Source organism: Brevundimonas sp. AVps31, from assembly GCF_058681355.1.
In genome coordinates this window covers 325,001-435,130 of the sequence record NZ_CM178736.1, presented here as the reverse complement: position 1 = coordinate 435,130, position 110,130 = coordinate 325,001, and the positions used below count along the sequence as shown (strand labels likewise).

Here is a 110,130-nt window from a genome sequence, read left to right as displayed (position 1 = left end):
TGGCCAAACTGTTGGCGAAGCCCAATCCGGAGCAGTCTGGCGCCGAATGGCTGGAGGGCGTTTACGGCGCGCTGCAGACGGCCGGGAACGCCTATGTCGAAGCGTCGGGAGATGAGGGGCCGGAAGAACTGTGGTCCCTGCGTCCCGACCGGATGAAGGTCGTGCCGGGGCGTAGCGGCTGGCCGGAGGCCTATGAGTACACACTGAATGGCCGGGCGGTGACGCTGGCGCGGGCTGCGGACGGCTGGATGCCGGTGATGCACCTGAAGCTGTTTCACCCGCTGGACGACCACTACGGCTTCTCGCCCCTGGAAGCCGCGTCATTTTCGATCGATGTGCACAACGCCTCGAGCCAGTGGAACAAGGCGCTGCTGGACAATTCGGCGCGCCCGTCGGGGGCGCTGGTGTTCGGTGGTCGGGAAGGCGAGCGACTGACGGATGAGCAGTTCACCGCGCTGAAAAACCAGATCGACGACATGCACAGCGGGATCGCCAACGCCGGTCGGCCTCTGGTTCTGGAAGGGGGCTGGAGTGGAAGCCGCTGAGCTGGACGCCCGCGGACATGGACTTCATCGCCGGCAAACACGCGGCGGCGCGAGAGATCGCGCTGGCGTTCGGCGTGCCGCCGCAGTTGCTGGGCATTCCCGGAGACGCGACCTACGCCAACTACCGAGAGGCCAATACGGCCTTCTGGCGCGGGACGGTGTCGCCTCTGGTGCGCAAGACGGCGGGGGCGCTGACCGGCTGGCTGGGCGGACGCTTCAGCGGCGTGCGGATCGAGCCGGACCTGGACGCCGTGCCCGCGCTGCAGCCCGAGCGGGAAGCGCTGTGGTCCCGGCTGAGCGCCGCCGCTTTCCTCACCGACGACGAGCGGCGTCGTATGGCCGGTGTGGGAGGCTGAGATGGAGACGACGCGGAAGATCCCGGTCGCCCTGATCACGGCCCTGGCGGTGCAGACGATCGGGGGACTGGTCTGGGCGGGCGGGGCGGCTGCGCGGATCGCCACCCTGGAGGATCGGGTCGCCGAGCAGAGGCTGGTCGCCGAACGACTGGCCCGACTGGAGGCGCTGGGCGAAGCGACGCAGGCGGCCGTGGATCGGATCGAGCACCGGCTGGAGGCGGGGCGATGACGGATGTGGCGACGCGGGCCGGTCTGCGGATCGAGGGCTATGCGTCGCTGTGGGGCGTGGCCGACCTGAACCGCGACGTGGTCCATAGGGGCGCATTCGCGGACAGTCTGACGAAGACCGGCGCTGAAGGCGTTCGCATGCTGCACCAGCATGAGGGCCGGGCCGTGGTCGGGGTCTGGGATCGGATAGCCGAGGACGAACGCGGCCTGTTCGTCAGTGGGCGGATCATGGATTGGTCCGCGGAGGCGCGGTTCGCCGGAGCGCTGGCCAGGGCTGGAGCGATGGACGCGCTGTCGATCGGATTTCGAGCGGTGAGGGCGCGGCGTGACGGTGCGCTACGGGTGCTGACCGGGGTGGAGCTGTGGGAGGTGTCGCTGGTCACTTTTCCAGCCTTGCCGGGAGCGCGGTTCGGGGTGCGCCCGGAACGGTAATAAGCCAGAACAACACTCCGGCTCCTGCACCAAGAAGACCGATCCAGCCCGTGAAGACGGCAAGGTCGAATAGGCCCCAAAGAGTGATGTGGCCGTTCTGATGAGTGATGTGGCCATTGCTGTAGGCGTAGTCAGGCGACGAGAGCAGCCCCAACAAAAGCCAAGGGAGTGCCGCAACCACTGCGCCAACCGCCGCGCAGTTGAGAACCGTAGGACGCAGTCGCTTCCTGAACAGGAGATAGGCGGGCACGCCGAGGAGCAGAGCGGCCGGATAGGCGCCGACGACCGCGTTGATCAAAGCTGTTCGGAACACTCGGTCCCAGAAGTCGGGCAGTCCGGCATAGAGCGGTTGCTGGATCGCCATTGCCAACGCGGCCGCGCCCGGCACGACGATGAAGGCCAGTGCGAGACGCCAGAATGGCGGACGTACGAGGCGCTGTTCCATCCGGTGACGCTACCACGCCGACGGACATTTCAGCCAATCCGCACGCAAAGTGTAACAGCCACTGAAACGTCGTGACGTTCCCGATGTTGCCGGGCGCGCGGTTCGCGACGGCAGATCCCTAGCGGCTCATCCAGGGCTTGGACTTGCCCGTAGCGATGCGGGCGGCCTGTTCGCGCTGGAAGCGACCGCCTTTCGGCGGCTTGGGCTTGGCGTTGATCGCCGCCTGCTTCAGCCGCAGCGCCCGCTGGATCGGCGTCTCGTCAGCAGGTGCGGGCGAGGTCTGGTCTTCATCGGGAGCGCTCATGGGGAACCCGTAGCACGGTATCGGACACGGGTGTGATCCGCTTCAGTTCGGAGACAGTCCGGATTGCCAGCCGTCCACGATCTTCCGGACCCGGGCGAGGATTTTCGGGTCCCTGACAGCGCGGCCGGCCAGGAAGCTGAAGAAGAGGCCTAACGCCAGAGGGAGCCCGAAGACTGTCACTGCGATCATCGCGATCACGCCGATCAGGACCCAAAGACCGATCAGGAGAGAAGCATCGTCGGTGGGGAGCTTGCCGCCGGGGGACGGGATTGTGTTCGGGAACGGCGGGGACTGCGGCGGCGGCATGTGCCGGGCCGGCGCATCGACCTTTTGTACCCGCTGCAGGGCGCCGACGTTGCGGAGCGGTGGCCGCTCGGCGGCTTGAGCGGGCGGCCGGGGATCGTTGCGGCGCTGGAGGTCCGGCAGCGGACCGGGCGACGTTGGGCGCGCAGGCTCGAAGGGAATCGACTGGCCCTGCGCATCGACGGTGAAGACCTGGTCGAACGCGACGGTCGTGAAGTCGATGGCCCGGGTGTCCTGGCCGTAGCTGTCGCCCAGAAGGCCGAGCAGGACGCCGTTGCGAACGCGAGCCTTGAACGCGATCGGATCCGGAAGATTGCCGATCATGGCGTGAACCGTGCCGAGATCGCCGGTCGGGCCGGAGATCGGCGTCCAGCGGGTTTGGTCCACGATCATCTCGGTGAACAGGCCGAAACCGGAGTTGCGGCGCTGACTGGGACGGCTTTGCTCGAACTGGGCGGAAAGGTCCGGAACCGCGCCGCGCAGGTCGTGGGCAAGCGCGACCATCAGCGTCCGTTCGAGGCGGGTGTAGTTGCTCAACGCCAGGTCTCCGCAAAGGTCCGGTACGCGCCGACGGCAGACAGAGTTTCAGGGCGATCCACGCCCTGACCCTAACCGCGATCCGCGGTTCTTAACATCGGAGATGAGATGAAAGAGACCAAACAGGCCTCGGCGACGCCGGAGGCCCGCGCCGCCATGCACGAAATGATGGCGGCGTTCGAGGCGTTCAAAGGCGCCAATGACGCGCGACTGGGCGAGATCGAACGCAAGGCGTCGGCGGATACGCTGCTGGAAGAAAAGGTCGCGCGTATCGACCAGGCGGTGGCCAGCGCACAGGCGCGACTGGATCGCGTCGTCAGCGAGGCCCGTCGTCCACCGCTTGGCGCGGAGCCGAAGACGGCGGACGCGCCCGAGGCGAAGGCGGCGTTCGACGGCTATCTCCGTGCCGGGGCGTCATTCGGGCTGGAGTTGAAGGCGGGTCTGTCGTCGGCGTCGAACTCAGCCGGCTATGTGGCGCCCGAGCAGACCGAGCGCGCTATCGAGCGACGTCTGATGGCCGGTTCGCCGATGCGCGAGATCGCGACGGTGCGAACGGTGCAGGCGGGCGTGTTCCGCAAGCCGGTCTCGATCGCCGGGGTCGGCTCGGGCTGGGTGGCGGAGACGGCGGCGCGGCCGGAGACGGACCCGGCCACCCTGTCCCTGCTGGAGTTTCCGGCGGCTGATCTCTACGCCTGCCCGGCGGCGACCCAGTCCTTGCTGGACGACGCCCTGGTCGATCTGGACGAATGGCTGGCGGCCGAGGTGGAGGACGCGTTCGCGGCGCAGGAAACCCAGGCTTTCGTCAACGGCGACGGGACCAACAAGCCGCGCGGCTTCCTGGACTATGACATCGTCGCCGACGCGGATCAGGACTGGGGCGAGATCGGCTATATCGCGTCCGGCGCCGCGGGCGGTTTCGCATCCGGCAGTCCCACGGATCGACTGATCGATCTGATCTATGCGCCCAAGGCCCAGTACCGGCCCAATGCGCGCTTCGTCATGAACCGGCGCACGGTCTCGGCGGTGCGCAAGTTCAAGGACGCCGACGGGAACTATATCTGGCAGCCGGCCCAACGGGCCGGTGAGACGGCCTCGCTGCTCGGTTATGCGGTCAGCGAGATCGAGACGATGCCCAACATCGCGGCCAATGCCCCGGCCATCGCCTTCGGCGACTTCCGACGCGGGTATCTGATCGTGGACCGCGCCGGTGTGCGGGTGCTCCGGGATCCGTACTCGGCCAAGCCCTACGTCCTCTTCTACACGACCCGGCGGGTCGGCGGCGGGGTGCAGGACTTCGACGCGATCAAGGTGATGAAGTTCAGCGCGACCTGACTGACCGGACGGCGGGCCGCGCATGGCGGCCTGCTGTCACTCCTCCAGACAATCGAGGTTCCCATGACCGCACCGGTGTCCCTCACCGAGGCGAAGCTGTTCCTGCGCGTCGAACATGGCGCGGAGGACGAGCTGATCCAGACGCTGATCGACGCCGCGAAGGCGCGGGTGGAGGGAGATGTGGGGCTGGGCCTCACCTCGACCTCACCTGCGCCGCTGCGGCTGGCGATCCTGATGCTGACCCTGAGTGCGTACGAGCGCGGGGAGAGCGACCTGGCCCTTCAACCGGTCGATGCCTGGCTGGCGCCCTACCGGGTGGTGAGGCTGTGACGGCGCGGCGCAGGGCGCTGCTGGCCCAGCTGTTTGAAGTGACTGAAGCCGAGACGCCCTACGGCGGGCGGAGCGCGAGCTACGAACCGCTCGGACACGCCTGGCTGAAAGTCGGGCTGGCCCGGCGGCGCGCGCGCGGAGAAGCCGGGACCGAAGCCGTGGCCGAGACACTGGCGGCGGAAACCCGCCCGGACGCCCGGCTGGTGAGCGGACGGATGTTGCGGTTCGACGGCGCGGACTGGCGGGTCATCTCTGGAGAGACCATCGGCGGGCGCGCCCTGCTCAACCTGGAGCGAACGCGATGAGCCACGAACTGGCGCTGCAAAAAGCGTTGATCGCGCATCTGAAAAGCGACCCGGCGAGCCTGGCCCTGCTGGGGGACCGGATATGGGATACGGCGCCGTCGTCGCCCGCCTATCCGCACCTGTTGATCGGGCGAAGCGAGAGCCGACCCTTGGCCGCGGAAGGTGGCGGAGTCGAGCATCTGCTGACCCTCACCATCGTCTCCAGCTTCCGCGGCGCGGAGGAGGCGAAGGCCGCCATGGCGGCGATCCGTTTGCGACTGACCGATGCGGCGCTGGAGGCCGACGGGGTGAAGACAATCAGCCTGGGCGTCCGCTTCACCGACGTCTGGCGCTCTCCCACCGGCTTTCGAACCTATGCGGTCCTGCGCGTGCGGGCCGTGACCGAAGACATCTGAACCGACGGAGATTCCCATGAGCGCGCAACGCGGCAAGGACATCCTGCTGAAGATCGAACAGGAGGGCGGCTTTGTCACCGTGGCGGGACTGAGGGCCCGCACCATCGCCTTGAACGCCCGGACCGTGGACGCCACCGATGGGGACAGCGCCGGGCGATGGCGGGAACTGCTCTCCGGCGCGGGCGTGCGGTCGGCGGCGGTGAACGGCCAAGGCATATTCCGGGACGCGGCGTCCGATGCCCTGATCCGTGAAGCCTTCTTCAGTCAGGCCGCGAAAACATGGCGGCTGATCGTGCCCGACTTCGGGCAGCTGGAAGGGCCGTTTCTGGTCGCCGCGCTGGAGTACGCCGGCGAGCATGAGGGGGAGGCGACGTTCGCAATCAGCCTGGCCAGCGCCGGCGAGATCACTTTCGAGGCGCTGTGATGAACGGGGTCCGGGGCGAGGTGAGCGCGCGGCTGGGCGGCGAAGACCGGTGTCTGTGCCTGACGCTGGGCGCGCTGGCCGAGATCGAGACGGGTCTGGGAATCGAGGGGCTGGATGGGCTGGCCGAGCGAATGCGGGCGCTCTCGGCGCGCGATTTGATCGTCGTGCTGGCGGCCCTGCTGCGCGGCGGGGGTGAAGTCGCGCTGGCGGACCGGGTCCGCGAGGCTTCCATCAACCCGAGAGATGCGGCGGAGGCTGTGGCCCGAGGGTTCGCCGCGGCGACGGAATGAAAACGCCCTGGAGCGGCATGCTGCGCCTCGCCCTGGGGGCGGGCGTCCCGCCGGCGGCCTTCTGGGCGCTGTCCCTGAGGGAATGGCGGATGCTGACGAAGCCACCGGGTGGGCCTGAACCGATGGGACGGGATGCATTCGAACGATTGACGGAGGCGTGGCCGGATGAGTGAGACCTTCAAACCAGAGGGGCTGGATTCCGTGCCCCAGCGGGTAGCTGAAGCCGCTGCTGCGCTGGAAAGTTTGCGGGAACCGGCGGAGCGGGCGGCAGCGTCTATCGAGGACTCTTTCGGTCGAGCGGCGGAGGGCCTCGCGCGTTCGCTGGGGCGGGCCGCCGCCGACGGCGAGATCACGATGGCCGAGCTGGCGCGCGCTGTTCTGGCGGCGGTGAACAGCGCGGGCGGTGCAGGCGCAGGGACTTCAGGCGGACTGTCGAACGCCATCGCCAGCGCGGTCGGGAACATGTTTTCCGGCAGTCGCGCGGACGGCGGGGTGGTCGCGGGCGGCGGCGCTTACCTCGTCGGTGAGCGGGGACCGGAAGTGTTCCGGCCCTCCGGGCCGGGGGTCGTCGAACCCACCGGCGGCGGAGGCGTGACCGTGAATGTCCGTATCGACGGCGGCGCGCCGGCCTTGCTGAGGTCCGAGGCGCAGATCGCGCAAATGCTGGCCCGGGCGGTGGCTCTGGGGGCGAGGAGAGGCTGATGGCGTTTCATGACGTGAGCCTGCCGGCGCGTCTGGCGTTCGGATCGACCGGCGGCGTGGAGCGCCGGACGGAGGTGGTCACCCTCGGCTCGGGATACGAGCGCCGCTCGACGCCCTGGGCCGATGGACGGCGGCGCTATCTGATCGGCGCGAACCTGAGGTCCCTGGATGACATGGCGACGCTGACCGCCTTCTTCGAGGCGCGCCGGGGGCGCCTGTTCGGATTTCGGTTCCGGGACTTCGCGGATTTCAAATCCTGCGCGCCGGGGTCTGCGGTCGGGCCGGGCGATCAGGTGCTCGGCGCAGGAGATGGCGCGCGTACGGTGTTCGCACTGGGCAAGATCTATGGCGAGGGCGCCGACGCCTGGAGGCGCATCGTTCGGAAGCCTGTGGAGGGGACGGTGCGTCTGGCCATCGACGGCATCGAGACAACGGCTTTCAGCGTCGACAGTGCGACGGGAGAGGTGATGCTGCAAACCGCGCCCGCCCCGGGCGCGCGGATCTCGGCAGGGTTCGAGTTCGATACGCCGGTGAGATTCGATTCCGATCGCATCGAAGTGACGCTCGAGAGCTTCGAGGCCGGGCGAATGGCGGCGGTGCCGCTTATCGAGATCAGGATCTGAAGCATGCGCCAGATTCCGGGGGAGATGGCCGCCCGCATCGAAAGCGGGGCGGCGACGCTGTGTCATGTCTGGCTGCTCACGCGTCTGGATGGCGTCACGCTGGGGTTCACGGACCACGATCGTGATCTGGTCGTGGACGGCGCATGCTGTCGGGCGGGCAGTGGCTGGACCGGTGGGGCGAGCGAGGCCCGGACCGGGGATGTTGGTGGATTGTCGGTCGCCGGCGGCCTGGATGACGATGGGATCACCCCGGACGATATCGACGCCGGGATCTACGATGGCGCGCGGGTCCAGCTGTGGCGGATCGACTGGGCGAGACCCGATCTGAAACTGCTTCTCTGGCGCGGCGGTGTGGCGCGGGTCCGTCGTGAAGGGCTTGGCTTCGTCGCAGACATCGAGGGACCTCTGGCCGCGCTGGACAGGGTGGTCGGCCGCACCTTCGGGCGCGATTGCGAAGCGGAGCTGGGGGACGCACGCTGCGGCGTCGAGCGTTCGGCCTATCCCGGCCTGACCTGCGACCGACGCTGGACCACCTGCGTCGAGCGGTTCAACAACGGCGCGCGGTTTCGAGGCTTCCCTGACATCCCCGGTGACGACTTCCTGACCGTAGTCCCGGCGGCCAGCGGCCGGAACGACGGCGGGAGCCGGCGGTGAGGACCCGGGTTCTGGCGGCGGCGCGCGACTGGATCGGAACACCCTATCGACATCAGGCCAGCGTGAAGGGCGAAGGCGCGGACTGCCTGGGCCTTGTCCGGGGGCTGTGGCGCGAAATGCTGGGCGAAGAGCCGGAGCCTCCGCCGGCCTACGGTTCGGACTGGGCCGAGGCGGGCGGCGAAGAGACGCTCTGGGCGGCCGCGCGCCGGTGGCTGGTGGAAATCCCGGTCGCCGAGGCGAAGGCCGGTGATGTGCTGCTGTTCCGCATGGTCTCCGGGGCGGCCGCCAAACACTGCGCCGTTCTGAGCGAGGCCGGGGGCGAGGGGCGGATGATCCACGCCTACTGGGGACGATGCGTCGTCGAGAGCTGGATGGGGCGCTGGTGGCGCGCACGGCTGGTGGCGGCGTTCGCCTGGCCCGGCACGACAGCGGAAGACTGAGGAGAACGCGCATGGCGCAGGTGGTGCTGAGTGGGATCGGCCAGGCTGTGGGCGGCGCACCCGGCGCAATGATCGGCAGCATGATCGGCCGAGGCATTGATCAGGCGGTGATCTCGAGCCTCGAGCCCGCGCGTCAGCGCGGACCGAGGCTGGATGGACTGAAGCTGCAGGGAACCGCCGAGGGCGCGCCGATGGCCTGCGTGCTGGGACGCGCGCGGGTGACCGGGCAGGTGATCTGGGCCGCTCGCTTTCGGGAGGATCGGCGAACGACATCGGCGGGAAAAAGCAGTCCGCGAACGGTCGAGTTCGGATACTCGCTCAGCTTCGCGGTTGCGCTTTGCGAGGGCCGGATCGACGGCATCGGACGGATTTGGGCGGACGGCCAGCCAATGGATCTGTCGGGAGTCACGCTGCGGGTCCACGAGGGTGGTGAGACACAGGCGCCGGATCCGTTGATCGAAGCCGTGGAAGGCGAGGCGCCCGCTTACCGTGGCACGGCCTATGTCGTGTTCGAGGACCTTCCGCTCGGCCCTTATGGCAATCGCGTCCCGCAACTGGCCTTCGAGGTCTTTCGACGTTCAAGGGGGGATACGTACCGTCTTGAAGACCGGCTGGAAGGTGTATGCCTGATACCGGGCGCGGGTGAGTTCACCTTGGCGACCGAGCCGGTCATGCGGCGGGAAGGTCTGACCCGGACCATGCCCGAGAATGTGCATGGCGGGGGTGGTCGGCCAGATATCCTGAAGTCGCTCGACCTGCTGCAGGCCCAGGCGCCGAACCTGAAACGGGTCAGTCTGGTCATCGGCTGGTTCGGAGATGATCTGCGCGCCGACCATTGCCGCATCCGTCCCGGTGTGGACCGCGCCGGGAAGCCGACCGCGCCGCTGACCTGGTCCGTGGCGGGGCTGGATCGGAGCGAAGCGCATCTGATCTCCGGCTCCGGCGGCGGCCCGGCCTATGGAGGAACGCCGTCGGACGACAGTGTGCGGCAGGCGATCGCCGAGCTGAAGCGTCGGGGGCTGGAAGTCACGCTGTATCCGTTCGTTTTCATGGACGTGCCGGTCGATAATGGCCTGCCTGATCCGGACGGCATGGGCGCACAGCCGCCCTATCCCTGGCGCGGACGGCTTCGGGGCCGGGATGGCGAGAGGGCTGACGCGGATGTGGGCGCCGTGTTCGGAAGCGCCGCCGGATGGGGGCTGCGACGTCTGGCGCTGCACTATGCCGCCCTGGTGGCGGAGACCGGCGCCGATGGGCTGCTGATCGGTTCGGAGATGCGTGGACTGAACTTGACGCGCGATCAGGCCGGCGGCTTTCCGGCTGTGGCCGCCTTTCGCGCGCTCGCCGCCGAATGCCGCGCCGTCGTCGGGCCGGACGTGAAGCTGTCCTATGCGGCGGACTGGTCCGAGTATGCGGGCCTGCGCCAGGATGAGGAGGTCAGGTTCCATCTGGATCCCCTGTGGTCGGATGCGAACATCGATTACGTCGGCATCGACTGGTATCCGCCACTGGGCGATTGGCGGGCGGACGGCGGCGGCCTGGACAGCGACATCTGGGCCGGTCCGACCGATCCCGGGTACTTGGCGTCGCAGGTCGCCGGTGGCGAGGGCTTCGAGTGGTTCTATGCCAGTGAAGCGGACCGTCTCGCCCAGACACGGACGCCGATCGTCGACAGCGCTCATGGCGAGGACTGGATCTATCGTGTGAAGGATTTGGTGGGGTGGTGGAGCCTTCCGCACCATGAGCGGGTCGGCGGTGAACGGAGCAGCCAGCCGACGTCCTGGATCCCGGGAATGAAGCCCGTGAGGCTGACCGAGTTCGGCTGCGCGGCCGTCGACCGGGGCGCGAATGCGCCCAATCTGTTCCTGGATCCCAAGAGCGCCGAGAGCGGGTTGCCCCCGTTTTCCAGTGGCGTACGCGATGACCGGATGCAGCGGCGCGCACTGGACGCGGTGCTGGAACATTTTGAAACGAACAACCCCATCTCCGCCGTCTACGGTGGGCCGATGCTGGACGCGGCCGACGTCTGGTGCTGGGACGCGCGACCGTGGCCGGACTTTCCGGCGTTCAGCGACGTCTGGGCTGATGCCGAAGCCTGGCGTTGCGGACACTGGTTGAACGGAAGACTGGATGGCGAGACGCGGGATTTGATCGCCGCCATCCTGCGGCGCGGCGGTGTTGAAGCGTTCGAGATCGGCGCTTTCGAAGGCGAAGTGCAGGGCTATGTCATTGATCGCCCCATGCCGACGCGCGACGCCTTGGCGCCCCTGCTGGCGGGTTTGGGGTTGCGGATGACGGAACGCGGCGGGGGCGTCGCGGTCCTTGGTGATCCCGAGCCGACGTTCGTACTGTCGACTGATGCGATGGCTCTGGCTGACGACGGACAGGCCGTGCGCACGGACCGTCAACTGGATGCGCGTCCCGTCACCGCACGCGTGCGGTTCATCGACGGCGCCAGGGACTACCAGACCGGATCGGCGCTGGTGCGTCAGGCAGGGGACGGCGGAACGATAGATCTGGATCTGCCTGCGGTGTGCGGCCCGGGAGTAGCGAAAGCGGCGGCGGCACGCGTGCTCAAGGCGGGCGCCGGCCAGCGCGCGACCGTAACCCTCGGCCCGGTGCAGGGATTGACGCTGGAGCCGGGCGACTGCGTTACCGTCGATCATCTGGCCGGTGAGTGGTGCGTGACCGGCCTTGAGTTTGCTGAACAGGCGGTCGCGACGCTTGAGCCCCGGAATGTCGTGTCGCTCGTTGCAGAGGATGACCTCCCGACGCCTGCACCGGGCGGCGAAATCGCCGGCGCGCCGTTCTTCAGGATGATCGACCTTCCTCCGCTGCCGGGCTCCGAGGACGACGGGCGACCGTTGGCCGTCGTGGCAGGACATCCGTGGACAGCGATGCAGGTGCGAGCAGGTCCCTCCCCGGACGCCCTGACTGTTCGAGCTGATGCCGTCCGTTCCACAACGGTGGCGACGCTGACGGCGTCTCTTCAGGCCGGGCCGCGACATCGTTGGGACCAGGTGAACAGCCTGATGGTTCGTGTCGAGGGCGCGCCCCCGACGAGCCAAAGTGTTCCGGGGGTGCTTGCGGGCGGCAACGCCCTGGCGGTCGAGACCGTGGCGGGCTGGGAAGTGATCCAGTTCCGTCGTGCTGAGCTTGTCGGGAGTAATGTCTGGCGGCTGTCCGGATTGCTTCGGGGGCAGCAGGGCACCGAGGCCGCCATGCGGGCCGGAAGTACGGCGGGAGCCGTCGTGGTGTTTCTCGACGAGCCCCTGCGTGCGTCGTCGTCACCGGCGGAGCGCGGCCTGCCCCTGATCTGGCGGGCAGGGCCGACCGGGCTGTCGGGCGGAGCGCGCGTCGCGGATCTGGAGTGGACGGCCACGGGTGCACACTACCGTCCCTGGAGCCCGGCGCATCTGCGGGTCGGGAAGCGGAACGACGGCCGTTATGATTTCTGCTGGATTGCCCGGTCGAACATTGGCGGCGATGTCTGGGACGAGGAAGATCCCGTCGCACCGGTACGGTTCCGGGTCCGCATCCTCCACGAAGGGTTCGCAGTCCGCGTCCTGGATGCCGATGATTGCAGGGCCTCCTATTCCGCCGCCGATGTCGCGACCGACTTCCCGGAGGGTTTGGCCGGAGACGTCATCGCGGAGGTCGCGCAATGGGGTGATCGTTACGGATGGGGGCAGTCCGCAGGCGTAACCTTGCAAATCGGTCCTGGAAACGTTGGATGAGGTTTGCGGAATCCGCCGGATGGCCTAACTGAAATGCTCGGCAGCTAAAGCAGGAGCGGACCAGAACGTGGCGGGCGATCCCTACAAGGAACTGGGCGTGGCCCGGGGCGCGAGCCAGGACGAGGTCAAGAAGGCGTTCCGCAAGCTCGCCAAGGAGCTTCATCCCGACAAGAACCCGGGCAACAAGGAAGCGGACGAGCGCTTCAAGCGCGTGACGGCGGCCTTCGATATCGTCGGCGACAAGGACAAGCGCGCCAAGTTTGACCGGGGTGAGATCGACGCGGACGGACGCGAGCAGTTCCGCGGTTTCGGCGGGAGCGGCGCGGGCGGTGGGCGCGGCCCCGGCGGCGGCTTCGGCCAAGGTCCCTTCGGCCAGAGCGGCGGCGCGCGCGGCGGTTTCGAAAACATCGACCTGGACGAAATCTTCGGCGGCATGTTCAGCGGCGGCGCCCGTCCCGGTGCGCGTAGCGCTGCGCCGGCAAAGGGGCAGGATGTTCGGGCGACTCTCGAGATCAGTCTCGAGGACTCCATTTCAGGCGCCACGCGGCGTATCCAGTTTTCGGACGGCCGCACGCTGGACGTCGCCATTCCGAAGGGCGCCGGTGATGGCCAGACCATTCGTCTCAAGGGGCAGGGCATGCCGGGTCGCGGTGGCGAGAGCGGCGATGCGCTTATCGAACTGAAGCTGGCGCCGCATCCCGTCTTTACGCGCGATGGCTCAGACCTCACGATGGATCAGCCGGTGCCGCTGTATGATGCCGTACTCGGCGGCAAGGTGCCCTTGAGGACGCCGGAAGGCACGGTCAGCATGACCATTCCGGCGGGCTCCAGCTCCGGCAAGGTTCTGCGTCTGAAAGGTCGGGGCGCCTTCGCCAATGGCAAACGGGGCGACCTGCTGGCCAAGCTGATGATTATATTGCCCGAAGGCGATGAGGCGCTGACCAGGCTGGCGCAAAAGGCGCGGGATGAGGGGCCGATCCGGCCGTTCCGGGACTAGGTCGGGATGAACAACAAGCCTAACGCCAAGCCTGCCCGCCCGTGGTTTTCCTCAGGTCCGACCGCCAAACGGCCCGGGTGGTCGTCGCAGGCGATCCCGCACGACCTGCTGGGACGAGGCATCCGGGCGCCGGAAGTGGTGGCGCGGTTCGCCCATGGCCTGAAGCTGACGCGAGACCTTCTCCAGGTTCCGGCGGACTGGGTGCTCGTCTATGTCCCGGGCTCCGACACGGGCGCGGTGGAAGCGGCCATGTGGTCGATGCTCGGCGAGCGGCCCGTCCAGGTTCTGGCCTTTGAAAATTTCGGCAAGGTCTGGGCGACGGATGCGAAGACGCACCTGAAGCTGGAGCCCGAGGTTCTGACGGCGCCGTGGGGGGAATTTCCGGACGTCTCGAAGGTCGATCCGAAGAAGGACTTGGTCTTTCCCTGGAACGGCACCACCTCGGGCGTAAAGGCGCCGGGGGCGGATTGGCTGGCGACCAGGCGCGAAGGGATCGTGATCTGCGACGCCACCTCGGCGGCTTTCGCCATGCCGCTGCCGTTCGAGAAGCTAGATGTTGTGACCTTCAGCTTCCAGAAGGCGCTGGGGGGAGAAGCGGGACTGGGCGTCGCGGCCTTGTCGCCACGCGCGGTAGAGCGACTGGATCACTACGAGCCGCCGCGCCCGGTGCCCAAGGTCCTGCGTCTGCGCGATAACAAGGGGTTTGACCGCCTGCTGGCGACCGGGTCGATGGTGAACACCTTCTCGGTCTGGACGCTGGAAGACTGGATCGACGGGGTCGAGTGGGGTCTTTCGATCGGCGGTCTGGATGCGCTGATCGCGCGGACGCAGGCCAATGCGGCCGTGCTGGATCAGTGGGTCTCGAAGACGCCGTGGGTCGAATATCTGGCCGAAACCCCCGAGGTCCGCTCAACAACGTCCGTCTGTCTGAAGTTCGTCGATCCACGGGTTGACGCCATGGATGACAAAGCGCGGCGCGACCTCGTGACCCGGATGAAGGCGCTGGTCGAGGACGAAGGGGCGGCCTTTGACATCGAGGGGCATCGCAATGCCCCGGCCGGCCTGCGAATCTGGTGCGGCTGCACCGTCGATGTGGCCGATATTGAAGCCCTGACGCCTTGGCTGGATTGGGCCTTCGCGACGGCAATGGCGGAATATTCCGCCGACTGACGGGACACCGCCCGATTCCCCGGCTATAGGCTGCGCCCGCATTCCGGAAACCGGATCGGCGGAGAGTGAACCTTGGCGAATGTTGCAGTGGTCGGCGCCCAATGGGGTGACGAGGGCAAGGGCAAGATCGTCGACTGGCTGTCGAACCGCGCCGACATGGTTGTTCGGTTCCAGGGCGGTCATAACGCCGGCCATACGCTGGTCGTTGACGGCAAGGTCTACAAGCTGGCTTTGCTGCCGTCCGGCGTGGTGCAAGGCAAGCCGTCGATCATCGGGAACGGCGTCGTCGTCGATCCCTGGCATCTGGTCGGCGAGATCGAGAAGATCCAGGCCCAGGGCGTGGCCATCACCCCGGACATCCTGACGGTCGCGGACAACGCCTGCCTGATCCTGCCGATCCATCCGGCGCTGGACGTGGCGCGCGAGGCGGCCGCCAGCGCGCCGGGGGCCAAGATCGGCACGACCGGCCGCGGCATCGGGCCGGCCTATGAAGACAAGGTGGGCCGTCGCGCCATTCGGGTTTGCGATCTGGCCAATGTCGATGACCTGAAGGTCAAGATCGAGCGCCTGCGCTCGCACCACGACCCGCTGCGCGCGGGTCTGGGGCTGGAGCCGATCGATCCTGAAATCCTGTTGAGCCAACTGCTAGAGATCGCGCCGAAGATTCTGCCTTACGTGAAGGCCGCCTGGCGCGTGCTTGACCAGGCGCAGAAGACCGGCAAACGCGTGCTGTTCGAGGGCGCTCAAGGCGCTTTCCTCGACGTCGACCACGGCACCTATCCGTATGTGACCAGCTCCAATACCGTAGCGGGACAGGCCGCAGCCGGTTCGGGCATCGGTCCGCGCGGCGTCGGCTATGTGCTCGGCATCGTGAAGGCCTACACAACGCGCGTAGGTGAGGGGCCGTTCGCCTGCGAGCTCAATGACGCCGTCGGCGAGCATCTGGCGACCGTCGGCCGGGAAGTCGGTGTGAACACAGGACGCGCCCGTCGCTGCGGCTGGTTTGACGCCGTTCTGGTGCGTCAGTCCGTGGCGATAAACGGCATCGACGGCATCGCCCTGACCAAGCTGGACGTTCTGGACGGGCTGGAGACGCTGAAGATCTGCGTCGGCTACCGGGTCAACGGGGAGGTTCTGGACTACCTGCCCTCCAGCCTGAAGGATCAGGCCGCCGCCGAGCCTGTGTTTGAGGAACTGGAAGGCTGGAGCGAAAGCACGGTCGGGGTCCGCAGCTTCAAGGACATCAACGCCAATGCGATCAAATACGTCCGTCGTATCGAGGAACTGATCGGCGCCCCCGTCGCCCTGCTGTCGACCAGCCCGGAGCGGGATGACACCATCCTGATGCGCGATCCTTTCCTGGGTTAGGTGGAAGCCCTTAGCGTTCAACGCTATTTAACACTGACCAGTCATACCGGGCGGACCTGAGGAGTTTCGCCCTTGTTCGCTATTGATCGTCGCATCCTCGCCCGGATAGAGCCGGTGACGAAGCGTGTCCTGATCGTGGACCCCAACCCGCATGCCGCGCGGCTGCTGACGGATATCGTCAAGGCGTTGGGCGCGCGCGATATCATCGTCGAATCCGATGATGCGCGCGCTCTGAAGGCTGCCGCGGCCTTGGAACCGGGGATCGTGTTCACGGAACGCACCGGTCCGGGTCTGGACGGCGAAAGCCTGTCGCGCCGCATTCGTCGCTCTGACATGGATTGCCGCCGCGCGCCGATCATCATGGTGACGGCGGAGGCCACAGCCACCACCATACTCGGCGCCCGGGACTCCGGCGTGCATGAGTTCCTGCGCAAGCCTTTTACCAGCGGCGACCTGCTGAAACGGGTCGAGAACGTCGCCCTGAAGCCCCGCGACTGGATCGAGGCCGTTGGCTATGTCGGCCCGGACCGGCGACGTTTCAACTCTGGCGAATACACTGGTCCGGCCAAGCGCAAGGGAGATCGCGGCACCACTGGCGCGGCCGCCATCGACGCAGCCAAGGATCAGGCGATGCGAATCCTGGCCTCGGCGCTGAACCAGTTCGATCAGGACCCGATGCAGGCCGTGCGGGCCATCCGCGAACAGGCGGGCGCGTTGAAGGCGGTCGCGATGAAGCTGGCGGACACGCGACTTGTCGTGGCGGTGGGCGCTCTGGAAGTCAGCCTAGCCTCTGGCCCCGGCAGCAAGGAAACCCTGTCCGCGCCGATCGGCGCCCTGCTGGCCATGCATCAGGCCGAGCCCATGAAAAAGGCGGGCTGAACCAGCCCGCCTTCTTTAGTTCTTGATCGCGAATCCGCGGATCAGGCGTTGACGAGATTCCGCTCTTCAGCCGCGGCGCGCATGGCCTTCTGCAGCTTCTCAAAGGCGCGCACCTCGATCTGGCGAACGCGTTCGCGGCTGACGCCATACTCACCGGCGAGTTCCTCCAGCGTGACCGGGTCGTCCTTGAGGCGGCGTTCGGTCAGGATGTGTTTCTCGCGGTCGGTCAGTTCCTGCATGGCTTCCTGCAGCAGGCCCATGCGAAGCGACTTCTCCTCACTCTCCGCCAGCGCCGTCTCTTGCGAGACCGCCGTGTCATCCGCCAGCCAGTCCTGCCACTCGCTTTCGCCGTCCGACCGGATGGGCGCGTTCAGCGAGGAGTCGCCGCCGAGACGACGGTTCATGCTGATGACGTCCTCGTTGGTCACGCCCAGCTTGGTGGCGATGATCTCGACGTGATCGGGGTGCAGGTCGCCTTCCTCGAAGGCCGAAATCTGGCTCTTGGCCTTGCGAAGGTTGAAGAACAGCTTCTTCTGCGCGGCGGTCGTGCCCATCTTCACGAGCGACCAGCTGCGCAGGATGTATTCCTGGATCGAGGCGCGAATCCACCACATGGCATAGGTGGCCAGGCGGAAACCCTTGTCCGGATCAAATTTCTTCACGGCCTGCATCAGGCCGACGTTGCCCTCCGAGATCACTTCGCCGATCGGCAGGCCGTAGCCGCGATACCCCATGGCGATCTTGGCCACGAGACGAAGGTGCGAGGTCACGAGGCGGTGGGCGGCTTCCGGGTCCTGATGCTCGGTCCAGCGCTTGGCCAGCATGAACTCTTCGTCCTTTGCCAGCATCGGAAACTTGCGGATTTCCGTGAGATAGCGCGACAGGCCTTGTTCAGGCGACATCACCGCGAGCGTACTGTTAGCCATTAGTCTGGTCCCTCCGACCATATTCCGAGCGGGTCCAACGGAGACGGCCACCGAATGTGCACCGTCGCCTCACCCCTCAACCGATGAAATAGGGTCGGGTTTCCGCTTTTGTCAGAGGCGGATCGTCACACGAAAGCGTGACCGTTGCCCCGGCGCCACTGCACCGAACGAGGCTCCGTATAGCGCACAGTCAGTCTTTAATCAAGACTGACTTTCAGAGGCCCAAAATCTGCCGATAGGTCGGGTGAACGACGTCGACGTGTTCGGGGTGTTTTTGCAGATAGCTGGAGAAAAACGGGCAGACAGGCAGGATCAGAAGACCGCTCGCGCGCGTCGGCCAACACATGTCTGGCCATTCGGCTGGCGATGCCCCGGCCTTCCAGTTTTTGCGGGACCAGGGTCTCGGTGATCATCAGGTTGGGCGGCGACAGGTTATAGGTCACCACGGCGATCTCGCCTTCGACAGGCAGCTCGTAACGCTTGGCTTCGACGTTATCGTGGATTTCGGGATCGAGCATCTGATGGGCCTCAGAGGGTGGCGAGAAGTGCTTCGAGGGTCCGCATATCGGCGGGCGGCTCGGTTTCGAACCGCAGGGCCTCGCCGGTGACGGGATGGACGAAGCCGAGCACGGCCGCGTGCAACGCCTGCCGGGCCAAGCCGGCTTCGGCGATGGCGGTGCGCACCGGGGCAGCCGGGCTTCCGGATCCATAGACCGCATCTCCGAGGATGGGGGAGCCCTTGGACGCCAGATGGACCCGGATCTGGTGCGTTCGTCCGGTGTGCAGGGTGCAGGCGACGTGCGCAGCCAAAGGCGCGCCGCCGGCCCTCTGAGGCTCACCGAAGGTGCGTCCGACAACATAGTCGGTGATGGCGTTGCGTCCGCCCGACTTCAGCACCGCCATTTTCTTCCGGTCCGACGATGACCGGCCGATCTGGGTCTCGATCCTGCCGCGCGCAGGGCTGGGCGCGCCGCGGGTCAGGGCGATGTAGGTGCGCTCGATGTCGTGGGTGGCGAACAGGGCGGACAGGCCGGCGTGCGCGCGATCCGTCTTGGCGGCGACCATGACGCCCGAGGTGTCCTTGTCCAGCCGGTGGACGATGCCGGGACGGGCCACCCCGCCGATCCCGGACAGGCTATCGCCGCAGTGGGCCAGCAGGGCATTGACCAGGGTGCCGGTCTCGTTGCCCGGCGCCGGGTGGGCGGCCATGCCCGCCGGCTTGTCTATGACGATCAGGTCTGCGTCTTCGTAGAGAACCGTCAGCGGAATGGATTCAGCCCGCGGCGTGGCGGGGGCGACCGGAGGCAGGGCGACACGATACAGCCCCGCCCGCGCCTTGGCTGATCCGCTGGTGACGGGCTCGCCTTCGAACGTGACCACTCCTTCGGCCAGCAGGGCCTGCAACCGGGCCCGCGAAAGGGTCGGAAAGGCTTCGGCCAGCGCCTTGTCGAGGCGCACGCCCGCGAGGTCCACGCGGGCTTCAAGCACCGTCGCCTCATCGTCTTCCGTCAGCGGGGGTTCGTCGGACACACGGCACGTCTAGCATGGGCCGGGCGGCGCCGGTCAAACCGGCTTGGATCAAGCTTCACTATAAAGTAGAATATCATTGGTCCCCGGGAGGATGTCATGCGCACCGCGATTTTCAGCGTCACCTTGATCGTCGCCGGTACCTTGCTGGGCAGTTGCGCCACGATGAGCGAGGAAGAGTGTGTCGTCGGCGACTGGTCCGGAAAGGGGTTCGCGGACGGGGCCGCCGGCTATGCCCAAAGTCGTTTGGGCGAACATGCCGAGGCCTGCTCCAAGCACGGAATCACGCCGGATGACGCCGCCTATCGTCAGGGCTGGGCCCAGGGCGTGATGCGTTACTGCACCCTCCCGAACGGCTTCGTGCAGGGCCGGGCCGGCGCAGCCTACGCCGGCGTTTGCCCCCGCGATCTGGAGGGCGAATTCCTGCCCGCCTATCGGGACGGCCAACTGGTCTATGCGGCAGAGCAAGCCGTCTCGTCCGCGCGTAGCGAAGTCGACCGGCTCGGCGGCAGGCTGGCCGAGTTGGACGACAAGATTGTCGCCAAGCAGCGTGAGGCGCGCGCGGACGGCCTCACCGATGAACAACGCGAGCAGATCCGCAATCGTATCCAGGAAATCCGACGCGAGCGCGAGGACACCGAGCGCGACTGGCGCCGGGCTCAACGCGCGATCGACGATGCGGAGCGTGAGGCGCGCGACGTGCGCTATCACTTCCAGCGCCAGTACGGGGCCTGGTGAGGCTTAGCGGACAGACGCATCCAGCGTCAGGGTCGCCCATTCGCTGGTGAAACGATCGTTTGGTCCGGCCGGCGGGGTCAGCACCGCAGCGCTGAGCAGGATCGGTCCGGTCAAGCCGGCGGGCAGCAGGACACGTCCCAGCCGGTCCGTTGTCAGCTTTTGCCGTCCCTGCATGGCGGTGGTGACGAACACGGCCTGCCCGACACGCGGCTGCCCATTCTCCAGCAACTGCCACGCCTCGTCCGCGGCGACGAATTCCAGTGTCGAACCGAAAGGGCGGGCGGGGGCGAGGCCGTCACAGGTGGCGATACACGCCATCAGTTTCAGGCGCCTTGTTTCGATTTCGCGCATGACGCCATCGCGCGCGACGACGGCGCGAGCGACTGTGACGATGTCCGCCGGTGCGCCGACCTCGTCCATGTAGTGATCGATCTCTTCCGGACCGACCTCGATGTTTCGGGGCAGCAGGTCGACCGCGACCACCACGCCGTTCTGGTGCGGAGGCCGTGTCCCGGGCCAGTCGAGGGAGAGGTGAAGAGCGGATGGGCCGCCCGACAGGGTCGGCGCCAGCAGGGTGTCCGAGGCGCGCGCCTGGACGCGGGCGACACGATCAGGCCGGATCGCAGTCTCCACCAGGGGAAAAGCGCCGGAGCCGAGGATCAGCCGGATAGGCCGTCCGGCGGCCAGAGGCCCTGCCTGTGCGAAGAAGCTCTCGTGGGCGAAGGCCGTGGCAGGTGCGGCGGCGAAGATCAACGCCGCCGCGCCTGCGCACAGCCCCCGCATCACGCGGCCTTCTTTTCCAGCTTCGCTTCCCACTGGCCCAGCGAGGCCAGACCGTTCATCCGGGCGCGATGGTGGAAGGCGGCCTGCGCCTTGGTCACATTCTCTTCCTTGCCGGCCCAGGCGCGCTGCGGCGCGGCCTGCAGGGCGCGACCGTAGGAGAAGGTCATCTTCCACGGGAAGCCGCCGATGCGGTTCATGGCGTCGAGGTGAGCGGTGGCCTGTTCGTCGGTCTGGCCGCCCGAAAGATAGGCGATGCCCGGGACGGCCGACGGCACGGTGGCCTTCAGCGCGGCGATGGTGCGCTCCGCGACTTCCTCGACCGGGGCCTGACGCAGGCTTCCCTTGCCCGAGATGACCATGTTCGGCTTCAGGATGATTCCCTCCAGCGCCACGCGCTGTTCTGCGAGTTCGTTGAAGACGGTCTGCAGAACCTGACGGGTGACTTCATCGCAGCGGGCGATGTCGTGCGACCCGTCCATCAACACTTCCGGCTCGACGATCGGTACGATCTGTTCCTGCTGGCAGATGCGGGCGTAGCGGGCCAGGGCGTGGGCGTTGGTCTTGATCGCGCCCCAGCTGGGGATGCCGTCGGCGATGTCGATGACGCCGCGCCATTTGGCGAAGCGGGCGCCGCGCTCGTAGTGGGCGCGCAGGCGCTTCGACAGACCGTCCAGGCCCTTGGTCGCCGTCTCGCCGGGGAAGCCGGCCATCTTGGACGCACCCTTGTCCACCTTGATGCCGGGGATTGAGCCGGCGGCCGAGATGATGTCGACCAGCGGCGTGCCGTCCCTGGCGTCCTGGTACAGGGTCTCCTCGAACAGGATCACGCCCGAGATGTGCTCGCGCATGGTCTGCTCGGCGCGGAACATCAGCTCGCGATAGTCGCGGCGGTTCTCTTCGGTGTTCTCGACCCCGATGGCGTCGAACCGCTTCTTGATCGTGCCGGTGGATTCGTCAGCCGCGAGAATGCCCTTGCCGGGCGCGACCATCGCATTGGCCACTTGGTTCAGAGCCGCCAGATCCATCGCATTTCCCCTGAGTTGGTGATTTGCGTGCGGCATAGCGCCGAACGCGGACGAAGTCATCACGCCTTGTTACAGCGAGGGCTTCAGCGCCCGGTGAAGACCGGGGTCTGTCGGTTTACGAAGGCGACCACGGCCGCCTTGGCGTCGTCGCTGCTCATCAGGGCGCGGACGTCGTCGTAGATCGTGGACGCGGCGGCTTCGGAATCCCGCTGGGCAAGGCGAGCGGACTTCAAAGTCGCGGCGACGCCCAGCGGCGCTTGCGCTGCGATGCGTTGCGCGATCTCTACAGCGCGCTCCAGCGCCTGTCCCGGTGCGACGATCTCCTGAACCAGACCGAGGTGGCGCGCTTCCTCGACGCCGAACTCATCGCCGGTCAGCAGCCAGCGCATTGCGTTCTGGTATCCCCCGGCTTGCATCATTCGGATGGTGGCGCCGCCGAACGGGAAGATCCCGCGCGACACCTCAATCTGGGCGAAAGTTGCAGTCTGGTCGGCCACGACGATCTCCGAGGCCAGAGCCAGTTCGATCCCCAGCGTCAGGCATTTGCCGTGGACAGCCACCACGATCGGTTTGGGACAGCGCTCGGCGTACAGCCCCCAAGGATCGATGCGGGCGCCGCCGGTGATGCTGTCGCCGGCGGAGACGCGCGGCGCCACATCGGCCAGATCGAGCCCGGCGGTGAACATCGTGCCGTGGGCGTGCAGTACGCCGCACCGGATCTCCGGCGCATCGGCCAGATCGGTATACGCCCGCGCCAGTTCGGCCAGCATGTCGAAGGTGAAGGCGTTGCGCTTCTCAGGCCGGTTCAGGCCGATCAGGCGGACGTGGCCGCGATCCTCAATGGTGATGGTCCCGGCCATGCCGCCCGCTCCCTATCTGGCCTGCAGCGCTTCGACGCCGGGCAGGGGTTTGCCCTCCATCCACTCCAGGAAGGCCCCGCCGGCGGTGGAGACGAAGGTCATGTCGTCGGCGACGCCCGCGTGGTGCAGGGCCGCGACGGTGTCGCCGCCGCCGGCCACGGCCACCAGCTTGCCCGCCTTGGCCAGTGCGGCGGCATGCTTCGCCGCCGTCACCGTGGCGCGATCAAACGGGGGCACCTCGAACACGCCCAGCGGTCCGTTCCAGATCAGGGTCTTCGAGGCGTCCATGGCGGCGATCAGGCGAGCAACGGTCTCGGGACCGGCGTCGAGGATGCGGTCGTCGACCTGCACGGCGTCGAGGCTGCGCACGTCCGGCTCCACCCCGGCCGTCAGGCCCTTGGCGGTGACCACATCGACCGGCAGCAGCAGTTCACAGCCCTTGGCCTTCGCCTCCGTCATGATCTCACGCGCGGTGTCGGCAAGGTCCTTCTCACAGAGTGACGCGCCGATGTCGTGCCCCTGCGCGTGCAGGAAGGTGTTGGCCATGCCGCCGCCGATGGCGAGGCGGTCCAGCTTACCCACGAGGTTCTTCAGCAGGTCCAGCTTGGTCGACACCTTGGAGCCGCCGACGATGCCGAGGACCGGCTTCTGGGGGTTGCCCAGCGCGGCATCCAGCGCGTCCAGCTCACGCCGCATCGACTCGCCCGCATAGGCGGGCAGCAGCCGGGCCAACCCTTCCGTCGAGGCGTGGGCGCGGTGCGCGGCGGAGAAGGCGTCGTTGACGTAGATGTCGCCCAGTTCGGCCAGCTGCGCGGCGAAGGCCGGATCATTGGCTTCCTCGCCCGCGTGGAAGCGCACGTTCTCCAGCAGGATCACGCCGCCCGCGTCCAGGTCGGCGATGGCGGCCTTGGCGACATCCCCCACGCAGTCGTCGGCGAACCGCACCGGCGCGCCAAGCAAAACCTCCAGCGGCTCGACCACCGGCTTGAGGCTCATGGTCGCGACGCGCTGGCCTTTGGGCCGGTCGAAGTGGGCCAGCAGCGCCACCTTGGCCCCCGCGTCCCGCAGCTTCTGGATCGTCGGCAGGGCGACGCGCAGACGCGTGTCCTCGGTCACCTTCCCGGCCTCCATCGGCACATTGAAGTCCACGCGAACCAGCGCGGTCTTGCCGGCGAGGGAGGGAGCGTCGTCGAGGGTGCGGAAGGTCATTGTGATCTCACTATCGTGCGGCGCGTCTCTACGCCGGTTCGCCGAGTTTGCCGTTCTCAAGGTGGAAGTGTCGCCACTCCACCCTTTTCGATTTTCGAACCTCTACGCGAGCGGGGCGGAAGTCCGCTATGGACGCGATATCGCTTAGAGGAGCCGTGTCTTCGGGATTCTCAATCAGTTTCGATCCACACCATTTGTCGTCGGCATCGAAGTAGATCGCCGTCGCGATGCGGCCGTCCAACCAGTCCGAAACCAAAAGCCTCGCCGCCGCGCATGCGCGGCTTGAGTCATCTTCATCGTGAGATCCGTCGTCCGGGAGGTGTGTTTCCCAGAAACCGAAAGTCACCGTGAGTTCGTCTTCGTAGGTATCGAGCACAACGGGTTCGACGGGTGAACCTTCATGCGCCTCGATCCGGAGAACCAGATAGCCCGGTTCCCACCATTCCCAACGTCCGGTTCTGGCTTCGGCCCAATCACGAAGCTCGCGGTAAACGGCATCCGACCATTCCGACACCGACTGCTCCGGTGAGGAAACGTAGCTAAGGCCGACGGCGCCGGGGACGGAAGTCAGATCGTCTTTCGCCCCCGGCTGATTCATCAGAGGAATTTCGCCATCACGAGCGCGGTGTCGGCCATCCGCGTCGCGAAGCCCCACTCGTTGTCGTACCAGCTCAGCACGCGCACCAGCTTGCCGTCGACCACCTGGGTCTGGGGCAGGGCGGCGGTCGAGGAGGCGGCGATGTGGTTCAGGTCGCTGGAGACCAGGGCCTCGTCGGTGGTGAACAGAACGCCCTTCATCGGGCCGTCGGCGGCGGCCTGCAGGGCGGCGTTGACCTCCTCCACAGTCACGTCGCGACCGGCCACGACCTTCAGATCGACGACCGAGACGTTCGGGGTCGGCACGCGGATCGACGAGCCGTCCAGCTTGCCCTTCAGTTCCGGCAGCACCAGACCCAGGGCCTTGGCGGCGCCGGTCGAGGTCGGGATCATCGACAGGGCGGCGGCGCGGCCCCGGTACAGATCCTTGTGCATCGTATCCAGCGTCGGCTGGTCGCCGGTGTAGCTGTGGATCGTGGTCATATAGCCGCGCTCGATGCCGAACAGATCGTTCAGCACCTTGGCGACTGGGGCCAGGGCGTTGGTGGTGCACGACCCGTTCGAGACGATGATGTCGTCGGCGGTCAGGGTCTCATGGTTGACCTTGTAGACGATGGTCTTGTCGGCGTTGTCGCCGGGCGCCGAGATCAGCACCCGCTTGGCGCCGGCCTTCAGGTGAGCCTCGGCCTTGTCTTTGGCGGTGAAGATGCCGGTGCACTCGAACGCGATGTCCACGTTCAGGTCCTTGTGCGGCAGGTTCGCCGGATCGCGCTCGGCCGTGACCTTGATCTTGCCCAGACCCACGTCGATCCAGTCTTCTCCCGAAGTGATCGTGCCGGGGAAACGACCGTGGACCGAGTCATACTTCAGCAGGTGGGCGTTGGTGGCGACCGGACCCAGATCGTTGATCGCCACGACCTCGATGTCACGACGACCATGCTCGACGATCGAACGGAGGACGAGGCGGCCGATGCGGCCGAAGCCGTTGATGGCGACGCGAACGGTCATGGGCGAGGCTCCTTTGGAAGCGCGGTGTTCAGGGGTGGCGCTTCAATGATACCCCGCGCCCGGTGATTCAACCCCGGGGGCGTAACAAGACGTGATGAACTGTAACGCTGAAACGGCTCAGCCTGTCTTCAGCGGCACGTGCAGACGGGCGGACAGGCCGCCGCCGGGGCGATTGGCCAGCGTCACTTCGCCGCCGAAGGCCCGCGCCGCCTGACGGGCCACGGTCAGACCCAGACCGGCGCCCCCGGTCTCGCGATTGCGCGACTGCTCGCCGCGCCGGAAGGGTTCGAACACCGGCTCCAGTTCATGTTGCGCCAACCCGGGGCCGTCATCCTCCACCGTGATGACCGCTGCGCCGTCCAGGGCGAAGGCCCTCACCCGCGCCGCGCCGCCGTACTTCACCGCATTGCCGATCAGGTTGCCCAGCGCCCGCCGAAGCGCTGCCGGGTCTGCCATTACGTTCAGATAGGCGCCGCCGTCGAAGGTCACATCGGCCGCGGTCTCCGCGAACCCCGCTGCGCAGTCGGCGGCCAGGGCGTCCAGATCAACCGTCTCGCGGCGCTCCGGCGTCGTGTCGCCGCGCACGAAGGCCATGGCCTGGGCGATCAGGGCGTCCATCTCCTCGATGTCCGCCGCCATCCGGTCGCGCACCGCCTCCGGCGCGGACTCGGCCCGGAAGCGCAGGCGGGTCAGCGGCGTTCGCAGGTCATGGGCGATGGCCGCGACAGTCTGGGTCCGCTGCCGCATGTGATCGCGCAGCGACGCCTGCATGTCATTGAAGGCATGGATCGCTGTCCGGACCTCCCGGGGCCCCGAGGGTTTCAGCGGTTCGGCCTCGGGATCGGCGCCCAGTCGCTCGGCGGCGTCCGCGAACAGACGGATGGGGCGGGTCAGCCGCCGCGCCATCCACCACACCAGCGGCGCCAGCAGCAGCATGGAAATCACCAGACCCAGCAAAACACGCTGTTGCCAGGGCGACAGCAGGCCGTGCGGTGGCTCCACCACGGCCCAGCGCCCGTCATCCTGTTCCACCGAAGCGGTGAAGGGCGCGAAGGTCAGGCGGTCCGCCCGGATGGTGAACTGCTGCACCGTCGAGTTGACCAGGATCTGCCCGGAGCCGCCGTCGGGACGACGCATCGTGAAGCGGGTGGCTTGCCCGGTATCCGGCGAAACACCCGGTGTGGGCGTGGTGCGGACTTTGCCGCCGGTGATGCCTTTCGTCGACGTCGCGCCGTCGGGCCGGACGAAGATGAAGTCGAGTTCTCGGGGGCCCGGGCCCTTGCCGGGGCCGTCGCGGTCCGGCCCCCGTCGCCGGGGCGGACCCCGCTCGACCGAGACGCGCACCTTCGACGCCGGCACATCCAGCCGATCCGCCAGCGAGGCGGCGATCGCGATGGCGATGGGATCGTTCGCGTCACGATCCGTCTGTCGGGCCGGTTCGTTTGTGAAGCGACGACTCAGGGGACGACCGTCCGAGGTTTCCGCCGCTTCGCCCTTCAGCGCGCGGCTCGCGGCGTCGATGCTGAATCCCACCGGTCGGGGGTCGGGCGACAGCACGACCAGCCCGAAGGTCACCGCCTGCGACAGGATCAGGGCCACGGCGGCCAGCGCCGCGACCTGCACGAAGACGGGAAAGGCGGATGGGCGTTTCAAGCCGTGCCTCTCAGACGTTCCACCTTCACGTCGAACATATAGCCCTCGCCGCGCAGGGTCTGGATCATCTCCAGGCCGGAGCCGTCATCCAGCTTCTTGCGCAGGCGGCTGATCTGCACGTCCATCGCGCGATCGAACACCTCGGCGTCGCTTCCGCGGGCGCTCTCCAGCAGTTGATCACGCGTCAGCACCCGGCCCGGCCGCTCGGCGAAGGCGCGCAACAGGGCGAACTCTCCGGCCGACAGGCTCGCCAGCCCGCCGTCCGGGCGGGTCAGTTCCCGACGCAGCAGGTCCAGCCGCCACCCGGCGAAGGACAGGGCCGGGCCGCTTGCGTTGGCGGGTTCCTCGCGCGGACGACGCAACACAGCCCGCACCCGCGCGAGCAGTTCTCGCGGATTGCAGGGCTTGGCCAGATAGTCGTCAGCCCCCAGTTCCAGACCGATGATCCGGTCGGTGTCCTCGCCCATGGCGCTCAGCATCACGATCGGCGTGCCCTTGCCCGAGAGGCGGCGACAGACGGACAGCCCGTCCTCCCCCGGCATCATCAGGTCCAGCACGATCAGGTCCGGCGTCCGGCTCGCGATGGCGCGATCCATCTCGGCCGCAGAGGCGGCGCCGACAGGATCGTATCCGTGCTGGCCCAGATAATCGCACAGCACTTCACGGATGCCGGGGTCATCGTCGACGACGAGAATGCGTGGGGCGTCTGTTTGCATGCGGTCATTCTGACGGACGCGCGCGTCCCCGTCATTTCAGAGCTGAAACATTCCGGCGGAACGCTGAAATATCGCCGCAAGGCGAGGATGTTCCAATAAGGGATCGAAACCCGGAGCTTTGATCCGATGCTGACCCTGATCGCCCTGTCCGCCAACCTCCTGCAGACCCCTCCGCCCCCGCCGGGTCCCTCGGTGGAAGTCCACAGCCGCATCGTATTCGTGGGCGCCGGCTCCGACGGTCCCGGCTCGCTCGACGCCGACGATGACGGTCTGGTCACGCGTGAGGAGTTCGCCGCGCCCGTGAACGACGCCTTCTCAAAGATGGACAGAGACGGCGACGGCCGCCTGTCGCGTGACGAACTGACCGCGAACACCGGGACGGAAGACGCCAGTGTCACCGTCCATACCTTGGGCGGCGACATCGAACGCTTCGAACTGCGCCGTCCGGGATCGCGCGGTGAACGCGCGGCCCGTCCTGAGCGGGACGGCGAGCGCACCATGGTCTTCGTCAGGCCTGACGGCCCCGACTCCGAGCCCCGCGTGATCGTCCGCACCCGCCCCGGCGGTCCCGGCGGCGCGCGGGCCAGCGGGATGGAGTTCCGGACCTCTGAGCGCCATGCCTCCAACGACCTCGACAAGGACGGCGACGGCAAGGTCAGCGAGGCCGAGTTCATCGCCCCGCTGCGCGAAGCCTTCGCCCGGATGGACGCCGATCGTTCCGGCTTCATGGAAGACGGCGAGCGGGGCGGGGAGAACGGCGTCCATGTTTTCGCACACCGCATCGACGGCGCCGCCGAAGAGTAATCCGAACCCTGCGATTTCGTGATTTGGTTGTCACGGGACGGGCGCCCTAACGTAACGGAATGGTCTCCCGGCATTCTGTCGCCCGACTGGTCGCAGCCGCCGCCATGAGCCTCTCGCTCGTCGCGGGGCCCGTGTTCGCCTCGGCCTCGACGTCCGGTCACGAGCCCGCAGCCCGGTCTGTGGCGCCGTCCGTATCGACGGGTGTCGCGCGCGAGCGAATGAACCGCGAGGTGTTCGATCAGGTCTGGGGGGAAGTTCGCACGGAATACTACGACCCGGGCCTGCACGGCGTGGACTGGAACGCGGCCCGTCGCAGCTTCCGCCCACGCGCGCTGGCGGCTCACGACGACCGCACGCTTTATGCCGTCCTGGAAGAGATGCTGGGCCTGCTGGATGACGACCATGCCGGCGCGGCGCCACCCGCTGTCGTACGGCGTCAGGATGCGCAGTTCGCCCGCCGCGCCGCCATAGGCGTAACCCTGCGTCCCGACCCGGCTCATCCTGGCGACTATCGGATCGAGTCTGTTCGCGCCGATTCTCCGGCGGACCGCGCCGGCGTTCTGGACGGCTGGCGGCTGCAGACCGGCGACGGCCGCTGGAGCCCGGATCAGGACGTGGTCGAAGGCCGCACCCTGAACCTCACCTTTATCGATGAAGAAGGGCAGACGCACCCGCTCGACCTGACCCCGGTCGTGATGGACGCCCGGCCGCCGTTCGTCGCCGACCGGACCCGGCCCGGCGTCGTGGTCTTGCGCGTGGAGGGGTTCGAGCCGGGGCTGGGCCGCTGGATGGGAACCCAGCTCTCCGACGTCGCTCCGGAAACGGACGTCATCATCGACCTGCGCGGCAATCCCGGTGGGCGTCTGGCCGAGGCGGATGCGGTGCTCAGCTGCTTCCTGCCGCGTGATCAGGCCTGGGCGACCCGGACGCCCCGTTCCGGCCAGCCGGTGACGCTCAGCACAGCCGGTGGCTGCGGCGATCTGAGCGAGCCCATCACCAATCCGGTCGCCGTTCTGGTCGATAGCGACAGCCGCAGCGCCGCCGAACTGACCCCGGCTGCCCTGCAGGAGGCTCGCCGCGCGGTCGTCGTCGGTGAGCGCACTGCCGGGGCGGTTTTGATCTCGCAGGAAAGCCGGCTGCCCGACGGCGGGCGTCTGACGCTCAGCCGGTCCGACTTCGTCACCTCCGGCGGTATCCGGCTGGAGAAGCGCGGCGTGACGCCGGACAGGAATGCCGCCGTCACCCGCGAGGATCGCCGCGAAGGTCGCGACCCGGCGCTGGACGCCGCCATTGCGGCCCTGTCCGGCGAGACCGCCTTGGCGGGCGCATCGCCTCCGCTCTAACGTATCGGCATGAGCCGTTTCGTCCTTCGCGCCTTTATCCTCGCCGCCGCCCTGTCGCTGGCGGCGTGTGCGTCCATTCCCTACGAGAAGCTGAATGCGCCCCTGCCGCCGGCCGTGCAGGTTGCGGACGGTTCGCCGGAGCGCGTGGCGTTGAACGGCCGGGTCTGGGATGCATCGGTCGGCTATGCCCGGCGGCTGTTCTACAAGCGTGACTTCGGCGGCGTGCCCTTTCTGACCGAGGCCGCGGACCGTCGCGCCGCCGCCGTGGCCGAGCCCGACGAGGACGGCTTCTACGCGCGCCTGACCGACCTCCTCGAGCTTCTGGATGACGACCACACCCATGCCCTCAGCCCCGTTGAGCGCGAGATGGTCCAGGCGCGTGAACGGGGCGAGGCCCGGGCCGGATTCGGCTTCATGCTGACGGCGCGGGGCGACGACCGGTACGTCTCCATCGTCCGCCCCGGCACCCCCGCCGCAGAGGCGGGCATCCAGCCCGGATGGCGGATCGAGACGGTCAACGGACACCCCGTTTTGGTCGCCCCGCCTCCGGTTGTCGGTCGCACTGACCAACTGGTCTTCCGTGACGAGCACGACGTTCGGCACGCCCTCGATCTTACCGCCGTGCTGACCGAACCGCGCGCCCGGTTCGAGACCCGATCGCTGGACGCCGGGGTCGCCTACATCCGCTTCGATGACTTCGATCAGACACGCTACGACCTGTTCAAGGCGGAGATGGAGCGTTTGGGCGACACGCCCCCGTCGGGCCTGATCATCGACCTGCGCAGCAACGGCGGCGGTCGCCTCGATATCTCGGGCCGGGTCGCCAGCTGGTTTTTCGCTGACGAGCAGGACTACGCCCGCATCGAGGGACGCATCCTCGACACGCGCGTCACGATCAATCCGTCGAAACCTTCTTACGCCGGGCCGGTCGTCCTCCTGACCGGTCCCAGCTCAGCCAGCGCTGCCGAGCTGCTGGCGGGTGTGCTGCAGGAAAAAGGCAGGGCGGTTGTGATAGGCGGGCCGACACGCGGCGCGGTCACCGGCGTGCGCGCCATCAACCTGCCTGACGGCGGCCTGTTGCGCATCGGGATGATCGTCATGACCACGCCGAATGGTCGGTCGCTGGAAAAGGTCGGAGTCACGCCCGACGTGCCGGTCGCTGATGACTGGCTGGCCGTGCGGGAGGGACGGGATCTCCCGCTTGAGGCGGCCTTGGCTCACCTGCGCGAGCGCGCCGCCTCAGCCCGCGACGGGGCGGACCTTCCCTGAGATCTCGCGGGCGCGTTCGCGGGCCTGATCCGTGTCGACGCCCCGCGCCAGCGCCACGCCCATGCGGCGGCGCTCGAAACTCTCGGGCTTGCCGAACAGGCGCAGGTCGGCGGTCGGCACCGACAGGGCCTCGGCGACGCCCTCATAGGCGATGCCGACGGCGTCCATGCCGCCATAGATGACCGCGCTGGCGCCCGGCTCGCGCTGGCTGACATCCACCGGCAGGCCCAGGATGGCGCGGGCGTGCAGGGCGAACTCGCTCATCGTCTGGGTCGCCAGCGTCACCAGTCCGGTGTCGTGGGGGCGAGGGGACACTTCCGAGAACCAGACCTGGTCGCCCTTCACGAACAGCTCGACCCCGAACACGCCCAGCCCGCCCAAGGCGTCCGTCACCTTGCGGCCGATGTCCTGCGCCGAGGCCAGGGCGGCGTCGGTCATCGCCTGCGGCTGCCAGCTCTCGACATAGTCGCCCTTCACCTGACGGTGGCCGATGGGGGCGCAGAAGTCGGTGACGACCTTCCCGTCGCGCAAGGACCGCACGGTCAGCAGGGTGATCTCGAAATCGAATTCGATCCGGCCCTCGACGATCACCGTCGCCGTCTCGACCCGCCCGCCGGACTGGGCATAGGCCCAAGCGTTGCCCGCATCCTCGACGGCCTCGATCATCGACTGGCCCTTTCCGGACGAGGACATCACCGGCTTCACAAAGACCGGCAGGCCGATCTCGTGCGCGGCGGCGGCCAGTTCCGCCGCGGAAGTGGCGAAGGCGTAGGGGCTGGTCGGCAGGCCCAGTTCCTCGGCCGCCAGTCGCCGGATGCCCTCACGGTTCATGGTCAGCTGCGTCGCCCGCGCGGTCGGGATCACGGTCGCCAGCCCGGCTTCCTCGATGCGCGCCAGCACGTCCGTGGCGATGGCCTCGATCTCCGGCACGATGATGTGCGGCGCCTCGGCCATGATGACGCCGTTCAGCACCTGCGGATCGGTCATCGGGATGACGTGGCTGCGGTGCGCCACCTGCATGGCCGGCGCGTTGGGATAGCGGTCCACCGCGATCACCTCGGCGCCCAGCCGCTGCAACTCGATGGCCACCTCCTTGCCCAGCTCGCCAGAGCCGAGAAGCATCACGCGGATGGCGGAGTCGGAAAGCGGGGTGCCGATACGCATGGGGTCAGTCTCCGGTTCGGGACGGTTGGATCAGGTCCCAGGCGTTGCCGTACAGATCCTCGAACACCGCGACCGTCCCGTAGGGCTCATGTCGCGGCGCTTCACGGAAGGTCACGCCCGCCGCCGTCCAGGCCGCGTGATCGCGGGCGAAGTCGTCGGTCTCAAGGAACAGCCAGACCCGGCCGCCAGCCTGATCGCCGACGCGGGCGGCCTGCTCCGGCGTGGTCGCCCTGGCCAGCAACAGGGCGGTGTCTCCACCTTTCGGCGTCACCGTCACCCACCGCTTTCCGCCGCCCATGTCGAGGTCGCTGGTCAGCTCGAAGCCCAGCTTGCCGACATAGAAGGCGATCGCCTCGTCGTACTCACGAACCAGCAGGCTGACGGCGCCGAGGCGGCTCATGGATCAGAGCCGCGCCTTGACCGCCGCGACCACCGCCTCGGTGGTGATGCCGAACTTCTCGTACAGCACCTCCGCCGGGGCCGAGGCGCCGAAGCCGGTCATGCCGACGAAGGCGCCGTCCTCGCCGATGAAGCGCTCCCAGCCCTGCTGGATGGCGGCCTCGACAGCGACGCGAACCGTGCCGCGCCCGATGACCGAGGCCTGATAGGCGGCTTCCTGCTGGAAGAAGAGCTCGAAGCAGGGGACCGAGACCACGCGGGTCGGGATGTTGTTGGCTTCCAGACGATCAGCGGCTTCCAGAGCCAGCGGAACCTCGGTGCCGGTGGCGAACAGGGTGGCCTTGGCCTCGCCCTTGGCGGCGCGGAGCTCATAGGCGCCCCTCGCGGTCAGGTTTTCCGACGAGGCGGTAACGCGCACGGCGGCGGTCTTCTGGCGCGACAGGGCCATGGCCGACGGCTGGTCCTTGGTCTGCAGCGCGATCTTCCAGGCTTCCATCGTCTCGACCGTGTCGGCGGGGCGGAAGACCAGCAGGTTCGGAATGGCGCGCAGGGCGGCCAGATGCTCGACCGGCTGGTGGGTCGGGCCGTCCTCGCCAAGGCCGATGGAGTCGTGGGTCAGCACGTGCACCGCGCGCACGCCCATCAGGGCGCCGAGCCGGATCGCCGGGCGGCTGTAGTCCGAAAACACCATGAAGGTGCCGCCGTAGGGGATGACCCCGCCATGCAGGGCCAGACCGTTCATCGCCGCGGCCATGCCGAACTCGCGGATGCCGTAGTTGATGTAGCGGCCTTCATAGGTCGGGGCGTCGAGGATCGGCGTGTCCTTGACGAAGGTGTTGTTCGAGCCGGTCAGGTCGGCCGAGCCGCCGACCAGTTCGGGGATGGCCGCGAACAGCTCGTCCAGCGCTGCGCCCGACGACTGGCGGGTGGCCTGGGCCGGTTTGGTCTCGACCAGTTCGGCGATCTTGGCGTCCAGCTTGGCGAAGGCGCCGTCCGGCAGGTCGCCCTTCATGGCGCGGGTGAAGTCGGCGGCCTGTTTGGACTCGTTCAGGCGGGCCTCCCACGCCTTGCGGTCCTTGGCGCCGCGCCGGCCCACCTTGTGCCAGGCCGACAGGATGTTTTCCGGCATCTCGAACGGATCGTGATCCCAGGCCAGACCCAGCCGGGTGGCCGCGATCTCGGCCGCGCCCAGCGCCGCGCCGTGGGTCTTGTGGCTGCCTTCCATGGTGGCGGCGCCCTTGCCGATCTTCGTCTTGCACGCGATCAGCGTCGGCTTGTCCTGCTTGGAGGCCCAGGCCAGCACCGACTTGATGGCCTTCATGTCGTGGCCGTCGACCGCCTTTACGGCCCAGCCGGCGGCCTTGAAGCGCGCCTTCTGGTCGGTGGCGTCCGACAGGGACACCTTGCCGTCAATGGTGATCTCGTTGTCGTCCCACAGAACCGTCAGCTTGTTCAGCTTCAGACGCCCCGCCAGCGCGATGGCCTCCTGCGACACGCCCTCCATCAGGCAGCCGTCGCCGGCGATCACCCAGGTGCGGTGATCGACCAGATCGTCGCCGTACTTGGCGGCCAGATGACGTTCCGCCAGCGCGAAGCCCACCGAGGTGGCCAGACCCTGACCCAACGGGCCGGTGGTGACCTCGACGCCCGGCATATGGCCGTACTCGGGGTGACCCGCCGTCTTCGAGCCCCACTGACGGAAGTTCGAAAGCTCTTCCTTCGTCGCCGCCTTGTACCCGGTCAGGTGCAGGAGGGCGTAGATCAGCATCGAGCCGTGACCGGCAGACAGGATGAAGCGGTCGCGGTCGGCCCAGTCGGGACGGCTCGCGTCGAACTTCATAAACTTCGAGAACAGGACCGTCGCCACGTCCGCCATGCCCATCGGCATGCCCGGGTGACCACTCTTCGCCTTTTCAACGCCATCCATGGCCAGTACGCGGATCGCGTCCGCCATCTGCTTCGGGGTGGCTTTCGCGGATACGGCTTTGGCGTCGGTCACTGTGGAGACCTTTCGTCGGAAGGCGGAAAAAGGGAGGCGCGCCGCTTTACCCCGACGCGCGCGCGGGTTCTATACGGATTCTGGAGGTTCTGACCGGATGGATGCTGCAACGGCCGCAAAGGATCGTGTCGACAGGGCGCTGGCCCTGCTCGAGCGTCGCTTACTCGATCTGAAAAGCCGCGCCGCGGGCAGCAGCCGCGTGCCTGAGGACGACCTGTTCGCGCCCCAGCCCTCCAGTGAGACCGACCGTGCCCGCATTCATGAGCTTGAAGCCGCCGGGCGCGACGCCGCCGAAACGCTCGCGCGCGCCGCAGACGCGATCCGCCAGACCCTCTCCGAGCAGGAGGGGCGCTGATGGCGACGGTGACGGTGGAGATCAACGGTCGCCCCTATGCCGTCGGCTGTGCTGACGGACAGGAAGATCGCGTTCGCGCCCTCGCGGGGCAGTTTGACGGCCATGTCCGGCAGGTGGCCGGAGAGGTCGGCCATGTTGGCGACCTGCGGCTGTTTCTGATGGCGGGGCTGCTGCTGGCCGATGAGCTGCATGAGGCCCGCACCAATGGCGCCGCCGGCGCGCCGGTGGCGGAGCCTGTCGCCAGCACCGACGGCGTGGCCGAGGCGCTGAACGCGGTCGCCGCCCGGCTGGAGAAAATCGCCCAAGGATTGTGACCTCAGACGGGCCAACCTGTCTTCGTTGTCATTTGCACGAATGTAACAGCGCTTATACAACGCGCTTATGGCCTACTCCCAACGCACCCACGGCGTGCTGCTCCGCCGCCTGATTGATCATCTCGACGGCGCCGTCGAGCAATCCTACGTCGATGCCGGGCTGGATTACCGGCCCCGTTTTACCCCGATCCTGCGCGCCCTGCTGAACCATGGCCCGGCCAGCCTGCGGGCGTTGTCCGCGCGCACCGGCGTCACTCACTCGGCGGTCAGCCAGACCGTCAGCCAGATGGCTTCGCGAGACTGGGTGTCGCTTGAGCCGGGCGCCGACGCTCGCGAACGCATTGTAACCCTCACGCCCTTCGCGCTGGAGGCGTTGCCGCGTCTGGAGCGCTGCTGGGCCGCGACCACCGCCGCCTCAGCCGATCTTGAGGCGGAAATTGGCCAGCCCCTCGCCGAGGTTTTGAGCCACGCGCTCGATGCCCTGGATCGCCGACCTTTCCATGACCGCCTCGTTGCGGCCGCCGCCGCTCTGCCGGGAAACGACTAATGAACCGTCTTCGCCTCGCCCTGTCCGTTTGCGCCCTGACGCTCGGAGCCGTCACGCCCGTGCGGGCTCAACAGGCCCAGCCTGTCGCCGTGGCCCGAACCGCCGCCGTCCCCCTGACCGCGGAACATCGCGCCGCCGCCGTCGCCGCGATCATCGCCGCCGTCGAGGCCCGCTATGTCTTCCCCGAGCGCGTTCCGGCCATCCGTGGTCGTCTGGATGAGGTGCTGTCTTCCGGCCGTTACGACACGGTTGATGCGGGCGTTTTCGCCGAACGGGTCAGCGCGGACCTTCGCGCCGCCAGCGGCGACGGCCACATGTACCTGAACAACGCTCCGGCTGAATATGCCGCCGCCGTTACGTCCGAGGGCGACGTTTTCGACAATCCGGAGCTTCGGGCCATCTGGGCCGACGCCGCTCGACGCGCGAACAGCGGGCTTGGCGAGATGCGCATCCTGCCGGGCAACATCCGATACCTGCGGATCACCCAGTTCCACTGGGTCGCCGATCGCACGGGCCAGGCCTATGACGACGCCATGCGCTTCCTGCGGGACGGCGACGCCGTGATCATCGACCTGCGCGGCAACGGCGGCGGCGATCATGCTGCGGTTCGCTACCTGCTCAGTCACTTCATGAAGCCGGATCAGCTGGACATCACCTTCCTGGAAGCCGGCAAGGAACCCATCCAGTCGCGCACCCTCGACCACCTCCCGGCCGGGCGTCTGACCGGGAAGCCGCTCTATGTCCTGATCAGCCCCCAAGTCGGCTCGGCCGCGGAGGCTTTCGCCTATGATGTCCAGCAGTTCCATCTGGGAACCTTGGTCGGCGGAACGACGGCCGGCGCGGCCAACAACAACACCTTTGTTCCCATCGCTCCGGGTTTCATGCTCAGCGTCTCCTACGGTCGACCGGTCCATCCCGTCTCCGGGACCAACTGGGAGTCCGTGGGCGTCGCCCCCGACGTGGCTGTCGATCCGGCGACCGCGATGGACACCGCCACAGAGCTGGCCCTGACCGGGCTGCTGCAAGGCGCGAGCCTTGATCCTACGGACCGGGCGGGTTGGGAATGGGCCCGGGCAGGTGTCGAGGCCCGCATGCATCCGGCGACGGTCCCGACCGATCGCCTTCGCCGTTGGGCCGGCGGCTACGGCATCCGCACCATCCTGTTCGAAGAGGGCGGTCTCGTCTGGCGCCGCGCCAACGGTCAGAAGGTGAAGCTCAGGGCCATGACCTCCGACGGCCTGTTCGCCGCCGAGGGCTATGACGAGCGGCTTCGGTTCCGCTTCACCGCGGACGCGTTGGAGATGCACTGGGTGGACGAACCCGCCCCGACCCGCTTCCCCCGCGACTGACCGCCCGCACAGGCCCAAGCGCCGGACCAACCCGTTCGGCGCTTGACTCTCCATCCGTACTGTCTGATATTTCTGTTATGACAGAAATAACGAAACTTCCCGGCTCTATAGAACGCTTTGTCCTGCACTGGGGCGAGATGGGCGGCTTTTGGGGCGTGAACCGTTCGGTCGCCCAGATCCACGCCTTCCTGATGACCGCCGAGAAGCCGATGACCGCCGAGGACATCGCGCTGTCGCTCGAGATGGCGCGCTCCAACGTCTCCAACTCTCTCAAGGAGCTGCAGAACTGGAACCTGGTCCGCCGGGTGCCGGTCCGCGGCGACCGCCGCGATCATTTCGAGGCCGAGGTCGATGTCTGGGAGGTCGCCTCCCGCATCGCCGCCGGGCGCAAGGCCAAGGAGATCGATCCGGCGCTGGCGACGCTGCGCGCCTGCGTGGCCGAAGCCGAGGCCGATCCCGCGGTCCATCCGGTCGCCCTGAAGCGGCTCAGGGAAATGCTGGAGTTCACCGAGACAATCGACCGCTGGTACGGGCAGATCACCACGGTGGCCCGGCCCAAGCTGATGGCGCTGCTGAAGCTGGGCGCGCGCATCGCCGCCCTTGTTCCCGGCGGCAAGTAACAGGCACAAGGGGGAGGGGACCATGCAGGCCGCCGTCGCGATCCGGACCGAAGCGCTTCCGCTGCAGGGCGAGCTGGTGGACCTTCGCTTTCGCGCCCTGCTTCCGGCCGGGGACTGGGCCGCGCTCCCCCCGGCGGTTCGCCGTCGTTTCTCCAAGCGGATGAAGGGGGGCGCCACCGTCGTCTACCGGGGCGAGGTCACGGCGGTCCGGGCGCATCCGATGGGACGGCTGCTGGCCTATGCCACCCGCCTGATCGGCGCCCCCCTGCCGTTGGTCTTCCATCCCGGCGTCAGCGTCGTCACCGTGACCGAGGACGCCGTCGGTCAGGGGCAGGTCTGGAGCCGCATGTATGTGCGCAGGGACGGCTTCCCGCAGGTGATCCACAGCGCCAAACGCTTCGCCGGCCCCACGGGTCTGGAGGAACACGTCGGCGCCGGCTTCGGCATGGCCCTGACCGTTGCGGCCGAGGACGGAGCCCTGGTCTTCCGCAGCGCCTTCTACTTCCTCGACCTGGGTCGTCTCCGGCTGCGCTTGCCGCGCTGGGCGGAGCCCGGGACCCTGACCATCACTCACCGCGATCTGGGGCAGGACCGCTTCACCTTCACCCTGGCGCTGGACCACCCGTGGCTGGGTCGTCTGCTGGGCCAGGACGCGACCTTCCGGGATTCCCCCGCTGATGAGGCCTGACATGACGGACCTGCTTCGGGCCTGTCCCGGCGCTCCGGATCGACATGTGCGCCTTCGACCTCCCGCCGATCGACCTATCCGGCGTCCGGCGCGGAAGCTGTCCCTCAAGTTCGAACCGCGCCTGCAAGCGACCCAAAGTCCGAATCCGGGGATCCACGACGCTGGCCGCGCGATTGTGGGCGCCCGAAAGCGTGACGCCACTGGCGCGAAAGGGCGCGAGCGACTATCTTTCCCGACGGCGGGTCATGCTGTGGCTCACGTCGAAGGCAACATATCCTCGCGGCCTTAATTCACTCGAAGGGATCTGCCCCTGTTCGACCTCGTGGGGTTGAGCACGCGGAGCCCACCTGGCTACCCAGGCTCGAGAGGATTCAAACCGTCCTTCACGGCTCTTACGGCGCCGCCACCCTTTCCCTTCAGGAGCTGACGATGAAGCGCGGCTGGTTCGGACCCAAGGCGTTCGGCTGGGGCGCATCTCCGGCGACCTGGGAAGGCTGGCTGGCTACCGCAGTGTTCGTTCTGGCCATGGGCGCCACCGCGTGGGTCCAGCCCGGCGACGGCGCTGCGGCCTGGATCGCGCGCGGCGTGGTCCTTGCGGCCTATCTCGGCGTAATCGCCCTCACCTATCGTTCGGACGCGCGGACCTCCCTCTGATGGTGCTGAACAAGGTCGCCCTGCGCGCCGAGGCCCGCGCGCGCCGCAAGCGGCTGGCCGGGATCGACCCTGAGGCCGCCGGGCGCGCCGCCTCTCATGCCGACGCCCTGCCGGCCGCAGAGCTCATCGCCGTCTACCGCGCTGTCGGTTCGGAACTGAACATGGACGCCCTGTCTCTGACCCTGATCGATCAGGGCCGCAGCCTGTGCCTGCCGGTGGTGATCCAGCCCGACGCCGCGATGATCTTCCGCCGCTGGGCGCCGGGCGAACCGCTCGAGCCTGATCAGGCCGGTGTGCCCGCGCCTCTCCCGCTGGCGGAGACCGTCATCCCCGATCTGATCCTCACGCCTCTGCTGGCCTTCGATGATGCCGGCGGGCGACTGGGGCAGGGCGGCGGCTACTATGACCGCACCTTCGCGGCTTTGCCCGACGCGATCCGCATCGGCTTCGCCTACGCCGGACAACAGGTCGAGAGCCTGCCGGTCGAGGGGCACGATATCCGCCTGCATGGCGTTCTGACCGAGGTCGGCTATACCGCCGCCCGAAAGGTATTCTGAATATGCGTCTCGCGTTCTTTGGCGATGTGGTCGGCAAGTCCGGCCGCGACGGCCTCTCCGACCACCTGCCCGCCCTGAAGCGCGACCTGAAGCTCGACTTCGTGGTGGTCAATGCCGAGAACGCCGCGGGCGGTTTCGGCATCACCGAGCACACCGCCAATGAGCTGTTCATGGCCGGCGCTGACTGTCTGACGCTGGGCAACCACAGTTGGGACCAGCGCGAGGCCCTGACCTATATCGTGCGCGAGCCCCGCCTTATCCGTCCGCTCAACTATCCGCGCCTGATGGACGCCCCCGGCGCGGGCGCCAATCTGTTCGAGACCCATTCCGGCAAGACCGTGCTGGTCATGAACGCGCTGGGCCGCATCCACATGGACGCCGTCGATGATCCGTTCGGCGCGGTGGAGAAGGAACTGGCCGCCTGCCCGCTGGGCATGGCCGCCGACGCCATCATCGTCGACATGCATTGCGAGGCGACCAGCGAGAAGATGGCCATGGGTCACTTCTGTGACGGCCGCGCCAGCCTGGTGGTCGGCACCCACACCCACGTCCCGACCGCGGACTGCCAGATCATGCCCGGCGGCACCGCCTACCAGACCGACGCCGGCGGCTGTTGCGACTATGACTCCGTTATCGGCAACGAGAAGGAAGAGCCCCTGCGGCGTTTCACCACCCGACTTTCCGGCGGGCGGTACAGCCCGGCCCACGGTCCGGCGACCATCTGCGGCGTCTATGTCGAGACCGACGACAAGACCGGCCTCGCCACCCGCGTCGAGCCGATCCGCGTCGGCGGGCGGCTGAGCCAGGCGATCCCGGTCGTTTGACCAGGGATTGACGAAGAAGTTTACATGCGTAATCTGGACGGATTACAAACGTAATCCGAAAGGGCGTCATGTCGGTTCATCGCTTCATCACCATCGGCGCCGTGGCGTCGCTCATCCCCGGCATCGCGCTCGCGCAGACCCGGATCACGCCGGCGGTGGTCTTCGCCGACGCCGCCCCGCCGATGAAATTGATCATGGCGTTGCTGCTTGTCGCCGCGCTCGCCGCCATCGTTGTCACGGTGCTCAAGGTCCTGTCCGGGCCGCGTCTCACCGGCGGGTCGGCCTATCTGCAGGCCCTGAGACTGGGCGGGCCTTTGATTGGCCTGCTCGGCGCGGCCTACAACGGACTGATGATCAACATCGGGATCGCCAACAGCGCCAATCCGCCGCCCTACGCTGTTCTGGCTCCCGGCGTGGCCGAGGCGGCCTTCATCTTCGTGCTGGGCCTGATCGCCGGCGTGGTCGCGGTGATCTGCAACTGGGTCGTCGAGGCGCGCATCGACCGCGCGGTGCTGCGGTCCTGACCCGCATCGCCGTCACCGAAGCGGAGAGCGCCGTTCTCGCCGCCCTGTGGCGCAGCGGGCCCCTGTCCGCCGCCTCGCTGATGGACGAGGTGAAGTCCCGCCAACCGTGGGGCGACGCCACCATCAAGACCCTTCTGCATCGCCTGATGCAGAAGGGCGCGGTCCGGTCCGAAAAGGAAGATGGTCGCCAGCGTTACCACGCCGTTCTCGCCCGCGATGTATGGCTGGACGACGAGGTCGGGGCTCTGGTCGACCGTATGTTCGACGGCGATTTCGAGGCCTTGGTCGCCCATGCGAGGCGGACGCGCCCGGACAAGGACTGAACCTGTCGAAGACTTAACCCGCCCCGGCGCATCCGTGCGCTACAGCCATCGCCTCATAGGGGCGAAGCCTCCGGGGAGATCATCATGCTCAGAGTCATCGCGGCCTTCGCCGCTCTTGTCCTGCCGACCGCCGCGGTCGCCCAGACCGCCGCGACCGCGCCCGCGCCGATCGAGGTGATGATCCTGGGCAGCTATCACATGGATAATCCGGGCAACGACGTTCACAACGCCCGCATCGATCCGGTGACGACGCCCGAGAAGCAGGCCCAGCTTCAGGTCGTGGCGCGCGCGCTGGCCCGGTTCAACCCGACCGCCATCGGCATTGAACGGGTCGCCGATGACCCGGCCACGCTGCGCGATCAGGCCTGGCCCGGCTTCACCCCGGCGGATCTCCTCACCAATCCGGATGAGCGGTTCCAGATCGGCTATCGCCTGGCGCACACTCTGGGTCTCCAGCGCGTCTACGCGATCGACGAACAGGACCGCGAAGGCCAGCCGTCCTACTTCCCGTTCGGCGAGGTGATGCAGTGGGTCGAGGCCAACGGAAAACAGGCGCAGTTCGCCGAACTGAACAGCCGCATGGCGACCGTGTCGGCCGAGATGGAACGCCGTCAGTCCAGCGGTACGGTGACCGAACTTCTGGCTTGGATGAACACGCCGGAGTACGTCGCCCTCGGCCAGGGCGTCTATGCGGGGCTGATGGCCTTCGGCGACGGCGCGGAGCAGCCCGGACCCTACCTCAACGGCCGCTGGTACACCCGCAACGGGATCATATTCGCCAATCTGATGAAGGTGGCGCGGCCGGGCGACCGGATCGTGGTCATCTACGGTGCGGGGCACGGCTACTGGCTGCGCCAGTTGGTCAGCACGACGCCGGGCTACACCCTGGTCGAGCCGAACGACTACCTCCTGGCGACGGACTGATCCGCCGGACGGAACTCAGGGCGTGGTCGGGTAGGTCGAGGCCCGACTGCGTCCATCGCGGTGACGGACCGAGGTCGGTGCGCGGGTGCTGGTCTGCGGAATCTGGGCGGCGATGGCGCCGTAAATCCGGTTGGCCGTGACCTCGTCCTTCGTCCGCACGCACAGGGTGCTCTCGCCTTCGCGGCCCCAGGGCGTTTCCTCGGCGTCGAGAACGCCCGGATTGTTCCGGGTCAGGGCGCGTGCGGCGTCGCGCAGGTCAGTGTCGGGGCCGCCGGCGTAGCTTCCGAAGGTGACCTCGATATCGCAGACGGCTGCGGCGGCGGCCGTGGTCGCCGGTTCAACGCTCGCCGTCTCCCGCGTTACCGCGGAATGGTTTGCCGCCGCCGTCTCGCGCAGGGCCTGCTCCACCGGATCCCCGCCGCCCTCGCAGGCGGAAAGCGTCATCAGAGCCGTCAGACCGAGAGCGACCGCGCGCATCAGCCGTTCATCCAGGTGGGCATCCAACTTTCGTGCATCTCGCGCAGGTGGGCCAGCGGCAGGCGGAACAACTCGCCCTTCGGACCGGCCGAGGCGAAGTCAGCGCCCTTGGCGACACCCACGACCGAGGCGTGCAGTCCGGCTTCGTGGGCTTTGGCGATCAGGGCGTTGGCGTCGGTGACGGCCACCAGATAGCGGGCCTGATCCTCGCCGAACAGGAAGGGATGGGCGTGGGCGGCCGAGCTGGCGTCCAGTTCGACCCCGATGTCCGATGCCAGGGCGATGTCCGCCGCCGCGCCGACCAGACCACCGTCCGACAAATCGTGCACGACCGTCAGTTCGCCACCCTCGATCAGACCGCGCACGAAGTCGCCGGTCTTGCGCTCCAGCTTCAGGTCGACCGGCGGCGGGGCGCCATCCTCGCGGCCCAGCACCTCACGCAGATAGATGGACGACCCCAGCTCGCCGCTCGTCTCGCCGATCAGCACCAGCACGTCGCCTTCGACCGCACCGCCGAAGCCGGTGACGACGTCGTAGTTGGGCAACAGGCCAACCGCGCCGACCGTCGGGGTCGGCGGAATGGCGACGCCGTTGGTCTCGTTGTACAGGCTGACGTTGCCGCTCACGACGGGGAAGTCCAGTTCGCGGCAGGCCTCGGCCATGCCGTCGATGGCCCGCACGATCTGGCCCATGATCTCGGGCCGTTGCGGATTGCCGAAGTTGAGGTTGTCGGTGATGGCGATCGGGCGGCTGCCGACAGCGGTCAGGTTGCGCCAGGCCTCGGCCACGCACTGCTTGCCGCCCTCGTAGGGGTCGGCCTGCACATAGCGGGGGGTGCAGTCGCTGGTGACGGCCAGCCCCTTGTCCGTGCCATGCACCCGAACCACGCCCGCATCGGCGCCGGTGGACGAGTCCTGCAGGGTGTCGGCCATCACGTGGCGGTCGTACTGCTCCCAGATCCAGCGCTTGGACGCCATATCCGGGCAGGTCAGCACGTTCAGCACCGCGTCGGTCCAGTTTTCCGGCGCCGGCACGTCCTTCGGATCGAGGCGCGGCTGCAGCTCCGGCTGAACCCACGGACGGTCGTACAGGGGTGCGTCGTCGAACAGCGGGGCCAGCGGCACGTCGCAGACCAGCTCGCCATGATGACGCAGCACCAGACGGCCGGTGTCAGTGGTCACGCCGATGACGGCGGCGTCGAGGCCCCATTTTTCGAAGATGCGATGGCCGTCGGCTTCACGGCCCGGCTTCAGGACGGCCAGCATCCGCTCCTGGCTCTCCGACAGCATCATCTCATAGGCCGACATGCCCTCTTCGCGCTGGGGCACGGCGTCCATGTTCAGCTCGATGCCGACGCCGCCCTTGCCGGCCATTTCGACCGAGGACGAGGTCAGGCCGGCGGCGCCCATGTCCTGAATGGCGGCGACCGCGCCCGAGGCCATCAGCTCCAGCGTCGCCTCGATCAGCAATTTTTCGGCGAAGGGATCGCCGACCTGCACGGTCGGGCGCTTCGACTCGGACTCGTCATCGAACTCCGCCGACGACATGGTCGCGCCGTGGATGCCGTCGCGCCCGGTCTTCGATCCGAAATAGACCACCGACAGGCCCGCCGACGGCGCTGCCGAGTAGAAGATGGCGTCCGACTTCGCCAGACCCACGCACATGGCGTTGACCAGGATGTTGCCGTTGTAACCGGCGTGGAAATTCGTCTCGCCCGCCACCGTCGGCACACCGACGCAATTGCCATAGCCGCCGATGCCAGAGACCACGCCCGCGACAAGACGCTTGGTCTTCTCGTGTCCGACGTCCCCGAAGCGCAGGGCGTTCAGCAGGGCCACCGGGCGCGCGCCCATGGTAAAGACGTCGCGCATGATGCCGCCCACGCCCGTCGCCGCGCCCTGATAGGGCTCGATGTAGGACGGATGGTTGTGGCTCTCCATCTTGAAGATGCAGGCGTCGCCGTCATCGATGTCGATGACCCCGGCGTTCTCGCCCGGCCCGCAAATGACCCGCGGTCCCTTGGTCGGGAACTTGCCCAGATGGATCTTCGACGACTTGTACGAGCAGTGCTCGGACCACATCACCGAGAAGACGCCCAGTTCGACGTGGTTGGGCTCGCGGCCCAGCCGGTCGAGGACGACCTGATATTCGTTCGGAGCCAGGCCGTATTCGGCGGCCAGCTCGGCCATGGTCTTTTCAGGAGCGCTCATGGCCCGGCCTTCTAGCGATAGAAGGCGCTTCTGTCAGCCTCGCTGCGCGGAACATCGGCTCGGCGCGCTCATTGAATCGGGGAACGTCGACAGAAGGATACTCCCATGCCCGACCAGCCCATCGATCCGGCCGCCACGCCGGAAGACCCGAACGCCCCGACCATCGCCGCTGATGACGCCGGAGCCAGCGCCCTCGCCGAACGCGCGGCTCGCGAGGCCGCCAATGATCATGGCGACGATGATGATGGAGAGGATTGATGCACAGTCGCGACGATATCACCCCTGACCATCAGCAGATGGACCTCTCCAACGATCCTGAAGAGGCTGCCCGGCTCAAGGCTCAAGCGCCGGAACTGGCGATGAAAAGCCGTCGCCAACGCCTGACCGGCTCGGCGACGGGGATCGGCAGCGTCGGGTTCGACGAATCGGGCGCCTTCGATGTCGGGGCGGGCGAAGAGCCCTAGAGCCCTGACCGGCATTGATGGATGACGTCGGGATCCATCAATGCCGTGGCTGAGCCCATTCTAGTTCGCCCGGTCCACCGGCGCCTTGAGCCGGAACGACAGGATCACCGCGCCGACCAGCACCAGTCCCGATGCCGCCACCGCGCCGACCGCCAGCACGCCGTTACGCTCCTGCTCGGCCACGAATACGGCCAGAAGGCCCCATGCGATCGGCAGGGCGAAGGCCGGGGTCCGCAGCGCCCAGGTCACCGCCAGCGCCTTGCCGGCCACCAGCGCGACGGCCACCAGCGCCCAGACCGTCGGAGATACGATCGTTGGCAGGTCGCCATTGCCGGTCAGGACCGTCAGCAGGTTCACCGGCGCGGCAATCCCCAGCCAGCCCGCCAGCAGGGCGAGGGGCCACACCACCATCCAGCGCTCTCGCGAAGCCCGGGGCAGGGCGCGGATCGTCCGGGCGTTCAACAGCAGCGGGACCAGCAGCACCAGCAGCGAGCCGAAGATCAGCACAATGGTGCCGAGTTCCCAGTCCAGAGCCGCCGCCACGATCCACAGTCCGATGCCGAGGAAGGCCAGCGCCGAAGGCCAGCCCAATCTGTTCAGCAGTTCACTCTCGCCCGTCGCCGGCAGAACCTGACGCACGGCGTAAATCAGCAGACCCAGATAGATCAGGCCCCAGATGGCGAAGGCGTAGCCTGCCACCCTCAGGGTCGCGTCACTGTCGGCGGCGAATTCCGCCGCCGTCTGGCCGATCCCCAGCCCCATCTGGACCTGGGCGATGATGACGGCGAAGACCGCAGAGACCAGAACGATCAGCCGCCGCGTCATCTGCGCGGAGGTAGGGCGGACAATGGATGACATGGAGGCTCCTGCGGGAAGATACGCCACTCCTACGTCGGTGGAGCGGTTCTGGTTCATCGGAACCGCTCAGCTCGCCGCTGGTTCATTCCCCGAACCTGAGGAGATGCGGCATGGCCGACGAGAAACCCGTTTTCGAGACCGACTTCGTCCAGACGGACCGCGCCCGCGAGCAGGGACTGGGCCTTGGCGAACGCGAGCTGAAAGCGCAGCGCGACGCCGGCGGAATCGCCACGCCTGATGTGGACGATGATGACGAACCCGGCGAGCCGGGCGTCGTGCGCAACGTTGCCGACGACAATCCCGCCTGACGACCGGACGGGCGCGCCAGCCCCGATTGACGGGCGGCGCTCAACGGGTCCGCGATCCTTGCGCGCTGATCGCTATCGCGGGCGCGAGCGCCTCGGTCGGGAGACGTCTAGCGTTTTTCGCGTGCGGGGTTTCCCATGACCGTTGCGCCGGGGGGCACGTCGCGCGTGACCACGGATCCCGCGCCCACCACACAGTCATCGCCGAGGGTCACGCCCGGCAGGATAATCGCGCCGCCGCCGATCCAGACATTGCGGCCGATGGCGATGGGCTTGCCGAACTCCACTCCCTTGGCCCGCTCTGCGGCGAGGCGCGGATGGTCGGCGGTCAGGATCTGCACCCCCGGCCCGATCTGCGTCAGGTCGCCGATGTCGACCTCGCACACGTCCAGGATCACGCAGTTGAAGTTCAGGAAAACATCGCGGCCCAGCCGGATATTGTAGCCGTAGTCGCAGTGGAAAGGGGGGCGGATGACTGCCCCCTCACCGACCTCGCCGAGCCTTTGACGCAACAGATCGCGACGCTCGGCGGGCGTGGCCGCCAGCGCCGCGTTATAGCGGGCCATCCAGTGTTTGGCGGCGGTCTGATCCGCCTGTAGCTCAGGATCACCGGGATTGTACGGCTGGCCCGAAATCATCTTCTGGCGTTCGCTGATGAACATCGACGCCTCCCCGAAACGACCGTCAGGCGGCGTTGTAGATGCTCTGGAACAGGGTCGCGCCATCGGCCGAACCCAACTCGGCCTCGAAGGCCCGGTCAGGATGGGGCATCATCCCCAGCACATTGCCGCGCGCGTTCTGCAGGCCGGCGATGTTGGCGACCGAGCCGTTGGGATTGTCGATGTAGCGGAACACCACCTGTCCCTCTCCCTCAATCCGCTTCAGCGTCTCTTCGTCGGCGAAGTAGTTTCCGTCGCCATTGCCCTGGGTCATGATGACTTCGGACTGGCCTTCATAACCGGAGGTGAATCGGGTCTGACCGTTGGCGACCGTCAGGCTGATGGGCTTGCAGACATATTTCAGGCCCGAGTTGCGCAGAAGGGCGCCCGGAAGCATTCCGGCTTCACACAGAACCTGGAACCCGTTGCAGATGCCCAGAACCGCGACCCCGTCGTCGGCGGCCTTCTTGACCGCCTGCATGATCGGGGCCTGCGCCGCCATCGCGCCACAGCGCAGATAGTCGCCGTAGGAGAAGCCGCCGGGCAGGACGATCAGGTCAAGCCCCTGGGGCAGCTCGGTATCGCCGTGCCACACCATCTCCACCTGTTCGCCGGTGGAGCGTTCGATGGCGACCTTGCAGTCGCGGTCACAGTTGGAACCGGGGAAGACGATGACGGCTGCGCTCATGGCGCGGGCGTTTAGCAGGGTTCTTGGGAAATGTCAGTGCGCGGGATCAACAAGACCGAGGCGATGCGCGATGCGCTCAAGCCCTTGATCCTGGCGGTTCCCGATGCGGTACAGGTTCCAGATGGCTGCGACACAGCCATCCTATGGCCGCGCATGGCTTGAACCTCGCCTTTCAGCTGCCGAAACGTCTCCCCCGAATTCGCCAGCTTCCGAGCGAAGCGCTTTTTGGACATCGTAGATCAGGTCGGTCGTCACTGCGGTCATTGCCTCAAACGACCATCATATGAACGAACGGGCGACGTTCAGGACGCGGCGTGCGTTCGACGCCCGTCCAGCCATGCCCATACCCAGATCGCCAGCCCGCCCAGCGTCAGGCCAACGGCGACCCAGCCGGTCGAGGCCCACCCGAAGCCGGCCGCCACCGCCGTTCCCGCCAGCAGCGGTCCCAGTGCATTGGCGGTGTTGAACGCCGAGTGGTTCAGCGCCGCCGCCAGGGTCTGCGCCTCGCCCGCCACGTCCATCAGCCGGGTCTGCAGGATCGAGCCCAGACCGCCGCCCACGCCGACGAACAGAACCACGATCAGCATCGACCACAGATGCTGTGACGCCAGCGGGTAGAAGGCCAGCGAAACGGCGCTCCAGATCAGCACGCCCGCCGCCGCCTTGAAGCCGAACCGGTCCCCGGCCCAGGCGCACAGAAGGTTGCCGCTGAACATGCCTACGCCAAACACGGCGAACACCCACGGCAGCACGTCGGGGCCGACGCCCGTCACCTCGCGCAGGGTTGAGGCCAGAAAGGCGTAGACAGCGAACATGCCGCCGAAGCCGATGGCGCTGACACCGAGCGTCAGCCAGACCTGCCGGTTCTTTAGCGCCCTCAACTCCCGCAGGGGGCTGGCGTCGGGGTGCGCCGGGTCGCGTGGCGCGAACAGGGCCACCAGTGTCATGGTCAGGACCGCCAGCGCGCCGACGATCCCGAACGTCCAGCGCCAGCCGTGCGCCTGACTGACCAGATTGACCACGGGCACGCCCAGAACGGTCGCGAGGGTCAGCCCCATGAGGATGGTCGACACGGCCCGCGTCCGGAATTTCAGAGGCACCGCCGACGCCGCCACCAGCGCCGCCACGCCAAAATAGGCTCCATGCGGCAGGCCGCTCAGGAAGCGGAACACCAGCATCGTCTCGAAATTCGGCGACAGGGCGCTCAGCGTGTTGGCGATAGCGAACAGGCCCATGAGGCCGATCAAAAGCAGCCGGCGCGGCAACCGGGCTCCGAACGCCGCCAGGATCGGCGCGCCGACGACCACGCCCGCGGCATAGGCGCTGATGGCATGGCCGGCGGTGGGTTCATCGACGCCCAGCCCGCGCGCGAAATCCGGCAGTACGCTCATCGCCGCGAACTCGGTCACCCCGATCGCGAAGCCGCCCATGCCCAGCGCCGTCAACAGCAGGGCCACGGCTCCCGGTTTGAAGGCTTTAGCGGGTTCGAGCGCGTCGGACTGAGGGCGGTCCGCGGTGTCGACGGGCGTCATAGGCTTACTCTGGGAGGGATTGTTGCGTTGCAACATGGGGTGCCCTTCCAGCCCTTCAACCGCGGAAAGTGATCGTTGATCACCTTCCGCGTCGAAACATCCGTCAGCCCTCGCCGGTGTTCTCGTATGTGGCGGTGATCGTCGCCTTGGCCAGCGTGTGGAAATGCAGGTTGAAGCCGAACACTGCTCCCGAGTTGTCCGGCGTCACATCCAGCTTTTCCGTGTCCACGGCGAAGACGGTGAAGATGTAGCGGTGCGGACCGTGGCCCGGAGGCGGCGCGGCTCCGCCGAAGCCCGGAGCGCCGTAGTCGGTACGGCCCTCGACCGCACCCGCGGGCAGATCGCCGGACGAGGCGCCGGTCTTCAGTTCACTCATGGCGGCGGGGATGTTGGCCACGGTCCAGTGCCAGAAACCGGAGCCCGTCGGTGCGTCGGGGTCATACACCGTGATCGCGTAGCTCTTCGTGCCGTCCGGGGCGCCCGACCACGACAGGTGCGGCGAGGTGTTCCCCTTTGCCTGCACCTGCGCGTCCGGCAAGACGCCGCCATCGGTGATGTCGTTGGAGGTGAGGGTGAAGGTCATTGGGTGTCTCCCGCGAATGGCGCGGGAGACTTAACGCATCAGGCGCGCATCCGTCACCAGCGGCGCCCTATCAGTGCGCCGCATCCTTGGCCTGCTGCGTAAAGGCGCTGTCGTCCATCAACCCGCCGGCCAAGGCGGAGGCGAACACCACGCAGCCGACAAGGATGAAAATCGCGACCAGCAGCTTGCCGATCCGGTTCACGCAACCTCGATGCGGTAGCTTTCGATCACGGTATTGGCGAGTAGCGTCTCACACATCTTCTTCGCCTCGGCGGCGGGATCACCTTCGCCGTCAAAGTCGAACTCGATCAGCTTGCCGACGCGGGCATTGGCGACACCGCTCCAGCCCAGACCGTTGAGGGCGCCCTCGACGGCCTTGCCCTGAACGTCGAGAACGCCCGGCTTCAGAAAGACGTGAACCTTGACCTTGGCCATCAGTGCAGCCCTCCCTGAATCACCGTCGGCATGCCCTTCATGATGCCGAGACGGCGCGCGACTTCGGTGTAGCTTTCAATCACATTGCCCAGGTCGCGGCGGAATCGATCCTTGTCCAGCTTCTCGCCGGTGGCCATGTCCCACAGACGGCAGCTGTCCGGGCTGATTTCGTCGGCCAGGATGACGCGTGCGAAATCGTTTTCCCAGATGCGGCCGAATTCGATCTTGAAGTCGACCAGCTGGATGCCGACGGCGCCGAACATGCCCGACAGATAGTCGTTCACCCTCACAGTCATCGCCAGAATGTCGTCCAGCTCCTGGGTCGAGGCCCAGTTGAAGGCCGTGATGTGCTCTTCCGTCACCATCGGATCGTTCAGCTCATCCTTCTTCAGGTAGAACTCAATGATGGAACGGGGCAGGGGGGTGCCTTCCTCGATGCCGAGGCGCTTGCTCATCGAGCCGGCCACCACATTGCGGCACACGACTTCCAGCGGGATGATCTCGACTTCGCGGATCAACTGCTCGCGCAGGTTCAGGCGCTTGATGAAGTGGTTGGTCACGCCGATGCCGTTCAGGCGCGACATGATGAACTCGCTGATCTGGTTGTTGACCACGCCCTTGCCCTCAAGCTGGGCCTTCTTCTCGCCGTTGAAGGCGGTGGCGTCGTCCTTGAAATACTGGATCAGGGTTCCGGGCTCAGGTCCTTCGTACAGGATCTTGGCCTTGCCTTCGTAGATCTTCTTGCGCTTGACGTTCATGGGTCTCGTCCAGGCGGGGCCTTGCCTGAAACGAAAATCGCGCGGCCAGCGCGTAGGTCTGGTCAGCGCGATCCGGAATCAGGCGGGCGGGGTAAAATGTCGTCGTCTCCTTAGCGGAACCCGCACCGCGACACAAACAGCCTGCGGGCCGATGTACGAATGACACCCTCTGACGACACGCCGCCGCAACCCGGAGAGTTCCGGTTGCGTTCGGACCCCGGGGAGCGGTAGAGCACCCCGACACGGCCACCCCTCGGCCGTTTGAAGGAGCCTGCAGACGCCCATGACGACCTTTGACGATCGGGAAAAGGGCTTCGAAGCCAAGTTTGCTCTCGATCAGGAGCAGGAATTCCGGGCTGTCGCGCGCCGTAACAAGCTGCTGGGCCTGTGGGCCGCTGAAAAAATGGGCCTCAACGCCGAAAGCGCCGAGCAGTACGCCGCCGCGGTGGTGAAGGCCGATTTCGAGCAGCCGGGCGAGGAAGACGTCTTCCGCAAGATCGCCCAGGATTTCGAAGGCTCGGGCCTCGTCGTTTCGGAAGGCGAAGTTCGCCGCAAGATGGACGAACTGTCGTCCGTCGCCCGCGAGCAGATCCGCACCGGCGAGTAAGCTTTCCGTCTCCGGACAGAATAAAGGCCGCCCCCTCGCAGGGGCGGCCTTTGTCGTTTCAGGCCGGGGCCTTTAGTTCGGCATCAGCACCGTGTCGATGACGTGAACCACGCCGTTCGATTGTCCGACGTCAGCCTGGGTGATCGTCGAACGGCCGCCCTTCTCGTCGGTGATGACCCAGGTGTTGTTCGGGCCGGCGCTGACGGTCAGCGTGCTGCCCTCGACCGTGGTCAGGGTCGCCGTGCCGCCGTTGGCCTGGGCCTGTGCGGCGATGTCAGCGGCGGTCAGGCGACCGGGGACGACGTGGTAGGTCAGGATCTTGGTCAGGTCCGCCTTGCCGGCCGGGGCCATCAGGCTTTCACGGGTGGCGGCCGGGACCTTCTCGAAGGCGGCGTTGTCCGGAGCGAAGACCGTGAACGGACCGGGGCCACTCAGCGTCTCTGCCAGGCCGGCAGCCTGCACGGCGGAAACCAGCGTCGTCAGATTCGAGGCCTTGGCGGCGTTGGTGACGATCGTGTCGTTAGGGCTCATGGCGGCGCCGCCGACCATCGGGTCCTGCGTGGCGGCCGGAGCCATGGCGTCCGCCGGCGTCGCTGCGGCCGGGGTGGTCTCTTCAGCATTGCTGCAGGCGGCGATCAGCAGGGTCGAGGTGGCGGCCGCGGCGATAAGCGCGCTGGTGCGGTTGAACTTCATGGTGGCTTCCTTCCTGAGGTGACGCTCGGGGGCGGCGTCATGCAGGAAGTACGCATGGGGACCGGCTTTGGATGGGGGCATGCGTCAGACAGCCGCGATCAGCTGTTCGCGATCCACCGAGTCAGCACCGCCCACCGCTCTGCCTTGACGGCGAAGGGCAGGGTGTACGCGGGGCTTGAGGACGGAAGGTCGATCAGTGTCACCCGGTCCAGCCCGGTCAGCGTCCTGCGGCCCAGCCTCGCCGCCGTTGCGCCATTGAAGGCGATGGCGGCGAGCCTTGGCAGCGTCTCAACCAGGGCCGCCAGGTCGGCCCTCTCCACCTCGCGGATCGCCTGATCCAGACTGCCCGGACGTCGCGCCTCGGCGATCACGTCCCACAACCCCACGCCGGCTGCCTTTAGCGCCTCCAGCCGCTCGGAATAGGTCAGGGCCACGAGATCACACTCGATCACCCCGCCAACCAGTCGCCAGAAGCCGTTTTGCGGATGCCCGTAATACTGACCCGCTTTCAGTGAGGCGTCGCCGGGCAGGCTTCCGAGGATCAGCAGGCGGGTGTCGACGTCAACGACGGGATCGAAGGCGCGCTTGCGCGAGCCGTCTTCAGCGCCCGGCATTTCTGAGCCAGCCCACCACCGACAGTCGTGGCGCCTGTGCGTAGGCCGCGACAGGTGCGACCGAGTGATACTGCGGCACGCTGAAAAGCGTCAGGGTGTTCCAGCGGGGCGCATGCCCCCGGATCACGTCTCCCGCCGCATCATGGAACAGCAACTGCCCGCCCCAATCGGCGCGCCAGGTTCGCGTCAGGCCAAGGGTGTAGGCGACCAACCGGTCGCTGGCTTCGGAGCCCACATCGTTGTGCAGCCCGATGAAATCGCCCGCGCGGTATCGGGTCAGCTGCCCGTCCGCCTTGACGATGTCCTGTCGGCCGGTGACGGCGACACCCAGTTTGACGAAGGCGTCGTTCAGGAACTCGGTCAGGGTGTGGACCGGATGGCCGGGGTCGCGCTGGGCCAGATAGGCGGTGATCAGCGGATAGGTCAGATACAGGAAGCCGTAGCCGGCGCCCGCCCGGGTCATCATGGCCCGAAGGCGCTGTTGCAGGTCGGCGCCCTGAAGCCCGGCCTGTTCGCGCGTCAGCACGGTCGGCCGGCCATCCTCGCCCTGGAACGCCAGATCCCAGTCGATGCCGGTCTCAAGCAGACTGGCCAGGAACTCGGCCGTATCGGCTTCGAACACGTCCGCGATCTGGACCCAGCCGTCACGCCGGTAAGCCTCTGCGGCGGCGGCGATATCCAGCTTGGGATTGATCCGGATCGGCGGGGTCATCAGCCTTCGCCAAACACCCGGGCGAACACCGTGTCCACGTGCTTGGTGTGATAGCCGAGGTCGAACAGCGCCTCGAGCTGACTTTCCGGCAGGGTGACGCGGGCGTCGGCCTTCAGGAATTCCAGGAACCGGCCCTCGCCGCGCCAGACCTTCATTGCGTTCTCCTGCACGGCGGCATAGGCGTCCTCGCGGCTCACCCCCGCCTGCGTCAGGGCCAGCATAACGCGCTGCGAGTGCACCAGCCCGCCCAGCAGGTTGATATTCTTCTGCATGTTCTCGGGATAGATGTTCAGCCGCTCGACCACGTTCGCCAGCCGATGCAGGGCGAAGTCCAGGTGGATGGTGGCGTCCGGCCCTATGCCGCGCTCGACCGACGAGTGGCTGATATCCCGCTCATGCCAGAGCGCGACGTTCTCCATCGCAGGCACGACCGCCGAGCGGACCAGACGGGCCAGGCCGGTCAGGTTCTCGGTCAGGATCGGGTTGCGCTTGTGCGGCATGGCCGACGAGCCCTTCTGGCCCTTGTCGAAGAACTCCTCGGCTTCAAGGACTTCCGTGCGCTGCAGGTGACGGATTTCAGTCGCCAGACGCTCGATCGAGGAGGCGACGACGCCCAGCGCCGCGAAGAAGGCGGCGTGACGGTCGCGCGGGATCACCTGGGTCGAGACCGGCTCGACCTGAAGGCCCATCTTGTCGGCGACGTACTGCTCAACCGCCGGATCGACGTTGGCGAAGGTGCCGACAGCGCCCGAGATGGCGCAGGTGGCGATCTCTTCCTTGGCGGTCAACAGTCGGCGCTTCGCCCGCTGGAACTCGGCGTGATAGCCGGCCAGCTTCAGGCCGAAGGTGATCGGTTCGGCGTGAATGCCGTGGCTGCGACCGACTTCCGGCGTGAATTTGTGCTCCTTGGCCCGCGTCTCCAGCGCCGCCAGCACCCGGTCGACGCCGCCGATCAGCAGGTCGGACGCCCGCGCCAGCTGCACCGCGAAACAGGTGTCCAGCACGTCCGACGAGGTCATGCCCTGGTGCAGGAATCGGGCTTCCTCGCCGACGATCTCGGACACATGGGTCAGGAAGGCGATGACGTCGTGCTTGGTGGTGCGTTCGATCTCGTCGATGCGGTCGGCGTCGAAGACCGCGTCCTTGCCCTTCGCCCAGATGGCCTCGGCGGCGTCGGTCGGGATCACCCCCAGCTCGGCCATCTTGGTGGCGGCGTGCGCCTCGATCTCGAACCAGATCCTGTACTTGGTCTCTTGCGACCAGATGGCGACGGCGTCGGGGCGGGAATAGCGCGTGATCATGGACGCGGGGTGTCGGTCCCAAGACCCGCTGAGTCAAGCGCAGCTTGTGTCCCGGCGGTCGGAACTCGGGCTCGATCCGATGGCGTCGCGCCCGGCTTCGCCCTAAGCCTGCGTCAACCTCGGGAGGGCTTCATGGAACTGATCATCGCGCCGCGGCTGTATTCGACCTGGTCCCTGCGCCCATGGCTGGTGCTCAAGCGCTGTGGCGCGGCCTTCGCCACCACAGAGATCGACGTCTATTCCGAGGCTGGTCAGGCAGAGATCGCCCGCCTCTCGCCGTCGCGGCTCGCGCCCCTGCTCAGGGTGGACGGCGAAACGATCTGGGACTCCATGGCTATCTGCGTATGGGCCGCCGAGCGCTATCCTGAAGCCCGGCTCTGGCCCGCCGACGCCCACGCCCGCTGGGTGGCCCGGTCTGCAGTCTGCGAGATGCACGCCGGGTTCAGCGCCTTGCGCACGCACTGCGCCATGGGGCCGGATCACTCCATGGTCGGTCCTGACCGCTCGGACCTGCCGACGGACCCGGGAGTGGAACGGGACATCCGCCGTATCGTCTCGCTCTTTATGGAAATGCGCGGCCGCTTCGGCGCGGGCGGCCCTTGGCTCTTCGGCGACTGGTCCATCCCCGACGCCTTCTTCACCCCCGTGGCGACCCGCTTCCGCCACTATCAGGCGGACCTGTCGGCCTTCGGCGACGACGGCTCGGCTCAAGCGTACTGCGACGTCCTGCTGGCCCAGCCGGACTTTCTGGAGTGGTCGGCGGAAGCGTTGCGTTAACCGCACGCCCGAACCTGACTTTAAGACAACGGCGATATGCCGGGAGCTGTCAGGACGCAAAAGCGTTCGAGGTCCGTCATGCCCATGCAAGCCGAACAGCCTGTCGCCGCCCGCCGCCCCAGCCTGCTGGTGTACGGCCTGCTGATTATCGTGGCCTGCTGCCTGCCGGCCCTGCTTCTGGCCGGGCTTTAGCCGCCGGTAGACACCACCGCCGCCACCTCGATCGGTTGCACCGGCGCCGGGGGCGGCGGCACATAGTCGAGGCTCAGCGGGATCAGCGTGGCGCCACCGGCCACCGCATCCAGCGTATTCAGCGGCCGCCCGTTCATGCGTTGATAGATCCAGTAGGCGGCGACCACCTTCTCCACATAGTCGCGGGCCTGCGGCACATCGATGGTTTCGATCAGCAGCAACGGGTCTGCGTCCGGTCCCAGCTTGCGCACCGCCGCCATCATCGGGCCGGGCCCGGCGTTGTAGGAGGCGGAAACCCGCAGCAGGTCGCCGTTGATCTCCGGCAGGGCCAGAACGCGATTCACATAGGCCTGACCCAGACGAGCGTTGGTGGCCGGGTCATACAGACGGTCCGGCGTGCTGACGAAGCCGCGGTCGCCGGTCATCTCGGCGGCGGTCGTCGGCATTACCTGCATCAACCCATAGGCCCCGGCGCCGGAGCGCGCGCGGGCGTTGAAGCCGGTTTCCTTGCGAGCGATCGCATAGACCAGGGAGCGCTCGATGGTGAAGCCGCCGACCGGCTCGATCACTGGCTGGGCGTAGTTGTTGGCGTCGACGCGGCGCACGTCGGTATCCGATCCCGTGACGCGCGGCCCCAGCGCCCGGCCCAGCGCGGCCCACAGCTGACGCCCCCGGTCGGTGACGGCCGAGCGCATGCCGGTGCGCAGTTCGTCGCGGGCGTCGGTGCGGCGGCCGATCTCGGAGAAGGCCACGGTCCGGCGTGCGCGCGGCTCCGAGCGGACAAACTCTTCCAGTTCGTCGGCTTCGACGCCGATGGGCTCGTCCGGCGTGTAGACGGCCCGTTGCAGGGTCGCGCCGTAGGGCGTCGGCCCCATGTTCTCGATAGCGACATCCTCGCCCAGCTGACGCAGGGCGATCTGGCCGTAGAAGGTCGCGGGCCAGGCGGCGGCGCGGCGCAGCAGCGGCTGCACCCGGTCCTGCTGGCTGGAGCGTCCGGCCGACCGTGCGGCCCAGAAGGCGGCGCCGGCGCGAACCCAGCCGTCCTCTGTCGGATCGTCCAGCACACGCTGGAAGGCGCCGCTCGCGGCGCCGAACTCTCCCAGCCGGTACTGGGCCAGACCGACCGTCCACCAGTCGCCGACTTCCTGTCCGATGACCACGGCCCCGGCGAGGTCGTCGCGATTCAGGGCGACGCGGGCGGCCTTCAGCGGATCGCCCTCGGTGTTCTGGCCTGCGGCGGACGCGGCGGCCCAGCTGCGGTTCGAGAAGCGCGAAGCGCGGCGCGGCTCGGGCGCGCCATCGGGACGGCGACGCAGCGCCAGATTGTAGACCCGGTCCGCGCACGGCAGGTCGGAATACTCTTCCAGCCACGCGGCCAGCTCTTCGTAACTGGCGCTGTAGTCGGCGTGGAACATCCGCTCGAACTCGACCTGCCCCAGCAGCACACGGTCGTTGGCTTGTCGGGCCGAGGCGCGGGCGGCTTCCAGATCGCCGCGGCGCAGGGCGTCAAACGCCGTGGTGTAGCTCAGGCGGTCAGCGGGGCTCAGCGCCGTGGGCGTACGTCGTCCGTCGTCGTCAGCGGCGTGCGCGATCCCGCCGACGGCGGCAAGCGCGATAGCCAGCGTCGGCGCGAGGATCGCGCGGCGTAGGAATACAGGCACTGAGCGGCCCCCCTGAGAGCGGCCCCGTAACCGTCTCGTCGGTCCAAGGCTCACTGTTCGTTCGGTCGTCAGATCAAAAAGGCGCTGCGCCTTTGACCCGTGTCAAGATTTGGCTCGTTTTTGGGGCGCTTTTGCGTCGGTCAGGTTAACGACGGCGTTCAGGCCTCCGCGTCATCCAGTCGCGCCGCCAGCGCGAGCACATCCGCCCACGCCGCCTTCTTCGCCATCGGCGTGCGCAGCAGGAAGGCGGGGTGAAGGGTGGTCATCACCGGCGCCGAGACATTTCCCTCCGCCAGCCGCCACTCTTTCCAGATTCCCCGCAGGCGCATGATGCCCTCATCGGTGGCCAGCACAGACCGGGCCGCTGTCGCGCCCAGCAAAAGCACCGCCTTCGGTTTCAGCAAGGCGAAGGCGCGCTCAATGAACGGCGCGCAGGCGGCCTGTTCCATCGGGCTCGGCGTCCGGTTGCCTGGCGGGCGCCAGAACACGGTGTTGGTCATGAACGCCCGATCCTTCAGCCCGGCCTCGGCCAGCATCTGGTCCAGGAGACGGCCGGCCTTGCCGACAAAGGGCTCGCCGCGCTCGTCTTCCTCGGCGCCCGGGCCTTCACCGATGATCATGATCGGCGCCTGCGGATTGCCACGTGCAAACACTGCCTGCCTCGCGCCCATGTCCCGCAACGGACAGCCGGTAAAGCTCGCGATGGCCGCGCCCAAGGCCTCCAGCGTCTCCGCCCCGGCCGCCAGTCGCCGCGCTTCCGACGCCGCATCGCCCGCAGACGGTGTGGCCACGACCGAGGCGGTCGCCCGGGTCACGGCCTTCACTGCGGGGGGCGGGGCCACGTGGGTGCGGTCCACCGGGGCGTCCTCGAAACAGGCGTCCACCCCCGCATCCCGCCAGAAGGCGAGCAGGCTTTCGGCGGCTGCAGTGTCGAGGGCGGCGGTGTTCATGTCGGTCCGCACAGGGATAGTCCTTGACCGCCCCCGCGTCACCTTCCGATAAGCGGGCACAGGGAAGACGACACGGGATATCAGGGTCATGGCCGAAGAAGCGATTGAAGGCGGGGCGAAGAACGCCTGGCAGGAAGCCGTGATCGACAATCTGCCGCCCGCCGAGGCGCTGGCCGGTGTCGAACGCGAGATCATGGAATACGACGTCGTCATCGTCGGCGGCGGCCCTGCGGGCCTGTCCGCCGCCATCCGCCTGAAGCAGCGCGCCGAAAAGGACGGCAAGGAGATCTCCGTCGCCGTACTGGAGAAGTCCGCCGAGATCGGCGGCCACATTCTTTCGGGCGCCGTCATGGATCCAAGGGCGTTGAACGAGCTGTTCCCCGACTGGAAGGAACGCGGCGCGCCCCTGAACACCCCGGTGACCAAGGACAAGTTCCTGCTGCTGGGGCCGCAGGGCGTCCTGCCGCTACCGATGTTCGCCTTCCCGCCACTGATGCACAATCACGGCTGCTACATCGGCTCGCTGGGCAATATGGCTCGCTGGCTGGCCGAGCAGGCCGAGGCGCTTGGCGTTGAGGTCTATCCCGGCATGGCCGCCAGCCACGTGGTCTGGGATGAGCCGGGTGGTCGGGTGAAGGGCGTTGTCGCCGGCGTCTTCGGCATCGACCGTGAAGGCAAGCCGACCGGCGAGTTCCAGCCCGGCATCGAGCTGCACGGCAAATACGTCTTCATCGCCGAGGGCGTGCGCGGCTCCCTGGCCAAGACCATCATGGCCCGCCACAACCTGTGCGACGATGCCGATCCGCAGAAGTTCGGCATCGGCATCAAGGAGCTGTGGCAGGTCCCGGCCGAGAAGCACCAGCCGGGTCTGGCCCAGCACTCGACCGGGTGGCCGCTGGACGAACACACCGGCGGCGGCAGCTTCCTCTACCATTTCGGCGATCGCTATGTGTCCGTCGGCTACGTCGTCCACCTGAACTACAAGAACCCCTTTCTGTCGCCCTTCGACGAGTTCCAGCGCTTCAAGCACCACCCGGCCATCGCCGAGCATCTGGAAGGCGGCACGCGCATCTCCTACGGCGCGCGCGCGATCACCGAGGGTGGCTTCCAGTCGGTGCCGAAGCTGGCCTTCCCGGGCGGCGCCCTGATCGGCTGCTCGGCGGGCTTCGTGAACGTGCCCCGCATCAAGGGCAGCCACAACGCCATGAAGACCGGCATGCTGGCCGCCGACGCCGCCTATGACGCCGTCATGGCCGGCCGCTCGGGTGATGAACTGGTCGAGTATCAGGCCGCCTATGAAAAGAGCTGGGTCTACAAGGAGCTCAAGCTCGTTCGGAACGCCAAGCCGCTGCTGTCCAAGGTCGGCACCTCTCTCGGCGGCGCCCTGGGCCTGTTCGATATGTGGTTCCAGACCCTGACCGGCGGCTTCTCCCTGTTCGGGACGATGAAGCACACCAAGACCGACGCCGCCTCGACCGAACTTGCGTCAAAGCACAAGCCGATCGTCTATCCGAAGCCGGACGGAAAGCTGTCGTTCGACAAGCTGTCGTCGGTCTTCATTTCCAACACCAACCACGCCGAGGACCAGCCCGCCCACCTGAAGCTGCTGGACCCGTCCGTGCCGATCCGCGTCAATCTGCCGAAATACGGTGAGCCGGCGCGCCTCTACTGCCCCGCCGGGGTGTACGAGGTTCTGACGCCGGAAGGCGGCGGCGAGCCGCGCTTCCAGATCAACGCCCAGAACTGCGTCCACTGCAAAACCTGCGACATCAAGGATCCGTCGCAGAACATCGTCTGGACCACGCCCGAAGGCGGCGGCGGTCCCAACTATCCGAACATGTAACTCTTCCCGGCCCAAAGCGCGGGGATGGTGGAGCGTTTCTAAAAACCGCTCCGACGCGGCGACAGGTCTTGTCGCCGCCGCATAAAGCGGGAAGGGTCGCGCCATGCGCTCTTCCTCGCTTCGCCTGCTTCTCTCCGGTTGCGCCCTTCTGGCGCTGGCGTCTCCTGCCTTCGCGCAGGACGCCCCCGTCTTGGTCCCGCCGGCCGACGCTCCGCCGGTCACGCCTCCCGTGCCTGAGGCGCCGGCGCCCGATGCGCCTGCGGCAGACACGCCGGAGACCGGTCCAGCCGCCGTAGCGGCCGAAACGGTCGTGGCGACGCCCGCCATCCCCGAGGTCTGGGCTCCGGTGCCTGTCGATTCCCAAGGACGCTCGGCCTACGGTCTCTATCTGTCCGGCCGGATCGCAGGTTTCCGCGGAGATTCCGCCGAAGCCGCGCGTCTCTTTGAAGAGGCCCAGCGTCTGACGCCCGAACAGCCGGTGCTTCAGAACGAAACCTTCCTCACCAGCCTGCTGAGCGGGGACCTGGACACCGTGGCGCGCCTGACGACCACGGTGCAGCTGTCTCCTGAACTGTCCGAAGCCGGCCGCTTGGTCTCCATCATCAATGCAGTCAAGCGCAACGACGCCCGTGCGGGATATGCCTCGCTTACGGGCGAACCGCTGGGTCAGCCCTTCACGGCCATCGGCCAGTTCATCACCCCGTCGCTCGCCGCCGCTGCGGGGGACTGGGATACGGCGCTGAAGCCCGTCGAGAACAATCCCGCCGATCCGGCCGGTTTGATCCTCCGTCTCCAGCGGGCGCAACTGCTGGAAAACCGCCGCCGCTTCGATGAGGCGGACAGCGAGTACAAGGCCCTCATGGCCCTGCCGAACGGCGCCCGTCTGTATACGGTCAACTATGCCCAGTTCCTGGAGCGACGCGGGCGTCGTGACGAAGCGATCGTTCAGTACAATGCATCACTGGCCGGCGCCGCGCCGGATCCCGCCGCCCTTGACGGGCTGCAGCGCCTGGCTTCGCGTCAGCGTCCTCTCGCGGCGCCCAGCCCTGCCGATGGCGTCGCCGCCGCCCTCGACTTCGCTTCGATCATCTCCACCGAGCGGCAGGACCACAAACTGACGGCCATTCTGCTGCGGATGGCGGAGAGTCTGCGCCCATCGGACATGACGACGCTGCGCCTTGGTCTGGCCCTCGCGGCGGATGAGCAGGAGGAGCCTGCCCGGCAGGCGTTCGCACGCGTCTCCACCGCCAACGCGATCCTCTACGCCGGCGCACAGTACAACCTCGGTCAGAGCTATCAGCGCGGAAAGGAGAACGATCTGGCCCTCGCCGCCTTGACCCGCGCCCTCGCCGCCGCGCCCAGCCAGTCGCGCATCGCCCTGGCCCTCGCCGGACAGCTGATCGCCATGGATCGCAATCAGGAGGCGCTGACCATCCTCGCCGCCCCGGACATCAACACCGCCGACCAGACCGCCGATGTTCGCTTCATGCGCGGCGCCGCACTGGAGGCGCTGGGCCGGATCGAGGAGGCGGAGAACGAGCTGTGGACCGCGCTTCAGGCCCACCCGGACAGCCCCATCCTTCTGAACCACCTGGGTTATCTGTGGGTCGACAGCGGCCGTCGGGTTGAACAGGGCGCCGAAATGATCGCCCGCGCCCACGCCGCCGATCCCGAGGATGGCAACATCCAGGATTCGCTCGGCTGGGCCCAGTACCGTCAGGGCCAGTACGACACCGCCGTCACCACGCTTGAGGCCGCGGTCGCCAAGGAACCGGCCAACCCCGAGATCAACGACCACCTTGGCGACGCCTACTGGCAGGTCGGTCGCCGCCGGGAAGCGGGCTGGCAGTGGAACCGGGTCCTGACGCTGGCCCCCGACGCCGAACGCCGCGCCGAGATCGACCAGAAGCTGGCGTCCGGTCTGCCCGAGCCGACATCCGTCGCCGGAACCCAGCCCTGATCCATGGCGAACGCCCCGGTGCTGGCGCCCGCCAAGGTCAACCTCTTCCTGCATGTCGGGCCGGTCGACACCGACGGCTACCATCCGCTCGCGAGCCTCGTCGCCTTCGCTGACGTCGGGGACCGCATCAGCGTCGTCCCGTCGGAGCGGCTGTCCCTGACCGTCACTGGCCCGTTCGCGAAAGGTCTGGCGGGGGAGGGGGACAATCTGGTCCTGCGCGCCGTCCGGTCTCTGGCTGAGGCCGCCGCCCTCCCGGCCCCCGGTTTCGCCTTCAACCTCGACAAGCGCCTGCCCATCGCCGCCGGTCTCGGCGGAGGCTCGTCCGATGCGGGCGCGGCGTTGAAGCTGGCGCGTGAGGCCCTTGGTCTGTCACTGGACGATGCAGCCTTGTCCCACGTCGCCGCCACGATCGGCGCGGACGGTCCCATGTGCCTGCACGCTCGCGCCGCCTGGGCTGAGGGGAGGGGCGACCATCTGACGTTCGAGCCGGCCCTGCCGCCCTTGCCGGCGGTGCTGATCAATCCCGGCGTCCCGTCCCCCACCGGTGCCGTCTATCGTGGCTATGACGCCGGGCCGCGTGCGACTGCGGATCGTCCGGCGCCGCCGTCTGACTGGTCTGTACCCGCCGTCATCGACTGGCTGGCGGTGCAGCGAAACGACCTCGAAGCGCCCGCGATCGTCCTCCAGCCCGCCATCGGCCTGGCCTTGGCCGCCGCCGCCGCCCTGCCCGGGGTCCGCCTCGCCCGGATGTCCGGATCCGGCGCGACCGTCTTCGCCCTGTTCGAAAATTCTCTCGCTGCATCTGCCGCCGCCGAGCATCTTTCAGAACAGCATCCGGCGTGGTGGGTACAGCCGACCCTACTCTCCTGATTAACGGGCATTTTCGGCATTCTTGACCGTATGGCGCCGGTATTGTGCCTCATGCCGGAAAATGGCCCAGACAATACCTTGGCCGTAACGATGAACAACGCCACGGTGATCCCTATATGGAACTCAAGGCCATGCTTGGGTCTTGAACGCTACAGTCCAGCGTACTGGTGACCGTCAATCTACTCCCCGGCGGTCGCACGTTTCATACAAGGGATACTGTCATGCTTCGTACCAAACTTCTGACTGCCGCCGCCGCGACCGCTCTTCTGGCCGGCCCTGCCTTCGCTCAGGACGCCGCCCCCGCGCCCGCACAGCAACCGGCCCCGCAGGCCGCGCCCGCCACGCCGGCGCCCGCCGCCGCCGCGCAGGCCGCGACCCCGGCGGCTCAGCCGAACAACGTCGTCGACGTGTTGCGCGCCCAAGGCAATTTCACCACGCTTCTGGCCGCTCTGGACGGCGCCCAGCTGACCGAGACTCTCAGCACCCGCCCGGCCATCACCATCTTCGCTCCGACGGATGAGGCCTTCGCCGCCCTGCCGGAAGCCGATCGCACCCGCCTGATGGATCCGGCGAACGCCCAAGAACTGCGCAGCCTGCTGCTCTACCACGTCATCGTTTCGGACGTTGAAACCAGCCAGATCACCGGCGCACGCGGCGGCGTCGAAACCGCCGCCCGCACCCAGGTCCAGCTGGACGGCACGGGCGAGGCCATCAAGGTCGACAGCGCCACGGTCACCCGCGCCGAGATCGACGCGTCCAACGGCGGCGTGTTCGTGATCGACAAGGTCCTGAACCCGGCCCAGTCGGAAGCTTCCATGGGTGATGAGGAGGCCGCCGCGCCGGCCACCCCCGCCGCGACCGAGGCTCCGGCCACCACTGAGGCTCCGGCGACCACCGAGGCTCCGGCCGCGACCGAAACCACGACGCCCGCGGCGCCGGGCACCACGGCCCCGACCGGCGAACCGGCCGCCACGACCACCACGGTCCAGGCGCCGCCGGTCCAGAACCCGACCGACGGTCAGGTGGACGACGCCGAGGATTCGGCCAATCCGGCTCCGACGCCGACGACCCCGAACTGATCCGGGTGACAGACTGACGAAGGGCGGGAGTTTCGGCTCCCGCCCTTTCTGCTGCCCGCTTAACCGTCGGCAAACCGGTGGTGGTGCAAGCTGCGGGCATGGAAACGCTCACGCCTGCTCACGTCACCGCGTTCGAGACCGTTCTGAACCGTGTCCCGCCCGAGGACCGCGCCCGGCTCCACGCCCTCAAGGCCGCCGCGGCGGATGCCGCCGCCGCCTCCGCCCCACACTGGGATTTCGACCAGCCGGGCCATCGCGCGGAAGAGGCGCTGCAAGCCGTCTTCGGCCCGGCCCTGACCGACGATCACCGTCGTGCACTGGTGGCGATCTGGGCGCTGGAGATGCCGGTCCGCGTTCCCGCCGCCGACCTGCCGTTGGCCTCGTTGGAGCTCTATCCTCAGTGGATCGACCGCCTCGCCGCCTTCCTGACCGAGGGCGCCAACCCCTATGACCGCGACTTCTGGGCCAAGGATGTCCGTATCGCACTGGTCCTCAGCGTCCCGGGCGCCCGCACCCAGATGATCGATCTCAGCTCGCCGATGGGGCCGGGTCAGATCCTGCGCCACGCCCGCGAAGGCTGGGGCTGGTCGGTGATCCCGGCCTATGCCGCAGCACAGGCCTGGAAGCCGTGGCTGGAGGTCCATACCGAAAGCCGCGAACTGTCGGATTTCAACGAGGCCGGCTGGGACCGCGCCTGGGCCACAGCCGCCGAAATCCTCAAACGCCGCCCGGAGATGGCCGGCATGCTCGGCTCGTCCTGGTTCTATGATCCGCCGCTGGAGCAGATCAGCCCGCGCCTCGCCTATCTGCGCGTGAACCCGCTCAAGAACGGCGCCTTCCTGATCCATCAGGGCCCCGGCGACATCCACACCCAGCGCGCCGCCACATCGTCGCCGACCCGCGCCGCCCTGATCGAGAAGGGCGAATACACCGCCCGCTCGTGGATCGTGGCCTGGCCGAGGGCCGCGCTGATCAAATGGGCGGACGGGCGCAAGGCGCAGTTTGCGGAAGCGGCCTGAAATCCTTCATCGCTTGGGAGAAGGACGATACGTCCAATCCTGACGCACCGCTGTGCCAGACTGTACCTCATGACCGGCGCCCATCCTCGTCCGCACCCGTCTTCCTTCGACAAGGCAGAGACGGGGGAGACGGGTGAGACGGTGTATTTGCTCCGTCTCAGGGGTTTCTACCCGGATATAACCTTCCGCCACGCCTCGCCCACCGGCCGGATGTCCAGTCCGGCCGCTTTGGCGAGCCGGATCACCCGGTCCAGATCATCAGGGGTGCAGCCATAGTCCGTCGGCCGGTCCGACACATCGTGCCCATAGGCCGTCAGCCAGCCCCGCGTCTCCGCCGCCTCGGCCATCAGCCGCTCCAGGTCGTAACCGGGCAGGCGGCGGCTCTCCAGCCCGATGGACTTGATCAGTCCCCGGTCCTCGCGGCCCGCATTGATCCCGTCGCGAACGCCCCGGGCCATCTCGAACCGCTCGCGCACCAGCCGCTTGGCCCCGACCGTCGCGTCCCCGAAAGGCCAGGCGAAGGTCGTCATCTCATAGCCGTCCAGCCGCTCGCTGACCCAGGCTGCATTGGCGTCCAGGCTCAGCGTCAGCGCCGCCGCGTCCATCCGCAGCGCGCTGGTGTGGCCATACGTATGGCACCCGACCTCATGCCCCGCCGCATGCAGCTCCTGCAGATGCCGGACCTCGAACTGGTCCCGGTCCATGTTGCGTCCGCCGGCCAGTCCGCCGCAGACATAATAGGTCGCCTTGGCCCAGTGCGCGGCCAGGATCGGCCCCGCCTCGGTCCAGGCCGTGGCCGGTATGTCGTCGAAGCTCAGCGAGAACACGCCCGTCGCCGGAGCGATGGTGACCGCCTCAACATCAAGATACCGCGCGGCCCGGCGCCGCATCTGGTCGATCTGCTTCATGGGGACAGACTGTATCCAAGGCGCTTAAAGAACCGTGTGGCGGGCTTCACCTTGCCCCGCAAAGGCCCGCCGTCTAGGGTCCGCGGCCTTCTTCCCCGGACGAAATAGCCTGCCGTGACGACAGAACCGCTCGCCTTCCAGGACCTCATCCTGACACTCCACAAATACTGGGGCGATCAGGGCTGCGCGATCCTCCAGCCCTATGACATCGAGGTCGGCGCGGGCACGCTCCACCCGGCCACCGTCCTGCGCGCGCTCGGCCCCAAGCCGTGGAAGGCCGCCTACGTCCAGCCCAGCCGCCGCCCGGGCGACGGCCGCTATGGCGAGAACCCCAACCGGCTTCAACATTATTATCAATATCAAGTACTTCTGAAGCCGAACCCGGACAATCTTCAGGAGCTCTATCTCGGCTCACTGAGGGCCATCGGCATTGATCCCAGCTTGCATGACATCCGCTTCGTCGAGGACGATTGGGAGAACCCCACCGTCGGCGCCTGGGGTCTGGGCTGGGAGGTCTGGTGCGACGGCATGGAGGTGACCCAGTTCACCTATTTCCAGGGCGTGGGCGGCATCGAGGTCGATGTGGTCTCGGGCGAGCTGACCTACGGGCTGGAGCGTCTGGCCATGTACGTCCAGGGCGTCGACAACGTCTACGACCTCAAGTTCACCAAGGAGGGCGTCACCTATGGCGAGGTCTTCCTCGAGAACGAGCGCCAGCAGAGTGAAGCCAACTTCCACGGCTATGACGTCGACGGCCTGAAGCGCCGGTTCGAGGACATGGTGGCCGAGGTCTCGAACTTGCTCGCCATGACCGGCCCGCAAGGCCAGGCTCTGGTGCTGCCCGCCTACGACCAGGTCCTGAAAGCGTCGCATCTCTTCAACCTGATGGACGCCCGCGGCGCCATCGCCGTCGCCGAGCGCCAGAGCTACATCGGCCGCATCCGCGAGCTCTGTAAGGCCTGCGCCCTCGCCTATGTCGAACAAGAGCGGAAAACCGCCTGATGCCCCAACTCCTTCTCGAACTCTTCTCCGAAGAAATCCCCGCCCGCATGCAGCAGGGCGGTGCGCGCGACCTTGAGCGCATGGTCGCCGAACGGCTGAAGGCCGCGGGCCTGAGCTACGAGGCCCTGACGACATACGGCGGCCCGCGTCGTCTGACGCTGGTCGTTGACGGCCTGCCCGCCGCCACCCCAGACCGTGAGGAAGAGCTGAAGGGGCCCAAGGCCTCTGCCCCTGAACAGGCGCTGGAAGGCTTCCTGCGCAAGACCGGCCTGACCCGTGAGCAACTCGTCGAGCGCGACGGCGTCCTGTTCGCCGTGATCAGCAGCAAGGGCCGGCCCACCGCCGACCTGATCCCTGAGATGGTCGATCAGATCGTCCGCACCTTCCCCTGGCCCAAGTCGATGCGATGGGGCTCAGGGACCTTGCGCTGGATTCGTCCGCTGAAGCGGATCATCGCTCTGTTCGACGGCCACGTGGTCCCGTTCGACATCGACGGCATCGCCAGCGGCGACACCACCGAGGGCCACCGCTTCCTCGGCTCGGGCCAGCCCTTCACGGTCAAGGATTTCGCCGACTATCGGGCGAAGCTGGAGCGCGAGTTCGTCATCCTCGACGTCGTCGACCGCAAGCTGCGCATCCTTGAGGCCGCCAAGGCGGCCTGCGCCGAAAAGGGCCTCGCCCTCGTCGATGACGACGGCCTGCTGGACGAGGTCGCCGGCCTGGCCGAATGGCCGACGCCGATCCTGGGCGACATGGATCCGCAGTTCCTCGCCCTGCCGCCCGAGGTGGTCCGCCTGTCGATGAAGGTGCACCAGAAGTATTTCGCGGTGCGCGATCCGGCCAAACATGGCCTCGCCCCTCACTTCGTCGTCGTCGCCAATGTCGAGGCCTCCGACGGCGGCAAGGCCTTGGCCGCCGGCAACAGCCGCGTCCTCTCCGCCCGCCTGAACGACGCCCGCTTCTTCTGGGACGAGGACCAGAAGGTCGGCTTCGACGTCTGGAACGACAAGCTGAAGGGCGTCACCTTCCACGCCAAGCTGGGCACCCTGGCTGAACGCGTCGACCGCATCGCCGCCCTGGCCCGCGAAATCGCCCCGCTGGTCGGCGCCGACCCGGATCAGGCCGAGACCGCCGCCCGCCTGTCCAAGGCCGATCTGGCCTCCGGCATGGTCAGCGAGTTCCCGGAGCTTCAGGGGATCATGGGCGGCTACTACGCCCGCGCCGCCGGCCAGCCCGACGCCGTCGCCGACGCCGTCCGCGACCACTACAAGCCGCAGGGCCCGGCCGACTCCGTCCCGACCGCCCCGCTGACGGTGGCCGTGTCGCTCGCCGACAAGCTCGACACCCTCGTCGGCTTCTTCGCCATCGACGAGAAGCCCACGGGGTCGAAGGATCCGTTCGCGCTGCGGCGGGCGGCGCTGGGGGTGATCCGGCTGATCCTCGACAACCAAGTCCGTGTTGGCCTGTCCAGCGATGCTATCAGCGCCGCCTTGGCCGGCCTTGCGAAGGTCGACCGGGCTGTCGACAAGCTTGCCATCAACGGAGAAGTCCTCGCCTTCTTCGCCGACCGCCTGACCGTCCTCCTTCGCGACCAAGGCAAGCGTCACGACCTCGTGGCCGCCGTCTTCGCGCTCGGCGACGACGACCTCGTCCGCATCGTGCGGCGGGTCGAGGCGCTGGACGCCTTCCTGGCCACCGACGACGGCGCCAACCTGCTGGCCGGCTACAAGCGCGCGTCCAACATCCTCAAGGCCGAGGAGAAGAAGGCCAAAGAGACGGGGAATGGTGTGCCGACCGGCATGGTTGAGACCGGCCTTCCGGGTCAGCCTCCGGAGGAGACCACGCTCGCCTTCGCCGCCGCGGCCGCCGCGACCGCCGTCGACGCCGCTCTGGACACCGAGGACTTCGCCGCCGCCATGAAGGCCCTGGCCTCCCTCCGCGCCCCGGTCGACGCCTTCTTCACCGCCGTCATGGTCAATTCGGATGTGCCCGAGGAACGCGACAATCGGCTGAAACTGCTGGGGCAGGTCCGCTCGGTCATGGGCCGCGTCGCCGACTTCGGCCAGATCAGCGGCTAACCGTTCACCTCTCCATCGCCCCTTCAAGGCGATGGGGAGGACAGATCGCCCAGCGATCAGGTGGGGGCGGCGCAGGGGGCGGGTGAGTAGCCGTCGACACCGGTGTTCGAGACCGCTCCGGCTGACACCGCGCTGCCCCTCCTGATCGGCGCAAGCCGCCGATCTGTCCTCCCCATTCGCCTTCGCGAATGGGGAGGTGAGGGCTCAGCGCCCGGCCAACCCCGGCTGATCCATGAACGCCGCGTCCAGCCCGTACCCCACGAACCGCGCCAGCCGCTCCCGCAGCCGCCCGTGCCCCGCCGGGGCCGTCCCGACGCGGTCCGCCTCCGGCAGGAAGGCGTTCTCGGCGCGAAAGGTCCATGCGGCGACCTTCAGCCCCGCCGCATGGGCGTCGGCGATCAGCGAGGACGGCGTCCCCGGCGTCGGCTCGATTATCGCCGTGTCCGCCCCGATCCACTTCGCGTAGGTCGCCACACGCGCCAGCCCCTCGGGCGTCGCCATGGCCGCATAGGTCAGCCCCGGCCGGTCCGCCGGCCCGCCGTCCCGAGCCATCAGTTGCAGCAGGGGTGTCTCGATCCGGGCGCTCAGCCGCTCCAGCGGCCCGACCTCGAAACACTGGACCAGCACCGGCGCCGCCGTCCCCGTCAGCCCGCGCCGCTCCAGCACCGCCACGAAGGCGTCCTCCATCGGCAGGCCAAGGGCAACGAAGTGCGACGGGTGCTTCAACTCCGGCGCCACGCCGATGGTCCGCCCCATCCGCGCGGAGGCCTCCGCCGCAATGTCCAGCACCTGGTCGAAGGTCAGGATCGACTCCTGCCCGTCGAAGGCCGTCCCGCGCAGTTCCGGCAGCCGCTCCCGCGCCCGCAGCGTCATCAGCTCGGCCAGGGTGAAATCCTCGGTGAACCAGCCCGTCACCGCCTGTCCGTCGATGGTCCGGGTCACGCGCCGGTCCGCGAACTCCGGATGGGCCGCGACGTCTGTGGTCCCGCCGATCTCGTTCTCGTGCCGGACCACCAGGATCCCGTCGCGCGTCATCACCAGATCCGGCTCGATGATGTCCGCGCCCTGCTCGATAGCCAGCGCATAGGCCGCGCGAGTGTGCTCGGGCCGTTCGCCCGAGGCGCCGCGATGGGCGATGATCAGCACGTCAGCCACGGCGGGACTCGCGATCAGCAGGAGCAGGGCGGTCAGGATGATCCGGAACATGCGCCGGGGATAGCGGCCCCCGGCGACAGGCTGATGAAGGCCTAGGCCCCCAAGATCCGGCCCTCTTCCTGCTCGACCTTTGCGATCAGCGCCTCGTCCGCACCCTTGGGCGGGGCGAAGGCCTTGGCCAGATCGCCGGCGTCGTCCATCTTCGCCAGCGCTTCGGCGGTGACGCGGACCTGGGCCTGATCCTTGAACTCGCCGGGCTCGGGCTGGGCGTTGAACATCGACGGCCAGACCTCGACCACAACGGCGGACAGGGGCTCCACATCCGCCGCGTCCAGCGCGCGCCAGCCGGTGCCGAACGGCCAGACCGCGCCCGACGGCCCCAGGCTCTCGAGCAGGCGGCGCACCATGGGAATCCCGACCAGGGTCTGGCCGCCGACCGCGCCGGCGCCGTGCATCTGCCAGACCGACTTCGGCTGCAGCCTGCCCTTGCGAACCGCGTCTTCGGTGGCCCGGAACTCGGGGATGTCGGCGCCCGATCCTGCGGGGGGCTTGGTCGTGGTCAACCAGCGCTGCGCCTGCTTGGCGGGCGCGCCCCACATGGGCCAGGCCTCGTCGGTCATCAGCCGGTTGATCTTGGCCGCGACCTGATAGCGGTTGTTGGTGTTGTCGGCCTTGTCGACGATGTTGGAGGCGAGGAATTTCCACATCGCCGACCAAGGGCTGCCGTCCAGCTTCAGCCGAGCGGCCGTGCCGGCGGGGAAGCCAAAATTGAAGTCGAAGCCGACCAGCACCCGGTCCCCGCGCTTGCGGTGTTCCGAGATCAGCTTGTTCAGCAGGGCCTCGCCCTCGGCCCGCGTCGCCGTGTTGTGGGTCTCGGTATAGAGGCGAAAGCGCACGTCGCGCTTGGCCACGCCGATCCAGACCGACTGGTCGCCCAGTTTCTTGCCTTCAGCGGCGGTCCAGTCAGCGATGATCACGGCGTCGAACAGGCGGGCCACGGGGGCTCCTTCAGGTTACTCGATAAACAGGTTGGGGCTTCCTAGTCTCCTCCCCGTTGCGCAGCAATGGGGAGGGGGACCGCGAAGCGGTGGAGGGGTTCTGTCGGCGCGCTCGGTCAAGAGCCCCTCCGCCTCCTCGCGGGGCTCGGAGCCACCTCCCCACTTCGCGGGGAGGAGACGTTCAACCCTTCAGCAAGGCTTCCAGATGCGACAGCCAGCGGCGGCCCAGTCGCAGGGCCTCGCCGGGAGAGCCGGTCTGGACCGGCAGGGTGGCGTCCCACAGGGCGAGCTCGAACTCGGGATGCCGGGCGTCCGCGAACATCAGCCGCAGTACGACCTGTTCGGCGTCGGGCGCCAGGATATCGAGCGACTTGCGCGCCTCGCCGCGGCGGACGCGGGCGACAACGTGCCCGTCGACGATGATCTCGCCGCCCTCGATCTCGTCAAAGGCGTAGACCAGACCGCTGCCGCCCCGGTTCCACAGCACCGCCACCTGGGCGCCGTCGAAGTCCAGACCGGCGGCGCGGCCCTCGGCGGGCGACAGGGCCTCGGCCTCCGGCACGACGCCCAGTGATTTCAGCAGCGCCCGACGCATGCGGCGCACGGGTTCCATCCACCAGACCAGAAGCAGCGCCCCGGTGGTCAGGGCGGCGGCGCCCAGCGCCACCAGCAGGACCGCCCGGAATGCCTCGCCCAACGGTCAGTCCTCCAGCTCGACGACCACGGGGACGTGGTCGGACGGCTTGTCCATGTCGCGCGCGTCGCGGTGCGTCTCGACGCCCCGGAACCGGTCCGCCGCCTGGGGCGACAGCAGGTGGAAATCGATGCGGATGCCGTGGTCGCGCTGCCAGGCGCCCGCCTGATAATCCCAGAAGGTGTACGTCCCCGGCGGCTGCTTGCCGAGTTCGCCCGCCTCGCTCAGGCCGAGGTAGCGCAATGCCCGGAAGGCGGCGCGGCTCTCGGGCTGGAACAGGGCGTCATTGACCCAGGCCTTCGGATCCTTCGCGTCGTCCGGCGTCGGGATGACGTTGTAGTCGCCGCACAGGGTGAAGGCTTCTTCCTGCGCGAGAAGGGTGCGGGCGTGCGCCTCAAGCCGCTCCATCCAGCCCAGCTTGTAGGCGAACTTGGGGCTCTCGACCGGGTTTCCGTTGGGCAGGTACAGGCACCCGACCCGCACGGGGCGCGGGCATTCGATCAGGGCCTCGATATAGCGGGAATGGACCGCCTCGGCCTCAACCCCCGACTGGTCCTCGCCCGGCAGGCCGCGGCGGACGTCGGACATTGGAAATTTCGAGAGCAGGGCGACCCCGTTGTAGGTTTTCTGCCCGTGGACCTCGACATTGTAGCCCAGGCTCTCGAAGGCCTCGCGCGGGAATTTCTCGTCCACGCATTTGATTTCCTGAAAGCCGACGACGTCGGGCTGGGCGGCCTCCAGCCACGCCAGCACGGTGGGCAGGCGGGCGTTGACCGAGTTCACGTTCCAGGTGGCGATGCGCATGAGGCGGAAGCTAAAGCGCGTCGCGAGGCGAGGGAAGCGCCAACGAAAAACGCCCCGGAGTCTCCTCCGGGGCGTTCAGCAGTTAGATGGTCTGTCTGCTTACGGACGACCGCCCGCCGCGGGCGCGGCGGTGGTCAGGGTGCAGCCGCCGCCAATGCTCTGGGCGGTGGCGCAGGGGTAAACCTGCTGGGTCACGCCCTCGTTGTTCAAACGAGCGATATAGCCTTGGCCTTCAGCGGCGCATTTGGCTTCGTAGAAGCTGCCGTTGCCGTTCGAGCCCATCAGGCGGACCTCGCTGACGTCACAGCCCGCGGCGTCCGTGCCGGCCAGCTTGGCTTTGAAGCTGTTGTTCTTTTCCTCGGCCGTGGTGAAGCGGCAAGCGCCGCCCATCGACGTGACCTGAATGCAGTCCTTCAGGTCCCAGCCGGTCGCCAGCTTCTCCAGCCAGTAACCGTTGTCGTTAGCGCAACCGACCTCATAGACCATGTTGTTGTCATCGCTCTTGCCGATCGCCTGGGCCTCATCGACCGTGCAGGTGGCGCCGGCGGTGCGGGCCCAGCCGCCGATGACGGCAAGGGTGTTCTGGTTGGCGGGCAGCACGCATTGTTGGCCGACGTCGGCGTTGGCGTCGCGCGACCGTGTGATGGCGGCGGTGCCGGCCAGTTCGATACAGCCGAACGCCTGCGGCGGGGTCGAAGCGATCAGAATGTAGCCTTCGGTGTTGGCGCAGGCGGCTTCATAGACAGCGGCCTCGCCGATCTTGCCGGGGTTGGTGGCTTCGGTCAGTTCGCAGGTCACATTGGCGGCGGTCAGCTGAGCCTGGGCTGCGGCCCTGATCTCTTCCGGCGTGGCGGCGGGCGGCGCAGCCTGCTCGCGGGCGGCAGTGCGGCCGTTCCCGCGCGTGCGGCGCTGATCGCGACCGCCGCCGATACGGCCTGGCAGGACCGATTCGCCGCTGACGGAGCCGCTGGCGCGCGAGCTCTCGTCGCTACGGCCGCCGTCCTGGGCAGAGGCGGGTTGGGCGACGCCGAGGGCCAGCACGGCAGCGCCGACGACAGCCATGATCTTTCTGTTCAACACGGGAAACTCCGGGAGAGAAATACTTCGCGGACACCCTTGGCGAGCGGTTATGGCCGGGTCAAGGCGCATGCTGGACGCGGAGCTGTGGTTCGGGCTATCCCTCCTGCGTTGCGATTGGAGACGGACTTGGCTGACGGCGTGATCCCGGTTGAAACTGAGGCGAGGCCGCCTGAGCGGGGCCTGACCTATCCTTTCGCCGGGCCTCCAGCCTCGGGCGAGGCCATCGCCGTGACGCCGGACATTCTGTGGATGCGCGTCGCCATGCCGATGCAGCTGGATCACATCAATGTCTACGCCGTGCGCGACGGCGACGGCTGGGCGGTGATCGACTGCGGTCTGGCGATCAACGGCACGAAGGATGAGTGGGAGCTGCTGCTGGCCGGGCCGATGGGCGGCGATCCGGTCACCCGGGTGATTTGCACCCATATGCATCCGGACCATATCGGGCTGGCGGGATGGCTGTGCGAACGCTTCGAGGCGCCGCTGATCATGACGCGGCTGGAATATGTGACGGCGCGGATGCTGCTGGCCGATACCGGTCAGCCAGCGCCCGAAAGCGGCGCGGACTTCTATCGCGCCGCCGGGTGGGACGAGGGGCAGATCGCCCGCTATCGCAAGGAGTTCGGCCGGTTCGGCATGGCGGTGTCGCCACTGCCGTCCAGCTATCAGCGTATCCGCGAAGACGATCGCCTGAGCATCGGCGGGCGCGAATGGCGGGTCGTGATCGGCGAAGGCCACAGTCCGGAACACGCCTGCCTGTGGCGGGAGGACGACGGCGTTGTGCTGGGCGGCGACCAGATCCTGCCGAAGATTTCCTCCAACGTCTCTGTCTGGCCGACCGAGGCTGACGCCGATCCGCTGGGCGACTGGCTCGCGTCGCTGGAGCGGATGAAGACGGTCTTTCCGGATGACATTCTGGTCCTGCCGTCGCACGGCGAGGTCTTCCGCGGGGCCCACACCCGGCTGGACGCCCTGATCCGGGGCCACCATGTGGCGCTGAAGCGTCTGGAGCGCTCGCTGAGGGAGCCCAAGCGGGCGGTGGACGTGTTTCCGGCGCTGTTCGCCCGCCCCGTCGGCGACGGCGTGCGCGGCATGGCCACGGGCGAGAGCGTCGCCCATCTGAACTATATGCTTCGCCTCGGGCTGGCCGTTCGCGAACGCGATGCGGACGGCGTCGACTGGTGGCGTTCAACGACAAACGGGGAGGAGGCGGCATGACCGACCACATCAAGACCGAGCTGGCCGACGGCGTGCTGACCGTCACCCTGGCCCGCGCCGACAAGAAGAACGCGATCACCCAGGCCATGTACGCGGCCATGTCGGACGCCGCCGAACAGGCGCGCGCCGACGACGCCGTGAAGGTGCTGCTGTTCCGCGGCGAGGGCGACAGCTTCTCGGCCGGGAATGATATCGGCGACTTCATCGCCATCGGCTCCCAGACGGGCGAGCCGATGGACATGTCGGTGTTCCGCTTCCTCAAGGCGATGGCGGATCTGGACAAGCCGGTGGTCGCCGCCGTCCGCGGCCGCGCCGTGGGCATCGGCCTGACCCTGCTGCTTCATTGCGACATGGTGGTGGTGGCCGAGGACGCCCTGCTGTCGGCGCCCTTCATCAACCTGGCGCTGGCGCCGGAGGCGGCCTCGTCCCTGCTGCTGCCGCAGGTGCTGGGGCATCAGCGCGCCTTCGAGATCTTCGCCCTGGGAGAGCCGATTGATGGCCGGACCGCCTTGGCCTGGGGCTTGGCCAATCGCGCCGTCGCCACCGATCAGGTCGAGGCCGTCGCCGCCGAACTGGCTGCGAAACTGGCCACCCGTGCGCCCAACTCCATTCGCAAGACCAAGCGCCTGATGCGCGACGCCGAACGGCTGTGGGAGCTGATGCAACGCGAGGGCGAGGCGTTCGGTAGCCAGATGAAGAGCCCCGAGGCGATGGAGGCCTTCATGGCCTTCACCCAGAAGCGCGTGCCGGATTTCTCGAAAGCCGGTTGATTCCCGTGAGCGCGGGCCTTAGGTGCGCGCGCTCATGACCGACGCCGCCCTTCAGATCTCCGTGCGCATCGACGCCGAAACGCCCGCCGACGCCGCGTCGGTGGAGGCGCTGGTCATGGCCGCCTTCGGTCCGGGCCGCTACGCCAAGACGGCGGAGCGCATTCGTGAACGCGCGGGCATCGCCGCCGGCTTCGTCGCGCGTGAAAACGGCCGCGTCATCGGCGCGGTGCGGCTGTGGTCAATCACTGTCGGCGAACAGCCGGCCCTTTTTCTGGGCCCCATCACCGTTTCGGCCGACAGCCGCAAGGGCGGGCTGGGCGCGGATCTGGTCCAGGCCTGCATCGACCATGCGGGGGAGACCGGCATCCTGCTGGTCGGCGACGCCCCCTATTTCGACCGCTTCGGCTTCCGCGCCGCGCCTGATGCCCGTCTGCAAGGGCCGGTGGACCGGCGCCGCGTGCTGTGGCGCGGCAGCGGCGAGCCCTCCGGAACCGTCGAACCCGCGTGATCGGGTTTGCACGCCGGGGCGAACGACCTAAGTCTGATCCCATGGGCACCTCCGACACGACAACTGGCCTGGCTGCGATGGCCGAGGCCGCGAAGCAGGCGCCGGGCCGCGGCCTGCCGCCGGTGCATCTCTGGCATCCGGCGCACTGCGGAGACATCGACATCGTCATCCGCGCCGATGGCGTCTGGATGCACGAGGGCTCGCCGATTGGCCGGACCGAACTGGTGCGTCTGTTCTCGACCATCCTGCGCAAGGACGTCGATGGCTATGTGCTGGTCACGCCGGGCGAGAAGCTGACGATCACGGTCGAGGACTTGCCGTTCCGCGCCATTGCCGTCGAGCGCCGGGGCGATGCGCTGGTTTTCGTCACCGACATGGGCGACGAGACCGTGGCCGGAGCCGACTTCCCCATTGTCGTCGAGACCGACCCGGCGACCGGCGAGCCCGCGCCTCGCATCCGTGTGCGCTCCGATCTGTGGGCACGGATCAACCGTCCGGTCTTCTATGAACTGGTCGAGATGGCCGTCGAAAGCGACGGACGACTGTTTGTGCAATCCGCCGGGCTCTCGTTCGCGCTGGGAGCTGTCGAATGAGCCTGGTCAGCCTGCGCGAACGGCTGCTGGAAAAGCTGACGCCGCCGTCCGACTGGTCGGCGGAGGGCGCCGCTGTGCGGTCGGACTTCGATCTGAACCCCGGTGCGCGAACAACCGACAAGGCGCTGCGACCCGCCGCCGTGCTCATCCCGATTATCGCGGCCGGGCAGGGGGCGACGGTCCTGATGACGCGCCGCTCCGATAGTCTGGCCAGCCACACGGGTCAGATCGCCTTTCCTGGCGGACGACTCGATCCCGGCGAAACCGCCGTCGAGGCCGCGTTGCGCGAGGCCTTTGAAGAGGTGGCGCTGGACCCCACGGTGGTGGAGGTGCTTGGGATCGGCGATGCCTATGAGACCGGCACGGGGTTTCTGGTGACGCCGGTTGTCGGCTGGCTGACACAGCCGCCGTCGGTGACGCCGTCCCCGGCAGAGGTGGCCGATGTGTTCGAGGTGCCTTGGGACTTCGTCATGGACCCGGTCAACCACCGGCAGGATTCCTACGAGCTGGAAGGGCAGCCGGTCCGCCGGTTCTGGGCCATGCCCTATCAGGAGCGCTACATCTGGGGCGTGACGGCCAGCATCCTGCGTGGACTGTGCGCCCGCCTGTACGGTGAGGAGGCGGATCGGGTCGCGGCGACCGGAGAGGACGCAGCATGACCGTCCTGACCGGACAGGACTGGCTTACGGCGCCCGCAACACGCGCGGTGATCGCGGCTCTGGAAGCGGCGGGAGGACCGGACAGCGCTCGTTTCGTCGGCGGATGTGTGCGCAACGCCCTGATAGGGCGCGAGATCGACGACATCGACATCGCCACCACGCTGAAGCCGGAAGAGACCGAGCGCGCGATTCGCGCCGCAGGGCTCAAGGCTGTGCCCACCGGCATCGCGCACGGGACGGTGACGGCGGTGGCCGGGCGCGAGCCGTTCGAGATCACGACCCTGCGCCGGGACGTGTCCACCGACGGTCGCAACGCCACGGTCGCCTTCACCAGCGACTGGGCCGAGGACGCGGCCCGTCGGGACTTCCGCCTGAACGCCCTCTACGCCGACGGCGAGGGTCGGGTGTTCGACCCCACCGGGCATGGCGTCGATGACGCGGCGGCCGGGCGAATCGTCTTCGTGGGCGATCCGGAAACACGCATCCGCGAAGACTATCTGCGCATCCTCCGCTTTTTCCGCTTCTTCGCCTGGTACGGCCGGGGGCAGCCGGATGCGGAGGGGCTTCAGGCCTGCCGAGACCTCGCCCCCGGAATGAGCCGTCTGTCCGCCGAACGGGTGTCGAAAGAGCTGATGAAGCTACTGGCGGCGGAAGAACCACGCGCGTCGATGGCGGCGATGGCGCAGACAGGCGTGCTGCAGCAGGTGCTGCCGGAGGCCGGGCCGCTGGACCTCTTCAACGCCATTGTCCCCCTGAGCGCTGATCCCGTCGTCCGGCTGATGACCCTGTTCGCAGTTGATGCGGACGCAATGCGCGGCGCGGCGGAACGCCTGCGGCTGCCCAATGCGGTGCGGGATCGTCTGGTGGCCTCGGCGCTGGCGTCCCCGGCCGTATCACTGGGTATGAGCGACGCCTCAGCTCGGGTGGCCATCTATCGCCATCGTGGACGCGCGGTCGCGGACGCTGTGCGTCGGCTCCATGCCGGCGCCCCGGACCGGACTCAGGATGCGGCGCGCCTGCTCGCGATCGCTGCGGACTGGTCGCCGCCGAGCCTGCCGGTCGGGGGAAAGGACATTGCACGACTGGGCATCACGCCGGGTCCCGAGACCGGGCGGCTGCTCAAGGCCTTCGAAACCCGTTGGATCGCGGACGACTTCCCGACCGACGGTCACGCCGAGCGACTGGCCGCGCTGGCTACTTCGCCGCGCGGGTGAATTGGGTCACGACGGGGTAGTGATCCGAGCCGTTGCGTTGGCCCAGCCTGCGGCTGACGAAGGCGAGGTCCGGCGAGCGCCACACCTGATCGATGGTGATGCCCAACGGCGCCGGAAGATCGGTGGGCCAGGTGCCCGGAAAACCGCTGGCTGGATACAGCCCCAGATCCTGTTTCATCTGGCGGCCGATTCGGGCGTTGGAGACGCTGTTGAAATCGCCGGCCACGATAACGGGGCCGTCCAGCGTGCGGCGAATGTCGCCGAGCGCCATCGTCTGGCTGATCTGGCCCCACTGATACTGGAACGGCCACGGGCGGGTCAGATGCACGCCGACGACATTCACGTCGCCGAGCGGAGTCTCCGCCACGGCGGTGACGGAGTGCAGGCCATCCGGCCGGTTTTCGATCTGACGCAGGGGCCAGCGCGAGGCGATGATAGAGCGCGATGGGCCGCGGGTGTCGTCCAGCCGCATCGAACCGGCGCGGTGAGGATAGCCCGCCAGCAACTCGTCCAGCCGCCCGATCGGGCCTTGGCCCGCCTCAATCAGGATGATGATGTCCGGGTCGGCCTTTTCGATCGACCGACGCATCGCGGCGACATCGTCGTTCAGGTAATAGACGTTGGCGGAATAGAGCCGCACGACGGACGCGCCGGGCTCTGGCTTCCCTGCGTCAGTAAACCACTGTGGTCCAGCGCAGATGAAAGTGAACACACAAGCGAGGAAGCCGCTCCAGACCGCCTTCTTCAGGCGCAGCGCTCCGACTATGGCGGTGGCGGCGGCGACCGCAAAAAACATCGGCGCGGTAAACTGGCCGAAGATGTCCACCCAGCGATGCCCGATGTTGGCGCGAAGCAGGTTGGTCAGGATGATGACGCCCGCGAAGCCGAGGATGCTCAGCCCGCTGATGACTCGCAGAACCAGCGATCGCCACGACGAACCCTCTTGCGCTTTATGGTGAACGCCGGTCTGCATGGCGCGTTACGGGCTCGCTTTCGGAGGATGGAATGCCCAGACGGACCATCGGCGATATCGAGAAAATCTGGACGAATGTCGAGGGCGTCAAAAAACTCTCAGACCGCGTCATCGGCATCGGCCCGTTCGGGATCGGTATGGACGGCCTGCTGACCTGGGTCCCGGTGGTGGGCACGGCCTATACGCTGGGGGCGGCGGGATGGCTGCTGATGCAGGCGGTCAAGGCCAAGGCCGCGCCGGGTACGGTGGTCCAGATGCTGGGATATCTCGGCCTCGACAGCGTCACGACAGCGGTGGGCGAGGTGCCCTTCCTCGATTTCATTCCCAGCGTGGTCGATGTGCTCTTCCCCGGCCACCTGATGGCGGCCAGGGCGTTGCAGAAGGACATCGAGAGCACCCACTGGGTCGAGGCGCGTGAACAGGACGCCCGGAGTTCCGGTGATCACGAACGCCATGTGGCCAGAATGAAGGCGGATCCGAAGTTGAGACGGATCGTCTATCTTCACGACTGAGAAGGCGCGGGAGTTCATGTTCAACCCGCATATTTTCGGATCCTAATCCACTGATCCGGTGGAGGAAAATGTCGCGCCAGCGTCATGAGCCCGCCTGAGGAAGCCGGGCCCGCAGACTGATCTCCGAAGTTTTCCCGGAGATATCCCATGAGCGACGACCAGTCCGCCCGGCTGGGCCTGCCTTACCTGGCGGCCGGCCAGATGCAGAAGCATGTCACCCTGAACGAGGCGCTGACCCGGCTGGACGCTCTCGTCCAGACCGCCGTCGCCAGTCGGACGGTCGAGCCACCTGCCAGTCCCGACGAAGGTGCTCTTCATATCGTGCCTGATGGCGCAGGCGGCGAAGCTTGGAGCGCCTTCGCAGGGGGGGATCTGGTTCGGGCTGAGACCGGCGGCTGGCTAGAGGTCGAGGCCCCGGAGGGCCTGCTCGTCTGGATCGCTGACGAGGCTGTGTTCATGGTCCGGGAGGGGCAAGGCTGGACGCCGCTGGGGGCGAGACTGGGTGAGGTTGGGCCGCTGGGGCGGCTAGGCGTCGGCGCGACGGCAGATGCGGACAATCCTTTTGTGGCCAAGCTGAACAAGGCGCTGTGGACGGCGCTGGAGGCGACGGCAGGCGGCGACGGCGATCTCCGCCTGACCCTCAACAAGGCGGGGGCGACCGACGTCCTGTCCGTGCTGTTCCAGTCCGGCTATGGCGGCCGCGCAGAGCTGGGCCTGATCGGCGACGAGGATCTGACGCTGAAGGTCAGCGCTGACGGCGGCGTCTGGCGCAACGCGTTCGGCGTTGATCGCACGACCGGTCGGGTCTGGTTCAGCCAAGGCGCCGGGCGGCGCGAAACCACGATCTTTTCAAGCAACGGGAGCTGGGTCCCGCCTGACTGGGCGCGGTCGGTAGAAGTGGTCGCGGTCGCCGGCGGCGGCGGCGGCGGCGCGGGCGCCTTCGGCGCTTCAGGCGGACGTTATGGCGGGGGAGGCGGCGGCGCAGGCGGTGTGAGCAAGGCTGTCTGGCCTGCCGATCAGTTGGCGGCGGGACTGACGGTCGTCGTGGGCGCCGGCGGGGTGGGTGGCGTCGCGAGCATCGGTGCGGGCGGCTCCGGCTCAGGGGTCTATCTCGGTTCGACCGTGCTGTTGTCCGCGACCGGCGGTGGAGGCGGCGGGCTGGGCGGAGCGGTCAGCGGCGCGGCGGGCGTGGGCGGGGCTAGTGTGCCCAACTCCAACGCCGGGGGCGCCTCAAGTCTGACAGCGACGGCCGCTGCGGGCCGGGCGTTCGACCGTCCCGATGCCCCGGGAGGCGGCGGAGGAGGTGGCGGACTGGACGCGTCCGGCATCGCGCGCGCCGGTGGAGCGGGGGGCGATGGCGGTGCGCTGGCGGTGAGGGCCGTCGGCGGGGCAGGCGCCGTCGCCGCTGCTGGAGCAGCCGGGGCGACGGCGCCGCTCCATCACCTTCACTGGGCGGGCGGCGGTGGGGGCGGTGGTGGCGGCAGCGCAGTTGGAGCCGGCCATGCGGGCGGAAACGCCGGAGCCGCCGGTGCGGGCGGCGGCGGCGGCGGCGCAGGCGTGAGCGCGGGTGGGGCAGGCGGAGCCGGAGCCTCCGGCATCGTCTGGCTGACGGCGCAAGGATGAGCGCTGTGCCCGACTGGACCGAAGACGAGATCGAGTTGCTGGACGCCGAAGCCGGACAGCTTCCCGACCGGCTAACCCGCGAGGACCTGCTGGCCGCGTCGGACGCAGGCTGGCGACGCCAAGCCTGGCGCTTTGAAGATGTGGAGGACGATTTATGACCGACCCTGTTCAATCCGAGGGTGGACCGCCTCCATTGGCGGAAGGTCGGTGGCTCTGGCGGCGCCTGTACGTGTTCGCCACCACCGGCGCGGCCTGGCTGCTGTTGCATCGGGTGATCGAGAGCGTTCCGGCGGAGAAGACGGCGCGACTCGTCGACGGGCTCATGGGGCTGCTGGCCCTGACCATGGTGCTCTACCTTGTCGCACCGACGGCGCAGCAACTAATCGCCAGCCTGCGCCTGCTGCGGCGCTCTCCGGAAGGGGAGGGGCGCTGATGGGATGGCGTCTTTCGAAACGCTCGGTCGCCCGTCTGGAGGGCGTGCACCCCCGGCTGGTCGCGCTGGTGCAAGAGGCCATCGCCCTGAGTCCCGTCGATTTCACGGTCACGGAGGGGCTGCGCACGCCCGAACGGCAGGCAGTCCTTGTCCGCGCCGGAGCCAGTCGGACCCGACACTCCCGCCATCTGACCGGTCACGCGGTCGACGTGGCGGCGTTGGTGGACGGTCAGATCCGCTGGGACTGGCCCCTGTATCCGCGCATCGCCGCCGCCTTCAAGGCCGCCGCTGTCCGACAGGGCACGGCCATCGTGTGGGGCGGCGACTGGTCCACCCTGTGTGACGGTCCTCATTTCGAGCTGGATCGGACGGTCTTCCCGTGACCCCGCGCAAGATCGTGGGGATCCTGTCTCCAGTCGGCGGCTTGGTGGCGATCGTCGCGGTCGTCGTGGCCCTGCTGGTCGGCGCGCGCGGCCTCGGCCTCCATTGGGACCCGTTCGGCTCCGGCGCGCGCCGTCTGGAGACGGCCGAACGCCGGGCCGACACCGCCGCAGCCCAGGCCGAGGCGCGCGGCCTCGAGGTCGAGGGCGCGGTCGCCCAGTCGGCCCGGCTTGAACACCATCATCAACAGGCTGTCGGGCTGGCACGGGTCACCGTCGCCGCCCGGGCCGAAGCGAGGAACGCCTATGACGCCCAAATTCAACTGGACCCGGACCGCGCCGCTCGCCTGCGCGACCATGATCGCGAGCTGTGCAGCTTCGCCCCCGGCGTCTGTGGTTCCGCCCCGGCTGACCCTTCCGCAGGCGGTGCTGACGCCCTGTCGACTGGATCGTCTGCCGGGGGCGCCGACACTGGCTGATCTGGAGGCGTCCTACATGGCGCGAGGGGCGGCGCTGGCGGCGTGCGATGCGGCGCGGCGTCTGGCGGTCGACACCCTGATCGACGAACGCGCCCTTCAGGACCGCTGGCGCTCCCCCTCCGTTCCCTGATCGCAGGGTCCCCCATGTCCGGTGGGTGCGCTGTTTTTTACCCGAACGCCGGACCTGGCGGCAGTTTCTGCAGCCCTGCCCGGCAGATGTTGCCGCCAACCCGGCACAATGTGCCGGGCGGCCGACGTGCTTAACAGGAACTAACGTAGCAAAAACAATGGTCGCTGATCTGGCACGGCGGAAATGCGACTGGCCCCGCCCTTGCTGCTGTGTCCCCTGAGCAAAACGCTCCCGGCCGCCAAAATGGCGTCGGACACCTTGAAACAAGGATACTCGTCATGGCGCTGAACAGCGTTAACACGAACGTGGGCGCAATGGTCGCCCTGCAGAACCTGTCGGTCACCAACAGCGAACTGCAAACGGTTCAAAACCGTATCAACACCGGCAAGATCGTTTCGTCCGCCAAGGACAACGGCGCCATCTTCGCCATCGCCACCTCGCAACGCTCGGAAATCAGCGCCCTTAACGCCGTTAAGGACAGCCTGAACCGTGGCCAGTCGGCCGTGGATGTTGCCCTTTCGGCTGGTGAGTCGGTCTCTGACCTGCTCGGCCAACTGAAGGAAAAGGCCCTGTCGGCCACCGACAAGAGCCTGACCACCTCGGCCCGCGCCGCGCTGAACGAAGACTTCAAAGCCATCCGGGACCAGATCGGCACCGTGGTTTCGAACGCCAAGTTCAACGGCGTCAACCTGCTGGACAACTCCACCGGCACGGGCGGCTACAAGGCGCTGGCGAACACCTCGGGCACGACCATCAAGGTGGCGGGTGAAAACCTGTCGCTGGGTGGTGCTAACGTGACCGTCGCCGCGACCACGACCATCGGCACCTCGACCGCCGCTGGTTCGGCTCTGGCTCTGGTGAACACCTCGATCGACAAGGTTTCGGCCTCGCTCGCTCGTCTGGGCACCGGCTCCAAGTCGTTCGGCACCCACCTGACCTTCGTCGGCAAGCTCCAGGACACCCTGGAAGCCGGTGTCGGCAACCTGGTCGACGCCGACCTGGCCAAGGAAAGCGCACGACTGCAAGCGCTGCAAACCAAGCAACAGCTGGGTGTGCAGGCTCTGTCGATCGCCAACTCCTCGACCTCCACGCTGCTGGGACTGTTCCGCTAAGGAACGATCGGAAGGGCGGGGTCCGAGGATCCCGCCCAACCGCTCCAGTCCCCCTGAAGGGAGCCGACGCCTGACCGGTGTTGGTCGGAGACATGCAAGGCAATGCGAAAATAGGTGCAATTACTGCGCACGACGTCACGTCCCTTCCCGTCGCCACGAATGGCGATTTCCGTGATTCAAGGGCCCAGCAGGAAGCCGACCAGGCCGCCCGCTATCGCCTCGTGATCGAGGAAGGTCCGAAGTCAGGATCGTTCATCTACAAGACCATGGACCGGCTGACGGGCGAGATCGTCAAGCAGTTCCCCCGCGAGCAGGTCGTCGATCTGATGCGGAGCACGGACTACAGCGCCGGCGCGGTAATCGACACCCGGGCCTGACGGATCTGACACCATCCGACCGACCGCGCAGGAGCGATCCGCGCGGTTAAAATGCGTGGTGAATCGGCGTTAACCATGTGTGCACGGTTACAGACTTAGCCTTGTCCAAACCTCAAAGGGCTGAGTCGGATGACGAATAGCGTCCACACCAATGTCGCCGCGCAGATCGCGCTGCAGAACCTGACCACGACGAACTCCCGTCTGGCGGACGTGCAAAGCCGCGTCTCCACGGGCCTCAAGGTTCAGGGCGCCAAGGACAACGCCGCCATCTGGGCCATCGCCCAGACACAGCGCGCGGACGTCGGCGCCCTCGGGGCAGTCAAGCAAAGCCTCGATCGCGCGACGTCGATTGCGGACGTGGCCCTGTCGGCCGGCGAATCGATCTCCGATCTGCTCAACCAGCTGAAGGAAAAGGTCACTGCGGCGAAGGACACCTCGCTCAAGACCCAGTCCCGTCAACTGCTGGACGCGGACTTCAAGGCCCTGCTGAGGGCGATCAAGTCGGCCGTGGACAACGCCAGCTTCGATGGCGGCAATCTCCTGAACGGCTCGCTGACCACCGGCATCAAATTCCTCGCCAATGCCGACGCCTCGGCCTTCGTGACCCTGTCGTCCCGGAACCTGTCGCTGGGCGGCTCCATCATGGAGTTGTCGCTGAGCGACAGCCTGCTGACCCTGACGGGAGCGACGACCGCCCTGACCAAGCTGGACGACTCGATCACCCAGCTGAACGCCGCACTCGGCGAGATCGGCGCCCAGGCCAAGCAGATCCAGGCGCACAACACCTTCGTTTCGAAGCTGGTCGATACGCTGGAGTCGGGCATCGGCAATCTGGTCGACGCCGACCTGGCCAAGGAAAGCGCGCGCCTGCAGGCCCTTCAGGTTCAGCAGCAACTCGGCGCGCAGTCCCTGTCGATCGCCAACCAGGCGCCGCAGATCATCCTGTCGCTCTTCCAAGGCTGACGGTCAGGCCAGTCGGCGTCCCGTCGATCGGCCGATGGAAATGGGTTCGGGTCGCCGCCGGTGCGCGCCGCGCGGCCCGAAGCCATACAGGGCGAGCAACGATTTCAGGGTGTTGACGAAGGCACTCATCGGGCAATCCTCCGTGTCCGGCGCTCGATTAACGGGCGCTGTCGATCATTGTTCCCCGAGTCGCGTCGCCTGTCGCGCGAACTTCGCTTCCCGATCGCGCCGTTAAGCCCTCGTTACGGCGCCGCCGCTAGGCTCGCGGGCAGGAGCGTCCTGTGATCAACAACAGCTATCTTCTGGGGCTTTACGGTGGGACGGCGTCGACGACGACGCCGTATACGACCGCGACCGCGCTTGCCCAGTCGAAGGCTCAACCGACCCCGCCCTGGTCGAGCACGGTCAAGGCGCCTGAACAAAGCGCCCTGCTTCGGGCGGCCCTCGGCGGGCGGAACTTCATCAACGAGGGCGCGGCCCAACTCGATATCAAGGGTGCGTCTTCGGACTACAAAAAGCTGTTCGCCCTCTACGCCGGGCTGGAGAGCATGAACGCCCTGGCGAACCGGGCGGGCACAAAGGGGGTCGCGGCCCTTGAACTGAGCCAGTTGAACAAGCGGTTCGCCGCCGGGATGGCGGAGGTCAGCAAATGGCTGCCAGGGGCCGATCTGGACGGTATTCGCCTGGTGCAGGGCACGGCGTCCTCGACCAGCAAGACGACAGCCGCGGTCGCACGCGATGGCGCGATTTCGGTCACCGGGCCGATCCACGAGGGCTCGCCGGACGATCTGTCCCCGGCCTTCGCGGGCGAAGTTCAGTTCAACATCACGGTCAAGAAGGGCGACAACACCACGTCGGCGGTTTCCATCGACCTGACCGACATGGGAACAAAGCCGCGCACGCTGACCAATGTGCTGGACCATATCAACAGCAAGCTCACGGATGCGGGCGTAGAGACGCGGATCGGCCGTGAACTCGTCAAGCCCGAGCCCAAGACGATCACCGTCGGCGGCAAGACGACCACACTTCCGGCGGGGGCGGACCAGTTCGCACTGGTGGTGCGGGGCGTCACGACCGAGAAGGTCAGCTTCACCCCGGTCACGGCCGCGGACGCCGTTTACGTGGTCCAGAACGCCGGAACGACCGGCGGTCTGCAGATGCTCAAATTCCAGAGCGACACTGGCGGCTCCGCGCCTGCGCCGACCGCGGGGGGCGTCGGCGAAACCCAGTGGGTCGCGGGTCGCGCATCACAGACCGCCCTTCCCGAAGGCGTCGAGACCGTTCGCGCCAGCGCCACCGGGCCAGACGGCTCTGTCTGGATGGTTGCGGACCTGAAGGCCGGGCCGGACACCCAGCCGATCAAGGGCCAGAAGGACGTCGCCCTTATCAAGCTGGACTCCGCAGGCCGTGTGGTCATGACCCAGGCGATCGGCGCGGCGTCGACCGCCAGCGGCTATGCCATTTCCGTCAACTCCGACGGGAAAGTCGCGGTCGCCGGTTCCGTCACCGGGGCGCTGGATGGCGGCAAGGCCGGTGATGTTTCGACCGTGGCCGACAGCTTCGTCACCGTCTTCGATCCTGATGGGCAGGAGCTTTGGACCCAGCGTCGTGGCGCGCGGGCCGCCGACGAGGCGACCTCGGTCAGCTTCGGCCCTAACGGCGCTGTCTATGTGGGCGGCAGGGCGCAGTCCTCAATGACCGGCACGGTCGGCGTGGGCGGCTGGGACGGTTATGTGCAGGCCTTCACTGCGACCCAGGCCTACCCGTCAGCTCCGACCGTTGCGACGGCGGCGGGCGTGGTCCAGTTCGGCACCGCCGGAACCGACGGCGTCGACGCCGTCGCCGTCGACGGAAACACGCTCTATTCCGCCGGCATCGAAGACGGCCGGATCGTCGTGCGGCAGTTCGCCCTGGCCGCCGATGGCAAGCCGACGCTGGCAGCGACCCGAGACCTGGGCGATGCCAGTGGCGAGATCAGCGGGTTGGCCGTGGTCAACGGCAAGGTCGTCCTCAGTGGCACGACACGCAACGCCGCGCTGGGCATCGGCACGATCACCAGCGCCCACCACGGGGGCAAGGACGCCTTCGTCGCCGTCATCGACGACAGTCTGGTCGCCTCGACCGATGACCGCCTGACCTACATTGGCGGAACCGGTGACGACAGCGCCGCCGACATGAAGATCCAGAACGGCAAGGTCTGGCTGACCGGCGTCGCTGATCGGCCTGAGGACGCCAAGACGACCGACCCGACGAAAGCCTATCTGACCCGTATCGATCCCGCGACCGGCGCCGTCGAATGGCGGCGTGACTGGGACGGCGATGGGGCGCAGGCTTCACCCTTGACGCTGGCGGTGGCGTCCGGCGGGGCCAGCGTTCTGGATCGCCTCGGTTTGCCGCAGGGCGAGATTGACCAGAGCCAGTCGAAAACCCTGACCAACGCCACCTCGCTGCGTGTGGGCGACCGCTTTTATGTCTCGCCGGCTGATGGCGGTCGTTCCGTGCCGGTGACCATCGAGGCTCGCGACACCCTGCAGACGCTCGCGCGCAAGATCGAGCAGGCGTCCAATATGAAGCTAAAGGTCACTGTGGCTTCCGAAACGGCCAAGGGGGCGGAACCGGGCGATCTGGCGACGGCTCTGCGGACCGGTCTGCAGCGTCTGACGATCACCGCGCGCGATGGGGTGAAGGGCGCCGTGCTGACCTCCGGCGAGACGGGGCGCGACGCCCTGCTCGGGCTGGGCCTGTCACAGGGCTATATCGGGCGGACGACGGGCGACGACGTGACCAAGACCTTCGGTCTGGGCCTGCCGACCAATCTGACCCTGAACGACGCCGCGGCCGTAAAGACGGCGGGCGAAAAGATCCAGGCGGCGATGAAGGCCATTCGTGACGCTTACCGGGGCCTGTCTCCGGCATCGAACACCCCGGCGATGACGGGAACGGCTCCAGCCTATCTGACGGCTCAACTGGCGAACTATCAGGCGGCCCTTGCGCGCCTTGGAGGGTAGCGCCGTGACCATGAAGAGCGTTGACGCGTGACACCCCGGCGGGGTTAGTGGGCGCATCATCCACGTGAGCCCTTCATGCCCAAGGACAATCGAATCCTAATCGCGATCGGCGCCGCGGCGGCCGTCGTTATCGCCGTCATCGTGGGTCTGCTGCTGACCCGGGACAGCGACAATGCGCCGGATGCTCCGCCGCCGGCGGCGCAGGGCGGTCTGACGGTCTCGGTAGCCGATGCGCCGGGTCTGGATTCGACACGTGAGCTGCGCTGCTACGTCGATGGTCAATTCGTCGGCATGGCGACGCTGACGGATTGTGCGCGCCGGAACGGGCTGGCCACCGACGCTCTGGACGTCGGAGTGGACGCGACGGGCGCCCTGGTCGCCGCGCCGACCGCATCGCTGTCGCCGCCGCCTGTCGCGCCGCCGACGGAGATGGCGGAAAATCAGACTGAGGCCGTCGCCTCGGACTCGACCCAGTCGACCCAGCCCTCGCAGGCGGGCGGTGGCCAGTGCATGCGCTACACCGGTTCCGACTGGCGCACGGTCTCGTCGGGCGGCAGCCTGAACCAGTGCGTGCAGGAGCTGTACGCTGGCACCTGCGTGCGTCCGGGCGAGGCGCTGTACGGTCGCTGGGGCGAGACGACCCTGCGTCTGGTGCCGCGCCGGGTGGAACAGTCGCCCGACAACAACCGCTTCCGCACCCTCGCGGAGCAGGACCGCAGCTGCCAGTTCCCGGGACTTCGTTGATATGCGTACGACGCTCTTTTTCGCCGCCGGTCTGGCCGCCGTGTCCCTGACGGGCTGTGACAACGCCGTGAAGGCGCCCTTCGACCAGGGCGTCTGCTATTCGGTGGAACTCGGAGCGGAAGGGGAGGCCCCCAAATTCAATGTCGTGGCCCGCGACCAGCCACAGATCGAGTTCTGCGCCGCCCGTCTGGAAGAGATGCGCCTCCGCTTCCTCGGTCTCGGCGGCACGCGCCGCGAGGCGATCGGCGCGTACCAGGGGCAGTTCATCTTCATCGACCGCGCGGGTGTCTCGTTCGGCAAGACCCTGACAGGCTCACGGTTCATGGCCCTGGCCCGCACCGGAGACGGTCGGCTGGCTGTGCCGGGTGCGATCGAGCAGGCGCCGGTCGTCCCCGGACAGTAGCGTCAAAACAGACCTCGATCGCGCCGCTGGACAGGCGTGAACAAAGGTGGAACAAGAATCCCTCTCCGTCCGAGTTCTGTGGATGGTCACGACAAAACGGCCCCGGCGGCGCGAAAGCGCGCTAGGCCACGGTGGAACGGCCTGAATCAGCGCGAAGCGTGGTGGGCCAGCTAGCTAAAGGAGCTCGATGATGGCGGGCAGCGTCAACAAGGTCATTCTGGTCGGTAATCTGGGCAAGGATCCGGAAATCCGCAGCCTCAACTCGGGCGAGCGCGTCGCCAATCTGTCGATCGCGACCTCGGAAACGTGGCGCGACAAGTCGACCGGCGAGCGCAAGGAGAAGACCGAGTGGCACCGGGTGGTCATCTTCAACGAGAACATCGTGAAGGTCGCCGAGAACTATCTGAAGAAGGGCTCGACCGTTTACATCGAGGGCTCGCTGCAGACCCGCAAGTATGAGCAGGGCGGGGTCGAGAAGTACACGACCGAGATCGTGCTCCAGAAATTCCGCGGTGAACTGACCATGCTGGGCGGCCGCGCCGATGGCGGCGGCGGGGGCGGTTCGGGCGGCGGCTATGGCGGCGGCGGTCGCGGCGACGACGACTATTCGTCGGGCTTCTCGACCGGCGGCGCCAACAAGCCTTCCGGCCCGAAGGAAAGCTACGACCTGAACGACGACATCCCGTTCTGATCCGCGAACCGGCCTGACGGCCACATTCCGAAATGCGAAGTGTCGGGCGCCCCTCTCGCGCCCGGCACGTTCGCGGGCTAACCCGGTCCGGTGATTACCCCGGACAAACCCCACAGCCCCCTCAGCCTGCTCGAGATCGCGGCGATCGTTGCGATCATCGTCATCTGGGGCGTGAACAACGCCGCAGCCAAGCTGGCGACCGAGACCCTGCCGCCTTTGCTGGTCGGCGCGCTGAGGTTCGCCATCGCGGCGGCCTGCCTGATCCCCTTTGTCCGCCCGCCCTTTCCCAACTGGAAGAGTTTGCTGCTGATCGTCTGCATCGGCGGCCCGCTGCACTACGGACTGGTCTATTTCGCCTTCTGGCTGGCCCATGATGTCAGTCCCGTATCGGTGGCGACCCAACTTTGGGTGCCATTCACGGCGCTGTTCGCCTTCCTCCTGTTGGGCGAGAAGCTGTCCCGCTTCGCCCTGATCGGAATGGGGATCGCGTTCCTGGGCGTCGCCTGGATGACGCTGGACCCGCACGCCATCGAAGACTGGAAGGGCATCGTCGTCGGCGTCGTCGCCGCCAGCGCCTGGGCCATGACCACGGTGATCGCCCGGCGCACGACCTCCATCCCGCCGTTGAAGATGCAGGGCCTGCTGGCGCTGGTCGCCCTGCCGACGCTGGCGTTCGGCTCGGCGGTGTTCGAGCAGGGCCAGTGGGCCGCCCTTCAGCAGTCCAACGCGATGATCTGGGCCTGCCTGATCTGGGCGGGGCTGGTGTCGTCGGTGCTGGCGACCACCCTGGTGTTCTGGCTGGTGCAGAAGCGGCCGGCGGGACGGGTCACGCCCTATCTGCTGGCCACGCCGGTGGTGTCGATCCTGATCGGCTGGCTCTTCATGGGCGACGTGCTGACGCCACAGATCCTGACGGGGGCGGGCCTGACGATGGCGGGGGTCGCCGTGGTGGCCCTGGCGGAGCGTGGGCTTCGCGCCGGCGCGGCCAAGGCCTGAGTTCGTCGCGCAAGAAAAAGGCCCGGACGCTGGGCGTCCGGGCGTGATCCTGTCCGGTTTTGCGTGAGCCTAGAGGCCCGGCAGCTTGAAGCCCGTGTCACGACGCGGGGTGATGCTGATGCCGGCGCGGCCGCCCGTCAGGGCCTGCATGCGGGCGTATTCGCTGGCGGCGTCGATGGTGACAGCGCCTTCAGCGGTCTGGGTGGTGACGGCGGTCTGGGTTGCGGGATCCTCGCGGCGCCAGAACATGATGCGGTTGGCCCAGCTCTCTTCCTTATGGGTCAGATCGCCGAACTCATCGTCGACGACATAACGCGCCAGCGGGTCAGCGCGGTCGCCGCCGGCCTGGGCGACCAGCAGTTGTTCGCCCGGCGTGCGGGTGACCGATTGACGTTGGCCGAGAAGAATCTGACGCGCGGCCGATTCCGGCGCCAGCTCCTGCGGGCGCGGCTGGCCCGGCGCCGGCGGACGCAGACCGTATTCCGGCGGCACGGTCAGCGGGGCGGTCGAGACGGTCAGGAACTCGTCCGGCGTGACCTTTGACAGGCCAATGCTCTGCTGGAGGCCCGAGCAGGCGCCGAGGGCGAGCGCCGAAACGGCGAGGGTCAGAACTGCGGTAGTGCGAAGGCGCATGATTAATCCCGGTGCGGTGCGCCGGACGGCGCGCGCGTAAACCCTAGTGGAAGCCGTTGATTACGACTTTTCGGCGGCGAGGCCAACCTTGGCCGCCTTCTCTGACAGCAGGCTGTCGGCGATCAGCAGGACGACACCGATGGTGATGGCGCTGTCGGCGACGTTGAACACCCATGGGAACACGCCGGTGCCCGAGAAATCGAGGAAGTCGACGACGAAGCCGAAGCGGATGCGGTCGATGACGTTGCCGACGGCTCCGCCCATGACCAGGCCGATGGCCGTGATCAGCAGGCGACGGTCCGCCTTGAGCGCCCACCAGCCGAGGAAGCCGGCGACGGCGACCGAAAAAACGCTGAGCACCCAGCGGGCCGAGCCGTCCCCGAACAGGCCGAAGCTGACGCCGCGGTTCTCTACCCAGGTGAAGTTGAAAATCGGCGGCAGGACGAAGACCCGTCCAACTTCCTGCAGATCCAGACCGGACATGACCCAGGCCTTGGTCAGTTGATCGACCACGATCACGAAGAGGGCGAAGCCGTAGGCGGCGTAGGCGATGCGTGGGATTTTCATTCGGGCCGCTGAGAAATTGAGCGGTCCGGGTTAGCAGCCTCAACCGCGCTCGCGAAGAGACTTTATCGTGCCACGGGGTCGCGGAATGCGCGTTTCGTCTTGTCGCGGCGGGCCCCAGGCCCCAAATGTCACGCTTCAAACCCGCAAGGATTCCCGCCCGCACCTGAAGGAGCGCCGATGACGCATGCCGATGTGGCCCAGCACGCCACCGAAGTCGCCAGCCACGCTGACAGCCTGATCCTCACACTGGTGGGGGGCTTCGTGCTGGCCTTCATATTCGGGATGCTGGCCAATCGTCTGAAGCTGTCGCCGCTGGTGGGATATCTGGTCGCCGGCATTATCGTGGGGCCGCATACCGCGGGCTTCGTCGCGGACACCGAACTGGCCCCGCAACTGGCGGAGGTCGGCGTGATCCTGCTGATGTTCGGCGTGGGTCTGCACTTTTCACTGGCCGACCTGATGAAGGTCCGAAAAATCGCCATCCCCGGCGCACTGGTTCAGATCGGTGTCGCGACGGCGCTGGGCTGGGGATTGGGTCGCCTGCTGGGCATGAGCCATCTGGAAGCGACATTAATGGGGTTCGCCCTGTCCGTGGCTTCGACCGTCGTGCTGCTCAGGGCGCTGGAGGAGCGCAAGCAGGTCAAGGGGGATGTCGGTCGCATCGCCATGGGCTGGTTGATCGTAGAGGACCTGGTGATCGTCATCGCCCTTGTGATCCTGCCGTTGCTGGTCATCCAGCCGGGAGAGACGCTGGACGGTGCGGAACTGGCGGGCTCGATCGGCTGGACCCTGTTCAAGGTGGTCGGGTTCACGGCCATCATGCTGATCGTCGGCGCCAAGGTGCTGCCGTGGGTGCTGGTCCGGATCGCCCACACCAAGTCGCGCGAGCTGTTCACCCTCGGTGTGCTCGCCATCGCGCTGGGCATCGCCTGGGTGGCGTATGCACTGTTCCACTCGTTCGCCCTGGGCGCGTTCCTCGCCGGGCTCGTGCTGAACAGTTCGCCGCTGGGCCATAATGCGGCGGAGCGGTCGCTGCCGTTGCGCGACGCCTTCGCGGTGCTGTTCTTCGTTTCGGTCGGCATGCTGTTCGACTGGAAGATCCTGATCAACGAGCCGCTGTCGGTGCTTGGCGTGCTGGCCATCGTCATCGTCGGCAAGTCGATCGCCGCGCTGGCCATCACCACGGTGTTCAAGCTCGACAAGGCGACCAGCCTGACCGTCGCTGCGGCCCTCGCCCAGATCGGGGAGTTCTCGTTCATCCTGGCGGCGCTCAGCGTCCAGCTGGGGGGGATGCGGCAGGAGACACACGACCTGATCCTGGCCGCCGCCCTGCTGTCGATCTCCCTGAACCCCTTCGTGTTCGCCCTGATCGACCGGATGGGCGCCAAGCCCAAGCCGCCGGTGAAGGAGCCGCCTTCGGTCACCGCCCTCGTGTAGGTCATGGAAAGAAGGGGCGCCGGATGATCCGGCGCCCCTTTTCCATTCTGGCTGTGGAGGGGATCAGAGGACGCCGATCATGCTCGCGACCAGCGGGTGGCGGACGATGTCCCGTTCGGCCAGCTTGACCACGGCGATGTCCGGCACCGGCGCCAGCCGTTCCGCGATGTCCGAGAGCCCCGAGATACCCGGCAGCAGGTCCGATTGCTGCGGGTCGCCCGTGACGACCATCGTTGAGTGCCAGCCAAGCCGGGTCAGCAGCATCTTCAACTGGACGTAGGTGCAGTTCTGGGCCTCATCCACGACGATGAAGGCGTTGTTCAGCGTCCGGCCACGCATGTAGCCGATGGGCGCGATCTCGATCAGGCCTTCGGCCATCAGGTGTTTGACCCGCTTCATGCTCAGCCGGTCCGACAGCGCGTCGTAGAGCGGGCGCAGATAGGGGGCCAGCTTGTCTTCCATATCCCCGGGCAGGAAGCCGATGGACTCACCGGCCTCGACGGCGGGGCGGCTCAGGACGATCCGGCCGACCTTGCCCGCCTCCAGGGCCTCGACCGCCTTCGCCACAGCCAGATAGGTCTTGCCGGTGCCTGCGGGTCCGAGCGCCAGGACGAGATTGTGATGATCGATCATCGTCAGCAGTTCGGCCTGACCGTCCGACTTGGGCTTCAGCGTCTTCACATAGGCCTGATCACGATCGTCATTGGATGGGTTCGGCGACCAGCCTGACTGACTGGGCAACCGTCGGACCTTGGCGTCCTGGGTGAACTGGTTTGAATCCAGCACCCCGAACTCACGGGTCTGACGCTTCAGGGCAGCACGTTTGGTCATGGACGCCTCCAGGGCATGAAAAAAGGCGATGCCGCAAAAGCATCGCCTCGAACGATCGTGGGGAGGAGAGAAGAGGATGCGCAGCACCCGCCCGGGTCGGAGGAAGGATGAACTTCCAGCGGACGAGGCCGCCGAACCGAACGCGTCACGGCGTTCCCCTTGGCTTGACCGGACCGGGCTTGATCCGGTTACGGATCCGGGGCCGAAATGTCGGCTTCGAATCGCATCAACAGATTGATGCTAGCGTGGTTTACGAAGGCTTAAAGCGCTGATTAAGCCAAAGATAAGGTGATGTTTCGATGACGATCTATGCGTTGGCGGACAAGAAACCGCAGCTTCCGCCGGAGGGCGAATACTGGGTTGCGCCAAATGCTGTCGTGGCAGGAGACGTGATTCTCAAGTCCGGCGCCAGCATCTGGTTCGGCGCGGTCGTGCGGGGTGACAACGATCCGATCACCATCGGCCACGACACCAACATCCAGGACGGCAGCGTCCTTCATTCGGACCCGGGCGAACCCCTGACCATCGGCGACGGCGTCACCGTCGGACACATGGTGATGCTGCATAGCTGCGAAATCGGGGACAACACGCTGATCGGCATCGGCGCAGTTGTGCTGGGGCGAGCGAAAATCGGAAAGAACTGCCTGATCGGCGCGAACGCCCTGATCACCGAGGGCAAGGTGATCCCTGACAACTCGCTGGTGATGGGCCAGCCGGGAAAAGTGGTGCGGCAGCTCGAGCCCGGACAGATCGAGGCGCTGAGGATTTCAGCCCTGCACTATGTCCAGAACTGGAAGCGCTATCTCACCGACCTGAAGCCGGTCTGATGCCGCTCAGGCGATCCGGCGGCCTTCGACGGCGGCGAGGCTGAGCACGGGCCGTCCGGCCGTTCCGGCCGCCACGGCGACCCGGGCGGTCAGCAGGACAGGGCTGGCTTGGGTCGCCGTGAGCGCGGAGGCGGGGGCGAACAGGCCCAGGATCTGGTCCGGTCGGCCTGAACGGCTTCGAAGCGGGGCGATGACCATTTCGACGGGGCCGGCGGGCTCCCCGGGGGCCTGACCGACCACCACGACGGGGCGCGCCTCGCGGACGGACTGGGCGAGGGCGGTGGCGACGAGGTCAGCCGAGGCCGGACGCCAGAAGGTTGAAATCGCCTCGCCCGTCAGCGGCCGGCGCAGGAAGGCTTCCAGCGCGGTCCCCACCAGACGCAGCGCTGCGCGGCCGTCCCGCCAGTCCGCCACGAAGACGCGGGGCAACAGGCGCCCGAGCGCCTCCGGCATCAGGTCGGACCGTTGCGGAATCCCCCCGCGCACGTCGGCCGTCGCGGCCAGACGTGTCCATTCATCGATCAGTCGTTGCGTATCAGGGTGGAACACTGCGTTCGCCTCCGGACGGAATGCCGCAAGGGCCGGGCCGGGAAAGCAACGGAAACGCAAGGCTTTTGGCGTCTCCTGCAGTCTGGAGCGGTCCGCGCGGTTTGCGGATTGCGCAGAAACTCATCTGGAGGTCGGCCCATGGGGGTGCGGATCATGACCTGGCTGCCGGCCGCGGCGGGCTTTCTGGCCCTTTCGGCGGTCGCCGACAGCGCGGCGGCGCAATGCAACGGCGGTTGTCCGCCGCCGCCCCCGCCGTGCTGCGAGCCGCCGCCCCCACCGCCGCCTCCGCCCCCTCCGGTATGCTGTCAGCCGCCTCCGCCCCCGTCGTGCTGTGGCGGCGGGAACCTGAACGTCAACGTGAACGTCAACGCCTCGGCCAATGCCGGCGCCAGTGCGCGCGCATCAGCCGGGCTTAATGCCCGCGCGGGCGGCTCGGTCTGGGTCAGCGGCGGCGGTTCCGCCTATGTGACGGTCGATCAGCCCTATCCGACCACGATCAACGGCCTGAACGTCGAAGGCGCCCGCGTCCGCGAAACGGTTCGCGTCCCTTACGAATCGCGCCGTCGCTGGGAGAAACGCGTGGTGATCCAGGCCGTCTGCATTGACGACCGCGCCATTCCGCACCCCGCCTCGCAGGTTCGGCCCGACCGTGAGGTCGATGGCGGCTACGATGGCGAACTGTACCGCTGCCTTGCAGGCACCGCGTTGCAGTTCACCTGGGCCGAATACAACGGCGAGGTCCGGTTCGATCACGGCGAGACGATCAGCTGCCGCAAGGGCGAATCGCTCTGGTACGGCGGCGGCAATGTCGAATGCCGGGCCCAACGCGCCGAACGCGACTGTAATGAGCGTTCGCTGCTGCGCCGCTATGGCGCGGGCGTGAAGATTCTCAGCTGGGTGCGGGAAGAGACCTACACCGCCTATCGTGAGGAAGTGGTCGAACAGACCGGCATGGCCCTGACGGGCGGCACGATCGCGCTGGACGGCGGCGTCGGCGGGCGGGTGTTCTGATCTGTTGAACGGCGCGTTCAGCCTGCCGTCAGGCGCGAGAGTCTAGAAGAATGAGGTCGTCGGCTCTCCGTCGACGATCCTGAGAAGCGAAACTGGCCCCGGTCCTGCGACCGGGGCCTTTTTTCGACTACTGCTGGGCCTGGGCCGAGACGACGATGGCCTTCCAGGCCTTGTCGTCGCGCAGGTACTGGCGGGCCAGAGCCTGGACGTCGGCCGGCGTGACGGCTTCCAGATCCGAGATGTGGCTCAGGGTCTGTTCAACGTCGCCCGGCTTCTCCGCCACCTCCGACAGCTGGGTCAGCCAGTATTCGTTGCTGGCCTGACTGCGACGCAGGGCCTCGATCACCGGCAAGCGGGCGCGGTTCAGTTCGTCTTCGCTGGGCGGCGCGTCGCGCAGTGAGGCGACGATGGACTCGACCGCCGCGTAATAGGCCTCGACCTTGTCCGCCGCGATCTCGGAGCGGATCGAAACCGACCCATAGCCGCGGTAGGTGTCCGAAGCGCTGGAACCGGTGCCGGGCGAGTAGGCGAGAGCCTGCTGTTCGCGGATGACTTCCAGAACACGCAGCTTCAGCACCTCGGTCATCACCGACACACGACGGGCTTCCGTGCGGTCTTCCACGGCGTCGGTGGTCGGCCAGGCGATATAGGCCAGAGTCTGCTCTGCCGGACCATTGTGGGTCAGGCGAACCGGCTCGGCGGTGCCGGCCGGGAAGCGCAGTTCGGTCGCACCCGGCGCCGGACGGGCGGCCGGACCACGAGGGGCCAGCGAGCCAAAGGTCGGCGCCACCGCGGCGATGGCGTCGTCCACCGTCACGTCACCCACCACGATCACATCGATCGGGCCGGTGCTCAGACCGCTGATGATGCCCGCACGGGCGTCTTCTATCGTCCAGGCCGCCACTTCCTCGGCGGTCGGGAAGGTTTCGCGCTTGTCGCCGCTGGCCAGCAGGCCGGCGGCCTGCACCTGGAAGGCGCCGCCCGGTGTCGCCATCTGCTGGGCGATGATCTGCGGGAACACGCCCTTGATTTGCTGGAAGGGCGCAGCGCGCAGACCGGGATCGGTCAGGTAGGCGGTCAGAACCTGCATCTCGAGGCCCAGGTCCGCCGGACGGGTGGCGCCCGAGAAGACATAGCTGTCGCTGCCGACGCCGAAGCCCGCCGAATAGACGCGCCCGTTCAGGACCCGGTTCATCTCGTCGAACGTCAGGCGACCGAGACCGCCCGGTGTGACGTAGGCCGGGGCCAGCGCCTGCGGCGACGAACGGTCGGTGGGCAGGCCTTGCTCGCCGATACCGGTGCGAACGCTGACCAGGATCTGCTCATCGCGGAAGTCGGTCGGCTTGACGGTCAGGCGAACGCCATTGGCGAAGGTGACGACCGTCGTGCCGACTTCGGTGATCTCACGGCGCTGGGCGACCTGGCCGGCAGCGCCGAACTGGGTGTAGGGCCACTGCAGTTCAGCCTGGGCGACCGGGGCGGCGACCGGAACCAGACGCGAGGCTTCCAGCGCGGCGGTGACGGCGGCTTCGCCCCCCTCGATTTCGACCGGGGTGACAACAAGCGCCAGCGGGCCGCCGCCGGTGAAGACCGCGGGCAGGGTGCTGTTAACCTGAGCGGCCGTCAGGCCTTCGACAGAGGCGTTGAACAGGTCGAGGTTGGTCTGCGGCGAGGTGAAGACCACGCGGCCGTTAACGGCCCCCGCAATGCCGTTGGCGAGCGCGGGCGTACGGCGGGTCGCAGCGCCGGCCACGGCGTTTTCAAGCGCCGTGCGGTATTCAGTGATCTCGCGCTGCAGTTCGGCGTCGGACACGCCGTACTGAACCAGACGCCTTTGCTCCTGCTCGATGCGCTCCAGCGCCGGCTTCCATTCGCCTGGATTGAAGCTGGCCTCCACCGAGGCGATCTCCAGGCTGTCGACAAGGGTCGACTGACTGCCGCTGGCCGAGGTGAACGGCGGATTGTCGCCACGGGCGATCTCGCCGAGGCGGCGGTCCAGAACCGCCAGGCCGAGGTTGCGCACCAGATTGTCGCGGCGCTCGGCCACGGTGTCCGGATCCAGGTCGGGCGCCTTGGTCCAGTTCAACTGGATGTTCGACTGGATGCCCGGCTCGACGAGAATGCGGGTTTCCGGCTGGCGCGGGGCGACCGTGCCCAGATCGGGCTCGGGGCCGTCCGCCGATTTCGGCTGCCAGCTTTCGAAGGCGCCACGGATCTTGGCTTCCATCACGTCCACGTCGAAATCGCCGACGGCGACGAAGGTGGCGCGGGAGGGGCGGTAGTAGGCGTTATAGAATTCGACGAAGCGATCGCGCGGGGCGTTGCGGATGATGTTCAGATCACCGATCGGCATACGTTGCGAGATGCGCTGACCCGGGGCCAGCAGCGCCAGCTGCGCCTTGATCGAACGCAGGCCCGGCGTGTTCCGCAGACGCTCTTCACCCTCGATCACGCCGCGTTCGGCGTCGACGGCGTCCGCGGCCATCAGGGCCTCGGACACCTGTTCGCGCATGATGCGCAGCGAGGCGTCGACGGTCTCGTCGTTCGTGCGCGGCAGCTCCAGCATATAAAGGGTCTGGTCGAAGCCGGTCGAAGCATTGGTGTCGGCGCCGAAGGCCAGACCCAGACGCTCGAGGATGCGCAGCAGGTCATTTTCCGGGATATTGGTCGTCCCGTTGAAGGCCATGTGCTCCATGAAGTGGGCCAGACCCAGCTGGTCCTCATTCTCCATCAGCGAACCGGCGTCGATGCGCAGGCGGAACGAGGCCTGCCCCGGCGGCGTGGCGTTGCGCAGGATGGCGTACTGCATGCCGTTCGGCAGGATGCCGAAGCGGACATTGGAGTCGGCCGGGATGTCGCTGGCGCCCTGCGCGAACGGATCCGTGGGCGTGACCTGCTGGGCCAGCGCGGGCGCGGCGGCGATCAGGGCGGCGGCCGATGCGGCCACGAGCAAAAGAAGACGGCGTGCGGAACGCATGGGTGGGTCAGCTCCGGTGGCGCATTTCGAAGCCCGTGCGGGCGCGCTGGCAAATCAGAAGGGACCGCGATCCTGAACTAACGCCGCCGCCCCGATGCAACCCTTCAGGGACCATGCCCCGTATCTCAAGTTACCGAAGTTTAATGCGACGGCCGGGAAACGTAGAAGGTCGCGGCGTTGCCGGTCGCCGTGGCGCTGGAGATGACCGCACGGTTCGATCCGGCGACCGACGTGGTCGCCTGCGCCGAAACGTCGCCCGAGTTGGTCTGGACGTTGCGCGCCGTCAGCTGGCCGTTGCATTCGGAACAGGCGTAGCCGGTGACCGCATTGCCCGTCGCTTCCGCGCCGACATAGACATCGTAGCCGTTCGTGCCGGCGAAGGTGGCCGTGACCTCGACCCCGCCGCTGTTGATCTGGCTGTTGTCGATCTCGACGAAGATGTCGTTGTTGCCGACCGACAACTGGTTGCCCGCGCCGCTCGCGTAGGCCTGGGCCCTGCCATAGTCATAGGCGGTGGTCGTGGCCGCCGAGCGAATGAAGGAGGCGTTGTCCTGACGCGACGCTGTCTCGACCGAGCCGCCCGAGTTGTAGGTGTTGGCGAAATTCCCGACCGCGCGGGACCGCGCCGCCAGATCCCAGCCGTTGCCGGTGTTGGCGCTGGCCTCGGCTTCGATGAAGTCGCCGCTGGAGGTCTGGTCGAAGGCCAGGTTCTGGCCCGAGGTCTGACCACTGTTCACACCGATCGCGTTCCCGGTCGCCTGGGCCGTGACATTGACCTCTCCGGTCGTGTGCTGACTGTCCAGACGGCTGTAGGCGCGCACGGTGGCCGCGGACGACTGCTCCACCGTGCCCTGAAGCAGGCTGCCCTCGCCATACAGGGCCGTGGTGTTGGAACTGGCGCTCGCCGCGATCAGCCCGCCGCCCAGCAGGCGCGCGGTCTCGTCGCCCACCTCGGTCAAGGCGCCCACAAGTCCGCCCGTGTTGCGCTGGGTCGCCCCGACCGTCACGTCGGCCCCGTAGCCGCTGACCGCGAGAGCGTTGCCGCCCGCGTTCGACTGGATCGCCACCGGGCCGGTGGTGTCCCCGCCCAGCGTCGCCGTGGTGGTGGCGACCGCGTCGCCGCGCATATCCTGATCGGAGCGGACCGTGATGGTCCCGTTCTCCACCGCGCCCGAGGCCGTGTTGCCGGTCGCGGTCGTGCCGGCCGTCACCTGATCCTGAGCATTGACGACGTTGAGCGTCTGGTCGGCGAAGACGTCGCCCAGCTGCAGCTGGTTGTTCAGAACCAGGCTGTCGTCCTGCGGGGGCGTCTGTGCGGCGGCCTCAGTAGCGGCTGCGGCGCACATCACCGTCGCGGCTATCATGCCAGCGAGACGGATCGGCACGGGTCTGACCATTGTTGGTGTCCGTGTTGGGGTAGGCGGGATAATAGCCGCCGGTGATGCTGACCGTGCCGGCCAGAGGGTCCTGACCGGCCTGCAGGCAGATCTCCGGTCCCGGCGCGCCGTACAGGTTGGCCATGAATTCGACGGTCGCCCGTTCGATCAGGGCGCGGACCGCCAACTGCACCGGCTCCAGCGCGCCTTCGCCCGCCGAGATGTCGAAGACATTGCCGTTCAGGAAGTCGAACACGCCTGCCGAGACTTCGCGACCGATGATCTGCTTCTGGTAGGAGACCACGTCCACCACCTCCAGCGTCGTGGTCTGGACCAGACGCAGGTCGATGGCGATGTTCATCACAAACGCCTTGCCCGCGAAGGCGGCCGACAGCGGCGTGTCGGTCGAGGCCTGGCCCGCGGCCATGTCGAAGCCGCCGGAGCGGATGTTGTAGTTCACCTCGGTGATGCCGCCGACGATGTAGAAGTCCGAGCCTGGCACCGACCCCGCGATGATGCGGCGATACTGGGTGTCTTCCGCGCCGCCCGGACCTTCGTCGCCGATCAGGCGGTTGTTGGCGTAGCGCAACTCCATCTCCGAGACGGAGGTGTCATAGCGTTCCACGATCCGAGCGCCCGACTTGGCCAGCGCGGTCATGGCCATCAGGGAGGCCCCGCCGGTGACCTGACGCCCGCCGTCAGCCGAGACCGTGCCGGTGTAGTCAGCGATCCGGCCGACCGCGATTCGCGGCGAGGGCAGGGCGTAGCGGCGCGCATAGTCGGCCATGCAGACCAGCGCCGTCGAATAGGGCGTCGGGTTCGCGGTCACCGGCGCATTGCCGATGGGCGTGGCGTAGGTCCCGCGCGGGCCCGCGCTCGAGGAGATACAGCCACTCAACAGCGCCGCCGTGGTGACGGCGACCCCGGCGGTCTTGAGGAGCCGAAGGGCCCGGCCAGCGGTCATGGAAGCCTCAGGGTGCCGTTCAGGTCGGTGCCGGCGGTGACATTGCCGTTGTTGACCTGGCTGGAGTTGACGATGACCGTATTGTGGTTGCCCTGCACCACCACGTTCAGGCTGTTGCCGATGGCGGTGGAGCCGCCGATGGTCTGGCCGTTGCCCGAGGCGGAACCGGACGCGCCGACGCCTCCTGACGTACTGGAATAGGCGCTTGCCCCGGTCTGGATGATGCCGTTCACGATCAGCCGGTTGCCGTTGGCGTCACGCGTCGATCCGCTTTGCGGCTGGGCCGTGCTGTACCGCGAACCGCCGTAGCCGGCCGTGTAGGTGCCCATCCCGGAGGAGCCGGCGGACTGCGCCATGGCGGCGACGGGGACCGCGACAACGGCGATCGCGATCGCAGCGGCGGCTGTCTTCCTGACGGTCATGACGGCGGGTCCTGGACAAACACGGTGTACGGCGCGCTGAGCGTACCGGCGGCCAATCTGGAGCATCGACGTTAACGATGACTTTCCGGACCGAATATGCGGAAACGGGCGCAGGCTTCAGGACCACGAAGCGGGCGATAGACCACTCTTTATAGTGGGAGCGTTCCCCGGACGCGCCGGCGCGTTTGATTCGCGCGCCGATCCGGGCGATCCTGATGCCCTGAAAGCGGCCCGGCCGCGGGCTGCTGCTCTCAAGGGAAGGGGAGACGCCGCCATGCTGGTCGCCGAAATTCTCAAGGACAAGGGAAGCGCCGTCTTCACGATTCCGCCCGGTCTCAGCCTGGCGGAGGCCTGCGTCGAGCTGGAGCGACTGCGGGTCGGGGCCCTGATGGTCTGTCAGAACGACCGGGTCGTCGGCGTGCTGTCGGAACGGGATGTGGTGCGAGCCGTAGCGCGGGACGGACAGGCGGGGCTGGCGAGACCGGTTTCGGATGTCATGACCGCCAATGTGGTGTTCGCGGCCCCGGGAGAAACGGTCTCGATTCTGATGGAGCGAATGACGGACCGTCGGATTCGCCATCTGCCTGTGCTGATCGACGGACAATTGGCGGGCGTCATCTCCATCGGGGACGTGGTGAAGTGCCAGATCGCCGAGGCCACGCATGAGGCTGAATCCCTCAGAACCTATATAGCCGCTGGCTAGGCGGGGCTGACCTCTGTCCGGTGACCGGGAGTCGGCGAGAAAGTTCGCGAAACTGTCGGAATCCGGTTGCGGACAAAATGGTCGCTGCGTATATCCCCGCCTCGCTCGGAAACGGGCCGGCCGCCGGGGCCACGGAGACTTCAGTCTTCAGGCCCCGCCGGGAAATAAGAACCGAAAGGGTCTTGCTTCTCGAAGGTGGTTTGGTTAGGTTCCGCGCTCCAAACGAATCGTCGAAGTGAACACAGGGGCCAGCCTCTTGGCTTCCCCCAGACGGTTTTTTGCGGCCTGAAGGTTTCGATCTTCTCTCCGCAAGATGGCTTGAAAAAGCCCGCTTGACACGAGGATCGGCTTTCCTTAGATAGCCGCCTCCGCCGGGACCCAGGGCGTTAAACGGGTGGGCTGCTTCGGCGGTTCTGGTCTTTGAAATCGTTGATCTGGAAAGAGAAACGCAGGCGGCGGTGTCTTGGCGAACGGTTCTTCGGAACTGTCAGTCGACACTGACAACTGCGGTCTTTTTGAAAAGATACACCATGGATTGGTCTTCGGATCGATCTCGTGGGATCTCGTCAAGAATACGTAGAACTAATGCCAACCGGTCTTTGGACTGGTTAAGCTTAGGTCAGATAAGTCAACTCAACCTGAGAGTTTGATCCTGGCTCAGAGCGAACGCTGGCGGCAGGCCTAACACATGCAAGTCGAACGGACCCTTCGGGGTTAGTGGCGGACGGGTGAGTAACACGTGGGAACGTGCCTTTAGGTTCGGAATAGCTCCTGGAAACGGGTGGTAATGCCGAATGTGCCCTTCGGGGGAAAGATTTATCGCCTTTAGAGCGGCCCGCGTCTGATTAGCTTGTTGGTGAGGTAATGGCTCACCAAGGCGACGATCAGTAGCTGGTCTGAGAGGATGACCAGCCACATTGGGACTGAGACACGGCCCAAACTCCTACGGGAGGCAGCAGTGGGGAATCTTGCGCAATGGGCGAAAGCCTGACGCAGCCATGCCGCGTGGATGATGAAGGTCTTAGGATTGTAAAATCCTTTCACCGGTGAAGATAATGACTGTAGCCGGAGAAGAAGCCCCGGCTAACTTCGTGCCAGCAGCCGCGGTAATACGAAGGGGGCTAGCGTTGCTCGGAATTACTGGGCGTAAAGGGAGCGTAGGCGGACATTTAAGTCAGGGGTGAAATCCCAGAGCTCAACTCTGGAACTGCCTTTGATACTGGGTGTCTTGAGTGTGAGAGAGGTATGTGGAACTCCGAGTGTAGAGGTGAAATTCGTAGATATTCGGAAGAACACCAGTGGCGAAGGCGACATACTGGCTCATTACTGACGCTGAGGCTCGAAAGCGTGGGGAGCAAACAGGATTAGATACCCTGGTAGTCCACGCCGTAAACGATGATTGCTAGTTGTCGGGAAGCTTGCTTTTCGGTGACGCAGCTAACGCATTAAGCAATCCGCCTGGGGAGTACGGTCGCAAGATTAAAACTCAAAGGAATTGACGGGGGCCCGCACAAGCGGTGGAGCATGTGGTTTAATTCGAAGCAACGCGCAGAACCTTACCACCTTTTGACATGCCTGGACCGCCAGAGAGATCTGGCTTTCCCTTCGGGGACTAGGACACAGGTGCTGCATGGCTGTCGTCAGCTCGTGTCGTGAGATGTTGGGTTAAGTCCCGCAACGAGCGCAACCCTCGCCATTAGTTGCCATCATTCAGTTGGGAACTCTAATGGGACTGCCGGTGCTAAGCCGGAGGAAGGTGGGGATGACGTCAAGTCCTCATGGCCCTTACAGGGTGGGCTACACACGTGCTACAATGGCGACTACAGAGGGTTAATCCTTAAAAGTCGTCTCAGTTCGGATTGTCCTCTGCAACTCGAGGGCATGAAGTTGGAATCGCTAGTAATCGCGGATCAGCATGCCGCGGTGAATACGTTCCCGGGCCTTGTACACACCGCCCGTCACACCATGGGAGTTGGTTCTACCCGAAGGCGCTGCGCTAACCCGCAAGGGAGGCAGGCGACCACGGTAGGGTCAGCGACTGGGGTGAAGTCGTAACAAGGTAGCCGTAGGGGAACCTGCGGCTGGATCACCTCCTTTCTAAGGATGCTTCTCCAGTCTCTCTCACGAGGGATTATTGAGGCTCCGATTTAGCCGAAGCGCGAAAGCGTCAAAGGCATTATGCGGGATGCCGCCGTCTCCGTTTCTCTTTCCACTTTCATGCTTTGAAGCGTCAGACATTCGGTCTGCCGCGGAAGAGCATGCGATCGCGAGCCTGGGGCTTACTCCGGCTGTCGCGCTGCCATAGGCCCGTAGCTCAGGTGGTTAGAGCGTACGCCTGATAAGCGTAAGGTCGGCAGTTCGAGTCTGCCCGGGCCTACCAGCCTTCGGGCTTCTGCCGTGACAGATCGCCGACAGCTCTCCTGGGTTTGCACCGTTCACTGGAACGGGGCCATAGCTCAGTTGGTAGAGCGCCTGCTTTGCAAGCAGGATGTCGTCGGTTCGACTCCGTCTGGCTCCACCAGGACCTCACGATCGCACACAGGTTCGCCTGCGGCTGTATCAGCCGCCGGTGATTGACATAGTGAAGGAAGAATACGGCCGGCTCCCCTGAGCTTTAAGGCCCTGTTCGAGAAGAAGACATTGTCTGACAAAAATCAGGCGTGGATCCGGCGGCATCTTTCCAGTCCCCGGGTAGTCCACGCATGAGTTTTGCTGAGAAACGATCAAGCGTTGAAGGGCTTCTGACGGATGCCTTGGCGTAGAGAGGCGATGAAGGACGTGGCAAGCTGCGATAAGAACCGGGGAGGCGCTAGCACCCTTTGATCCGGTTATTTCCGAATGGGGAAACCCACCTTTGTGGTCTTCCAACTCATATTCAGTCTTCGGGCTGGGTAGGGGTTGGTTGATTGCTTAAAGGTATAATGACCTGAATACATAGGGTTCATTAAGCGAACCCGGGGAACTGAAACATCTCAGTACCCGGAGGAAAGGACATCAACCGAGACTCCCGTAGTAGTGGCGAGCGAACCGGGACCAGGCCAGTGCTCTTGTGAAATAAAGCCGAACGATCTGGAAAGGTCGGCCATAGCGGGTGACAGCCCCGTAGGCATCAAACAGCAAGAGACTCGAGTAGGGCGGGACACGTGAAATCCTGTCTGAACATGGGGGGACCACCCTCCAAGCCTAAGTACTCCTCTACGACCGATAGTGAACAAGTACCGTGAGGGAAAGGTGAAAAGCACCCCAACGAGGGGAGTGAAACAGATCCTGAAATCGGAAGCCTACAAGCAGTCGGAGCCCCCATGCGGGGTGACGGCGTACCTTTTGTATAATGGGTCAGCGACTTCATGTGTCGAGCAAGCTTAAGCCGTTAGGTGTAGGCGCAGCGAAAGCGAGTCTGAATAGGGCGCCAAGTTCGACGTATGACGACCCGAAACCAGGTGATCTATCCATGAGCAGGATGAAGGTTGGGTAACACCAACTGGAGGTCCGAACCCGTGAATGTTGAAAAATTCTGGGATGACTTGTGGATAGGGGTGAAAGGCCAATCAAACCTGGACATAGCTGGTTCTCCGCGAAATCTATTTAGGTAGAGCGTCCGACGTATTCCTTGGGGGGTAGAGCACTGGATGGTTGCGGGCTGCGCGAGCGGTACCAATACTAACCAAACTCCGAATACCCAAGAGAACTATCGGGCAGACACACGGCGGGTGCTAACGTCCGTCGTGAAAAGGGAAACAACCCTAACCATCATCTAAGGCCCCCAAGTACTGGCTAAGTGGGAAACGATGTGGGATTGCTTTGACAATCAGGAGGTTGGCTTAGAAGCAGCCATCCTTTAAAGAAAGCGTAACAGCTCACTGATCAAGCGATCCTGCGCGGAAAATGTAACGGGGCTCAAGCCAGTCGCCGAAGGTATGGGTTTGCACTTTGTGCAAGCGGTAGCGGAGCGTTCCGTAAGCCGGTGAAGGTCAACTGTGAGGTTGGCTGGAGGTATCGGAAGTGAGAATGCTGACATGAGTAACGATAAACAGTGTGAGAAACACTGTCGCCGAAAGACCAAGGGTTCCTGCGTAAAGCTAATCTGCGCAGGGTTAGTCGGCCCCTAAGGCGAGGCTGAAAAGCGTAGTCGATGGGAAGCAGGTAAATATTCCTGCACCAGCTGGAAGTGACGGATGGCGTAAGTTGTCAGGGCTTATTGGATTGTCCTGGCAGCGAAGTTGTCCCTGGAAATAACTCCAGCAGAGACCGTACCCGAAACCGACACAGGTGGTCAGGTAGAGCATACCAAGGCGCTTGAGAGAACTGTGCTGAAGGAACTCGGCAAATTGCACGCGTAACTTCGGAATAAGCGTGACTCACCTAGGGCAACCTAGACTGAGTGGCACAAGCCAGGGGGTAGCGACTGTTTAGCAAAAACACAGGGCTCTGCGAAGCAGCAATGCGACGTATAGGGTCTGACGCCTGCCCGGTGCCTGAAGGTTAAAGGGAGTTGTGAAAGCGACGAACTGAAGCCCAGGTAAACGGCGGCCGTAACTATAACGGTCCTAAGGTAGCGAAATTCCTTGTCGGGTAAGTTCCGACCTGCACGAATGGCGTAACGACTTCCCCACTGTCTCCAGCACAGGCTCAGTGAAATTGAATTCCCCGTGAAGATGCGGGGTTCCCGCGGTCAGACGGAAAGACCCTATGAACCTTTACTATAGCTTCGCCTTGGCGTTAGCGACCGTATGTGTAGGATAGGTGGGAGACTATGAAACCGGGGCGCCAGCTCTGGTGGAGTCATCCTTGAAATACCACCCTTACTGTCGTTGACGTCTAACCGAGGGCCGTTATCCGGTCCCGGGACATGGCGTGGTGGGTAGTTTGACTGGGGCGGTCGCCTCCTAAAGTGTAACGGAGGCGCGCGATGGTGGGCTCAGACCGGTCGGAAATCGGTCGTCGAGTGCAATGGCATAAGCCCGCCTGACTGCGAGACTGACAAGTCGAGCAGAGACGAAAGTCGGCCATAGTGATCCGGTGGTCCCGCGTGGAAGGGCCATCGCTCAACGGATAAAAGGTACTCTAGGGATAACAGGCTGATTTTGCCCAAGAGTCCATATCGACGGCAAAGTTTGGCACCTCGATGTCGGCTCATCACATCCTGGGGCTGGAGCAGGTCCCAAGGGTATGGCTGTTCGCCATTTAAAGTGGTACGTGAGCTGGGTTCAGAACGTCGTGAGACAGTTTGGTCCCTATCTGCCGTGGGTGTTCGAAGCTTGAGAGGATCTGTCCCTAGTACGAGAGGACCGGGATGGACATACCTCTGGTGGACCTGTCATGACGCCAGTTGTGCAGCAGGGTAGCTATGTATGGAATAGATAACCGCTGAAAGCATCTAAGCGGGAAACTAACCTCAAAACAAGGCTTCGCTGAGGATCGTGGAAGACTACCACGTTGATAGGCCAGGTGTGGAAGTGGGGCGACCCATGAAGCTTACTGGTACTAATAATCCGATCGGCTTGATCGTTTCTCAGCAAAACTCATTCGATTTTGTTCAGCATCCGCTGAACCCGACAATGTCTTCTTCGCAATCCTTACTATCCG

119 protein-coding genes, 2 tRNA genes, 2 rRNA genes, 1 other RNA gene and 1 pseudogene (1 of these 125 running past the window's edge) are annotated in these 110,130 nt (G+C 66.8%); 76 read left to right on the top strand and 49 right to left on the bottom strand.

The window, feature by feature from the left end:
- From ACW174_RS02070 to ACW174_RS02060, 3 genes and pseudogenes are all read left to right on the top strand, one after another.
- Positions 1–901 (top strand): annotated as a pseudogene (locus tag ACW174_RS02070) (phage portal protein) (it extends 259 nt beyond the left edge of the window).
- A 1-nt stretch (position 902) separates the two neighbouring features.
- Positions 903–1,130 (top strand): hypothetical protein, encoded by a 228-nt coding sequence (locus ACW174_RS02065; RefSeq protein WP_492016034.1) that lies wholly within the window; start codon positions 903–905, stop codon positions 1,128–1,130.
- Positions 1,127–1,561, top strand: coding sequence for an HK97 family phage prohead protease (locus ACW174_RS02060; protein ID WP_492016033.1), 435 nt, complete (start codon positions 1,127–1,129; stop codon positions 1,559–1,561). Before ACW174_RS02065 ends, ACW174_RS02060 begins: the two co-directional genes overlap by 4 nt.
- Here ACW174_RS02060 and ACW174_RS02055 read toward each other — a convergent pair.
- The 3 genes from ACW174_RS02055 to ACW174_RS02045 form a co-directional block, all read right to left on the bottom strand.
- On the bottom strand, positions 1,509–2,006 hold the full coding sequence (locus tag ACW174_RS02055; protein WP_492016032.1) for a hypothetical protein: 498 nt from the start codon (positions 2,004–2,006) through the stop codon (positions 1,509–1,511). The genes ACW174_RS02060 and ACW174_RS02055 overlap by 53 nt on opposite strands.
- A 118-nt stretch (positions 2,007–2,124) precedes the next feature.
- The gene (locus ACW174_RS02050; RefSeq protein ID WP_492016031.1) at positions 2,125–2,310 is read right to left on the bottom strand and encodes a hypothetical protein; all 186 of its coding nucleotides are present in this window, start codon (positions 2,308–2,310) and stop codon (positions 2,125–2,127) included.
- A gap of 42 nt (positions 2,311–2,352) precedes the next feature.
- Entirely contained in the window at positions 2,353–3,150 is a 798-nt protein-coding gene (locus tag ACW174_RS02045; RefSeq protein WP_492016030.1) for a hypothetical protein, read from the bottom strand.
- Between the two features lie 108 nt (positions 3,151–3,258).
- Between ACW174_RS02045 and ACW174_RS02040 the strand changes: the two genes are divergently transcribed.
- The 16 genes from ACW174_RS02040 (at position 3,259) to ACW174_RS01965 (ending at position 16,796) form a co-directional block, all read left to right on the top strand.
- The gene (locus tag ACW174_RS02040) at positions 3,259–4,482 is read left to right on the top strand and encodes a phage major capsid protein (protein ID WP_492016029.1); all 1,224 of its coding nucleotides are present in this window, start codon (positions 3,259–3,261) and stop codon (positions 4,480–4,482) included.
- Positions 4,483–4,545: 63 nt separating this feature from the next.
- The gene (locus ACW174_RS02035; protein ID WP_492016028.1) at positions 4,546–4,812 is read left to right on the top strand and encodes a head-tail connector protein; all 267 of its coding nucleotides are present in this window, start codon (positions 4,546–4,548) and stop codon (positions 4,810–4,812) included.
- Positions 4,809–5,117 carry a phage head-tail adapter protein gene (locus ACW174_RS02030; RefSeq protein ID WP_492016027.1) on the top strand — a complete coding sequence of 103 codons (309 nt, stop codon included), beginning with the start codon at positions 4,809–4,811 and terminating at the stop codon, positions 5,115–5,117. The genes ACW174_RS02035 and ACW174_RS02030 overlap by 4 nt, the downstream gene beginning before the upstream one ends.
- Positions 5,114–5,512 carry a DUF3168 domain-containing protein gene (locus ACW174_RS02025; protein ID WP_492016026.1) on the top strand — a complete coding sequence of 133 codons (399 nt, stop codon included), beginning with the start codon at positions 5,114–5,116 and terminating at the stop codon, positions 5,510–5,512. Before ACW174_RS02030 ends, ACW174_RS02025 begins: the two co-directional genes overlap by 4 nt.
- 16 nt (positions 5,513–5,528) lie before the next feature.
- Complete coding sequence (locus ACW174_RS02020; protein WP_492016025.1) at positions 5,529–5,936, top strand: phage major tail protein, TP901-1 family; 408 nt, start codon at positions 5,529–5,531, stop codon at positions 5,934–5,936.
- Positions 5,936–6,226: a GTA-gp10 family protein gene (locus ACW174_RS02015; protein ID WP_492016024.1), complete on the top strand. Its 291-nt coding sequence runs from the start codon at positions 5,936–5,938 to the stop codon at positions 6,224–6,226. Before ACW174_RS02020 ends, ACW174_RS02015 begins: the two co-directional genes overlap by 1 nt.
- On the top strand, positions 6,223–6,399 hold the full coding sequence (locus ACW174_RS02010; protein ID WP_492016023.1) for a phage tail assembly chaperone: 177 nt from the start codon (positions 6,223–6,225) through the stop codon (positions 6,397–6,399). Before ACW174_RS02015 ends, ACW174_RS02010 begins: the two co-directional genes overlap by 4 nt.
- Positions 6,392–6,928, top strand: coding sequence for a phage tail tape measure protein (locus tag ACW174_RS02005; protein WP_492016022.1), 537 nt, complete (start codon positions 6,392–6,394; stop codon positions 6,926–6,928). Before ACW174_RS02010 ends, ACW174_RS02005 begins: the two co-directional genes overlap by 8 nt.
- The gene (locus ACW174_RS02000; protein WP_492016021.1) at positions 6,928–7,551 is read left to right on the top strand and encodes a phage distal tail protein, Rcc01695 family; all 624 of its coding nucleotides are present in this window, start codon (positions 6,928–6,930) and stop codon (positions 7,549–7,551) included. Before ACW174_RS02005 ends, ACW174_RS02000 begins: the two co-directional genes overlap by 1 nt.
- Positions 7,552–7,554: 3 nt before the next feature.
- Positions 7,555–8,205 (top strand): phage/gene transfer agent baseplate hub protein, encoded by a 651-nt coding sequence (locus tag ACW174_RS01995; protein WP_492016020.1) that lies wholly within the window; start codon positions 7,555–7,557, stop codon positions 8,203–8,205.
- Positions 8,202–8,645: an NlpC/P60 family protein gene (locus tag ACW174_RS01990; RefSeq protein ID WP_492016019.1), complete on the top strand. Its 444-nt coding sequence runs from the start codon at positions 8,202–8,204 to the stop codon at positions 8,643–8,645. Before ACW174_RS01995 ends, ACW174_RS01990 begins: the two co-directional genes overlap by 4 nt.
- 11 nt (positions 8,646–8,656) lie before the next feature.
- The gene (locus ACW174_RS01985; RefSeq protein WP_492016018.1) at positions 8,657–12,382 is read left to right on the top strand and encodes a baseplate multidomain protein megatron; all 3,726 of its coding nucleotides are present in this window, start codon (positions 8,657–8,659) and stop codon (positions 12,380–12,382) included.
- Positions 12,383–12,449: 67 nt separating this feature from the next.
- On the top strand, positions 12,450–13,379 hold the full coding sequence (locus ACW174_RS01980) for a DnaJ C-terminal domain-containing protein (protein WP_492016017.1): 930 nt from the start codon (positions 12,450–12,452) through the stop codon (positions 13,377–13,379).
- Positions 13,380–13,385: 6 nt separating this feature from the next.
- Entirely contained in the window at positions 13,386–14,549 is a 1,164-nt protein-coding gene (locus tag ACW174_RS01975) for a phosphoserine transaminase (protein WP_492016016.1), read from the top strand.
- 72 nt (positions 14,550–14,621) lie between these two features.
- Positions 14,622–15,917 (top strand): adenylosuccinate synthase, encoded by a 1,296-nt coding sequence (locus ACW174_RS01970; RefSeq protein ID WP_492016015.1) that lies wholly within the window; start codon positions 14,622–14,624, stop codon positions 15,915–15,917.
- Positions 15,918–16,031: 114 nt separating this feature from the next.
- Positions 16,032–16,796: a response regulator gene (locus ACW174_RS01965; RefSeq protein ID WP_492016014.1), complete on the top strand. Its 765-nt coding sequence runs from the start codon at positions 16,032–16,034 to the stop codon at positions 16,794–16,796.
- A gap of 41 nt (positions 16,797–16,837) precedes the next feature.
- On the opposite strand, the gene rpoH is transcribed toward ACW174_RS01965, so the two are convergent.
- From rpoH to ACW174_RS01950, 3 genes are all read right to left on the bottom strand, one after another.
- Positions 16,838–17,722 (bottom strand): RNA polymerase sigma factor RpoH, encoded by an 885-nt coding sequence (rpoH, locus tag ACW174_RS01960; protein ID WP_492016013.1) that lies wholly within the window; start codon positions 17,720–17,722, stop codon positions 16,838–16,840.
- 197 nt (positions 17,723–17,919) lie between these two features.
- Entirely contained in the window at positions 17,920–18,240 is a 321-nt protein-coding gene (locus ACW174_RS01955; protein ID WP_492016012.1) for a GNAT family N-acetyltransferase, read from the bottom strand.
- Between the two features lie 10 nt (positions 18,241–18,250).
- On the bottom strand, positions 18,251–19,252 hold the full coding sequence (locus tag ACW174_RS01950) for an RluA family pseudouridine synthase (RefSeq protein ID WP_492016011.1): 1,002 nt from the start codon (positions 19,250–19,252) through the stop codon (positions 18,251–18,253).
- A 96-nt stretch (positions 19,253–19,348) separates the two neighbouring features.
- On the opposite strand from ACW174_RS01950, the gene ACW174_RS01945 reads away from it, so the two are divergent.
- A complete protein-coding gene (locus tag ACW174_RS01945) occupies positions 19,349–19,987 on the top strand; it encodes a DUF2799 domain-containing protein (RefSeq protein ID WP_492016010.1) in 639 nt (212 codons plus the stop codon).
- A gap of 3 nt (positions 19,988–19,990) precedes the next feature.
- Here ACW174_RS01945 and ACW174_RS01940 read toward each other — a convergent pair whose 3' ends face one another.
- The 8 genes from ACW174_RS01940 to ACW174_RS01905 all read right to left on the bottom strand — a co-directional run bounded on the left by ACW174_RS01940 (position 19,991) and on the right by ACW174_RS01905 (position 27,838).
- Entirely contained in the window at positions 19,991–20,770 is a 780-nt protein-coding gene (locus ACW174_RS01940; RefSeq protein ID WP_492016009.1) for a hypothetical protein, read from the bottom strand.
- Positions 20,770–21,795, bottom strand: coding sequence for a class I fructose-bisphosphate aldolase (locus tag ACW174_RS01935; protein WP_492016008.1), 1,026 nt, complete (start codon positions 21,793–21,795; stop codon positions 20,770–20,772). The genes ACW174_RS01940 and ACW174_RS01935 overlap by 1 nt, the downstream gene beginning before the upstream one ends.
- Before the next feature lie 83 nt (positions 21,796–21,878).
- Entirely contained in the window at positions 21,879–22,655 is a 777-nt protein-coding gene (locus ACW174_RS01930) for a crotonase/enoyl-CoA hydratase family protein (protein WP_492016007.1), read from the bottom strand.
- A gap of 12 nt (positions 22,656–22,667) precedes the next feature.
- Positions 22,668–23,864, bottom strand: coding sequence for a phosphoglycerate kinase (locus tag ACW174_RS01925; RefSeq protein WP_492016006.1), 1,197 nt, complete (start codon positions 23,862–23,864; stop codon positions 22,668–22,670).
- 28 nt (positions 23,865–23,892) lie between these two features.
- Positions 23,893–24,462 carry a hypothetical protein gene (locus ACW174_RS01920; RefSeq protein WP_492016005.1) on the bottom strand — a complete coding sequence of 190 codons (570 nt, stop codon included), beginning with the start codon at positions 24,460–24,462 and terminating at the stop codon, positions 23,893–23,895.
- On the bottom strand, positions 24,462–25,469 hold the full coding sequence (gap, locus tag ACW174_RS01915; RefSeq protein WP_492016004.1) for a type I glyceraldehyde-3-phosphate dehydrogenase: 1,008 nt from the start codon (positions 25,467–25,469) through the stop codon (positions 24,462–24,464). Before gap ends, ACW174_RS01920 begins: the two co-directional genes overlap by 1 nt.
- Before the next feature lie 117 nt (positions 25,470–25,586).
- Complete coding sequence (locus ACW174_RS01910; protein WP_492016003.1) at positions 25,587–27,122, bottom strand: ATP-binding protein; 1,536 nt, start codon at positions 27,120–27,122, stop codon at positions 25,587–25,589.
- A complete protein-coding gene (locus ACW174_RS01905; RefSeq protein ID WP_492016002.1) occupies positions 27,119–27,838 on the bottom strand; it encodes a response regulator in 720 nt (239 codons plus the stop codon). Before ACW174_RS01905 ends, ACW174_RS01910 begins: the two co-directional genes overlap by 4 nt.
- A gap of 126 nt (positions 27,839–27,964) precedes the next feature.
- Between ACW174_RS01905 and ACW174_RS01900 the strand changes: the two genes are divergently transcribed.
- The 3 genes from ACW174_RS01900 to ACW174_RS01890 all read left to right on the top strand — a co-directional run bounded on the left by ACW174_RS01900 (position 27,965) and on the right by ACW174_RS01890 (position 31,254).
- Positions 27,965–28,642 (top strand): EF-hand domain-containing protein, encoded by a 678-nt coding sequence (locus tag ACW174_RS01900; protein WP_492016001.1) that lies wholly within the window; start codon positions 27,965–27,967, stop codon positions 28,640–28,642.
- Positions 28,643–28,746: 104 nt separating this feature from the next.
- Positions 28,747–29,985 (top strand): S41 family peptidase, encoded by a 1,239-nt coding sequence (locus tag ACW174_RS01895; protein WP_492016000.1) that lies wholly within the window; start codon positions 28,747–28,749, stop codon positions 29,983–29,985.
- Between the two features lie 9 nt (positions 29,986–29,994).
- Positions 29,995–31,254 (top strand): S41 family peptidase, encoded by a 1,260-nt coding sequence (locus ACW174_RS01890; protein ID WP_492015999.1) that lies wholly within the window; start codon positions 29,995–29,997, stop codon positions 31,252–31,254.
- On the opposite strand, the gene purT is transcribed toward ACW174_RS01890, so the two are convergent.
- Genes purT through tkt form a run of 3 tightly spaced genes read right to left on the bottom strand, consistent with a single transcriptional unit; the run spans position 31,225 to position 34,771 of the window.
- A complete protein-coding gene (gene purT / locus ACW174_RS01885; RefSeq protein ID WP_492015998.1) occupies positions 31,225–32,418 on the bottom strand; it encodes a formate-dependent phosphoribosylglycinamide formyltransferase in 1,194 nt (397 codons plus the stop codon). The two genes, ACW174_RS01890 and purT, sit on opposite strands and share 30 nt — an antisense overlap.
- Before the next feature lie 4 nt (positions 32,419–32,422).
- Entirely contained in the window at positions 32,423–32,818 is a 396-nt protein-coding gene (locus ACW174_RS01880) for a VOC family protein (protein ID WP_492015997.1), read from the bottom strand.
- 3 nt (positions 32,819–32,821) lie between these two features.
- Positions 32,822–34,771 carry a transketolase gene (tkt, locus tag ACW174_RS01875; RefSeq protein ID WP_492017228.1) on the bottom strand — a complete coding sequence of 650 codons (1,950 nt, stop codon included), beginning with the start codon at positions 34,769–34,771 and terminating at the stop codon, positions 32,822–32,824.
- Positions 34,772–34,913: 142 nt separating this feature from the next.
- On the opposite strand from tkt, the gene ACW174_RS01870 reads away from it, so the two are divergent.
- The 13 genes from ACW174_RS01870 to ACW174_RS01810 all read left to right on the top strand — a co-directional run bounded on the left by ACW174_RS01870 (position 34,914) and on the right by ACW174_RS01810 (position 42,495).
- Positions 34,914–35,171 carry a hypothetical protein gene (locus tag ACW174_RS01870; RefSeq protein ID WP_492015996.1) on the top strand — a complete coding sequence of 86 codons (258 nt, stop codon included), beginning with the start codon at positions 34,914–34,916 and terminating at the stop codon, positions 35,169–35,171.
- Positions 35,171–35,485, top strand: coding sequence for a cell division protein ZapA (locus ACW174_RS01865; protein WP_492015995.1), 315 nt, complete (start codon positions 35,171–35,173; stop codon positions 35,483–35,485). The genes ACW174_RS01870 and ACW174_RS01865 overlap by 1 nt, the downstream gene beginning before the upstream one ends.
- Positions 35,486–35,552: 67 nt before the next feature.
- Positions 35,553–36,032: a MarR family winged helix-turn-helix transcriptional regulator gene (locus ACW174_RS01860; protein WP_492015994.1), complete on the top strand. Its 480-nt coding sequence runs from the start codon at positions 35,553–35,555 to the stop codon at positions 36,030–36,032.
- The gene (locus ACW174_RS01855) at positions 36,032–37,381 is read left to right on the top strand and encodes a S41 family peptidase (protein WP_492015993.1); all 1,350 of its coding nucleotides are present in this window, start codon (positions 36,032–36,034) and stop codon (positions 37,379–37,381) included. Before ACW174_RS01860 ends, ACW174_RS01855 begins: the two co-directional genes overlap by 1 nt.
- Before the next feature lie 77 nt (positions 37,382–37,458).
- Positions 37,459–38,001, top strand: a complete 543-nt coding sequence (locus ACW174_RS01850; RefSeq protein WP_492015992.1) for a GbsR/MarR family transcriptional regulator — start codon at positions 37,459–37,461, stop codon at positions 37,999–38,001.
- A gap of 22 nt (positions 38,002–38,023) precedes the next feature.
- Entirely contained in the window at positions 38,024–38,689 is a 666-nt protein-coding gene (locus ACW174_RS01845; protein WP_492015991.1) for a DUF4166 domain-containing protein, read from the top strand.
- Positions 38,690–38,931: 242 nt separating this feature from the next.
- A non-coding RNA gene (gene ssrS, locus ACW174_RS01840) (6S RNA) lies at positions 38,932–39,094 on the top strand.
- Positions 39,095–39,118: 24 nt separating this feature from the next.
- Positions 39,119–39,343 (top strand): hypothetical protein, encoded by a 225-nt coding sequence (locus ACW174_RS01835; RefSeq protein WP_492015990.1) that lies wholly within the window; start codon positions 39,119–39,121, stop codon positions 39,341–39,343.
- On the top strand, positions 39,343–39,900 hold the full coding sequence (locus ACW174_RS01830; RefSeq protein WP_492015989.1) for a 5-formyltetrahydrofolate cyclo-ligase: 558 nt from the start codon (positions 39,343–39,345) through the stop codon (positions 39,898–39,900). The genes ACW174_RS01835 and ACW174_RS01830 overlap by 1 nt, the downstream gene beginning before the upstream one ends.
- 2 nt (positions 39,901–39,902) lie before the next feature.
- Positions 39,903–40,724, top strand: coding sequence for a TIGR00282 family metallophosphoesterase (locus tag ACW174_RS01825; RefSeq protein WP_492015988.1), 822 nt, complete (start codon positions 39,903–39,905; stop codon positions 40,722–40,724).
- Positions 40,725–40,792: 68 nt separating this feature from the next.
- Positions 40,793–41,248 carry a MotA/TolQ/ExbB proton channel family protein gene (locus ACW174_RS01820; RefSeq protein ID WP_492015987.1) on the top strand — a complete coding sequence of 152 codons (456 nt, stop codon included), beginning with the start codon at positions 40,793–40,795 and terminating at the stop codon, positions 41,246–41,248.
- Positions 41,197–41,571 carry a BlaI/MecI/CopY family transcriptional regulator gene (locus ACW174_RS01815; RefSeq protein ID WP_492017227.1) on the top strand — a complete coding sequence of 125 codons (375 nt, stop codon included), beginning with the start codon at positions 41,197–41,199 and terminating at the stop codon, positions 41,569–41,571. Before ACW174_RS01820 ends, ACW174_RS01815 begins: the two co-directional genes overlap by 52 nt.
- Positions 41,572–41,655: 84 nt before the next feature.
- Positions 41,656–42,495, top strand: a complete 840-nt coding sequence (locus ACW174_RS01810) for a DUF5694 domain-containing protein (RefSeq protein WP_492015986.1) — start codon at positions 41,656–41,658, stop codon at positions 42,493–42,495.
- Positions 42,496–42,510: 15 nt separating this feature from the next.
- On the opposite strand, the gene ACW174_RS01805 is transcribed toward ACW174_RS01810, so the two are convergent.
- Both ACW174_RS01805 and purL read right to left on the bottom strand, forming a co-directional pair.
- Positions 42,511–42,972 (bottom strand): hypothetical protein, encoded by a 462-nt coding sequence (locus tag ACW174_RS01805; protein ID WP_492015985.1) that lies wholly within the window; start codon positions 42,970–42,972, stop codon positions 42,511–42,513.
- Positions 42,972–45,182: a phosphoribosylformylglycinamidine synthase subunit PurL gene (gene purL, locus ACW174_RS01800; protein ID WP_492015984.1), complete on the bottom strand. Its 2,211-nt coding sequence runs from the start codon at positions 45,180–45,182 to the stop codon at positions 42,972–42,974. The genes ACW174_RS01805 and purL overlap by 1 nt, the downstream gene beginning before the upstream one ends.
- Positions 45,183–45,287: 105 nt before the next feature.
- On the opposite strand from purL, the gene ACW174_RS01795 reads away from it, so the two are divergent.
- The gene (locus ACW174_RS01795) at positions 45,288–45,440 is read left to right on the top strand and encodes a hypothetical protein (protein WP_492015983.1); all 153 of its coding nucleotides are present in this window, start codon (positions 45,288–45,290) and stop codon (positions 45,438–45,440) included.
- Positions 45,440–45,646: a hypothetical protein gene (locus tag ACW174_RS01790; protein ID WP_492015982.1), complete on the top strand. Its 207-nt coding sequence runs from the start codon at positions 45,440–45,442 to the stop codon at positions 45,644–45,646. Before ACW174_RS01795 ends, ACW174_RS01790 begins: the two co-directional genes overlap by 1 nt.
- Before the next feature lie 60 nt (positions 45,647–45,706).
- Here the strand turns inward: ACW174_RS01790 and ACW174_RS01785 are convergent, their stop codons facing one another.
- The gene (locus ACW174_RS01785) at positions 45,707–46,504 is read right to left on the bottom strand and encodes a TspO-related membrane protein (RefSeq protein WP_492015981.1); all 798 of its coding nucleotides are present in this window, start codon (positions 46,502–46,504) and stop codon (positions 45,707–45,709) included.
- A 110-nt stretch (positions 46,505–46,614) separates the two neighbouring features.
- Between ACW174_RS01785 and ACW174_RS01780 the strand changes: the two genes are divergently transcribed.
- On the top strand, positions 46,615–46,812 hold the full coding sequence (locus tag ACW174_RS01780) for a hypothetical protein (RefSeq protein ID WP_492015980.1): 198 nt from the start codon (positions 46,615–46,617) through the stop codon (positions 46,810–46,812).
- 107 nt (positions 46,813–46,919) lie between these two features.
- Here ACW174_RS01780 and ACW174_RS01775 read toward each other — a convergent pair whose 3' ends face one another.
- The 7 genes from ACW174_RS01775 to purC form a co-directional block, all read right to left on the bottom strand.
- The gene (locus ACW174_RS01775; protein WP_492015979.1) at positions 46,920–47,471 is read right to left on the bottom strand and encodes a sugar O-acetyltransferase; all 552 of its coding nucleotides are present in this window, start codon (positions 47,469–47,471) and stop codon (positions 46,920–46,922) included.
- Between the two features lie 22 nt (positions 47,472–47,493).
- Entirely contained in the window at positions 47,494–48,156 is a 663-nt protein-coding gene (gene purQ, locus ACW174_RS01770; protein WP_492015978.1) for a phosphoribosylformylglycinamidine synthase subunit PurQ, read from the bottom strand.
- Between the two features lie 302 nt (positions 48,157–48,458).
- A complete protein-coding gene (locus ACW174_RS01765; RefSeq protein ID WP_492015977.1) occupies positions 48,459–49,688 on the bottom strand; it encodes an MFS transporter in 1,230 nt (409 codons plus the stop codon).
- A 103-nt stretch (positions 49,689–49,791) separates the two neighbouring features.
- Entirely contained in the window at positions 49,792–50,271 is a 480-nt protein-coding gene (locus tag ACW174_RS01760) for a YbhB/YbcL family Raf kinase inhibitor-like protein (RefSeq protein ID WP_492015976.1), read from the bottom strand.
- Between the two features lie 70 nt (positions 50,272–50,341).
- Positions 50,342–50,473 (bottom strand): hypothetical protein, encoded by a 132-nt coding sequence (locus ACW174_RS01755; protein ID WP_492015975.1) that lies wholly within the window; start codon positions 50,471–50,473, stop codon positions 50,342–50,344.
- The gene (gene purS / locus ACW174_RS01750) at positions 50,470–50,706 is read right to left on the bottom strand and encodes a phosphoribosylformylglycinamidine synthase subunit PurS (protein ID WP_492015974.1); all 237 of its coding nucleotides are present in this window, start codon (positions 50,704–50,706) and stop codon (positions 50,470–50,472) included. The genes ACW174_RS01755 and purS overlap by 4 nt, the downstream gene beginning before the upstream one ends.
- Positions 50,706–51,464 (bottom strand): phosphoribosylaminoimidazolesuccinocarboxamide synthase, encoded by a 759-nt coding sequence (gene purC, locus ACW174_RS01745; protein ID WP_492015973.1) that lies wholly within the window; start codon positions 51,462–51,464, stop codon positions 50,706–50,708. The genes purS and purC overlap by 1 nt, the downstream gene beginning before the upstream one ends.
- Positions 51,465–51,747: 283 nt before the next feature.
- Here purC and ACW174_RS01740 point away from each other — a divergent pair, with 283 nt between their 5' ends.
- Positions 51,748–52,071 carry a DUF1476 domain-containing protein gene (locus ACW174_RS01740; protein WP_492015972.1) on the top strand — a complete coding sequence of 108 codons (324 nt, stop codon included), beginning with the start codon at positions 51,748–51,750 and terminating at the stop codon, positions 52,069–52,071.
- 72 nt (positions 52,072–52,143) lie between these two features.
- On the opposite strand, the gene ACW174_RS01735 is transcribed toward ACW174_RS01740, so the two are convergent.
- The 4 genes from ACW174_RS01735 to purB are packed head-to-tail and all read right to left on the bottom strand — an operon-like array spanning position 52,144 to position 55,391.
- The gene (locus ACW174_RS01735; protein ID WP_492015971.1) at positions 52,144–52,845 is read right to left on the bottom strand and encodes a fasciclin domain-containing protein; all 702 of its coding nucleotides are present in this window, start codon (positions 52,843–52,845) and stop codon (positions 52,144–52,146) included.
- Between the two features lie 17 nt (positions 52,846–52,862).
- Complete coding sequence (locus ACW174_RS01730) at positions 52,863–53,378, bottom strand: DNA-deoxyinosine glycosylase (protein WP_492015970.1); 516 nt, start codon at positions 53,376–53,378, stop codon at positions 52,863–52,865.
- On the bottom strand, positions 53,365–54,090 hold the full coding sequence (locus ACW174_RS01725) for a 2OG-Fe(II) oxygenase (protein WP_492015969.1): 726 nt from the start codon (positions 54,088–54,090) through the stop codon (positions 53,365–53,367). The genes ACW174_RS01730 and ACW174_RS01725 overlap by 14 nt, the downstream gene beginning before the upstream one ends.
- A complete protein-coding gene (gene purB, locus ACW174_RS01720) occupies positions 54,090–55,391 on the bottom strand; it encodes an adenylosuccinate lyase (protein ID WP_492015968.1) in 1,302 nt (433 codons plus the stop codon). Before purB ends, ACW174_RS01725 begins: the two co-directional genes overlap by 1 nt.
- Positions 55,392–55,523: 132 nt before the next feature.
- Here purB and ACW174_RS01715 point away from each other — a divergent pair, with 132 nt between their 5' ends.
- On the top strand, positions 55,524–56,168 hold the full coding sequence (locus ACW174_RS01715; protein ID WP_492015967.1) for a glutathione S-transferase: 645 nt from the start codon (positions 55,524–55,526) through the stop codon (positions 56,166–56,168).
- Between the two features lie 188 nt (positions 56,169–56,356).
- On the opposite strand, the gene ACW174_RS01710 is transcribed toward ACW174_RS01715, so the two are convergent.
- Together ACW174_RS01710 and ACW174_RS01705 are read right to left on the bottom strand one after the other, a co-directional pair.
- Positions 56,357–58,021, bottom strand: a complete 1,665-nt coding sequence (locus ACW174_RS01710) for a lytic transglycosylase domain-containing protein (protein ID WP_492015966.1) — start codon at positions 58,019–58,021, stop codon at positions 56,357–56,359.
- A 158-nt stretch (positions 58,022–58,179) separates the two neighbouring features.
- The gene (locus ACW174_RS01705; RefSeq protein WP_492015965.1) at positions 58,180–58,971 is read right to left on the bottom strand and encodes a uracil-DNA glycosylase; all 792 of its coding nucleotides are present in this window, start codon (positions 58,969–58,971) and stop codon (positions 58,180–58,182) included.
- A gap of 193 nt (positions 58,972–59,164) precedes the next feature.
- Here ACW174_RS01705 and ACW174_RS01700 point away from each other — a divergent pair, with 193 nt between their 5' ends.
- The 5 genes from ACW174_RS01700 to ACW174_RS01680 all read left to right on the top strand — a co-directional run bounded on the left by ACW174_RS01700 (position 59,165) and on the right by ACW174_RS01680 (position 65,742).
- Positions 59,165–60,814: an electron transfer flavoprotein-ubiquinone oxidoreductase gene (locus ACW174_RS01700; protein ID WP_492017226.1), complete on the top strand. Its 1,650-nt coding sequence runs from the start codon at positions 59,165–59,167 to the stop codon at positions 60,812–60,814.
- Between the two features lie 103 nt (positions 60,815–60,917).
- A complete protein-coding gene (locus ACW174_RS01695; protein ID WP_492015964.1) occupies positions 60,918–62,774 on the top strand; it encodes a tetratricopeptide repeat protein in 1,857 nt (618 codons plus the stop codon).
- Between the two features lie 3 nt (positions 62,775–62,777).
- Positions 62,778–63,644, top strand: a complete 867-nt coding sequence (locus ACW174_RS01690; RefSeq protein WP_492015963.1) for a 4-(cytidine 5'-diphospho)-2-C-methyl-D-erythritol kinase — start codon at positions 62,778–62,780, stop codon at positions 63,642–63,644.
- 221 nt (positions 63,645–63,865) lie between these two features.
- Positions 63,866–64,723 (top strand): fasciclin domain-containing protein, encoded by an 858-nt coding sequence (locus tag ACW174_RS01685; RefSeq protein ID WP_492015962.1) that lies wholly within the window; start codon positions 63,866–63,868, stop codon positions 64,721–64,723.
- A gap of 98 nt (positions 64,724–64,821) precedes the next feature.
- Positions 64,822–65,742: a hypothetical protein gene (locus ACW174_RS01680; RefSeq protein WP_492015961.1), complete on the top strand. Its 921-nt coding sequence runs from the start codon at positions 64,822–64,824 to the stop codon at positions 65,740–65,742.
- Between the two features lie 167 nt (positions 65,743–65,909).
- Here the strand turns inward: ACW174_RS01680 and ACW174_RS01675 are convergent, their stop codons facing one another.
- The gene (locus ACW174_RS01675; RefSeq protein WP_492015960.1) at positions 65,910–66,650 is read right to left on the bottom strand and encodes a polysaccharide deacetylase family protein; all 741 of its coding nucleotides are present in this window, start codon (positions 66,648–66,650) and stop codon (positions 65,910–65,912) included.
- A gap of 114 nt (positions 66,651–66,764) precedes the next feature.
- On the opposite strand from ACW174_RS01675, the gene ACW174_RS01670 reads away from it, so the two are divergent.
- The gene (locus tag ACW174_RS01670) at positions 66,765–67,652 is read left to right on the top strand and encodes a glycine--tRNA ligase subunit alpha (RefSeq protein ID WP_492015959.1); all 888 of its coding nucleotides are present in this window, start codon (positions 66,765–66,767) and stop codon (positions 67,650–67,652) included.
- Positions 67,652–69,730, top strand: coding sequence for a glycine--tRNA ligase subunit beta (gene glyS, locus ACW174_RS01665; protein ID WP_492015958.1), 2,079 nt, complete (start codon positions 67,652–67,654; stop codon positions 69,728–69,730). The genes ACW174_RS01670 and glyS overlap by 1 nt, the downstream gene beginning before the upstream one ends.
- A 204-nt stretch (positions 69,731–69,934) precedes the next feature.
- Here glyS and ACW174_RS01660 read toward each other — a convergent pair whose 3' ends face one another.
- The 5 genes from ACW174_RS01660 to ACW174_RS01640 all read right to left on the bottom strand — a co-directional run bounded on the left by ACW174_RS01660 (position 69,935) and on the right by ACW174_RS01640 (position 74,461).
- On the bottom strand, positions 69,935–70,936 hold the full coding sequence (locus tag ACW174_RS01660) for a glycerophosphodiester phosphodiesterase family protein (protein WP_492015957.1): 1,002 nt from the start codon (positions 70,934–70,936) through the stop codon (positions 69,935–69,937).
- A 41-nt stretch (positions 70,937–70,977) separates the two neighbouring features.
- Positions 70,978–71,883 carry a cobalamin biosynthesis protein CbiG gene (locus ACW174_RS01655; RefSeq protein ID WP_492015956.1) on the bottom strand — a complete coding sequence of 302 codons (906 nt, stop codon included), beginning with the start codon at positions 71,881–71,883 and terminating at the stop codon, positions 70,978–70,980.
- A gap of 181 nt (positions 71,884–72,064) precedes the next feature.
- The gene (locus ACW174_RS01650; RefSeq protein WP_492015955.1) at positions 72,065–72,580 is read right to left on the bottom strand and encodes a hypothetical protein; all 516 of its coding nucleotides are present in this window, start codon (positions 72,578–72,580) and stop codon (positions 72,065–72,067) included.
- Between the two features lie 3 nt (positions 72,581–72,583).
- On the bottom strand, positions 72,584–73,381 hold the full coding sequence (gene xth, locus ACW174_RS01645; RefSeq protein ID WP_492015954.1) for an exodeoxyribonuclease III: 798 nt from the start codon (positions 73,379–73,381) through the stop codon (positions 72,584–72,586).
- Positions 73,382–73,480: 99 nt separating this feature from the next.
- Positions 73,481–74,461, bottom strand: a complete 981-nt coding sequence (locus ACW174_RS01640) for a hypothetical protein (RefSeq protein ID WP_492015953.1) — start codon at positions 74,459–74,461, stop codon at positions 73,481–73,483.
- Between the two features lie 126 nt (positions 74,462–74,587).
- Between ACW174_RS01640 and ACW174_RS01635 the strand changes: the two genes are divergently transcribed.
- Genes ACW174_RS01635 through ACW174_RS01610 form a run of 6 tightly spaced genes read left to right on the top strand, consistent with a single transcriptional unit; the run spans position 74,588 to position 79,423 of the window.
- A complete protein-coding gene (locus tag ACW174_RS01635) occupies positions 74,588–75,679 on the top strand; it encodes an MBL fold metallo-hydrolase (RefSeq protein ID WP_492015952.1) in 1,092 nt (363 codons plus the stop codon).
- On the top strand, positions 75,676–76,449 hold the full coding sequence (locus ACW174_RS01630; protein WP_492015951.1) for an enoyl-CoA hydratase: 774 nt from the start codon (positions 75,676–75,678) through the stop codon (positions 76,447–76,449). The genes ACW174_RS01635 and ACW174_RS01630 overlap by 4 nt, the downstream gene beginning before the upstream one ends.
- A gap of 34 nt (positions 76,450–76,483) precedes the next feature.
- Entirely contained in the window at positions 76,484–76,957 is a 474-nt protein-coding gene (locus tag ACW174_RS01625; protein ID WP_492015950.1) for a GNAT family N-acetyltransferase, read from the top strand.
- Between the two features lie 41 nt (positions 76,958–76,998).
- Entirely contained in the window at positions 76,999–77,550 is a 552-nt protein-coding gene (locus tag ACW174_RS01620; protein WP_492015949.1) for a DUF1285 domain-containing protein, read from the top strand.
- The gene (locus ACW174_RS01615; RefSeq protein WP_492015948.1) at positions 77,547–78,209 is read left to right on the top strand and encodes a CoA pyrophosphatase; all 663 of its coding nucleotides are present in this window, start codon (positions 77,547–77,549) and stop codon (positions 78,207–78,209) included. Before ACW174_RS01620 ends, ACW174_RS01615 begins: the two co-directional genes overlap by 4 nt.
- Entirely contained in the window at positions 78,206–79,423 is a 1,218-nt protein-coding gene (locus ACW174_RS01610; protein ID WP_492015947.1) for a CCA tRNA nucleotidyltransferase, read from the top strand. The genes ACW174_RS01615 and ACW174_RS01610 overlap by 4 nt, the downstream gene beginning before the upstream one ends.
- Here ACW174_RS01610 and ACW174_RS01605 read toward each other — a convergent pair.
- Entirely contained in the window at positions 79,404–80,396 is a 993-nt protein-coding gene (locus ACW174_RS01605; RefSeq protein ID WP_492015946.1) for an endonuclease/exonuclease/phosphatase family protein, read from the bottom strand. The two genes, ACW174_RS01610 and ACW174_RS01605, sit on opposite strands and share 20 nt — an antisense overlap.
- 32 nt (positions 80,397–80,428) lie before the next feature.
- Between ACW174_RS01605 and ACW174_RS01600 the strand changes: the two genes are divergently transcribed.
- From ACW174_RS01600 to ACW174_RS01560, 9 genes are all read left to right on the top strand, one after another.
- On the top strand, positions 80,429–80,908 hold the full coding sequence (locus ACW174_RS01600; protein ID WP_492015945.1) for a DUF4112 domain-containing protein: 480 nt from the start codon (positions 80,429–80,431) through the stop codon (positions 80,906–80,908).
- Between the two features lie 147 nt (positions 80,909–81,055).
- On the top strand, positions 81,056–82,531 hold the full coding sequence (locus tag ACW174_RS01595; protein WP_492015944.1) for a DUF2793 domain-containing protein: 1,476 nt from the start codon (positions 81,056–81,058) through the stop codon (positions 82,529–82,531).
- A gap of 5 nt (positions 82,532–82,536) precedes the next feature.
- Positions 82,537–82,689, top strand: coding sequence for a hypothetical protein (locus tag ACW174_RS01590; protein WP_492015943.1), 153 nt, complete (start codon positions 82,537–82,539; stop codon positions 82,687–82,689).
- Positions 82,686–82,964: a hypothetical protein gene (locus ACW174_RS01585; protein WP_492015942.1), complete on the top strand. Its 279-nt coding sequence runs from the start codon at positions 82,686–82,688 to the stop codon at positions 82,962–82,964. Before ACW174_RS01590 ends, ACW174_RS01585 begins: the two co-directional genes overlap by 4 nt.
- A complete protein-coding gene (locus ACW174_RS01580) occupies positions 82,964–83,347 on the top strand; it encodes a M15 family metallopeptidase (protein WP_492015941.1) in 384 nt (127 codons plus the stop codon). Before ACW174_RS01585 ends, ACW174_RS01580 begins: the two co-directional genes overlap by 1 nt.
- Positions 83,344–83,823, top strand: a complete 480-nt coding sequence (locus tag ACW174_RS01575) for a hypothetical protein (RefSeq protein ID WP_492015940.1) — start codon at positions 83,344–83,346, stop codon at positions 83,821–83,823. Before ACW174_RS01580 ends, ACW174_RS01575 begins: the two co-directional genes overlap by 4 nt.
- A 408-nt stretch (positions 83,824–84,231) precedes the next feature.
- Positions 84,232–85,065, top strand: coding sequence for a flagellin (locus ACW174_RS01570; protein ID WP_492015939.1), 834 nt, complete (start codon positions 84,232–84,234; stop codon positions 85,063–85,065).
- A 92-nt stretch (positions 85,066–85,157) separates the two neighbouring features.
- Positions 85,158–85,442, top strand: coding sequence for a flagellar protein FlaG (locus tag ACW174_RS01565; protein WP_492015938.1), 285 nt, complete (start codon positions 85,158–85,160; stop codon positions 85,440–85,442).
- A 129-nt stretch (positions 85,443–85,571) separates the two neighbouring features.
- A complete protein-coding gene (locus tag ACW174_RS01560; RefSeq protein WP_492015937.1) occupies positions 85,572–86,405 on the top strand; it encodes a flagellin in 834 nt (277 codons plus the stop codon).
- Between the two features lie 3 nt (positions 86,406–86,408).
- Here the strand turns inward: ACW174_RS01560 and ACW174_RS01555 are convergent, their stop codons facing one another.
- A complete protein-coding gene (locus ACW174_RS01555; protein WP_492015936.1) occupies positions 86,409–86,534 on the bottom strand; it encodes a hypothetical protein in 126 nt (41 codons plus the stop codon).
- A 152-nt stretch (positions 86,535–86,686) separates the two neighbouring features.
- On the opposite strand from ACW174_RS01555, the gene ACW174_RS01550 reads away from it, so the two are divergent.
- The 5 genes from ACW174_RS01550 (at position 86,687) to ACW174_RS01530 (ending at position 92,247) form a co-directional block, all read left to right on the top strand.
- Positions 86,687–89,413, top strand: coding sequence for a transcriptional regulator (locus tag ACW174_RS01550; RefSeq protein ID WP_492015935.1), 2,727 nt, complete (start codon positions 86,687–86,689; stop codon positions 89,411–89,413).
- 75 nt (positions 89,414–89,488) lie between these two features.
- Positions 89,489–90,157, top strand: a complete 669-nt coding sequence (locus ACW174_RS01545; RefSeq protein WP_492015934.1) for a hypothetical protein — start codon at positions 89,489–89,491, stop codon at positions 90,155–90,157.
- A gap of 1 nt (position 90,158) precedes the next feature.
- A complete protein-coding gene (locus ACW174_RS01540; RefSeq protein ID WP_492015933.1) occupies positions 90,159–90,560 on the top strand; it encodes a hypothetical protein in 402 nt (133 codons plus the stop codon).
- A 190-nt stretch (positions 90,561–90,750) separates the two neighbouring features.
- Positions 90,751–91,251 (top strand): single-stranded DNA-binding protein, encoded by a 501-nt coding sequence (gene ssb, locus ACW174_RS01535; protein ID WP_492015932.1) that lies wholly within the window; start codon positions 90,751–90,753, stop codon positions 91,249–91,251.
- A gap of 90 nt (positions 91,252–91,341) precedes the next feature.
- The gene (locus ACW174_RS01530; RefSeq protein WP_492015931.1) at positions 91,342–92,247 is read left to right on the top strand and encodes a DMT family transporter; all 906 of its coding nucleotides are present in this window, start codon (positions 91,342–91,344) and stop codon (positions 92,245–92,247) included.
- A gap of 69 nt (positions 92,248–92,316) precedes the next feature.
- Here the strand turns inward: ACW174_RS01530 and ACW174_RS01525 are convergent, their stop codons facing one another.
- Both ACW174_RS01525 and lspA read right to left on the bottom strand, forming a co-directional pair.
- On the bottom strand, positions 92,317–92,880 hold the full coding sequence (locus ACW174_RS01525; protein ID WP_492015930.1) for a DUF3035 domain-containing protein: 564 nt from the start codon (positions 92,878–92,880) through the stop codon (positions 92,317–92,319).
- Positions 92,881–92,940: 60 nt separating this feature from the next.
- Positions 92,941–93,447 carry a signal peptidase II gene (gene lspA, locus ACW174_RS01520; protein ID WP_492015929.1) on the bottom strand — a complete coding sequence of 169 codons (507 nt, stop codon included), beginning with the start codon at positions 93,445–93,447 and terminating at the stop codon, positions 92,941–92,943.
- A gap of 177 nt (positions 93,448–93,624) precedes the next feature.
- Between lspA and ACW174_RS01515 the strand changes: the two genes are divergently transcribed.
- On the top strand, positions 93,625–94,884 hold the full coding sequence (locus ACW174_RS01515) for a cation:proton antiporter domain-containing protein (protein ID WP_492015928.1): 1,260 nt from the start codon (positions 93,625–93,627) through the stop codon (positions 94,882–94,884).
- 63 nt (positions 94,885–94,947) lie between these two features.
- Here the strand turns inward: ACW174_RS01515 and ACW174_RS01510 are convergent, their stop codons facing one another.
- On the bottom strand, positions 94,948–95,727 hold the full coding sequence (locus ACW174_RS01510; protein ID WP_492017225.1) for a PhoH family protein: 780 nt from the start codon (positions 95,725–95,727) through the stop codon (positions 94,948–94,950).
- 287 nt (positions 95,728–96,014) lie between these two features.
- Between ACW174_RS01510 and ACW174_RS01505 the strand changes: the two genes are divergently transcribed.
- Positions 96,015–96,542, top strand: a complete 528-nt coding sequence (locus ACW174_RS01505; protein ID WP_492015927.1) for a gamma carbonic anhydrase family protein — start codon at positions 96,015–96,017, stop codon at positions 96,540–96,542.
- Positions 96,543–96,548: 6 nt separating this feature from the next.
- On the opposite strand, the gene ACW174_RS01500 is transcribed toward ACW174_RS01505, so the two are convergent.
- Positions 96,549–97,091, bottom strand: a complete 543-nt coding sequence (locus tag ACW174_RS01500; protein ID WP_492015926.1) for a PAS domain-containing protein — start codon at positions 97,089–97,091, stop codon at positions 96,549–96,551.
- A gap of 138 nt (positions 97,092–97,229) precedes the next feature.
- Between ACW174_RS01500 and ACW174_RS01495 the strand changes: the two genes are divergently transcribed.
- Entirely contained in the window at positions 97,230–98,102 is an 873-nt protein-coding gene (locus ACW174_RS01495; protein ID WP_492015925.1) for a hypothetical protein, read from the top strand.
- 127 nt (positions 98,103–98,229) lie between these two features.
- Here the strand turns inward: ACW174_RS01495 and ACW174_RS01490 are convergent, their stop codons facing one another.
- From ACW174_RS01490 to hfaA, 4 genes are all read right to left on the bottom strand, one after another.
- A complete protein-coding gene (locus ACW174_RS01490) occupies positions 98,230–101,079 on the bottom strand; it encodes a M16 family metallopeptidase (RefSeq protein WP_492015924.1) in 2,850 nt (949 codons plus the stop codon).
- 140 nt (positions 101,080–101,219) lie between these two features.
- A complete protein-coding gene (gene hfaD, locus ACW174_RS01485) occupies positions 101,220–102,476 on the bottom strand; it encodes a holdfast anchor protein HfaD (protein WP_492015923.1) in 1,257 nt (418 codons plus the stop codon).
- A complete protein-coding gene (hfaB, locus tag ACW174_RS01480) occupies positions 102,403–103,419 on the bottom strand; it encodes a holdfast anchoring protein HfaB (RefSeq protein ID WP_492015922.1) in 1,017 nt (338 codons plus the stop codon). The genes hfaD and hfaB overlap by 74 nt, the downstream gene beginning before the upstream one ends.
- On the bottom strand, positions 103,416–103,841 hold the full coding sequence (gene hfaA, locus ACW174_RS01475; protein WP_492015921.1) for a holdfast anchoring protein HfaA: 426 nt from the start codon (positions 103,839–103,841) through the stop codon (positions 103,416–103,418). The genes hfaB and hfaA overlap by 4 nt, the downstream gene beginning before the upstream one ends.
- A gap of 274 nt (positions 103,842–104,115) precedes the next feature.
- Here hfaA and ACW174_RS01470 point away from each other — a divergent pair, with 274 nt between their 5' ends.
- The 5 genes from ACW174_RS01470 (at position 104,116) to ACW174_RS01450 (ending at position 110,053) form a co-directional block, all read left to right on the top strand.
- Positions 104,116–104,544: a CBS domain-containing protein gene (locus ACW174_RS01470; protein WP_492015920.1), complete on the top strand. Its 429-nt coding sequence runs from the start codon at positions 104,116–104,118 to the stop codon at positions 104,542–104,544.
- A 634-nt stretch (positions 104,545–105,178) separates the two neighbouring features.
- A 16S ribosomal RNA gene (locus ACW174_RS01465) occupies positions 105,179–106,641 on the top strand.
- A 206-nt stretch (positions 106,642–106,847) separates the two neighbouring features.
- Positions 106,848–106,924, top strand: a tRNA-Ile gene (locus ACW174_RS01460).
- Between the two features lie 65 nt (positions 106,925–106,989).
- A tRNA-Ala gene (locus tag ACW174_RS01455) sits at positions 106,990–107,065 on the top strand.
- 200 nt (positions 107,066–107,265) lie between these two features.
- Positions 107,266–110,053, top strand: a 23S ribosomal RNA gene (locus tag ACW174_RS01450).
- Together the 16S and 23S rRNA genes with 2 tRNA genes alongside form the textbook arrangement of a ribosomal RNA operon.
- Positions 110,054–110,130 lie beyond the last annotated feature (77 nt).

Coding starts and splice junctions, on each gene's coding strand:
- ACW174_RS01905 (WP_492016002.1), bottom strand. CDS start 27,838: ATGCAAACAGACGCCCCACGCATTCTCGTCGTCGACGATGACCCCGGC.
- ACW174_RS02035 (WP_492016028.1), top strand. CDS start 4,546: ATGACCGCACCGGTGTCCCTCACCGAGGCGAAGCTGTTCCTGCGCGTC.
- ACW174_RS01830 (WP_492015989.1), top strand. CDS start 39,343: ATGGTGCTGAACAAGGTCGCCCTGCGCGCCGAGGCCCGCGCGCGCCGC.
- purQ (WP_492015978.1), bottom strand. CDS start 48,156: ATGAGCGCAGCCGTCATCGTCTTCCCCGGTTCCAACTGTGACCGCGAC.
- ACW174_RS01490 (WP_492015924.1), bottom strand. CDS start 101,079: ATGCGTTCCGCACGCCGTCTTCTTTTGCTCGTGGCCGCATCGGCCGCC.
- ACW174_RS01560 (WP_492015937.1), top strand. CDS start 85,572: ATGACGAATAGCGTCCACACCAATGTCGCCGCGCAGATCGCGCTGCAG.
- ACW174_RS01570 (WP_492015939.1), top strand. CDS start 84,232: ATGGCGCTGAACAGCGTTAACACGAACGTGGGCGCAATGGTCGCCCTG.
- ACW174_RS01880 (WP_492015997.1), bottom strand. CDS start 32,818: ATGAGCCGCCTCGGCGCCGTCAGCCTGCTGGTTCGTGAGTACGACGAG.
- ACW174_RS02060 (WP_492016033.1), top strand. CDS start 1,127: ATGACGGATGTGGCGACGCGGGCCGGTCTGCGGATCGAGGGCTATGCG.
- ACW174_RS01525 (WP_492015930.1), bottom strand. CDS start 92,880: ATGCGCCTTCGCACTACCGCAGTTCTGACCCTCGCCGTTTCGGCGCTC.
- ACW174_RS01615 (WP_492015948.1), top strand. CDS start 77,547: ATGAGCCTGGTCAGCCTGCGCGAACGGCTGCTGGAAAAGCTGACGCCG.
- ACW174_RS01605 (WP_492015946.1), bottom strand. CDS start 80,396: ATGCAGACCGGCGTTCACCATAAAGCGCAAGAGGGTTCGTCGTGGCGA.
- ACW174_RS01690 (WP_492015963.1), top strand. CDS start 62,778: ATGGCGAACGCCCCGGTGCTGGCGCCCGCCAAGGTCAACCTCTTCCTG.
- ACW174_RS01725 (WP_492015969.1), bottom strand. CDS start 54,090: ATGACCCCGCCGATCCGGATCAATCCCAAGCTGGATATCGCCGCCGCC.
- ACW174_RS01630 (WP_492015951.1), top strand. CDS start 75,676: ATGACCGACCACATCAAGACCGAGCTGGCCGACGGCGTGCTGACCGTC.
- ACW174_RS01470 (WP_492015920.1), top strand. CDS start 104,116: ATGCTGGTCGCCGAAATTCTCAAGGACAAGGGAAGCGCCGTCTTCACG.
- ACW174_RS02005 (WP_492016022.1), top strand. CDS start 6,392: ATGAGTGAGACCTTCAAACCAGAGGGGCTGGATTCCGTGCCCCAGCGG.
- ACW174_RS01955 (WP_492016012.1), bottom strand. CDS start 18,240: ATGCTCGATCCCGAAATCCACGATAACGTCGAAGCCAAGCGTTACGAG.
- ACW174_RS01545 (WP_492015934.1), top strand. CDS start 89,489: ATGCCCAAGGACAATCGAATCCTAATCGCGATCGGCGCCGCGGCGGCC.
- ACW174_RS01715 (WP_492015967.1), top strand. CDS start 55,524: ATGGAACTGATCATCGCGCCGCGGCTGTATTCGACCTGGTCCCTGCGC.
- ACW174_RS01935 (WP_492016008.1), bottom strand. CDS start 21,795: ATGGATCTGGCGGCTCTGAACCAAGTGGCCAATGCGATGGTCGCGCCC.
- ACW174_RS02010 (WP_492016023.1), top strand. CDS start 6,223: ATGAAAACGCCCTGGAGCGGCATGCTGCGCCTCGCCCTGGGGGCGGGC.
- ACW174_RS01595 (WP_492015944.1), top strand. CDS start 81,056: ATGAGCGACGACCAGTCCGCCCGGCTGGGCCTGCCTTACCTGGCGGCC.
- ACW174_RS01895 (WP_492016000.1), top strand. CDS start 28,747: ATGAGCCTCTCGCTCGTCGCGGGGCCCGTGTTCGCCTCGGCCTCGACG.
- ACW174_RS01675 (WP_492015960.1), bottom strand. CDS start 66,650: ATGAAGCAGATCGACCAGATGCGGCGCCGGGCCGCGCGGTATCTTGAT.
- lspA (WP_492015929.1), bottom strand. CDS start 93,447: ATGAAAATCCCACGCATCGCCTACGCCGCCTACGGCTTCGCCCTCTTC.
- hfaA (WP_492015921.1), bottom strand. CDS start 103,841: ATGACCGTCAGGAAGACAGCCGCCGCTGCGATCGCGATCGCCGTTGTC.
- ACW174_RS01740 (WP_492015972.1), top strand. CDS start 51,748: ATGACGACCTTTGACGATCGGGAAAAGGGCTTCGAAGCCAAGTTTGCT.
- ACW174_RS01850 (WP_492015992.1), top strand. CDS start 37,459: ATGACAGAAATAACGAAACTTCCCGGCTCTATAGAACGCTTTGTCCTG.
- ACW174_RS01820 (WP_492015987.1), top strand. CDS start 40,793: ATGTCGGTTCATCGCTTCATCACCATCGGCGCCGTGGCGTCGCTCATC.
- ACW174_RS01890 (WP_492015999.1), top strand. CDS start 29,995: ATGAGCCGTTTCGTCCTTCGCGCCTTTATCCTCGCCGCCGCCCTGTCG.
- hfaB (WP_492015922.1), bottom strand. CDS start 103,419: ATGACCGCTGGCCGGGCCCTTCGGCTCCTCAAGACCGCCGGGGTCGCC.
- ACW174_RS01760 (WP_492015976.1), bottom strand. CDS start 50,271: ATGACCTTCACCCTCACCTCCAACGACATCACCGATGGCGGCGTCTTG.
- ACW174_RS01930 (WP_492016007.1), bottom strand. CDS start 22,655: ATGGCCGGGACCATCACCATTGAGGATCGCGGCCACGTCCGCCTGATC.
- ACW174_RS01795 (WP_492015983.1), top strand. CDS start 45,288: ATGCCCGACCAGCCCATCGATCCGGCCGCCACGCCGGAAGACCCGAAC.
- ACW174_RS01855 (WP_492015993.1), top strand. CDS start 36,032: ATGAACCGTCTTCGCCTCGCCCTGTCCGTTTGCGCCCTGACGCTCGGA.
- ACW174_RS02020 (WP_492016025.1), top strand. CDS start 5,529: ATGAGCGCGCAACGCGGCAAGGACATCCTGCTGAAGATCGAACAGGAG.
- ACW174_RS01780 (WP_492015980.1), top strand. CDS start 46,615: ATGGCCGACGAGAAACCCGTTTTCGAGACCGACTTCGTCCAGACGGAC.
- ACW174_RS02025 (WP_492016026.1), top strand. CDS start 5,114: ATGAGCCACGAACTGGCGCTGCAAAAAGCGTTGATCGCGCATCTGAAA.
- ACW174_RS01765 (WP_492015977.1), bottom strand. CDS start 49,688: ATGACGCCCGTCGACACCGCGGACCGCCCTCAGTCCGACGCGCTCGAA.
- ACW174_RS01805 (WP_492015985.1), bottom strand. CDS start 42,972: ATGCGCGCGGTCGCTCTCGGTCTGACGGCTCTGATGACGCTTTCCGCC.
- ACW174_RS01865 (WP_492015995.1), top strand. CDS start 35,171: ATGGCGACGGTGACGGTGGAGATCAACGGTCGCCCCTATGCCGTCGGC.
- purB (WP_492015968.1), bottom strand. CDS start 55,391: ATGATCACGCGCTATTCCCGCCCCGACGCCGTCGCCATCTGGTCGCAA.
- ACW174_RS01610 (WP_492015947.1), top strand. CDS start 78,206: ATGACCGTCCTGACCGGACAGGACTGGCTTACGGCGCCCGCAACACGC.
- glyS (WP_492015958.1), top strand. CDS start 67,652: ATGCCCCAACTCCTTCTCGAACTCTTCTCCGAAGAAATCCCCGCCCGC.
- ACW174_RS01860 (WP_492015994.1), top strand. CDS start 35,553: ATGGCCTACTCCCAACGCACCCACGGCGTGCTGCTCCGCCGCCTGATT.
- ACW174_RS01775 (WP_492015979.1), bottom strand. CDS start 47,471: ATGTTCATCAGCGAACGCCAGAAGATGATTTCGGGCCAGCCGTACAAT.
- ACW174_RS01920 (WP_492016005.1), bottom strand. CDS start 24,462: ATGAATCAGCCGGGGGCGAAAGACGATCTGACTTCCGTCCCCGGCGCC.
- hfaD (WP_492015923.1), bottom strand. CDS start 102,476: ATGGTCAGACCCGTGCCGATCCGTCTCGCTGGCATGATAGCCGCGACG.
- ACW174_RS01835 (WP_492015990.1), top strand. CDS start 39,119: ATGAAGCGCGGCTGGTTCGGACCCAAGGCGTTCGGCTGGGGCGCATCT.
- ACW174_RS01660 (WP_492015957.1), bottom strand. CDS start 70,936: ATGTTCCGGATCATCCTGACCGCCCTGCTCCTGCTGATCGCGAGTCCC.
- ACW174_RS01925 (WP_492016006.1), bottom strand. CDS start 23,864: ATGACCTTCCGCACCCTCGACGACGCTCCCTCCCTCGCCGGCAAGACC.
- ACW174_RS01845 (WP_492015991.1), top strand. CDS start 38,024: ATGCAGGCCGCCGTCGCGATCCGGACCGAAGCGCTTCCGCTGCAGGGC.
- gap (WP_492016004.1), bottom strand. CDS start 25,469: ATGACCGTTCGCGTCGCCATCAACGGCTTCGGCCGCATCGGCCGCCTC.
- ACW174_RS01945 (WP_492016010.1), top strand. CDS start 19,349: ATGCGCACCGCGATTTTCAGCGTCACCTTGATCGTCGCCGGTACCTTG.
- ACW174_RS01705 (WP_492015965.1), bottom strand. CDS start 58,971: ATGAACACCGCCGCCCTCGACACTGCAGCCGCCGAAAGCCTGCTCGCC.
- purS (WP_492015974.1), bottom strand. CDS start 50,706: ATGGCCAAGGTCAAGGTTCACGTCTTTCTGAAGCCGGGCGTTCTCGAC.
- ACW174_RS01995 (WP_492016020.1), top strand. CDS start 7,555: ATGCGCCAGATTCCGGGGGAGATGGCCGCCCGCATCGAAAGCGGGGCG.
- ACW174_RS01695 (WP_492015964.1), top strand. CDS start 60,918: ATGCGCTCTTCCTCGCTTCGCCTGCTTCTCTCCGGTTGCGCCCTTCTG.
- ssb (WP_492015932.1), top strand. CDS start 90,751: ATGGCGGGCAGCGTCAACAAGGTCATTCTGGTCGGTAATCTGGGCAAG.
- ACW174_RS01495 (WP_492015925.1), top strand. CDS start 97,230: ATGGGGGTGCGGATCATGACCTGGCTGCCGGCCGCGGCGGGCTTTCTG.
- ACW174_RS01685 (WP_492015962.1), top strand. CDS start 63,866: ATGCTTCGTACCAAACTTCTGACTGCCGCCGCCGCGACCGCTCTTCTG.
- tkt (WP_492017228.1), bottom strand. CDS start 34,771: ATGGCGGACGCGATCCGCGTACTGGCCATGGATGGCGTTGAAAAGGCG.
- ACW174_RS02050 (WP_492016031.1), bottom strand. CDS start 2,310: ATGAGCGCTCCCGATGAAGACCAGACCTCGCCCGCACCTGCTGACGAG.
- ACW174_RS01600 (WP_492015945.1), top strand. CDS start 80,429: ATGCCCAGACGGACCATCGGCGATATCGAGAAAATCTGGACGAATGTC.
- ACW174_RS02000 (WP_492016021.1), top strand. CDS start 6,928: ATGGCGTTTCATGACGTGAGCCTGCCGGCGCGTCTGGCGTTCGGATCG.
- ACW174_RS01735 (WP_492015971.1), bottom strand. CDS start 52,845: ATGCCCCCATCCAAAGCCGGTCCCCATGCGTACTTCCTGCATGACGCC.
- ACW174_RS01620 (WP_492015949.1), top strand. CDS start 76,999: ATGGGCACCTCCGACACGACAACTGGCCTGGCTGCGATGGCCGAGGCC.
- ACW174_RS01870 (WP_492015996.1), top strand. CDS start 34,914: ATGGATGCTGCAACGGCCGCAAAGGATCGTGTCGACAGGGCGCTGGCC.
- ACW174_RS01680 (WP_492015961.1), top strand. CDS start 64,822: ATGGAAACGCTCACGCCTGCTCACGTCACCGCGTTCGAGACCGTTCTG.
- purT (WP_492015998.1), bottom strand. CDS start 32,418: ATGCGTATCGGCACCCCGCTTTCCGACTCCGCCATCCGCGTGATGCTT.
- ACW174_RS01785 (WP_492015981.1), bottom strand. CDS start 46,504: ATGTCATCCATTGTCCGCCCTACCTCCGCGCAGATGACGCGGCGGCTG.
- ACW174_RS01985 (WP_492016018.1), top strand. CDS start 8,657: ATGGCGCAGGTGGTGCTGAGTGGGATCGGCCAGGCTGTGGGCGGCGCA.
- ACW174_RS02065 (WP_492016034.1), top strand. CDS start 903: ATGGAGACGACGCGGAAGATCCCGGTCGCCCTGATCACGGCCCTGGCG.
- ACW174_RS02015 (WP_492016024.1), top strand. CDS start 5,936: ATGAACGGGGTCCGGGGCGAGGTGAGCGCGCGGCTGGGCGGCGAAGAC.
- ACW174_RS01825 (WP_492015988.1), top strand. CDS start 39,903: ATGCGTCTCGCGTTCTTTGGCGATGTGGTCGGCAAGTCCGGCCGCGAC.
- ACW174_RS01565 (WP_492015938.1), top strand. CDS start 85,158: ATGCAAGGCAATGCGAAAATAGGTGCAATTACTGCGCACGACGTCACG.
- ACW174_RS01585 (WP_492015942.1), top strand. CDS start 82,686: ATGACCGACCCTGTTCAATCCGAGGGTGGACCGCCTCCATTGGCGGAA.
- ACW174_RS02040 (WP_492016029.1), top strand. CDS start 3,259: ATGAAAGAGACCAAACAGGCCTCGGCGACGCCGGAGGCCCGCGCCGCC.
- ACW174_RS01555 (WP_492015936.1), bottom strand. CDS start 86,534: ATGAGTGCCTTCGTCAACACCCTGAAATCGTTGCTCGCCCTGTATGGC.
- ACW174_RS01900 (WP_492016001.1), top strand. CDS start 27,965: ATGCTGACCCTGATCGCCCTGTCCGCCAACCTCCTGCAGACCCCTCCG.
- ACW174_RS01580 (WP_492015941.1), top strand. CDS start 82,964: ATGGGATGGCGTCTTTCGAAACGCTCGGTCGCCCGTCTGGAGGGCGTG.
- ACW174_RS01540 (WP_492015933.1), top strand. CDS start 90,159: ATGCGTACGACGCTCTTTTTCGCCGCCGGTCTGGCCGCCGTGTCCCTG.
- ACW174_RS01810 (WP_492015986.1), top strand. CDS start 41,656: ATGCTCAGAGTCATCGCGGCCTTCGCCGCTCTTGTCCTGCCGACCGCC.
- ACW174_RS01700 (WP_492017226.1), top strand. CDS start 59,165: ATGGAATACGACGTCGTCATCGTCGGCGGCGGCCCTGCGGGCCTGTCC.
- purL (WP_492015984.1), bottom strand. CDS start 45,182: ATGAGCGCTCCTGAAAAGACCATGGCCGAGCTGGCCGCCGAATACGGC.
- ACW174_RS01515 (WP_492015928.1), top strand. CDS start 93,625: ATGACGCATGCCGATGTGGCCCAGCACGCCACCGAAGTCGCCAGCCAC.
- xth (WP_492015954.1), bottom strand. CDS start 73,381: ATGCGCATCGCCACCTGGAACGTGAACTCGGTCAACGCCCGCCTGCCC.
- ACW174_RS01730 (WP_492015970.1), bottom strand. CDS start 53,378: ATGCCGGGCGCTGAAGACGGCTCGCGCAAGCGCGCCTTCGATCCCGTC.
- ACW174_RS01625 (WP_492015950.1), top strand. CDS start 76,484: ATGACCGACGCCGCCCTTCAGATCTCCGTGCGCATCGACGCCGAAACG.
- ACW174_RS01505 (WP_492015927.1), top strand. CDS start 96,015: ATGACGATCTATGCGTTGGCGGACAAGAAACCGCAGCTTCCGCCGGAG.
- ACW174_RS01940 (WP_492016009.1), bottom strand. CDS start 20,770: ATGCGGGGGCTGTGCGCAGGCGCGGCGGCGTTGATCTTCGCCGCCGCA.
- rpoH (WP_492016013.1), bottom strand. CDS start 17,722: ATGGCTAACAGTACGCTCGCGGTGATGTCGCCTGAACAAGGCCTGTCG.
- ACW174_RS01975 (WP_492016016.1), top strand. CDS start 13,386: ATGAACAACAAGCCTAACGCCAAGCCTGCCCGCCCGTGGTTTTCCTCA.
- ACW174_RS02055 (WP_492016032.1), bottom strand. CDS start 2,006: ATGGAACAGCGCCTCGTACGTCCGCCATTCTGGCGTCTCGCACTGGCC.
- ACW174_RS01790 (WP_492015982.1), top strand. CDS start 45,440: ATGCACAGTCGCGACGATATCACCCCTGACCATCAGCAGATGGACCTC.
- purC (WP_492015973.1), bottom strand. CDS start 51,464: ATGAACGTCAAGCGCAAGAAGATCTACGAAGGCAAGGCCAAGATCCTG.